Annotated in this window: 92 protein-coding genes, 2 pseudogenes, 1 riboswitch and 1 other annotated feature; of the genes and pseudogenes, 61 read left to right on the forward strand and 33 right to left on the reverse strand. The window is 43.9% G+C overall.

Annotated features, from left to right (window positions below):
- Positions 1-261 precede the first annotated feature (261 nt).
- A riboswitch (Lysine riboswitch) is annotated at positions 262-439 on the forward strand.
- 112 nt (positions 440-551) lie between these two features.
- The 9 genes from AB4154_RS16660 (at position 552) to hisIE (ending at position 9,798) form a co-directional block, all read left to right on the forward strand.
- Positions 552-2,144 carry a Na+/H+ antiporter NhaC family protein gene (locus tag AB4154_RS16660; RefSeq protein WP_017060263.1) on the forward strand — a complete coding sequence of 531 codons (1,593 nt, stop codon included), beginning with the start codon at positions 552-554 and terminating at the stop codon, positions 2,142-2,144.
- Positions 2,145-2,334: 190 nt separating this feature from the next.
- Positions 2,335-2,470: a sequence feature (His leader region), on the forward strand.
- Between the two features lie 53 nt (positions 2,471-2,523).
- A complete protein-coding gene (gene hisG, locus AB4154_RS16665) occupies positions 2,524-3,420 on the forward strand; it encodes an ATP phosphoribosyltransferase (RefSeq protein ID WP_017060264.1) in 897 nt (298 codons plus the stop codon).
- Entirely contained in the window at positions 3,420-4,721 is a 1,302-nt protein-coding gene (hisD, locus tag AB4154_RS16670; RefSeq protein WP_372123617.1) for a histidinol dehydrogenase, read from the forward strand. The genes hisG and hisD overlap by 1 nt, the downstream gene beginning before the upstream one ends.
- A 9-nt stretch (positions 4,722-4,730) precedes the next feature.
- The gene (gene hisC / locus AB4154_RS16675; protein ID WP_372123618.1) at positions 4,731-5,771 is read left to right on the forward strand and encodes a histidinol-phosphate transaminase; all 1,041 of its coding nucleotides are present in this window, start codon (positions 4,731-4,733) and stop codon (positions 5,769-5,771) included.
- 131 nt (positions 5,772-5,902) lie between these two features.
- Complete coding sequence (gene hisB, locus AB4154_RS16680; RefSeq protein WP_017060267.1) at positions 5,903-6,991, forward strand: bifunctional histidinol-phosphatase/imidazoleglycerol-phosphate dehydratase HisB; 1,089 nt, start codon at positions 5,903-5,905, stop codon at positions 6,989-6,991.
- A 9-nt stretch (positions 6,992-7,000) separates the two neighbouring features.
- Positions 7,001-7,615, forward strand: coding sequence for an imidazole glycerol phosphate synthase subunit HisH (gene hisH, locus AB4154_RS16685; RefSeq protein ID WP_017060268.1), 615 nt, complete (start codon positions 7,001-7,003; stop codon positions 7,613-7,615).
- A gap of 43 nt (positions 7,616-7,658) precedes the next feature.
- Positions 7,659-8,396: a 1-(5-phosphoribosyl)-5-[(5-phosphoribosylamino)methylideneamino]imidazole-4-carboxamide isomerase gene (gene hisA, locus AB4154_RS16690; RefSeq protein WP_012604374.1), complete on the forward strand. Its 738-nt coding sequence runs from the start codon at positions 7,659-7,661 to the stop codon at positions 8,394-8,396.
- The gene (gene hisF, locus AB4154_RS16695) at positions 8,378-9,151 is read left to right on the forward strand and encodes an imidazole glycerol phosphate synthase subunit HisF (RefSeq protein ID WP_017060270.1); all 774 of its coding nucleotides are present in this window, start codon (positions 8,378-8,380) and stop codon (positions 9,149-9,151) included. Before hisA ends, hisF begins: the two co-directional genes overlap by 19 nt.
- Positions 9,148-9,798: a bifunctional phosphoribosyl-AMP cyclohydrolase/phosphoribosyl-ATP diphosphatase HisIE gene (gene hisIE / locus AB4154_RS16700; protein WP_017060271.1), complete on the forward strand. Its 651-nt coding sequence runs from the start codon at positions 9,148-9,150 to the stop codon at positions 9,796-9,798. Before hisF ends, hisIE begins: the two co-directional genes overlap by 4 nt.
- Before the next feature lie 233 nt (positions 9,799-10,031).
- Here the strand turns inward: hisIE and AB4154_RS16705 are convergent, their stop codons facing one another.
- From AB4154_RS16705 to AB4154_RS16720, 4 genes are all read right to left on the reverse strand, one after another.
- Complete coding sequence (locus AB4154_RS16705) at positions 10,032-10,544, reverse strand: YchJ family protein (RefSeq protein WP_017060272.1); 513 nt, start codon at positions 10,542-10,544, stop codon at positions 10,032-10,034.
- Positions 10,545-10,680: 136 nt separating this feature from the next.
- Positions 10,681-11,898, reverse strand: coding sequence for an EAL and HDOD domain-containing protein (locus AB4154_RS16710; RefSeq protein ID WP_029235542.1), 1,218 nt, complete (start codon positions 11,896-11,898; stop codon positions 10,681-10,683).
- A 123-nt stretch (positions 11,899-12,021) separates the two neighbouring features.
- Positions 12,022-12,756, reverse strand: a complete 735-nt coding sequence (lpxH, locus tag AB4154_RS16715) for a UDP-2,3-diacylglucosamine diphosphatase (RefSeq protein ID WP_017060274.1) — start codon at positions 12,754-12,756, stop codon at positions 12,022-12,024.
- A gap of 77 nt (positions 12,757-12,833) precedes the next feature.
- Complete coding sequence (locus tag AB4154_RS16720) at positions 12,834-13,328, reverse strand: peptidylprolyl isomerase (protein ID WP_017060275.1); 495 nt, start codon at positions 13,326-13,328, stop codon at positions 12,834-12,836.
- A 365-nt stretch (positions 13,329-13,693) separates the two neighbouring features.
- Between AB4154_RS16720 and cysS the strand changes: the two genes are divergently transcribed.
- Together cysS and AB4154_RS16730 are read left to right on the forward strand one after the other, a co-directional pair.
- On the forward strand, positions 13,694-15,079 hold the full coding sequence (gene cysS / locus AB4154_RS16725) for a cysteine--tRNA ligase (protein ID WP_017060276.1): 1,386 nt from the start codon (positions 13,694-13,696) through the stop codon (positions 15,077-15,079).
- A 98-nt stretch (positions 15,080-15,177) separates the two neighbouring features.
- Complete coding sequence (locus AB4154_RS16730; protein WP_017060277.1) at positions 15,178-15,756, forward strand: thymidine kinase; 579 nt, start codon at positions 15,178-15,180, stop codon at positions 15,754-15,756.
- Positions 15,757-15,905: 149 nt separating this feature from the next.
- Here the strand turns inward: AB4154_RS16730 and AB4154_RS16735 are convergent, their stop codons facing one another.
- The 3 genes from AB4154_RS16735 to AB4154_RS16745 form a co-directional block, all read right to left on the reverse strand.
- Positions 15,906-16,571: a YdcF family protein gene (locus AB4154_RS16735; RefSeq protein WP_032545711.1), complete on the reverse strand. Its 666-nt coding sequence runs from the start codon at positions 16,569-16,571 to the stop codon at positions 15,906-15,908.
- Complete coding sequence (locus AB4154_RS16740; RefSeq protein ID WP_017060279.1) at positions 16,564-17,418, reverse strand: NAD(P)H-binding protein; 855 nt, start codon at positions 17,416-17,418, stop codon at positions 16,564-16,566. The genes AB4154_RS16735 and AB4154_RS16740 overlap by 8 nt, the downstream gene beginning before the upstream one ends.
- 114 nt (positions 17,419-17,532) lie before the next feature.
- Positions 17,533-17,763, reverse strand: coding sequence for a TIGR02647 family protein (locus AB4154_RS16745; RefSeq protein ID WP_017060280.1), 231 nt, complete (start codon positions 17,761-17,763; stop codon positions 17,533-17,535).
- Positions 17,764-18,020: 257 nt separating this feature from the next.
- Between AB4154_RS16745 and AB4154_RS16750 the strand changes: the two genes are divergently transcribed.
- Positions 18,021-19,328 carry an ATPase gene (locus AB4154_RS16750; RefSeq protein ID WP_372123620.1) on the forward strand — a complete coding sequence of 436 codons (1,308 nt, stop codon included), beginning with the start codon at positions 18,021-18,023 and terminating at the stop codon, positions 19,326-19,328.
- Between the two features lie 362 nt (positions 19,329-19,690).
- Positions 19,691-20,533, forward strand: a complete 843-nt coding sequence (focA, locus tag AB4154_RS16755; protein ID WP_048614492.1) for a formate transporter FocA — start codon at positions 19,691-19,693, stop codon at positions 20,531-20,533.
- A 318-nt stretch (positions 20,534-20,851) separates the two neighbouring features.
- Here the strand turns inward: focA and AB4154_RS16760 are convergent, their stop codons facing one another.
- Positions 20,852-21,646: an ABC transporter permease gene (locus AB4154_RS16760; RefSeq protein ID WP_372123622.1), complete on the reverse strand. Its 795-nt coding sequence runs from the start codon at positions 21,644-21,646 to the stop codon at positions 20,852-20,854.
- A gap of 437 nt (positions 21,647-22,083) precedes the next feature.
- On the opposite strand from AB4154_RS16760, the gene torE reads away from it, so the two are divergent.
- The 3 genes from torE to torA are packed head-to-tail and all read left to right on the forward strand — an operon-like array spanning position 22,084 to position 25,987.
- Positions 22,084-22,266: a trimethylamine N-oxide reductase system protein TorE gene (torE, locus tag AB4154_RS16765; protein ID WP_004734591.1), complete on the forward strand. Its 183-nt coding sequence runs from the start codon at positions 22,084-22,086 to the stop codon at positions 22,264-22,266.
- A gap of 52 nt (positions 22,267-22,318) precedes the next feature.
- Entirely contained in the window at positions 22,319-23,500 is a 1,182-nt protein-coding gene (gene torC / locus AB4154_RS16770; protein WP_136974655.1) for a pentaheme c-type cytochrome TorC, read from the forward strand.
- A gap of 24 nt (positions 23,501-23,524) precedes the next feature.
- Positions 23,525-25,987 carry a trimethylamine-N-oxide reductase TorA gene (gene torA / locus AB4154_RS16775; RefSeq protein ID WP_017060300.1) on the forward strand — a complete coding sequence of 821 codons (2,463 nt, stop codon included), beginning with the start codon at positions 23,525-23,527 and terminating at the stop codon, positions 25,985-25,987.
- A 294-nt stretch (positions 25,988-26,281) separates the two neighbouring features.
- Here the strand turns inward: torA and AB4154_RS16780 are convergent, their stop codons facing one another.
- Entirely contained in the window at positions 26,282-27,496 is a 1,215-nt protein-coding gene (locus AB4154_RS16780) for a putative manganese transporter (RefSeq protein WP_372123624.1), read from the reverse strand.
- A 201-nt stretch (positions 27,497-27,697) separates the two neighbouring features.
- Between AB4154_RS16780 and AB4154_RS16785 the strand changes: the two genes are divergently transcribed.
- A complete protein-coding gene (locus tag AB4154_RS16785) occupies positions 27,698-28,603 on the forward strand; it encodes a manganese-dependent inorganic pyrophosphatase (RefSeq protein WP_017065328.1) in 906 nt (301 codons plus the stop codon).
- A gap of 149 nt (positions 28,604-28,752) precedes the next feature.
- Positions 28,753-29,142, forward strand: a complete 390-nt coding sequence (locus AB4154_RS16790) for a DUF2750 domain-containing protein (RefSeq protein ID WP_004734596.1) — start codon at positions 28,753-28,755, stop codon at positions 29,140-29,142.
- 98 nt (positions 29,143-29,240) lie between these two features.
- Here AB4154_RS16790 and AB4154_RS16795 read toward each other — a convergent pair whose 3' ends face one another.
- From AB4154_RS16795 to pspF, 7 genes are all read right to left on the reverse strand, one after another.
- Positions 29,241-30,020, reverse strand: a complete 780-nt coding sequence (locus AB4154_RS16795; protein ID WP_029235328.1) for a DUF2927 domain-containing protein — start codon at positions 30,018-30,020, stop codon at positions 29,241-29,243.
- A gap of 36 nt (positions 30,021-30,056) precedes the next feature.
- Entirely contained in the window at positions 30,057-30,839 is a 783-nt protein-coding gene (locus AB4154_RS16800) for an ATP-binding cassette domain-containing protein (protein WP_017060304.1), read from the reverse strand.
- The gene (locus tag AB4154_RS16805; protein WP_372123626.1) at positions 30,836-31,837 is read right to left on the reverse strand and encodes an oligopeptide/dipeptide ABC transporter ATP-binding protein; all 1,002 of its coding nucleotides are present in this window, start codon (positions 31,835-31,837) and stop codon (positions 30,836-30,838) included. Before AB4154_RS16805 ends, AB4154_RS16800 begins: the two co-directional genes overlap by 4 nt.
- A complete protein-coding gene (gene sapC, locus AB4154_RS16810) occupies positions 31,837-32,724 on the reverse strand; it encodes a putrescine export ABC transporter permease SapC (RefSeq protein WP_017065331.1) in 888 nt (295 codons plus the stop codon). Before sapC ends, AB4154_RS16805 begins: the two co-directional genes overlap by 1 nt.
- A complete protein-coding gene (locus AB4154_RS16815; protein WP_017060307.1) occupies positions 32,711-33,673 on the reverse strand; it encodes an ABC transporter permease subunit in 963 nt (320 codons plus the stop codon). The genes sapC and AB4154_RS16815 overlap by 14 nt, the downstream gene beginning before the upstream one ends.
- Positions 33,673-35,295, reverse strand: a complete 1,623-nt coding sequence (sapA, locus tag AB4154_RS16820; RefSeq protein WP_372123628.1) for an ABC transporter substrate-binding protein SapA — start codon at positions 35,293-35,295, stop codon at positions 33,673-33,675. The genes AB4154_RS16815 and sapA overlap by 1 nt, the downstream gene beginning before the upstream one ends.
- Positions 35,296-35,397: 102 nt before the next feature.
- The gene (gene pspF, locus AB4154_RS16825; RefSeq protein ID WP_372123630.1) at positions 35,398-36,420 is read right to left on the reverse strand and encodes a phage shock protein operon transcriptional activator; all 1,023 of its coding nucleotides are present in this window, start codon (positions 36,418-36,420) and stop codon (positions 35,398-35,400) included.
- A gap of 273 nt (positions 36,421-36,693) precedes the next feature.
- Here pspF and pspA point away from each other — a divergent pair, with 273 nt between their 5' ends.
- The 7 genes from pspA to AB4154_RS16860 all read left to right on the forward strand — a co-directional run bounded on the left by pspA (position 36,694) and on the right by AB4154_RS16860 (position 44,018).
- Positions 36,694-37,365: a phage shock protein PspA gene (pspA, locus tag AB4154_RS16830; RefSeq protein ID WP_010440091.1), complete on the forward strand. Its 672-nt coding sequence runs from the start codon at positions 36,694-36,696 to the stop codon at positions 37,363-37,365.
- A gap of 14 nt (positions 37,366-37,379) precedes the next feature.
- Complete coding sequence (gene pspB, locus AB4154_RS16835) at positions 37,380-37,613, forward strand: envelope stress response membrane protein PspB (RefSeq protein ID WP_004734605.1); 234 nt, start codon at positions 37,380-37,382, stop codon at positions 37,611-37,613.
- Positions 37,606-37,992: an envelope stress response membrane protein PspC gene (gene pspC, locus AB4154_RS16840; RefSeq protein ID WP_017065334.1), complete on the forward strand. Its 387-nt coding sequence runs from the start codon at positions 37,606-37,608 to the stop codon at positions 37,990-37,992. The genes pspB and pspC overlap by 8 nt, the downstream gene beginning before the upstream one ends.
- Positions 37,993-38,150: 158 nt before the next feature.
- Positions 38,151-39,185, forward strand: coding sequence for an efflux RND transporter periplasmic adaptor subunit (locus AB4154_RS16845; RefSeq protein ID WP_029236444.1), 1,035 nt, complete (start codon positions 38,151-38,153; stop codon positions 39,183-39,185).
- A gap of 1 nt (position 39,186) precedes the next feature.
- Entirely contained in the window at positions 39,187-40,272 is a 1,086-nt protein-coding gene (locus tag AB4154_RS16850; protein ID WP_017060312.1) for an efflux RND transporter periplasmic adaptor subunit, read from the forward strand.
- On the forward strand, positions 40,265-43,375 hold the full coding sequence (locus AB4154_RS16855; protein ID WP_017065336.1) for an efflux RND transporter permease subunit: 3,111 nt from the start codon (positions 40,265-40,267) through the stop codon (positions 43,373-43,375). The genes AB4154_RS16850 and AB4154_RS16855 overlap by 8 nt, the downstream gene beginning before the upstream one ends.
- Before the next feature lie 76 nt (positions 43,376-43,451).
- On the forward strand, positions 43,452-44,018 hold the full coding sequence (locus AB4154_RS16860) for a DNA-3-methyladenine glycosylase I (RefSeq protein WP_017065337.1): 567 nt from the start codon (positions 43,452-43,454) through the stop codon (positions 44,016-44,018).
- A 244-nt stretch (positions 44,019-44,262) separates the two neighbouring features.
- Here AB4154_RS16860 and AB4154_RS16865 read toward each other — a convergent pair whose 3' ends face one another.
- A complete protein-coding gene (locus tag AB4154_RS16865) occupies positions 44,263-45,447 on the reverse strand; it encodes a cystathionine beta-lyase (RefSeq protein WP_017065338.1) in 1,185 nt (394 codons plus the stop codon).
- A gap of 182 nt (positions 45,448-45,629) precedes the next feature.
- Positions 45,630-47,084 (reverse strand): cardiolipin synthase, encoded by a 1,455-nt coding sequence (gene cls / locus AB4154_RS16870; protein WP_017065339.1) that lies wholly within the window; start codon positions 47,082-47,084, stop codon positions 45,630-45,632.
- 366 nt (positions 47,085-47,450) lie between these two features.
- Between cls and AB4154_RS16875 the strand changes: the two genes are divergently transcribed.
- The 18 genes from AB4154_RS16875 (at position 47,451) to AB4154_RS16960 (ending at position 64,246) form a co-directional block, all read left to right on the forward strand.
- Positions 47,451-48,884, forward strand: coding sequence for a sodium-dependent transporter (locus tag AB4154_RS16875; RefSeq protein WP_050543975.1), 1,434 nt, complete (start codon positions 47,451-47,453; stop codon positions 48,882-48,884).
- Between the two features lie 166 nt (positions 48,885-49,050).
- On the forward strand, positions 49,051-50,667 hold the full coding sequence (locus tag AB4154_RS16880) for a methyl-accepting chemotaxis protein (RefSeq protein ID WP_372123632.1): 1,617 nt from the start codon (positions 49,051-49,053) through the stop codon (positions 50,665-50,667).
- Between the two features lie 177 nt (positions 50,668-50,844).
- Positions 50,845-51,543, forward strand: a complete 699-nt coding sequence (locus tag AB4154_RS16885; RefSeq protein ID WP_372123634.1) for a TIGR01621 family pseudouridine synthase — start codon at positions 50,845-50,847, stop codon at positions 51,541-51,543.
- Positions 51,544-51,551: 8 nt separating this feature from the next.
- Positions 51,552-52,493, forward strand: coding sequence for a class I SAM-dependent methyltransferase (locus AB4154_RS16890; protein WP_136974646.1), 942 nt, complete (start codon positions 51,552-51,554; stop codon positions 52,491-52,493).
- Between the two features lie 442 nt (positions 52,494-52,935).
- Positions 52,936-53,139, forward strand: coding sequence for a Flp family type IVb pilin (locus AB4154_RS16895; RefSeq protein WP_136974645.1), 204 nt, complete (start codon positions 52,936-52,938; stop codon positions 53,137-53,139).
- A 3-nt stretch (positions 53,140-53,142) separates the two neighbouring features.
- Positions 53,143-53,580 carry a prepilin peptidase gene (locus AB4154_RS16900; RefSeq protein ID WP_136974644.1) on the forward strand — a complete coding sequence of 146 codons (438 nt, stop codon included), beginning with the start codon at positions 53,143-53,145 and terminating at the stop codon, positions 53,578-53,580.
- 10 nt (positions 53,581-53,590) lie between these two features.
- Positions 53,591-54,382, forward strand: a complete 792-nt coding sequence (gene cpaB, locus AB4154_RS16905; RefSeq protein WP_136974643.1) for a Flp pilus assembly protein CpaB — start codon at positions 53,591-53,593, stop codon at positions 54,380-54,382.
- Between the two features lie 46 nt (positions 54,383-54,428).
- Complete coding sequence (locus AB4154_RS16910) at positions 54,429-55,727, forward strand: type II and III secretion system protein family protein (protein WP_136974642.1); 1,299 nt, start codon at positions 54,429-54,431, stop codon at positions 55,725-55,727.
- Positions 55,724-56,230 (forward strand): hypothetical protein, encoded by a 507-nt coding sequence (locus AB4154_RS16915; protein ID WP_017065348.1) that lies wholly within the window; start codon positions 55,724-55,726, stop codon positions 56,228-56,230. The genes AB4154_RS16910 and AB4154_RS16915 overlap by 4 nt, the downstream gene beginning before the upstream one ends.
- Positions 56,231-56,241: 11 nt before the next feature.
- A complete protein-coding gene (locus AB4154_RS16920) occupies positions 56,242-57,477 on the forward strand; it encodes an AAA family ATPase (protein WP_017065756.1) in 1,236 nt (411 codons plus the stop codon).
- On the forward strand, positions 57,477-58,757 hold the full coding sequence (locus tag AB4154_RS16925) for a CpaF family protein (protein WP_017065350.1): 1,281 nt from the start codon (positions 57,477-57,479) through the stop codon (positions 58,755-58,757). Before AB4154_RS16920 ends, AB4154_RS16925 begins: the two co-directional genes overlap by 1 nt.
- The gene (locus tag AB4154_RS16930; RefSeq protein ID WP_017065351.1) at positions 58,754-59,680 is read left to right on the forward strand and encodes a type II secretion system F family protein; all 927 of its coding nucleotides are present in this window, start codon (positions 58,754-58,756) and stop codon (positions 59,678-59,680) included. The genes AB4154_RS16925 and AB4154_RS16930 overlap by 4 nt, the downstream gene beginning before the upstream one ends.
- Positions 59,680-60,567, forward strand: coding sequence for a type II secretion system F family protein (locus AB4154_RS16935; protein ID WP_372123636.1), 888 nt, complete (start codon positions 59,680-59,682; stop codon positions 60,565-60,567). Before AB4154_RS16930 ends, AB4154_RS16935 begins: the two co-directional genes overlap by 1 nt.
- Positions 60,560-61,288 carry a hypothetical protein gene (locus AB4154_RS16940; protein WP_017065353.1) on the forward strand — a complete coding sequence of 243 codons (729 nt, stop codon included), beginning with the start codon at positions 60,560-60,562 and terminating at the stop codon, positions 61,286-61,288. The genes AB4154_RS16935 and AB4154_RS16940 overlap by 8 nt, the downstream gene beginning before the upstream one ends.
- A gap of 8 nt (positions 61,289-61,296) precedes the next feature.
- Positions 61,297-61,836 (forward strand): TadE family protein, encoded by a 540-nt coding sequence (locus AB4154_RS16945; RefSeq protein ID WP_372123638.1) that lies wholly within the window; start codon positions 61,297-61,299, stop codon positions 61,834-61,836.
- On the forward strand, positions 61,817-62,356 hold the full coding sequence (tadF, locus tag AB4154_RS16950; RefSeq protein WP_372123640.1) for a tight adherence pilus pseudopilin TadF: 540 nt from the start codon (positions 61,817-61,819) through the stop codon (positions 62,354-62,356). The genes AB4154_RS16945 and tadF overlap by 20 nt, the downstream gene beginning before the upstream one ends.
- 1 nt (position 62,357) lies before the next feature.
- A complete protein-coding gene (locus AB4154_RS16955; protein WP_372123641.1) occupies positions 62,358-63,602 on the forward strand; it encodes a hypothetical protein in 1,245 nt (414 codons plus the stop codon).
- An 11-nt stretch (positions 63,603-63,613) separates the two neighbouring features.
- On the forward strand, positions 63,614-64,246 hold the full coding sequence (locus AB4154_RS16960; protein WP_102270259.1) for an OmpA family protein: 633 nt from the start codon (positions 63,614-63,616) through the stop codon (positions 64,244-64,246).
- Positions 64,247-64,296: 50 nt separating this feature from the next.
- On the opposite strand, the gene AB4154_RS16965 is transcribed toward AB4154_RS16960, so the two are convergent.
- The 5 genes from AB4154_RS16965 to AB4154_RS16985 all read right to left on the reverse strand — a co-directional run bounded on the left by AB4154_RS16965 (position 64,297) and on the right by AB4154_RS16985 (position 69,261).
- Positions 64,297-64,908: a CDP-alcohol phosphatidyltransferase family protein gene (locus AB4154_RS16965; RefSeq protein ID WP_372123643.1), complete on the reverse strand. Its 612-nt coding sequence runs from the start codon at positions 64,906-64,908 to the stop codon at positions 64,297-64,299.
- Positions 64,898-65,548 (reverse strand): ATP-binding cassette domain-containing protein, encoded by a 651-nt coding sequence (locus AB4154_RS16970; protein WP_102504024.1) that lies wholly within the window; start codon positions 65,546-65,548, stop codon positions 64,898-64,900. The genes AB4154_RS16965 and AB4154_RS16970 overlap by 11 nt, the downstream gene beginning before the upstream one ends.
- Complete coding sequence (locus AB4154_RS16975; RefSeq protein ID WP_372123645.1) at positions 65,514-67,214, reverse strand: ABC transporter permease; 1,701 nt, start codon at positions 67,212-67,214, stop codon at positions 65,514-65,516. The genes AB4154_RS16970 and AB4154_RS16975 overlap by 35 nt, the downstream gene beginning before the upstream one ends.
- Positions 67,215-67,219: 5 nt before the next feature.
- Positions 67,220-68,386 (reverse strand): ABC transporter substrate-binding protein, encoded by a 1,167-nt coding sequence (locus tag AB4154_RS16980; RefSeq protein ID WP_017068055.1) that lies wholly within the window; start codon positions 68,384-68,386, stop codon positions 67,220-67,222.
- A gap of 428 nt (positions 68,387-68,814) precedes the next feature.
- Complete coding sequence (locus AB4154_RS16985; RefSeq protein ID WP_004734625.1) at positions 68,815-69,261, reverse strand: META domain-containing protein; 447 nt, start codon at positions 69,259-69,261, stop codon at positions 68,815-68,817.
- A gap of 188 nt (positions 69,262-69,449) precedes the next feature.
- Between AB4154_RS16985 and AB4154_RS16990 the strand changes: the two genes are divergently transcribed.
- Together AB4154_RS16990 and AB4154_RS16995 are read left to right on the forward strand one after the other, a co-directional pair.
- Positions 69,450-69,713, forward strand: a complete 264-nt coding sequence (locus tag AB4154_RS16990; RefSeq protein WP_017060324.1) for a DUF1289 domain-containing protein — start codon at positions 69,450-69,452, stop codon at positions 69,711-69,713.
- Between the two features lie 109 nt (positions 69,714-69,822).
- Positions 69,823-69,990: a hypothetical protein gene (locus AB4154_RS16995; RefSeq protein ID WP_017060325.1), complete on the forward strand. Its 168-nt coding sequence runs from the start codon at positions 69,823-69,825 to the stop codon at positions 69,988-69,990.
- A 57-nt stretch (positions 69,991-70,047) separates the two neighbouring features.
- Here AB4154_RS16995 and AB4154_RS17000 read toward each other — a convergent pair whose 3' ends face one another.
- From AB4154_RS17000 to AB4154_RS17010, 3 genes are all read right to left on the reverse strand, one after another.
- Positions 70,048-70,350 (reverse strand): thiamine-binding protein, encoded by a 303-nt coding sequence (locus AB4154_RS17000; protein WP_017065764.1) that lies wholly within the window; start codon positions 70,348-70,350, stop codon positions 70,048-70,050.
- 127 nt (positions 70,351-70,477) lie between these two features.
- The gene (locus AB4154_RS17005) at positions 70,478-70,699 is read right to left on the reverse strand and encodes a hypothetical protein (protein WP_017057116.1); all 222 of its coding nucleotides are present in this window, start codon (positions 70,697-70,699) and stop codon (positions 70,478-70,480) included.
- A 253-nt stretch (positions 70,700-70,952) separates the two neighbouring features.
- Complete coding sequence (locus tag AB4154_RS17010) at positions 70,953-72,191, reverse strand: DEAD/DEAH box helicase (protein WP_017060327.1); 1,239 nt, start codon at positions 72,189-72,191, stop codon at positions 70,953-70,955.
- A gap of 209 nt (positions 72,192-72,400) precedes the next feature.
- On the opposite strand from AB4154_RS17010, the gene AB4154_RS17015 reads away from it, so the two are divergent.
- On the forward strand, positions 72,401-73,027 hold the full coding sequence (locus tag AB4154_RS17015) for a LysE family translocator (protein WP_017060328.1): 627 nt from the start codon (positions 72,401-72,403) through the stop codon (positions 73,025-73,027).
- A gap of 267 nt (positions 73,028-73,294) precedes the next feature.
- The gene (locus AB4154_RS17020; protein WP_017060329.1) at positions 73,295-73,651 is read left to right on the forward strand and encodes a hypothetical protein; all 357 of its coding nucleotides are present in this window, start codon (positions 73,295-73,297) and stop codon (positions 73,649-73,651) included.
- 143 nt (positions 73,652-73,794) lie between these two features.
- Here AB4154_RS17020 and AB4154_RS17025 read toward each other — a convergent pair whose 3' ends face one another.
- Together AB4154_RS17025 and AB4154_RS17030 are read right to left on the reverse strand one after the other, a co-directional pair.
- Positions 73,795-74,919: a M14-type cytosolic carboxypeptidase gene (locus AB4154_RS17025; protein ID WP_017060330.1), complete on the reverse strand. Its 1,125-nt coding sequence runs from the start codon at positions 74,917-74,919 to the stop codon at positions 73,795-73,797.
- A 135-nt stretch (positions 74,920-75,054) separates the two neighbouring features.
- Entirely contained in the window at positions 75,055-75,330 is a 276-nt protein-coding gene (locus AB4154_RS17030; protein ID WP_372123647.1) for a nitrogenase-stabilizing/protective protein NifW, read from the reverse strand.
- Between the two features lie 176 nt (positions 75,331-75,506).
- Between AB4154_RS17030 and AB4154_RS17035 the strand changes: the two genes are divergently transcribed.
- Positions 75,507-75,719, forward strand: coding sequence for a TIGR02450 family Trp-rich protein (locus AB4154_RS17035; protein ID WP_017065368.1), 213 nt, complete (start codon positions 75,507-75,509; stop codon positions 75,717-75,719).
- A 49-nt stretch (positions 75,720-75,768) separates the two neighbouring features.
- On the opposite strand, the gene AB4154_RS17040 is transcribed toward AB4154_RS17035, so the two are convergent.
- Positions 75,769-76,506 carry an HAD-IIB family hydrolase gene (locus tag AB4154_RS17040; protein ID WP_372123649.1) on the reverse strand — a complete coding sequence of 246 codons (738 nt, stop codon included), beginning with the start codon at positions 76,504-76,506 and terminating at the stop codon, positions 75,769-75,771.
- A gap of 640 nt (positions 76,507-77,146) precedes the next feature.
- On the opposite strand from AB4154_RS17040, the gene proV reads away from it, so the two are divergent.
- From proV to proX, 3 genes are read left to right on the forward strand one after another with little or no spacing between them, the layout of a single operon-like run.
- Positions 77,147-78,334, forward strand: coding sequence for a glycine betaine/L-proline ABC transporter ATP-binding protein ProV (proV, locus tag AB4154_RS17045; RefSeq protein ID WP_372123652.1), 1,188 nt, complete (start codon positions 77,147-77,149; stop codon positions 78,332-78,334).
- A 3-nt stretch (positions 78,335-78,337) separates the two neighbouring features.
- Positions 78,338-79,432, forward strand: coding sequence for a glycine betaine/L-proline ABC transporter permease ProW (gene proW / locus AB4154_RS17050; RefSeq protein WP_102333175.1), 1,095 nt, complete (start codon positions 78,338-78,340; stop codon positions 79,430-79,432).
- The gene (gene proX / locus AB4154_RS17055) at positions 79,425-80,480 is read left to right on the forward strand and encodes a glycine betaine/L-proline ABC transporter substrate-binding protein ProX (protein ID WP_372123654.1); all 1,056 of its coding nucleotides are present in this window, start codon (positions 79,425-79,427) and stop codon (positions 80,478-80,480) included. The genes proW and proX overlap by 8 nt, the downstream gene beginning before the upstream one ends.
- Positions 80,481-80,635: 155 nt before the next feature.
- On the opposite strand, the gene AB4154_RS17060 is transcribed toward proX, so the two are convergent.
- Positions 80,636-81,010, reverse strand: coding sequence for a nuclear transport factor 2 family protein (locus AB4154_RS17060; RefSeq protein WP_017060338.1), 375 nt, complete (start codon positions 81,008-81,010; stop codon positions 80,636-80,638).
- A 144-nt stretch (positions 81,011-81,154) separates the two neighbouring features.
- On the opposite strand from AB4154_RS17060, the gene AB4154_RS17065 reads away from it, so the two are divergent.
- From AB4154_RS17065 to AB4154_RS17085, 5 genes and pseudogenes are all read left to right on the forward strand, one after another.
- Positions 81,155-82,021 (forward strand): LysR family transcriptional regulator, encoded by an 867-nt coding sequence (locus AB4154_RS17065; protein ID WP_372123656.1) that lies wholly within the window; start codon positions 81,155-81,157, stop codon positions 82,019-82,021.
- Positions 82,022-82,236: 215 nt separating this feature from the next.
- A complete protein-coding gene (locus AB4154_RS17070) occupies positions 82,237-83,631 on the forward strand; it encodes a polysaccharide lyase family 7 protein (RefSeq protein WP_136974630.1) in 1,395 nt (464 codons plus the stop codon).
- A gap of 239 nt (positions 83,632-83,870) precedes the next feature.
- Positions 83,871-85,118: a paraquat-inducible protein A gene (locus AB4154_RS17075; protein WP_141710059.1), complete on the forward strand. Its 1,248-nt coding sequence runs from the start codon at positions 83,871-83,873 to the stop codon at positions 85,116-85,118.
- A 24-nt stretch (positions 85,119-85,142) separates the two neighbouring features.
- Positions 85,143-86,762 (forward strand): annotated as a pseudogene (gene pqiB, locus AB4154_RS17080) (intermembrane transport protein PqiB).
- Positions 86,762-87,265, forward strand: coding sequence for a membrane integrity-associated transporter subunit PqiC (locus AB4154_RS17085; RefSeq protein WP_372123658.1), 504 nt, complete (start codon positions 86,762-86,764; stop codon positions 87,263-87,265). Before pqiB ends, AB4154_RS17085 begins: the two are co-directional and overlap by 1 nt.
- Before the next feature lie 124 nt (positions 87,266-87,389).
- Here AB4154_RS17085 and AB4154_RS17090 read toward each other — a convergent pair whose 3' ends face one another.
- Positions 87,390-89,249, reverse strand: a complete 1,860-nt coding sequence (locus AB4154_RS17090; RefSeq protein WP_372123660.1) for a helix-turn-helix domain-containing protein — start codon at positions 89,247-89,249, stop codon at positions 87,390-87,392.
- 306 nt (positions 89,250-89,555) lie between these two features.
- Between AB4154_RS17090 and AB4154_RS17095 the strand changes: the two genes are divergently transcribed.
- Genes AB4154_RS17095 through AB4154_RS17105 form a run of 3 tightly spaced genes read left to right on the forward strand, consistent with a single transcriptional unit; the run spans position 89,556 to position 104,504 of the window.
- A complete protein-coding gene (locus AB4154_RS17095) occupies positions 89,556-99,950 on the forward strand; it encodes a hypothetical protein (protein ID WP_372123666.1) in 10,395 nt (3,464 codons plus the stop codon).
- Positions 99,951-99,977: 27 nt separating this feature from the next.
- Positions 99,978-103,493 carry a hypothetical protein gene (locus AB4154_RS17100; RefSeq protein WP_372123662.1) on the forward strand — a complete coding sequence of 1,172 codons (3,516 nt, stop codon included), beginning with the start codon at positions 99,978-99,980 and terminating at the stop codon, positions 103,491-103,493.
- Between the two features lie 60 nt (positions 103,494-103,553).
- Complete coding sequence (locus tag AB4154_RS17105; RefSeq protein WP_372123664.1) at positions 103,554-104,504, forward strand: OmpA family protein; 951 nt, start codon at positions 103,554-103,556, stop codon at positions 104,502-104,504.
- Between the two features lie 106 nt (positions 104,505-104,610).
- On the opposite strand, the gene AB4154_RS17110 is transcribed toward AB4154_RS17105, so the two are convergent.
- Together AB4154_RS17110 and AB4154_RS17115 are read right to left on the reverse strand one after the other, a co-directional pair.
- On the reverse strand, positions 104,611-105,030 hold the full coding sequence (locus tag AB4154_RS17110; RefSeq protein ID WP_017067227.1) for a BLUF domain-containing protein: 420 nt from the start codon (positions 105,028-105,030) through the stop codon (positions 104,611-104,613).
- Between the two features lie 206 nt (positions 105,031-105,236).
- Positions 105,237-105,428 carry a hypothetical protein gene (locus AB4154_RS17115; RefSeq protein ID WP_017065380.1) on the reverse strand — a complete coding sequence of 64 codons (192 nt, stop codon included), beginning with the start codon at positions 105,426-105,428 and terminating at the stop codon, positions 105,237-105,239.
- A 527-nt stretch (positions 105,429-105,955) separates the two neighbouring features.
- On the opposite strand from AB4154_RS17115, the gene AB4154_RS17120 reads away from it, so the two are divergent.
- Complete coding sequence (locus AB4154_RS17120; protein ID WP_004734639.1) at positions 105,956-106,381, forward strand: hypothetical protein; 426 nt, start codon at positions 105,956-105,958, stop codon at positions 106,379-106,381.
- A gap of 236 nt (positions 106,382-106,617) precedes the next feature.
- Positions 106,618-106,908 (forward strand): annotated as a pseudogene (locus AB4154_RS17125) (hypothetical protein); the annotation flags it as partial.
- Positions 106,909-106,924: the final 16 nt, after the last annotated feature.

The raw sequence follows: 106,924 nt of genomic DNA on the forward strand, positions 1-106,924 counted from the left end.
GAGATGAATAGTTGAAAATTCAGAGCAGTATTTCTATTGAATTTATAATAATTATTAAGAATATCTTAAAAAATGATATGTGACAGGTGGAGTAGTCAACTTATGTAGACTATTCTTCTATTGATTAGTTCATTAACAAAAAGCTATTTTTCTCGGAATGATATGTTGCATTGTTGCTCTTGATGAGTACAATTGCGGCTACCTGATGCGAGGTGTTGGTTAATTTGTTGTTAAACTCTGGTTTACACGGTTAATAATGTTATCGCACGTAGAGGTGCAATTATAAAAAGTAACTTCCGTTGGGGTGATGCCAATGAACGGGAATGAAAGGTGTAATTGCCGAAGTAAATTGTATATCTAAGCAATTTGCTGGGGTTGTGCTCAATAGGTACAACACTGCCATAGTCTTAATTTTAAACTATGGAGCGCTACTGTAGGGTTGGGTGAAGTGTTCACTTCCCTTTCGCTTAGTTCAACATGAGCTTGGTCAGCCGTATCAAGTTTGTCTGCAGTAGATCTCTAGCCAAATAAAAAACTGGTTTTTGAAGATCATGAATTTAATAGATTTTGCAACATCACCTTTATCTTTGCTTCCGCCCCTTGTGGCTTTGAGCCTTGCTATTGTTACCCGCCGTGTATTGGTTTCTTTGGGTGTCGGTATCATCATGGGTGCGATTCTACTTGCTGATTACTCAGTAGGTAACGCAGCTAGCTACGTGTTTACTAAAGCATCTGGTGTTTTCATCGAAGATGGTGGCATCAACACTTGGAACATGAGCATCATTGCATTCCTAATTATTCTTGGAATGACAACGGCATTATTAACACTGTCTGGCGGTACTCGCGCATTCGCGGAGTGGGCACAGTCTCGCGTTAAGAGTAAACGTGGTTCAAAACTACTTGCTGCTTTCTTAGGTGTATTCATCTTTGTTGATGACTACTTTAACAGCCTAGCGGTTGGTGCTATCTCTCGTCCTGTAACAGACCGCTTCTATGTATCTCGCGCTAAGCTTGCTTATATCCTAGATTCAACTGCTGCTCCTATGTGTGTGATCATGCCTGCTTCTAGCTGGGGTGCTTACATCATCACGATCATTGGTGGCATCTTAGTGACACACGGTGTGACAGAGTATTCTGCACTGGGTGCTTACGTTCGTCTTATCCCAATGAACTTCTACGCTGTATTCGCACTACTAATGGTGTTCGCAGTAGCATGGTTCGGTCTAGACGTTGGTAAGATGCGTGAGCATGAGATCGAAGCATCTCAAGGCCGTGGCTTTGAAGGTGACAACGATCAAAAGCAAGCTCACGATCTAAACGAAGAGTTAGATATCGAAGAGAGCGAAAACGGTTCAGTTTCTGATCTTGTTATGCCAATCGTATCGCTAATTGTAGCGACAGTGGCTGCAATGCTTTACACAGGCGGCCAAGCGCTGGCTGCTGATGGCCAAGCATTCAACCTTCTAGGCGCATTCGAAAACACGGATGTAGGTAAGTCTCTTGTTTACGGTGGTGTTATTGGCTTACTAGTAGCACTAGCGACAGTATTCAAGCAAAAGCTATCTATGACTGATATCGCAAGAACAATGTGGATCGGTGCTAGCTCTATGTTTGGCGCGATTCTGATTCTTGTGTTTGCATGGACTATCGGTTCTGTTATCGGCGACATGAAAACGGGTTCTTACCTATCGTCTCTAGTAACAGGCAGCATTGATTACCACTGGTTACCGGTTATGTTGTTCCTTCTAGCGGGCGTTATGGCGTTCTCTACAGGTACATCTTGGGGTACGTTCGGTATCATGCTACCAATCGCGGGTGATATGGCTGCAGCATCGGATATCGCACTGATTCTTCCAATGCTAAGTGCGGTTCTAGCGGGTGCAGTATTTGGTGACCACTGTTCTCCAATCTCAGATACGACGATTCTGTCTTCTACTGGTGCTCGTTGTAACCACATCGACCACGTCTCGACTCAGCTTCCATACGCGTTGTCTGTAGCGTTCGTATCGTGCATTGGTTTCATCACTCTAGGTATGACATCTTCAATTGGCATCGCATTTGGCGCAGCGTCTCTAACGTTTGTTGCTGTATGTTTTGCATTGGCTTACTTCTCTCGCTGCAAAATGGCGACGTGCAAAAGCTAAAATTGAAAGTTAATCAGTAAACTATCAGGGAGGCGTTTGCCTCCCTTTTTTGTGCCTGTTAATTTAATTTTAAGTTTCGTGAAAAAAGTTCGAATAAATGGTTGAAAAAGGATGTCAGCTTAGTTAGTGTGGAGACAAGACAGCAAACAACCTAAGAGCTGATAAGTATGCGTAAATTAGTAATGAACATTCATCACCATCATCACCCTATCTAGTCTTTCGGGGAGATTTACGCATACCCGGGAGCAAGATTACTCCCGGAGGTTAAGTCAAAAGAATTTAGATTTAAACCCTCGGGATGACAAAGTCCCCGAGGGTTTTTTAGTTTTAGCGCTTTTAAATAATCAATAAATTCAAATATTTGCACAGGGATACAGCAATGCAGACACAACGCCTAAGAATCGCAATTCAAAAGAAAGGTCGCTTAAGTAAAGAGTGCCAAGACCTACTTAAAAAATGTGGTGTTAAATTTAATATCATGGGTGAGCGCCTAGTGGTTCACTCACTAAATATGCCAATCGACTTGTTACTCGTTCGTGATGACGACATCCCAGGTCTTATCATGGATGGTGTAGTTGACCTTGGTTTCATCGGTGAAAATGAACTAGAAGAAGTTCGTCTAGATCGTGTTGCTCTTAAAGAGCCTTCAGAGTTCCGCACACTACGTCGTTTAGACTTCGGTGGTTGCCGCCTTTCAATCGCTATTAATAAAGACGAAGAATACAACGGCCCACAAGACTTAGCGGGCAAACGTATTGCGACAACCTACCCACAACTACTTAAAGCCTACATGGACGAGCAGGGTGTTGAGTTCAGCACTTGTATGCTAACAGGTTCGGTTGAAGTCGCGCCTCGCGCTGGCCTTGCAGACGCTATCGCTGATTTAGTTTCTACAGGTGCAACGCTTGAAGCGAACGGCCTAAAAGAAGCAGAAGCTATCTTCCAATCGAAAGCAACACTGATTCAACGTGTTGGCGACTTCGACGCAGACAAGACCGCACTGATTGAAAAACTACTGACTCGTATGCAGGGTGTTCAACAAGCGAAAGAGTCGAAGTACATCATGCTTCACGCGCCAACCTCTCAACTAGAGCAAATCAAAGCACTACTGCCTGGTGCTGAAGATCCAACGGTTCTTCCTCTATCTACAGACAAAGACAAAGTTGCCGTGCACCTAGTAAGTACAGAGAACTTGTTCTGGGAAACAATGGAACAGCTGAAAGAGTTGGGTGCAAGCTCGATTCTAGTATTACCAATCGAAAAAATGATGGGGTAGTGACGATGAGAACCGTTGTTTGGCAATCTTTAAGTGAATCACAGCAAGACTCGGTATTAGAGCGTCCAGCTATTACTGAAGGTGCAAACATCACAGCGACTGTTTCTGATGTTATTGCAAAAGTACGAAATGAAGGCGATGCCGCGCTTAAAAAGCTGACTGCAAAGTTTGATGGTGTAACTCCAGAATCTATCCGAGTCAGTTCGGGTGAGATTGAAGAGGCGTGTGCTCGTCTAACACCAGAGATGAAGCAAGCGTTAGAGCAAGCTTATAGCAACATTGCTAAGTTTCACGAAGCTCAAAAGCCGCAGCCAATTAAGGTTGAGACACAGCCTGGTGTTGTGTGTGAGCAAGTGACGCGCGCGATTAATACTGTTGGCCTTTATATTCCCGGTGGCAGTGCGCCACTACCGTCAACGGTTCTTATGTTAGGTGTTCCTGCTCAAATCGCAGGTTGTCGTAAGGTTGTGCTTTGTTCACCTCCGCCAATCGCTGATGAAATCTTGTATGTCGCTAAGCTTTGTAAGATCGACGAAGTTTACAACGTTGGTGGTGGTCAAGCGGTTGCAGCAATGGCTTACGGTACCGAGAGTGTGGCTAAAGTCGATAAGATCTTCGGCCCAGGTAATGCCTACGTTACGGAAGCAAAGCGCCAAGTGAGTAATGACTTCCGCGGAGCAGCTATTGATATGCCAGCTGGCCCATCTGAAGTGTTAGTGATTGCTGATGAAACGGCTGATGCAGACTTCATTGCAGCGGATTTGTTGAGCCAAGCGGAACACGGGCCTGACTCTCAAGTAGTATTGGTAACTCCATCTCCAGTGGTTGCAGACCAAGTAACAGAAGCGGTTCAAAAGCAACTGAAAGAACTGTCTCGTGCGAACATCGCTCAGCAAGCATTGGCTTCAAGCTTAATCATCATTGCTGAATCGATCACTCAAGCGATTGCGATTTCGAATTTCTACGGTCCTGAGCACTTGATCGTTCAAACCAAGAACCCACGTGAATTGCTGTCATTGCTAGATAATGCAGGCTCAATTTTCCTTGGTGACTGGTCTCCAGAATCTGCAGGTGACTACGCATCCGGCACAAACCACGTTCTTCCGACTTACGGTTATACCAAGACGTATTCAAGCCTAGGTTTGGCTGATTTCTCTAAGCGAATGACGGTGCAGGAGCTAACAGCCGATGGGTTGAAAGGCCTAGCGCCAACAGTAGTAACAATGGCGGAAGCCGAAGGTTTGGATGCACACAAACGCGCTGTGACTATCCGAATTGAAAAGTTAAATAAAGCGAAATAAGGGTAGGGCATGGAAAAGTTAGCAAGAAAACAAGTTCAGGCTCTAACACCTTACTTGTCTGCAAGACGCATAGGCGGTACTGGTGATGTATGGCTAAACGCCAACGAATCTCCGTTTGATAACGAGTACAACCTGAACTTGTCTCGTCTTAACCGTTACAACGAATGTCAGCCAAAAGAGCTGATTGATGCTTACGCTCAATACGCAGGCGTGAAATCAGAGCAAACTCTGACAACGCGTGGTGCTGACGAAGGTATTGAATTACTGATTCGTGCTTTCTGTGAGCCGAACGAAGACGCTATTCTTTACTGCCCACCCACTTACGGTATGTACGCAATCAGTGCAGAGACGATTGGTGTTGAGCGTAAGGTTGTGCCTCTGACTTCTGAATGGCAATTGGATCTTCCAGCTATCGAAGCTCAGCTCGACAACGTAAAAGTGGTGTTTGTTTGTAGCCCAAATAACCCAACCGGTAATTTGGTTGATCGCAAAGACATCATCAAGTTGCTTGAAATGACACAAGACAAAGCGATTGTGGTGATGGATGAAGCGTATATCGATTTTTGTCCAGAAGCGTCAACCGTTGATTTGCTTGAGCAATATCCAAACCTAGCGATTCTGCGCACCTTGTCGAAGGCCTTTGCTTTGGCGGGCTTACGTTGTGGCTTTACGCTAGCGAACAAAGAGCTTATCGATGTACTGTTGAAAGTGATTGCTCCTTATCCAGTGCCAATCCCTGTTGCTGACATTGCCGTTCAAGCACTTTCAGAGCAAGGACTCGCGCGAGCTAAGTTCCAAGTTCTGGATTTAAGTGCTAACCGAGCGTATTTGCAGGCGGGTCTATTAGGTATGCCTCAAGTGACGGTTTTTGATGGCTGGGGTAACTACTTACTGGTGAAATTCCCGAACGGCGATGAGTTATTTAAAGCGGCTTGGGATACGGGCATTATTTTGCGTAATTCACCTATTGAAGACTGTGTTCGTATTAGTATTGGTAACCGCGAAGAGTGCGAAAAGACACTTGGATTCATTCGTAACTTTTATCAGTAACGAAAGGCTTACCAGTAATAACATTTGCCAGTTTGAGTTGATTAATCGCAGATTGGCAAGTGAAACCAATATTTTGGGTTAGCGTTTGATTTTAGCTAGGCCACCAGATTTAAAATTAAAAGGAAGTTCAAGTGAGTAAACAACAGAAAATACTTTTTATAGACCGTGACGGCACCTTAATTGTAGAGCCGCCAGTTGACTTTCAAGTAGATCGTTTAGACAAGCTAAAATTCGAACCGCGAGTAATTCCTAGCCTACTTGCACTGCAAGACGCTGGTTACCGTCTAGTGATGGTGACTAACCAAGATGGTCTAGGTACCGATAGCTACCCACAAGAAGATTTCGATGCACCACACAATATGATGATGGAGTTCTTCGAATCTCAAGGCGTTAAGTTTGACGACGTGCTTATTTGCCCTCACTTTGACGAAGACAACTGCTCTTGCCGTAAGCCTAAACTGGGTATGGTTAAAGAGTACCTACAAGGCGGTAAAGTCGATTTCCAACACTCTGTTGTGATTGGCGACCGAATGACGGATCTTCAACTGGCAGAGAACATGGCTATCCGCGGTATTCAATATGGCCCGGATGCGGAAACTGAAGGCACGCTTAACTGGCCACAAATCGTTAAAGATCTGACGGTTAATGCGCGTATTGCTGAAGTAGTTCGTACTACTAAAGAAACCGATATCAAGGTTGCAGTAAACCTTGATGAAACCGGTGGCAACAAGATCGATACCGGCATGGGTTTCTTCGACCACATGCTTGATCAAATCGCGACACACGGTGGTTTCCAAATGAACCTGACTGTGAAGGGCGACCTGCACATTGATGATCACCACACAGTCGAAGATACCGCTCTGGCTTTAGGCCAAGCATTGAAAGATGCACTAGGCGACAAACGTGGTATTGGCCGTTTTGGTTTCAGCCTACCAATGGATGAGTGTTTGGCTCAGTGTGCGTTAGACCTTTCTGGTCGTCCATACCTGAAGTTCGATGCTAAGTTCAGCCGTGAGCAAGTGGGTGATCTTTCAACCGAGATGGTGGTTCACTTCTTCCGTTCTCTAACTGATACATTGGCTTGTACGCTACACCTTTCTTCTGATGGCAATAATGATCACCACATCATTGAGAGCCTGTTCAAAGCGTTTGGCCGTACTCTTCGCCAAGCAATCAAAGTTGAAGGTAACGAGTTACCAAGCAGCAAAGGCGTTCTGTAAGGGTTCGGTATGAAAGAGCAAAAAGTCGTTATTATTGATACTGGTTGTGCCAACGTTTCATCGGTGAAGTTTGCGATTGAACGTCTGGGCTACGCAGTTGAAATTTCAAAAGAACCAGAAGTTGTTCTTGCTGCCGACAAGCTATTCCTACCCGGTGTAGGTACAGCAAGTGAGGCAATGAAGAACCTGCAAGAGCGTGACCTTGTTACCCTTGTCAAGCAAGTTGAGAAGCCTCTGCTGGGTATCTGTTTAGGTATGCAGCTGTTAGGCAAACTGTCTCAAGAGAAAGGTCAAAAGGCTGATGAGTTAGTTGAATGCCTAGGTTTGTGTGATGGCGAAGTTCGTTTACTTGAAACGGGCGACTTACCATTACCACACATGGGTTGGAACACAGTAACAGCAACGCCTAATCACCCGCTATTTAAAGACATTGAAGAAGGCGAATACTTCTACTTTGTTCATAGCTTCGCAATGCCAGTGGGCGACTACACAATCGCACAATGTGATTACGGTAATCCGTTCACTGCGGCGGTTCAAAGTGGCAATTATTATGGTGTTCAGTTCCACCCAGAGCGATCTTCGAAAGCTGGCTCTAAGCTGATTCAGAACTTCTTGGAATTGTAATAAGGATTAGGCAGCGGCTAACGTTGCCATATAAGGAATGTAAATGATTATTCCCGCGTTAGATTTAATTGAAGGCCAAGTAGTTCGCTTATTCCAAGGAGACTACGGGCAAGTAACAGAATACAAAGTAGACCCAGCAGAGCAGTTTAATCTGTACCACCAAGCTGGCGCTGGCTGGCTGCACCTTGTTGACTTAACGGGCGCAAAAGACACAACGGCTCGTCAGTTAGACTTGATTGCTAAGCTCCTTGCTAGCACGCCTGCGAACATCCAGATTGGTGGTGGCGTGCGTAACGAACAAGATGTCGTTGATCTGCTAGAAGCTGGCGCACAGCGCGTTGTGGTTGGTTCTACAGCCGTTAAGCAACCTGAGTTGGTGAAAGGTTGGATGGAGAAGTATGGCGCGGAAAAAATCGTGCTGGCTCTAGACATCAACATTGATGAAAGCGGCACACGTAAAGTGGCGATTTCAGGTTGGCAAGAAGATTCAGGTGTGACTATTGAAGCGCTGATTGAAGACTACCTCACGGTTGGCCTTAAACACGTGCTGTGTACCGATATTTCACGTGACGGCACGCTAGAAGGATCAAACGTAGAGCTCTATGTTGATCTTTGTAAGCAGTACCCACAAGTGCAATTCCAATCATCGGGCGGCATTGGCAGCCTAGCTGATATCGAAGCGCTTAAAGGCAGCGGTGTTGCGGGTGTGATTGTGGGTCGTGCGCTACTTGATGGCAAGTTTACCGCAGAGGAGGCATTTGCATGTTGGCAAAGCGAATAATCCCTTGTTTGGATGTCCGTGACGGACAAGTGGTTAAGGGCGTTCAGTTCCGTAACCACGAAATTATTGGTGACATCGTTCCGCTAGCACAACGCTATGCAGAAGAGGGCGCCGATGAATTGGTATTTTATGACATCACCGCATCAAGTGATGGCCGTGTGGTCGATAAAAGCTGGGTGAAACGCGTAGCTGAAGTGATCGATATCCCTTTCTGTGTCGCTGGTGGTATTAAATCAGCAGAAGATGCAGCGCGCATTCTTGAGTTTGGTGCGGATAAAGTGTCAATCAACTCACCGGCATTGGCTAATCCACAGCTGATTACTGACCTTGCTGATAAGTTTGGCGTTCAGTGTATCGTTGTCGGTATCGATTCATACTTCGACAAAGAAACCGGTAAATATCAGGTTTACCAATTTACAGGCGATGAAGCGCGTACTAAAGCAACCAAATGGGAAACCAAAGATTGGGTGCAGGAAGTACAGAAGCGTGGCGCAGGTGAGATTGTGTTAAACATGATGAACCAAGATGGCGTTCGTAACGGCTATGATATCGATCAGTTAAACATGGTGCGTGAAGTGTGTAATGTGCCATTGATTGCCTCTGGTGGCGCTGGTGCAATGGAGCACTTTGCTGAAGCTTATAAAAAGACCAACGTGGATGGAGCACTTGCGGCTTCGGTATTCCACAAACAAGTCATCAATATTGGTGAACTTAAACAGTATTTAAAACAACAAGATGTAGAGGTGCGACTATGAGTTTTGAACCCGTAAGCTTATCAAAAACAGAAGTAGGCGCATTGTCAGAGCGTATTAACTGGGAAAAAGTAGATGGCTTAGTGCCAGCGATTGTTCAAGATTACCAGTCAAGCCAAGTGCTAATGATGGGATACATGAACCCAGCCGCACTTGAGAAAACGGGTGAAACTGGCAATGTGACGTTTTTCTCTCGCACAAAAGAGCGTCTTTGGACGAAAGGTGAAACGTCGGGCAATGTATTGCAACTGCAAAACATCGCCTTGGACTGTGACAGCGACACCTTACTGGTTAAAGTTAATCCCATTGGTCCAACGTGCCACACAGGTACAACAACGTGTTGGGATGGAGACAAGCAAGAAGAGTCTCAGATGGTGTGGCTTCATCAGCTTGAGCAGCTATTGGCTGCCCGCAAGGACGCCGATCCTGAATCTTCTTATACTGCCAGTCTATATGCCCGTGGCACCAAGCGTATTTCGCAAAAAGTGGGCGAAGAAGGCGTTGAAGTCGCGCTTGCGGCGACGTCGGGCGATAAGGCGGAGTTAGTGTGTGAATCAGCAGATTTGATTTACCACCTAATGGTTCTTCTTCAAGACCAAGGCTTATCGATGGATGATGTGGTAAACAAGCTGAAAGAGCGTCATAAGTAAGCTCTCTTTAGATTAATAGAACCGCGTAAAAGACAGACAAAAGCCCCGCAAACAAACATGTTTACGGGGCTTTTTAGTTTTTTAATTTTCAAGATTTCAAGATTTCAAGATTTCAAGATTTCAAGATTTCTAAGCCCTACGTCACTTTTCTAACCTCTGACTTTGCGTCATTCCGAGGAGCCTAAGCGACATCAGGAATCTCTTCTCTTAATCTGACTTCTTAGTCGAACGAGTTACCCGCAGCACTTCTTGTATTTCTTACCACTGCCACAAATACACGGATCATTACGGCCGATTTTAAAGCTCTCAACGGTTTGATTTAAGCGTGGGTCAATTTCTGGTTGTGTAGTTTGTTCCTGCTCTGGGAAGGTACCATCAATGTAGTACCAAAGACCGTCTTCACGTATAAAGCGAGAGCGTTCTTGCATGCAGTATTGTGCGCCTTCTTCATTGAAGTAAGCTTTAAACTCAACAAAGCCTTCGTCTTGGTGCGAGCCTACCGCAGTATCGATGACTTCTAGTCCTGCCCAATCACTGTTGATAGATTCGGCAATACCTTCTCTTTGCGCTTCTGCGTTGCAGCTAGGGTGGTAAGTCGCAACAACATAGTCAACTAAACCCAACACGTGCGCTGAATAACGAGAGCGCATCAACTGTTCAGGCGTTTCAACAGCACTGTGGTGAAGGTGCGCTGATTCACAGCACTGTTGGTAAGTATTTTTGCTACCGCATGGGCATAAAGACATAGTCAGATCCTGTAAAAATGGCCTCTATTAAGAGGCCATAAGTGAATGCGTGGGAGTTTACCAAGAAACGATCGCTCACCAAAGTTTAGTTTCTGTTGAAGTTATTGAAATTATCAAAGTGTTAGCGCGAAGTTTACTATTTCAAGGCTGGAGACAATAGCTCTTGAGCCCAAGTCGTCGCTTCGTCATAAGCTTGACCAAGTTGAGCTTCACTCAGTTTGAGAAGCTGGCGAATACGAGTCGCTTCTTCCCAACGAGCTTGCTCATACGCAACCACCATCGCCAATACAGCACCTAACACGCCTTTACGTTGAATCAAGGCTTGTTTGATCTCGATGTCGATCGGCACTGAATCGAGTACTTGTTTCAATGGTTGGTCAAAGAGTGAGTCCAACAGAGAGAACATACCGGTCAAAAAGGCTTGTCCAGGCTCAACCTTAACATTCATCTTCTCAACCAAGAGTTCACACTGACGTGCGCGTATTACCGCTAAGCCATAAAGTGAGTCCGGCTTATCTTCTTTCGCGGATGCGATAGCCACCAGTGAAACGAACTTACGCAGTTTCTGTTCACCAAGGTAAATAAGCGCTTGGCGGAATGAACGAATCGTTGTTGGTGAACCGCCAGCGGAGTTTACGTAGGTAAGTAGCTTATACGACATGGTCACATCGAGCGTAATCAAACGCTCTACTTCACCAAAGTCGATAGGGTCGTGCGCAATCTCTTTTAACAGCTGAACGGTCGTCAGGAATGCCGGGTTGAGCGCACGCGTTTGGATCATCTCTGGCTTGCTAAAGAAATAACCTTGAAAGTAGGTGAAGCCTGCTTTTTTCGCTTCTTGGTATTCTTCGTACGTTTCTACTTTCTCAGCAAGGAACTTGATATCTAGCCCTTTGAGAGAGTTCATAAACATCGCTGCTTTGGCAATTGGCGTCAAACGGATATCGAACTTGATAATTGAAACGTAGGGTAAGAAGCGCTTCCAAGCTTTACTTGGCACAAAGTCGTCTAGCGCAATGGTATAACCCGCGTCAAAGATGGTTTTGATTGCTTCAAGTAATTCGTCTGTTGGTTCGCAGTCTTCAAGAACCTCAACAACGAGGCTTTCTTTGGGGAACAGAGTAGGGACTAAGTTGATTAGGCTTGCATATGGGAAGTTCACGAACCCAAGCTTATCACCCAACGTATTATAGTGGGTCGATAAGAAGTGATCGGAAAGCAAACGGCTAGTAGCGAGCTCCGGCTCTACTTCAGGGAAAGTGTTCTTAGGACCATCCCTGAATAGCAACTCGTAACCTATGGTTTTCTTGCCTGTGTCGAGTATTGGTTGACGCGCTACGTATGAATATTTCAACTTGGTACTGTGTTCGGTTTATTTCTGGTAGAGAGATAATAGCTAATTCACTAGAAATTACCATACACTTTCTAAGAAAGTCTGACCGACAATAATAATCAAAGTGAAAGTTTAAGCGTGATGTTAAAAGCTATTGCTAAACGCTCGATTCTGTAGTTCAAAACTTTGCGGCGTGAACACCAGCACTGAGCCTTGCGTATACCAATCGCCAAGTACGATACGGGTTTTAGTGCAATTGTTAGCATTGAATGTATGGATGTCTGGGCGGTGAGTATGGCCGTGGATCATCAGATCGACATTGTTTCGTTCCATCACATCTTCGACTTCTTGCTGTGTCACATCCATGATGTCGAGAGACTTGGTCTGCTTGTCATCTTTGATATCTGATTGAACCTTTGAAACAATTTTCTTCTTGATGAAAAATGGAATTCGGTTGAAGACCCATTGTAACCATGGCTGATGCACTTTTTCGCGAAAGGCGAGGTACTTTACATCTTCAGTACATAGGGTATCTCCATGCAATACTACCGCTTTTTGCCCGTAGATATCGATCGTAGAAACTTCGTCGAGAAGTTGTACGCCCGTTTGCTTAGCAAATTTTTTGCCGACTAAGAAGTCGCGGTTCCCTTGAGTAAAGTAACAAGGCACGCCTGTTTTCACTAAGTCGATAAACGCTTGGCGGATAGAAGTCGCGAATTCACTCTTATCATCGTCACCAATCCAGAATTCGAAAAGGTCACCTAATACGTAAAGTGCATCCGCTTCTACGGCTTCTTTCTTCATAAAGGTTAAGAAGCAGTCTGTGATGTCTTCTCGTGACGGAGAAAGGTGCAGATCTGATATAAAATATGTTTTCATAGGTCTAAAAAAAGGGAGCGATTCGCTCCCTATATCCTGATTTTATCGGCTCATCAATACTAACCGAAAGCGATGAATTAAGCTTCGATTGTAGTACCAGTGATGATCACTTCTTCTAGAGGTACATCTTGGTGCATACCCATAGAACCAGTGCTAACACCTTTAATCTTGTTTACGATGTCCATGCCTTCAACAACTTCTGCGAATACACAGTAGCCCCAACCGTCTAGGCTTTCGCTACGGAAGTTTAGGAAAGAGTTGTCGTTAACGTTGATGAAGAACTGAGAGCTCGCTGAATGCGGTTCCATAGTACGAGCCATTGCTAGCGTACCAACTTTGTTCGCTAGACCGTTGTTTGCTTCGTTCTTGATCGTTGCACGAGTTGCCTTTTCTTTAAGGCCAGAAGTCATGCCGCCGCCTTGAATCATGAAACCATCGATAACACGGTGGAATAGTGTGTTGTCGTAGAAACCGTCACGGCAATACTGTAGAAAGTTTGCGCTTGTTTCTGGTGCTTTTTCTTCGTTAAGTTGAACTTTGATATCACCAAAATTTGTGTGAAGGATGATCATGATTGTTACCTTACTGTCTTTTTAATATGAAGTTCGAATTCTAGCGCATGTTGGCAGACTTTCAAATCACCAAATCATTAACTTAACTCGGATGTTTGAGGTAATACCAATCGTAGTAAATAACTGGCCATCCTAGCTTGTTAAAACACTTGATAACGTCGTTAGAAATTTTGAATGTAGAATAACTACTTATCGAAACTTTTTGTCGAAAAGAGCTTCCTTGTTCTCAAGCATTTTTTCTGCGCTATTTATGACCATCTACTTACCGTGATTGGTATAATTCCTGTTTTTAGGGATTACCTATTAAGGTATGACTTGTTATACTGCGAGCTTATTTTGATTAATCCATAAAATAGATAGAGATCATGCTGAAGATATATAACACGCTCACAAGACAGAAAGAGGAATTCAAACCAATTACAGCTGGCAAAGTCGGCATGTATGTCTGTGGGGTAACCATATACGATCTCTGTCATATTGGTCATGGTCGTACGTTCGTTTCTTTCGACGTAGTAACTCGTTACCTTCGTTACCTTGGTTACGATTTGAATTTCGTTCGTAACATCACAGATATCGATGACAAAATCATCAAACGCGCTAACGAAAACGGTGAGTCTTGTGACTCTCTGACTGAGCGTTTAATCGGTGAGATGCACGCTGACTTTGATGCATTGAACATGAAGCGTCCAGATGTTGAGCCTCGTGCGACAGAATACATCACTGAAATCATCGAGCTTGTTGAAAAGCTGATTGAACGTGGTTTCGCATACGTTGCAAGCAACGGCGACGTGATGTTTGAAGTAAAGAAATTCGACGAATACGGTAAGCTTTCAAAGCAAGACCTTGATCAGCTTCAAGCGGGTGCTCGCGTTGATGTTGAATCTGCAAAACGCAGCCCACTAGACTTCGTTCTTTGGAAGATGTCTAAGCCAGGTGAACCTACATGGGAATCGCCATGGGGCCCGGGTCGTCCAGGTTGGCACATCGAATGTTCAGCAATGAACTCGTCTATTCTTGGTAACCACTTCGATATCCACGGTGGTGGTTCAGATCTGCAGTTCCCTCACCACGAAAACGAAATCGCACAGTCTTGCTGCGCGCACGGCACTCAGTATGTAAATACTTGGATGCACAGTGGTATGGTGATGGTAGACAAAGAGAAGATGTCTAAGTCACTAGGTAACTTCTTCACTATCCGTGACGTGCTAGCACATTACGATGCTGAAACGGTACGTTACTTCCTAATGTCTGGTCACTACCGTAGCCAGCTAAACTACAGCGAAGATAACCTAAACCAAGCTCGCGCATCACTAGAGCGTCTATACACGTCACTTCGTGGCCTAGACCTTACAGCAGCTCCTGCTGGTGGCGAAGAGTACGTGACTCGATTCTCTACTGCGATGAACGATGATTTCAACACACCTGAAGCTTATTCAGTACTGTTTGAAATGGCTCGTGAAATCAACCGTATCAAGCCTGAAAGCATTGAAAAAGCAAGCGGACTGGGTGCATTGATGCGTGAACTAGCAGACATCATCGGTATTCTTCATCAAGAGCCAGAAGCCTTCCTACAAGGTGATGCGGCAGGTAACGACGACGAAGTGGCTGAAATCGAAGCGTTGATCAAACTGCGTAACGACTCTCGTGCTTCAAAGGATTGGGCAAACGCCGATCTTGCACGTGATAAGCTAAATGAGTTGGGTATTGTTCTGGAAGATGGCCCAGAAGGCACGACTTGGCGTCGTAAGTAAATCTTATAAAAAGGGCTGATTTTCAGCCCTTTTTTCTAGCACGAATTCTCTATTTTCACCTTTTCTATCTTCAACTTTTAATTAACAGGAATATTTCTGTGGCTCAGATGTATTTTTATTACTCGGCAATGAATGCGGGTAAATCAACAACGCTTCTTCAATCTTCATTCAACTACCAAGAACGTGGCATGACGCCAGTGATCTTTACGGCAGCTTTGGACGATCGCTATGGTATCGGTAAAGTGAGCTCACGAATTGGTCTGCAATCTGAAGCTCAGCTGTTTAAAAATGACACCAACATGTTTGATGCGATCAAAAAGCTCAATGAGGAAGAAAAGCGTCATTGTGTTTTGATCGATGAGTGCCAATTTTTATCGAAGGAGCAGGTGTACCAATTAACAGAAGTGGTTGATAAGCTGCACATCCCTGTACTTTGTTACGGCCTACGTACCGATTTCCTGGGTGAACTGTTTGAAGGTAGCCGTTACTTACTGTCTTGGGCAGATAAACTTGTTGAGCTTAAAACAATTTGTCACTGTGGCCGTAAAGCGAACATGGTAATTCGTACCGACGAGCACGGTGTGGCGATTGCTGAGGGCGACCAAGTGGCTATTGGCGGTAACGACAAATACGTTTCTGTTTGCCGTCTGCACTACAAAGAAGCGTTAGGTAAATAAGCAGCTCTATTTGCTAACGCGAAAGAACGAAAAACGGTGACCAAGTGTCACCGTTTTTGTTTATTGGGCCTGTGTTTTGCTTTCTTCCAAGCCGAGCTTTTGTTTTATTTCCTGCCGAGCTTTTACTTTGTTCAAAGTCTAACTTTTGTTTATTCGAAACCGAGCTTCTTCAATGCTTGATAGGCGTGGTCAACGTCGTCGGGGATCGGCATCTCAATCTGAAAGCCTTTCTCTGGGTAGGATTTGATTCGCTCGTAATCAGCAATTAATGCGCCTAACACCATATCTAACGGCAACTCTTCGTTAAAGTAATCATCCCAAGTTTGCCATCGCGACGTCACGGTAATCTCGGAAGTTTCGTCAGGCCATTGTTTACTGAAGGTTGCGTAGGTACGTTTCTCCATGAAGGGCTTCTGAACTAAGGTTAGCCTCTTCGGCGATAACCCTTTTTCTGTCAGCAACTCATGAGTGAATCGTACATTTTCCCCAGTATTTGTTGCGTGTTTCTCTATGATAATGTCAGAGTCAGGCACGCCACAATCTCGTGCGATAGAAGCGAATGTTTCTGCTTCTGAGCGTTCAAAGCTTCTTTCGGTAAAGCGCCCCACACCGCCAGAAAAAACGATGTAAGGCGCGATCTGTTGGTGATAAAGCTCGGCTGCATATTCAGCTACGCGAGTATCGTTGCTACACAATACAAAGATACAGTCGGAAGGCGTAACCTTGTGACCCATCGACATAAAGTTCCAAAGGGTGTCGACTGAGCGATGCAGTTTTATGTTGGGATTTTTGTTAGCAATAGATTGTTCAGTCATGAAGTGCGTCCAGTGTGGATTCGAATTTAAATGAATAACCTAAGTCGAGAATCTTCTTCGAAGAGATTAACTTGTCTGGGGTATCAACAACAGCGGGCAGAGGCTCACTGCTGTTGGCGCTTTTCAGTGCCGCGGCATAAAACTCCGCCTTACTGACTGTATTTGGTGTGGTCACGTTAACTATTTCATTGTGCAGTTGACTGATAGCGAAATCGACAGCACCAATTGCATCATCAAGGTGCAGCATGTTGGCTGGAGCTTGAGTGCTGACTTGTTTTAACTTGCTTGCGAAGCGTGATGGGTGACGGCTTGGGCCGATTAAGCCACTAAAGCGAAGAATGGTGTAGTCGATACCGGAATCAATCACTGACTGTTCAGCTTGCAGCATGATTCGTGCGTTATCGGAAAATAAAGACGCGTGCTCGTTATCTGAGGTCGAAAGGGGGAGTGATGCATCCAGCTCGTTCAGCACACCCGGCTTAGTTGGGTATACCGTAGTTGAACTAACCATAATGAGCTTTTTAATGTTGGCCTTTTGGCATGCATTGGTGAGTTGCTGCCAGTAGTCGGCATACTCTTGTCCTGCTCCTTTTCTAAAGCCAGGAGGGAAGCTGCCAATCACAATTTCAGTGTTGTTTTCGAGTAACAATGAATAGAGTCGCCCGATAGTCTGTTGTGGATCGGATGAATCAAAGCTAAACACTTCACATGGAATTTGTTCGCTACCAATGGCATCTGCTCCCGCTTGGGTCGTTTTCGTGACCACTACTCGGTTACCATGTTTTTCTAAATGTTCAGATAAAGGTGCACCTACCCATCCTGCACCGACAATAAATATAGAAGCCATGTGTTCCTCACAACTGCAAATGACGAATTTACAATAAGCCTAACAAAGCTTTGCCCAAAAATGAAAAAACTCCACGGCCGAAGCAAGTGGAGTTTTTACTAGAACAATGGAGCTTTAGTTTAGTACGCGAAGAAGCTTGTCTGCGCGCTCTGCCATCTCGATACCTTCATCTGTTAGGTAACCGCCGTCTGGCTGAGTACAAAGGTTTTTTTCGAATAGGCGCTTAACAGCGTCTTGAGTTTCTTGAGCAGCCTCTTGATGAACTTTAATTCCAGTAGCTGCACTACTTACATCAAATTGAAGAAGGAGGTTTAAATCAGCAATATGTTCAGCGTTGTACTTCATAATTAACCTATATATTCATAACGTTCTCTACCTTCACCTTAGTGCGCATTCTCGGCTCAGGCAATAGCAAATAAAGAGAATTGATAAGTGATACCAAATTGATTGATTAATCATCGAGTGATGAGTTTATTTTGGTTATATTGGGTGATTTACACCCACTTAAATCATCAATGATGTTTATTGCTAAGTGGTTGTAATATATTGTGACTAGAAATAATTTGCATTGAGCGAATATTGTATAAAAAGGATATGCATAAGTGAGAGCAAACAAAGTAGCATTAATGATCAGTATGCTATTTGCTATCTCAGGTTGTCAAAGCACACCCTCAGAGCAGACAGACGCGAACCAAACCACAAACAACAATAATGAATCGACAATAGAGGTCCGTTCATTTCAGTCTGTCCAAAGCGTTTACTCCGAATGGGAAGTTAAGCTTGAAGACCATGCTCAATTGTCTCTCTATGCACCAGAGAATTACAATGAACTATTAGACGCATGGGATGATGCTGAAAGCATTTATGCGGACTTACTGAAAGACGAAACTCGGATAACCAAGAGTTACTCCATTTTTTCGAGCCTAACTTACGCTGAAGCCTTCGATGAAAAAATCGCTTTGATCAAATCAAACTATGACTCAATCTTAGTGTTAAAGAAGAAGACTGACCGAGTACTCGCTGATTCGATTGTCCAAATGGATTACCTGAAGTTCTTGGGCGCAGATACCATGTTTACCTCGAGCTACAAACGCTTGTATTCAGAATACAGCGAGTTGTTCGAGTATGTGCTGGTCGATGAGCTTGAAGACGCTCAAGAAGCTCAGGTGGAATTTCTTAACAATGCTCGCTTATTAGAAGTTAAAGTGGCGCATAAGAAATACATCGAACCTTTGAAGAACGAATTAGAGTTCTTGGAAGATGAAGATTTTGATGACGTTGCTCCGCTTACCTTTGCTAAGGCAGCATCTCAAATTGCGTTGGCCGAAAGCCAAGTGAAAGCTAGCCCTCGTGAAAAGTCGATCATTGAAGACGCGGTTCACGCTGCAGAGTTTGAATTGAACCACGTGCGCAGTGTCGCTCATGAAGTCAAAGTGCTGGCGAGCGTAAAAGGCGACCAGTTCGAACAGTCGGTTTTGAATGCCGAGAACCAGCTACTGAGCATTTCACGAGTGGTTAATGATGAAGATCACCGTGATGTTGTATTGCGTCTTCAGTCTCAAAAAATTGTAGCGAGTGTTAAAGCGCTGAAAGGCTCAGACATGACGGCGTCATTAAAGTCAGAGATTAAAACTTTGACTGAGCAATTAGCTAAGCTGGAGTCTGAAAACCAGAAGCAAGCGCAGCAACTGTCTGAAGCAACCAAGCACAGTGAGTTGCTCGGTGAGCAGATTACCAAGAGTGATGCTCACATTAAAAGCTTAGAAGAGTTAGTGGATAGTTTGAAAAGCTTAGGTGGCAAAGTGGCCAACGAAAGTGACTCTGATGTGATGTCCCCAGCTGTTGAATCTACTCTAGAGGATTCAACCCTAGAACAATCATCAGAAGAAGTGATTGAACCTTCGGTTTAGCATCACTAATTTCTTTATTTGTGATTGAGTTAAAAGCGCCTTAGGGCGCTTTTTTACGTTCTGTTGATCTATGTCAAAATCTAGAAATAAAAGCGCTCTGTGAGCCATTTTAGTGTACGTTATTCTTTGATTTTTAACGTAACTTGTTGATATTTATAGATGTGTTATTTTCTATACTGATAACTAATCATTCAGCAGAGTTTTCTTTTTACTACTAAAGTCGTATGAATTTGGAATAACTCGGACTATTTGCTTTCAACAAGGCTGTGAGAGCTATTTTGTGCCTAAAATAGCTCTTGAATTCAGAAATGAAAGAGAGGATTATCGCGCTCCCGACGACATGTTTCAAAATGTAAATCATCATGAATCTAAACCAATTTGACTCATTATTACCGCCACAAATGGCTGAGCGCGCTGCAGATATTGGCGTAGGTAAAGCAACCAAAGATCCAATCAAATCTTTTCTCCTAGCGATTTCCGCTGGCATACATATCGGTATTGCGTTTGTGTTTTACACCATCGTAACGACTGGTGCTGGTGATTTGCCGTGGGGTATTACTCGCTTATTAGGTGGCCTTGCATTTAGCTTGGGCTTAATTCTCGTTGTTGTTACCGGTGGTGAGCTATTTACCAGTTCGGTGCTGACTCTGGTTGCTCGTGCAAGTGGCAAGATTACTTGGCGCACGCTCGTTAAGAACTGGGCTACGGTTTATGTAGGTAACTTGATTGGCGCATTGCTGCTGGTGGCTTGTATGTTACTGACCAAACAGTACATGTTCGACCACGGCCAAGTGGGTTTGAATGCAATGGCGATCTCTCAACATAAGATGCACCATGATTTTATCCAAGCTATCGCGCTCGGCATCATGTGTAATGTATTAGTTTGTATCGCGGTATGGATGACGTTTAGTGGACGTACTCTGACTGACAAAATTGCGGTAATGATTTTACCTGTAGCGATGTTCGTATCGGCTGGTTTTGAGCACTGTATTGCAAATATGTTCCAAGTGCCTTTAGCTATCGGCATCAAAACATTTGCTCCAGCTGAATTTTGGACAATGACGGGCGCTAATCCTGCGGACTATGTTGATCTGAACATGATGGACTTTCTGATGAACAACTTGCTGCCCGTTACCATCGGTAACATCATTGGCGGCGGTATCTTTGTTGGTATGTGGTACTGGTTGATCTACCTACGTGACTAACTCAGTTGACGAAATGAGTTAACGCTCTGTGGAAACACTGAACTGACTTATGACATTTACAAGACGGCCTGCATTGCAGGTCGTTTTTTATTTGTGGAAAACCTACTTCTTCATCTCTCTAATGATCATCTGAAAATTCAACAGCGCTGATTACCATGTGTGTATATGTCTTTGAAATCACCCAAAGATCGAAGGCGATGATCTTTCCTTGGGTCGAAATGGACAAAAAAGGATCTATATTGATTTGGTTATCCACAGTTTCTGTGGATAACCTGTCTCAAATTCAGTGAGTAACCAGATCTAAGTGGAGTAGGGAGGTTATTTCGAAGGCTGTATTTGAGCGAGAACTCGCCCTTCTTTGGTCAGAGATGTCTTCAATGAGAGGTGAAGTACAAGGGCTAGAGAGCAGCTCATCATCACGAAAATCGCCAGCATGATCATCAGTTGATACTTAATCGCGATCATCGGTGAAGCACCACCTAAGATCTGTCCAGTCATCATTCCCGGCAGCGTTACTAAGCCTGTGGTTGCCATAGAGGCCATGATAGGGGACATCGCTTTCTGTATTGCATTACGTACAAAAGGCGCAGCAGCATAAGTAGGAGACGCGCCTAACGCGATTGCTGCTTCATATTCTGATTTCTGTGTTTCAAAGGCACCAAACAGGTTCTGCAATGCCACGATATTACTGCTTAAGCTATTACCCAATAACATCCCTGCAATAGGGATTAAGTACTGTGCGTTAAAAACCGGTGTTGGTTTAATGATGAATAAGCAGATAAACAAGACAATGGGTACACAGGTTACCGCTAGGCTCACAGCGACAGGGACTAACAATAGGTTTCGCGGTAACTTGGATTTTTCAACAATCGAGCTTGCCCCAACGATAATCATCGTAAATAACCACAGTAAATTGACCCACAAGCTATTCAAAGTGAACAGGTATTCTAGGTAGAGGCCAACCAGAAATAGCTGAACAGTCATGCGAATGATGCTGATAGAAGCCTCTTTGCCAAGGCTAAGTTTTAGCTTGTGGTTGATTACAATTGGCAGCAAGAGAAGTGAACTGAAAAACAATAATTGCCACCAAGATATATCAATAACGTCTTGCATAATGCTTCCTTTTAATAAGGCTTATATCATATCTGAAAGTGCCAAATGATGCATTTCAACTGCAAAGTCATTGATTCGAAAAACGATCAATTATTTAACAAACAAAACACAAAATAGTGGTTGTTTGAGGCTTTTTTGGCTACTACTTAGTAGGTAAAAAGTTAAAATCGGTTGTCAAATAGTTGCGCGAGTGTTGGTTTTTAACATTTGTGAAATATACTTAATTCTTCACATTTGTTAATACTTTTTAATAAGTTTGTTTAACTGAAAACAAGTTTGGATGACCTCAAAAAAGTATTGATTAGCAAGGGTTATAACAAGAGATTTGATTGAACCCTACTTTGTGTATGGTCTAAAATTTGTTGTTAGATACTCAAGAACTTTAGCTCCTTAGAATGAGCTACTCGAAATTACTAAATACAAAATAGGCAAAATGTATGAGTGATGTTAATAAAATTGAAACTGGCGAAAAACGCTCGTTGGAGTGGAAGTCATTCCTCTTCATTGCAGTGGTTCTCTTTCCAATATTAAGTGTGGCTTTTGTAGGAGGCTACGGCTTTCTAGTTTGGGCACTGCAAGTGTTTGTATTAGGTCCTCCAGGTGCACACGGCGGCATGTAATGCCCTCTTGCTATCACATTTTTATTAGAACTAATTTTTAAGAGAGCTAAACATGAAATCATTTTTAGTTAAATTATGGCGCACAATGACTCGCCCAGCAGTACACATCAGTCTTGGTGTACTAACCATGGGTGGCTTTATCGCCGGTGTTATTTTCTGGGGCGGTTTTAATACAGCGCTAGAACATACAAATACAGAAGAGTTCTGTGTAAGCTGTCACACCATGCGTGACAACGTATACGTAGAACTACAAGAAACGGTTCACTGGAAAAACACTTCTGGTGTACGTGCTACTTGTCCTGACTGTCACGTTCCACATGAATGGACAGCAAAAATTGCTCGTAAGATGCAAGCATCTAAAGAAGTCTTTGCTCAAGTATTTGGTGACCTAGATACACCTGAGAAATTCGAAGCTCGTCGTATCGAACTGGCTAAACACGAATGGGATCGTTTCTCTTCGAACAAATCTCTAGAGTGTAAAAACTGCCACAACTACGATTCAATGGATTTCGAAAACATGCGCCCAACAGCGCGTATCCAGATGAAGAACGCGGCAGAGCGTGATCAAAGCTGTGTTGACTGTCACAAAGGTATTGCTCACAACCTTCCATTAGATATGGCATCAGCGAGCGGTATTGTTGGCGAGCTAGAAAATGTAGCAAGCAGCACATCTTACGCTAATGGTTCTGACGTGATCTCTATTCGTCACCTGCCAATGTACACAGATGAAACAGCAACAGTTGAAGCGGGTCTACTAAGCCCTGCAAGTAAAGTTGCGGTTATCGACGAAAAAGGCGACATGATCAAGATTCAAATCGACGGTTGGCGTAAAGCGAAAGGCTTCGGACGTGTAATCCAAGAAGACTTCGGTATGAACATCTCAACTGCAATCTTGACGAAAGAAGTATCTCAAAGTGACGTTGTCACTGTTGGTGAGAAGAAAGAAGATGAGCTTACTGGCCTTCCATGGGAAGAAGTTAACCTAGCACTTTGGATGAAGAAAGAGTCTATGGTTGATAACTTCGATCCAATCTGGAACGCAGCGGGTCAAGCGTACCAATCTAACTGTTCAACGTGTCACTCACAGCCAGATGAAGCTCACTTCAGCGCTAACGGTTGGGTAGGCATGCTAGATGGTATGATTGCGTTCGTTAACTTCGATACAGATACAGAAGCACTTGTTCTTAAGTATCTACAGAAGCACTCATCAGATTTTTCTGAAGGCCATCACTAATAAGACGTCAATTGGAGTAACACAATGGCAATTACAAGAAGAAGTTTCCTGAAAGGTGTCGCTACTACAAGTGCGGCATCGGTTATCGGTCCAAGCTTATTGGCGTCGGCATCAGCGTCTGCTGCAGAAACAGACGGCGCGTGGAAAGTCTCTGGTTCTCACTGGGGTGCATTCCGAGCTCGCGTTTACGCGGGTAAAGTACAAGAAATTAAACCTCTAGAAATCGATCAGCACCCAACAGAGATGCTGAAAGGTATTAAAGGTATTATCTACAGCCCATCACGTGTGCGTTACCCAATGGTTCGCCTAGATTGGTTGAAGAAGCATAAGTACAGCGCAGACACGCGTGGTAACAACCGCTTTATTCGTGTGACTTGGGATGAGGCACTAGACCTTGTTTACCGCGAGCTAGAGCGCGTACAGAAAGATTACGGTCCATGGGCGCTTCACACAGGTCAAACTGGTTGGAGACAAACAGGTCAGTTCCATAGCTGTACTAACCACATGCAACGTGCAATGGCACTTCACGGTTACTCTGTGAAGAAAATCGGTGACTACTCAACAGGTGCTGGTCAAACGATCATGCCTTACGTGCTAGGTTCTACTGAAGTTTACGCACAAGGTACATCTTGGGAACTTATCCTAGAAAACAGTGACAACATTGTTCTTTGGGGTAACGATCCAGTTAAAAACCTTCAAGTAGGTTGGACATGTGAGACTCACGAGTCGTTCGCATACCTAGAACAGCTGAAAGAAAAAGTTGCTAAGAAAGAGATCAACGTTGTTTCTGTTGACCCTGTTAAAAACAAAACAGGTCGTTACCTAGAAAACGAGCAAATGTACATCAACCCACAAACTGATGTGGCGTTCATGCTTGGTGTTGCTCACGTTCTTTACAACGAAGGCCTATACGACAAGAAGTTCATCGAAACTTACTGTCTAGGTTTTGAAGATTTCATCAAGTACGTTCAAGGTGAAACGAAAGACAGAGTTGAGAAGACGCCAGAATGGGCTTCTGCTATCTGTGGCGCAAGCGCGGACTCTATTCGTGACTTCGCTAAGATGCTGGTTAACGGTCGTACACAGATTCTTGTTGGTTGGAGTATCCAACGTCAAGAGCACGGTGAACAGCCTTACTGGATGTGTGCAGTTATCGCAGCAATGGTTGGCCAAATTGGTCTTCCGGGCGGTGGTATCTCTTACGGTCACCACTACTCTGGTATCGGTGTATCTTCAACTGGCTTCGCTGCTCCGGGTTCATTCCCGCTGAACATCGACAAAGGTCAATCGCCTAAGCACACTAACACTGATTACAACGGTTACAGCCGCGTAATCCCTGTTGCTCGTTGGGTAGATAGCCTGTTAGAGCCAGGTAAGAAGATCAAAGCAAACGGCGCAACAGTGACACTGCCTGACATCAAGATGATGGTATTCAGTGGTAACAACCCGTGGCACCACCACCAAGATCGCAACAAGATGCGTAAAGCATTCAAGAGCCTACAAACTGTAGTGGCTGTTGATTTCGCTTGGACTGCAACTTGTCGTCACTCTGATATTGTTCTTCCAGCTTGTACTCAGTGGGAACGTAACGATATCGATGGTTACGGCGCGTACTCTGGCCGTGGTTTGATCGCAATGCACAAGCTAGTGGATCCTCTGTTCCAGTCTAAGACTGACTTCGAGATCATGTCTAGCCTAACTAAGCGTTGGGGTCGTTACGACGATTACACGCGTGGTATGGACGAAATGCAGTGGGTTAAATCTCTGTACGACGAATGTCGCGCATCAAACGAAGGTAGCTTCGAAATGCCTGAGTTTGATGAGTTCTGGGAGAAAGGTTTCCTAGACTTCGGCAAAGGTAAGCCATGGACTCGTCACGCTTCATTCCGTGAAGATCCAGAGATCAACGCACTAGGCACGCCTTCTGGTTTCATCGAAATCACAAGCCGTACTGTTGGCAACATGGGTTACGAGCACTGTCAAGAACACCCAATGTGGTTCGAGAAATCTGAACGTTCACACGGTGGTCCAGGCTCTGACAAGCACCCGTACTGGCTACAATCTTGTCACCCAGACAAGCGTCTTCACTCTCAGATGTGTGAATCTGAAGAGTGGCGTGCGACTTACGCGGTACAAGGCCGTGAGCCAATCTACATCAACCCAGTAGATGCTAAGAAGAAAGGCATCAAAGATGGCGATGTAGTACGTGTGTTTAACGACCGTGGTCAACTACTAGCAGGTGCTGTTCTAATGGATAGCTACGCTCCTGGTGTTGTTCGTATCGAAGAAGGTGCTTGGTACGGTCCGATCAACGAGAAAGTGGGCGCGCTAGATACATACGGCGATCCAAACACACTGACTCAAGATATCGGTACGTCTGAACTTGCTCAAGCAACGTCAGCAAACACATGTTTGGTTGATTTCGAGAAGTTCCAAGGCAAACTGCCTCCAGTAACTTCATTCGGTGGTCCAATCGAAGTTTCTTAAGTCTTGTCTTAAGAACCAAGATTAAAGCTTGAATTAAAGCCCCTGTAAGCACTCTTACAGGGGCTTTTTGTATTTTTGATATCAGTGTTGGTGTTTCTAAATAAGCATTATACAGGGCTAATAGAGGGCGTTTTTGAGACAGGCTGTAACGCGCTGTTTGAGAGAGGTGGTAGAAGCAGTGAAGCAGGAAGGGAATGTAAAAAGAACCTGTGGAAAGACTTAAGCAGGCGGAAACAAAAAGGCCGATACAAAGTACCGACCTTACAGAAGCCTATGTAGTTAACTCTGATCAAGTTAGATCTCAAACATAAACCAATAGCCATAAGCACAGATTAAAGCGGGCACACTTGAATACAAGGTTGCGACCAGTGCTGCTTTCGGTGCCATCGCAATCGCAGGGAATAGCGCATCTCCATCATTTGAAATTGCGTTACCTACCTGAGCCGAAAGTGGCAGGGCGCCTGAAAGGTATAAGCTAGTGACCAATAATTGCGGTCCACAGCCCGGTAGCAAACCCATCAACACGCCAGCCAGGGGGAGCATGATGCCCCAGCTTGAGAATAGCGTCGCAAAATCAACATTTGCTATCACAGAGCCAAATTCAAAGAAAAGAAAGGCAACCACCACCCAAGCGGTGACAAAGTTTGTATCTTGAGCGGTCTTTTGCAATGGGTGAGAGCCTATACACTTTTCGTCCTCACTCACGGCTGATTTGTAATCCTCAATTTCACGGGTTAGCCCCCACAGAAACATCGAGCTGATCAGCAAAACTGTCCCCGCCCATTCCATCGACATTTCAGGCAAAGCGAGCAGCTCGTTCACATCGACTTGAAAAGAGCCAAGTAGGGCAACGGCAGCACCCGGAATAATCAGTACAGACCACAGGTAACCTTGCAGGTTTATCGCTTTTTTAGAGACCGATTCTTTGTCTTGAGATTGAGAAGCACAGCTGCTCACCACTTCATTTTTCTGTGCTTTTTTTGGGCGTAAGAAGTCGTCTGCGTGAAACAAGTTAATGATTCGGCCTGACGCAGTACCCACGATCACGCCCATCGCCATCATGGCTAAACCTGTCTTAGGCTCGCTCGCTATGAGCAGGAACGCCGCGTCACCCATGGTTGAGACGAGCACCGCAACTACCGCACCAAATCCGAGTTTTCCCGAGATAAATTGTGTGGTTACCACTATCGCACCGCCACAGCCGGGCAACGCGCCCATGAGAGCCGCGAATACCACTTGGTTTGAACGAGATTGATGGACGAGCTTATTGAAGACGTTATCTTTGTTTATGTACAGACTTAACCAGTGGTAAATAGCCAAGGTTAAAGCAACATAACAAGACACTGCCCAAAACGCGTCTGACAAAGTAGTCACCGTCAGCTCTCGTGTAGCTGGGGCTGCAACCAAAGCTGCAAGTGAGACAGGCAAAAGCAGGCGCTTAAATGACAGTGAAAACTGAGTTGTTTTCGCAGCACTACTGCTTGGCAAAAAAGAGATTAGTCGATCCATAGGTGTTACTCAAAATTAGTGGCTTAAGATAAATATATACGAATGATAATAATTATCAATTGCATTTGTTGTTTTTTTATCTATTGTTACTATTGGCTAAACCCACGAAACATGACCAATCTAAAAAAATGAGGTAAAGTATGGCTAATAAAGAGAGGCTCTAAAGGTAGAGTCATAATTGTTAGTGTAATAGGAAGAAACATGATTTTAGTTGTTGGTCACAAAAACCCTGATAGTGACAGTATTTGTAGTGCGTTAGTTGCAACTGAGCTTCTTAAGGCTCGTGGCGAGGAAGCGACACCAATTCGCCAAGGCGAGATCAACCGCGAAACTCAACACATTCTAGAAGTCGCTGGTGCTGAAAAGCCAGAGCTTCGTACTTCTGTTGCTGGTGAGAAAATCTGGCTAGTAGACTACTCAGATCTAGCACAAGCACCAGATGATGTTGCTGATGCAGAGATCGTAGGTATTGTTGATCACCACCGTCTAGGCGACGTGATGACAGTAAACCCAATGGAAGCTTGGATCTGGCCTGTTGGTTGTACAAACACTGTACTTTTCAACATGTTCAAGATTGAAGGTCACGCAATCTCTCAACAAATCGCTAAACTAATGATGTCTGCAATTCTTTCAGACACAGTTGGTTTCGCTTCTCCAACATGTACTCAAAAAGACAAAGACGCGGTTGCTGAGCTTGCTGAAATTGCTGGCGTAACTGACGTTGATGCATTCATCAAAGCGCTTCTAATCGCAAAAACAAACATCGAAGGCCTATCTGCTGCACAGCTAGTAGAAAAAGACCTTAAAGGCTACCCATTCAACGGTCGTGATGTTGTTGTTGGTCAAGTTGAACTTGCGACTCTTGAGCAAGTAGACGGCATGATCGAAGCGCTAGAAGCTGATCTTGAAGAGCGTTGTGAGAAAGACGGTCTAGCGTTCGCTGCGGTAATGCTAACAGATATCACTACTGCTCAAACTCGTCTTCTATACAAAGGTGAGTGGGCTGAGAAATTGGTTAAGCACGAGAAAGGCGGCGTATTAATGATGGAAAATACACTAAGCCGTAAGAAGCAAGGCTGGCCTTGGCTACAAGGTGAGCTTGTTTAATCAAGTCGCTTAATATTAAACGCCTGCTTATTTAGCAGGCGTTTTTCTTTGAAGTAGACTTTCTTCTTCATCGATAATGTTTGAAGTTAACAACACTCGGCATAAAATAGCTTTAAGAGCAAAGTTACTGACTAAAGTAGGAAATTAAGATGACTACACAGCTAGACGATAAAAAAATCGCTGAAATCAACAAGTACACGGGCGAGCAACGCCTGAAATACTGTGTGAAAGAAATCGTAGCAAACCGTGAAGTATGGATCTTAACCGATGAACACGGTTGTGTAATGCTGAACACAGAAGATGAAGATTGTGTTCCAGTATGGCCAAACCAAGAGTTCGCAGAATCATGGGCAACGGGTGATTGGTCTGAGTGTAAAGCTGAGTCTATTTCGTTGAACAAATGGCACAGTCGCTGGACGAACGGTCTAGAAGACGACGAACTTGCTGTTGTAGTATTCCCGAACGAGCAAGAAGAAGGCGTTATCTTGTTCCCGGATGAGTTCGACTTCGAATTGAAAAAGCAGGCAGCTAAGCGCTAGTTCTTTCGTAATACAGTAACATCGTAAGTCAGCGTTGCCTTTCTTAGGCAGCGCTATCATTCAATTATCCCATCTAAGTTGCTTCCAACGTATATTCGTCAATACCCAATCAACTGATACAAAGGCGCTTGCTGTGCGGCTTTAGAAGCTTGCTGAAGCACACCTGTTTTGCTGTATCTCTTGAGTATCTTTCGAACGATAGGTTTTACTTCAGATTTTGTCATTCCAGCTTTCAATTCTGGTTCATACAGCAATTGCAGTAGCACTACGTCTAACGGCGATAATAAGTCTTCTGGCGTGTGGTCGTTGAAAATAGAAGGGTAGGCTTTATCTGAATCATTCGGCAGGCCTAGAACTTGTGTGATCTCTTCCACGATACAGGCGACCAGCTTACCTCGCGATCTTGCCTGATCAACCGGGATTACAATCCCAGCGTATACAATCTCGCCTTTAGAATTGGTTCTATAGCCCGCCGTGCAGATGGCGCTATTTAAATGTTGAGTTGATTTGAGCTTGAGCACCGATTTCGCCTCAGATACCCACTGGCTCTGCCTTGTGTATATCCATTTAACGTTCGCTTCGGACTCTTTACTGACGATTGTTATTGGATGTTGGGTGACTTCAGATAAGTGTTTGATATGAAGCTCTGTGATCTCTTGATGCAGTTCCTCATCGCCCACTCGATGATCGATCCAAATCTTGATCGGTTGTTTCCACTTGGCGAGCGGTTTGTTGCCTTGGGAGTATTCGTGTTGAAGCGCGACGTTATAAAAGGCAGTTTCGACGAAGCTTCTATCTAGCCATGTGAGCGGTGTGCTTGTCGCGTTAAAGGACAACAGCACCAACAAGAGGGGAAGCATTGAAGCTGTTCGATACATACTTTTCCCCTCTGCTAAATGTAGCGTGATTCCAGGTTAGTGGTTCGGCGCTTTGGAGAAATGGCTCTCAACCAATCTTTGGGTGATTTGGTGAGTTGGATTGGTTAGCACTTGATCTGTTTCCCCACTCTCAACCACATTGCCTTCATGCATGACAATAATCTTGTCGGTAATGTGCTTAACAATACCGAGGTGTTGAGATACATAAACGAACGATACGCCCATCTCTTCTTGTAACTCTAAGAACAGATTGATGATTTGCGAGCGCATTGCCATGTCCAAACCATTTAAAGCTTCATCAGCAACAATGATGGATGGCTGAAGTATTAAGGCACGAGCCAAACAAACCCTTTGTTTCTGGCCTGCAGCAAGCATCTGAGGGTAGAAATACGCATGTTCCGGTAGAAGGCCTACGCGCAGTAGTGTGTCTTTCACACGACGCATACGAGCTTCTGGAGGCATGTTGGTGTTTCGCTTTAATGGACCTTCAAGAATTCGACCGATCTGAATGCGCGGGTTAAGTGACGTATTCGGATCTTGGAAGATCATTCGAATCAGCTTACAACGAGTCGAGTAGTCTTTGTGCTCTAGCTTTTCGCCATTCACGCGGATCTCGCCTGCGGTTGGCTCCACCATGCCTGCGAGCATTCTGGCTAATGTTGATTTACCAGAACCATTCTGGCCGATAAAACCAATTGTCTGGCCTGCTTCAAGAGAAAAGCTAACTGGCTTCACCGCCTGATGAATCTTTTTACGGAAAAGACCAGAGCGAGTCGTAAAGTCTTTAGACAAATCACTGACTTCTAATAATGCACTCATGATTTCTTTTTCTTCTCCATATTCAGAGGGAAGTGACAGTTGAACTTATGGTTCTTGATACGTTTCGTATGTGGGATCCCGACACACTGCCTTTGTGCGTATGGGCAGCGAGGCCCTAATCGACAACCAATAGGAAGATGTTGCAGCGGTGGAATTGACCCCGGCAAAGACTGGAGCTTCTCCTTGTGGGGAATCCAGTCGTTAAAGTCTGGCATCGCTTTTAACAAAGCAACGGTGTACGGGTGCTTTGGTGCATCCAACAGCTTCGGTGTATCAGCGGATTCTACCGATTGACCACAGTACATCACGGTAATGCGAGTCGCCCATTGGGTAATGGTGGTTAAGTCATGGCCGATCAACACGATGGTGGTGTTATTGATCTGGTTCATACGACTCAAAAGACGCAATATTTGAGACTGTGTAATTGGGTCTAAATCGTTGGTTGGCTCGTCAGCAATCAAGACTTTTGGCTTGGCAGCGATCGCCATTGCGATCATGACTTTTTGACACTCACCATCTGTCAGCTCATAAGAGTAACTGTCCATTAGGCGAGAGTGGTCTTTGATGCCGACTTTGTGTAGTAATGCGATCGCTTGCTTCTTACGCCACTTAAATCGTTGCCACCAACGACCTTCAAACGAATGGGAAGGGATCGCTTCAACGAGCTGGTTACCTACTTTTTCAGAAGGGTCAAGACACGTTGATGGCTCTTGGAAGATCATTGCGATATCGCGGGCGATCACTCGGCGTCTTTCTTTCGGCGTCAGTTGCAGTAGGTCGATATTACCTAAGCGCATTCGGTCTGCAGAAACCTTCCAGTTTTCTTTACATACTCCGACGATCGCTTTTGCAACCAAACTCTTACCTGAGCCTGATTCACCTACTAAGCCACGAATTTCCCCTTCATTGAGGGTAATACTCATTCGATCTACGGCTTTAACCATCCCTTGAGGGGTCTCAATCTCGATGGTTAGATGTCGAATATCAAGTAACGGCATTATTCGATTCCTGCATTTAGCGCTTGGCGAACACCTTCACCGACGAGGTTAATCACGATAACTGTAAACATAATAGCTAAGCCGGGTAGGGTAACTGTCCATGGCGCAAGGTAAATCAACTCGACCGAATCACCCAAGATGGAGCCCCATTCGGTACTCGGTGCTTGAGCGCCAAGCCCTAGGAAACCTAAAGCCGTGATATCAAGAATTGCGACTGACAGTGCCAGCGTAACTTCAAGAGCGATCACGGTAAGGATGTTCGGAAGGATTGAGTTCCATAGCAGGTAAAAATCGTTCGCACCATCAAGGCGAGAAGCCAGAATATAGTCTTTTTCTACTTCAGCATGCACGGCAATGTACACCGAGCGTATAAAGCGCGGGATCAGTGCCAAGCACAAGGCGAGCAAGATATTAAACTCCCCAAAGCCAAGGAATGCCACGAAGATAATCGCCAGCAGAAGAGATGGAATCGACATAACAGTATCAAGCAGGTGGTTTAGCGTGCTTGATAGTAAACCGCGCGTCATACCAGCAAGTACGCCAATCAGACAACCAATGACGGCTGCGATAAAGGTAATCACCACCGCGGCGCCGAAGGTTAACTGAGAGCCAATTATTAGGCGAGAGAGAATATCTCTGCCTAAGTCATCCGTACCCAAAAAGTATTCTACCGTTCCCGCAGGATCCCAAGAGGGCGGCGTTAATAGGTGACCGGTTTGTTCTTGTGCATCATGCGGGGCTAGCCACGGTGAAGTGACGGTGACCAGAATGATAAGCACCAAACACCACAAGCCAAACATAGCTAGATTATTGCTGCGGAAGCTGCGCCAGAAACGTTCGAACTGGGTTGGAATCTGTTCTTCTTGGTAGACGTTATTTGTTAGCATACCATTCCTTCCTTACCAGTGGATTGATCATCGCGCCCAGTAGATCGGACAGAATATTAGCGGTCAAAACTAAGGTAGCCACCACAATTACACCAGCTTGAATTGAAACGTAATCTTGATTCGATAAGGCATCCAATAACCAGCGGCCAATGCCCGGCCAGTTAAAGATAGACTCGGTAACAATAGCAAGCGTTAACATACTCGATAGCTGAACACCGACCTTAGGAATAATCGGAGGTATCGCGTTTCTTAGCACGTGCTGCGTGATGATCTCTCTAGTGGAAAGACCTTTAATTCGCGCAGCGCGGATGTAGTTTTGCGTCATTACTTCAGCCACTGACGCTCTCATCAATCGGATGACCTGAGTCGTTGGCGCCAGTGCTAAAACAAGACAAGGCAACGCCATGTGCTCGATAACACTTTGTAGTGCGTGCGCACGGTAGCGACCCTCGGCAAAAAAGGCGTCAATCATCGCGAATCCAGTCACGTGTTCAATCTCGTAAAGTAGGTCGTATCGGCCACCAACTGGGAACATTTCAAAGTGCAGTGAAAACACCATGATCATCAGCAACGCGACCCAAAATATAGGCGCAGAGTAACCGGCCATTGAGGTGAACGATATGGTGGTATCAACAAATTTACCTTGTCTCATACCAGCAATGGTGCCGAAAGGGATACCGATGATGAGTGCCAACACAAAGGCAAAGAAGCACAGCTCTAGCGTTGCAGGGAACACCAGGACCAACTCATCGATGATAGGCACACCGTGTTTGCTTAGGCCAAAGTTTAGCGTCGATAATTCAGTGATATAGCTAATCCAACCGGGCCAAAAATCTTGAATTGCCCAAGGTGAGGTTTGGTCTAATCGAAGCAGGGAAAAACCTACCAAGGTCAGAATTCCTAGCGTAATAACGAATAAGTTTACACGTCTTAATGTATACCAAAACATTACTGCACCTCTCTTCTGACTTGATCAAAAGGTTGGGCATTGAAAGGACTTGCTTTAAAGCCTGTTAGCGAACGATCGTGCACGCGAAATTGCACGCCATGAGCTAAAGGAATCACAGGAACTTCTTCATTGAGAATGTTTTGGGCTTGTCGGTACAAGTTCACACGGTGCCTTTGTTGATTGATCTCTAATGCTAAGTCGAGAAGGAAATCAAAGTCTGAATTACACCACATCGAGACGTTTAACCCTGCACGCTCAGAGCTGCATGAGAGCAGCGGACGTAAGAAGTTGTCCGGGTCACCGGTATTGCCTATCCAGCCTGTAAGCAACAAGTCTGTTGAGGAAATAGAGGACAACTGTGTGCGGTCAAATCGGTCGTCGGTATAGAGTTTCAATTCAATACCAATATCGGCTAAGTTTGCTTGGATAAGTTCTGCCGTTTTTCTTGGACTTGGATTGTATGCGCGTGGCTCTAGTGGTACCCACATTGAAAGCTCTAACCCAGGTTCAACGCCAGCTTCTTTGAGAAGCGCAACCGCATAGTTTCGGTCGTAGCGAACTTGAACACTGTCTTTTTGGTGAGCCCAAGAAGTAGGAGGAAGCAATGTATAGGCCTTAGTACCGGTACCGTAATATACAGAATCAAGAATGTTCTGACGGTTGATGGCTAAATTCAATGCTTTACGTACTCGAGAGTCACGCAGGGCTGGGTGCTCAGTATTTAGCGCGATGAAAGAGACATTGACCGCAGGCGTGGCGGAAATCTGCAACTCTTCATGAGCTTGAATAATAGGAATTTGGCTAGAAATCGGTGAGTTCAACACGTCACATTCACTGCGAAGGAGTTTGGCAAGTGTCCCAGTCCCTCGTTGTGATGTGTCAAACACAACTTGGTCCATTTCTACGTCACCCTTCCAGTAATGCTTGTTCTTTTTTAAGCGAACTAGATCATTGATTTGGTATTCATCTAAGTAGAAAGGTCCGGTGCCGACAGGGTTGGAATCGATTTGATTTTTCTCATCCGCTGCAATGAGCTTGTTGGCATATTCTTTAGAGTGAATGACCGCATAGCTGGTGGCGATATTGTTGAGAAATGAATTGTCTGGGCGACTTAATTGGAATTTCACCGTTAAGTCGTCAACGGCAGTGATATCGACAATCAGGTTTTTGAAGTCGATGCCGGCAAACCATGGATATAGGCCGCCGCCCACATAATGAAATGGGTTTGAACTATCAATGACACGTTCAAAGCTAAACACCACATCTTGTGCATTCATGCTACGAGTTGGGGTGAACCAGTCTGTAGTTTGGAACGCAACATTTGGGCGCAGTTTGAAAGTGTACTCTGTACCTGATTTATCAACAGACCAACTTGTCGCCAAGTTCTGTCTTGGTCGGTAAGTCATTGGATCAAGAGTGAGCAGTGTATCGAAGATTTGAGGGCTCAGCGATTCTGCGGTAATACCACTATCAACCAGTTGTGGGTTGAAGGTACTAGGATTACCTTGGCCGCAATAAATGAAGCCTTTTTCGCGGATTTGCTCGTGATTCACACTCTCACCACATCCAGCGAGAAAGCTCAGCGTACAGATGCTCAGTGATAGTCTTATTAGTGCTTTCATAAAAAGAAATACTTTTCGAAACGAGGCGTTAGAGGAGCCTCAAGATCCGGACAATTTAACATTTTATTTATTCGGCTCCAAATAATAATCAAGCGTGGACAGCTATTTATCGTTAGCTTGTCCGACAATCGCGTACTTCCTCACCATTCCACGTAATTGGTTGTAGGTTAACCCAAGTAATTCTGCGGCTTGTTTCTGGTTATATTTGCACTGTTTGAGGGCTTGGTTGAGTAGCTTGATGTCTTGTTGTTCTTGCCATGCTTTGTAATCAAGCGGCAAAGAAAACAAGCTCTCTGATGAAGTATGGCTGTTAGACGGCTCATTGCCAGTTTCCGGAGAGGAATCTTGCTCTGTTTTCCATGCGGGTTTAAATGGGTTAAACACCAAATATTCAATAGGATATGGATCTTTTCCGTGCTGATAGATAGCTCTCTCAATGACGTTTTTGAGTTCTCGTACATTCCCTGGCCAAGAATAATCCAAAAGCGATTCAACGGCAGAGGGGGCAAAGCCAACAAACAACTCCAATTCCAATTCACGACACATCTTAATGGCGTAATATTCTGCCAGTAGCATGATGTCTTCTTTTCGCTCACGCAAAGGAGGGATAGTAATGACGTCAAACGCCAGTCTATCTAATAGGTCTGCTCGGAATTCGCCCTTTAATGCCATGTCTGGTAAGTCGGCATTGGTTGCACACACCAGTCTGACATTGGCACTTAGCGCCTTTTGCCCACCGACACGTTCATATTGCCCGTATTCAATAACGCGCAGTAGTTTCTCTTGAACCGCAAGGGGAGTGGTCGCCAGCTCATCCAGAAACAGCGTTCCGCCTTCTGCTCTTTCAAAACGACCTTGATGACGCCCTTTCGAACCCGTAAAGGATCCCGATTCATGACCAAACAGTTCTGAATCAATCAAACCTTCACTTAAGGTTGAGCAGTTCAATGAGATCAAAGGTTGATCCCAACGTCTTGAAAGGTAATGCAGTCTTTGTGCGATCAACTCTTTACCTGTGCCACGTTCGCCAATGATCAGAATGGGTCTTTCTATTGGTGCGAGTTGGGAAACTTTATCTAACACAGAGAGAAAGCTAGGTGATTCACCAATGAGGTTCTGCTGCATAGCGGGTCCTTGTATGAATTAATCGCTGGAGAGGTCATGTAAGAGCCATAGTGGTGAAAAATACCAATACTTGGCTAAATTCATCATAGCATGGTTCGAGTTAATCACCATTTTATTGTAAGTAACTGATAATAAATGGCTTTAAAGTTGGCACGCTACTTGGATTATTTATGGTAGGTTTAACAACAAACGTAAATTTTTGAGCAAGTGGATTGATAAAGTCGCACAACGATTTGAAACGCATTTGCCATCATTGTAATTAAGGAGTTCCTCATGGGTATTTTTTCTCGCTTTGCAGACATTGTAAATTCAAACATCAGTGCACTATTAGATAAGGCTGAAGATCCAGAAAAGATGATTCGTCTTATTATCCAAGAAATGGAAGACACCTTAGTTGAAGTTCGTACCAACTCAGCAAAAGCAATTGCTGACAAGAAAGAGCTAGCGCGTAAAGTAGAAGCTATCGAAACACAGATTCTAGATTGGCAAAATAAAGCGACACTTGCCCTGACCAAACAACGCGAAGATTTGGCGAGAGCGGCGCTAATCGAAAAGCAAAAACTGGAAGACATCATCAAGAGCCTTCACACCGAACAAACCTTGGTTCATGAAACCATCGAAAAATTGACGAGTGAAATTGGTAAACTTGAAACAAAGATCGCAGAAACTCGTGCAAAGCAACAAGCATTAATGATTCGTAACAATGCGGCAAGCAACCGTCGTGATGTTCAAAAACACCTGCACTCAAGCAAAACCAACGAAGCAATGGCGAAGTTTGAGCAATTCTCGCGTAAAGTGGATGAATTAGAAGCTGAAGCGGACGTTTACGCTAAGACTGGCAACGCAAAATCTTTAGACCAAGAGTTTGCCGAGCTACAAGCTCAAGATGAAATCGAAAAAGAGCTAGCGAAACTGAAGCAACAAGTTGAAAACCGCGATAAATAATCTAGGAGTTGTCTATGTCAACATTTCTAATTGCAGGTCCACTGATTGTCTTTTTAATCTTCGTGGCACCGCTATGGTTATTCTTACATTACCGCAGCAAGAAGAAATCCAGCAATGGTCTTTCTGAAACGGATCTTCAACGTCTGCATAAGCTTTCTGCGCAAGCCGAATCCATGCAAGACCGAGTGAAAACGCTAGAAAAAATACTGGATGCGGAGTCGCCTAACTGGAGACGAAACTATGAGTAGAGAACTGTATCGCGACACGATTAACGGCAAATTGTCTGGTGTGTGTGCAGGGTTAGCGAACTATTTTGGCCTTGAAGTGTGGTTGGTTCGCATCTTAGTTATCTCAGCAGCACTGCTTGGTGGTAGTTTTCTGGTGTTATTAGCGTATTTAGCTTTGACATTTATGCTTGAAAAACAACCACCTCAGTATGTCGACCAAATGAAGGCGAAACAAGAGCATACGCTGAAGCAAAAGCCTTGGGAAAAAGGGCAAACTGCAGAGTCGCTATTGAACACTTTAGAGGGTGATTTCCAGAAGTTAGAGACCAGTGTCCGCAACATGGAAGCTTATGTCACCTCAGATACGTTTAAAGTTAATCGTGAATTTAAGAACATGTAGTGGTAAAACCTAAAAAGGATTAGATAACGGTTTAGGAAAATTTATTCCAAGCCGTTATTTTTTTTAATAATTTTCTCTAAATAAATCTTACGCTGACTGGTAAGTTACATGTGATTAATCTATGTTATAAAAATATTTATAGATATGGATGATCACCAATGTATAGAGCCTCCCTTGTCCTATTGACTGCCTTAGCTGGGTTGTCTGGGTGTGGTAAGGAGCTTCCTCCCGTGCCTGAACCTGAGTCCAGACCCGCCAAACTCTTCACTGTCTCCGTCGGTAATAATGCCTTTGAGCGTAATTTCCCTGCTACCACAGAAGCTGGTGACAGAGCGGTACTCGCATTCCGTGTTCCTGGGTTATTGCAGAGCATCGATGTGACCGCTGGGCAGCACGTGTCTAAAGGCGACGAGCTTGCTAAGTTAAATCCCGATGAATATCAACTACTCGAGAAGCAAGCAAAAGCGAATTTTCAGCTAGCCGATGTTCAATATCAACGTGCGATCAAACTTCGTAAAGATCGTGTGGTATCAGAGCAAGATTTCGACCAAGCGAAAGCGAACCACAATTCAGCTCGCGCGGTGCTTAATCAAGCTAACGCGAATCTTCGCTACACCACTTTGGTTGCGCCGTATGACGGAACCATTTCCATCATTCCTGCTGAAAACCATGAATACATTGCGGCTAAACAAGGCGTGATGAATATTCAAACCAATCAAATTCTTAAAGTCGTCTTCTTATTACCCGACCAACTTATTACGCGCTTTTCATCAGGGTTCGAGATGGATGCAACCATGGTTTTTGATGCGTTTCCTGAAAACTCTTACGTTTTAACCTTCCAAGAAGTGGATACCGAAGCTGACCCGAAAACAGGTTCGTACAAAGTCACCATGGTAATGGAAAGACCAACCGATGTGGGTATTTTGCCCGGTATGTCTGGCTCGGTAAATCTCGTTTCATCGTTAGCGGCGGCCACCAAAATACCAACGTCAGCAATGATGACCGATGGGGATGATGTCTCTGTATGGCGTGTGAATAGCGACGGCATTGTTGAAAATGTTGCCATTGTCATCGATGAAAAACGCCATATCGTCTCTGGATTGAACGATGGCGATCGCATTGTGACTTCTGGCGTCAATGGTCTTGAGTCGGGCATTAAAGTTCGAGAGTGGATCAAGGAAAGGGGGCTATAACATGAAAACACTTAAAGTGGCTGCTGGCCTGTCGTGTTTAGCCTTACTGACGGCTTGTGAAGATAAGCAAGCTGTAGAAGTGAATAACACGCCCTTGGTTAAAGCTATCGAGATTTCAGTCATCGATTTTAGCGACAAACTCTATTTCCCTGCGGTAGCAAACGCTGCTGAGAAGGCTCACCTCAGTTTCCGAGTTGCGGGTGAAATCTTCAAGCTAGATGTGAAGGAAGGTGAACGAGTTGCCAAAGGGGACATCATTGCCGAGCTTGACCCTACCGATTATCAATTGGATGTGGACAATGCTCAAGCTCGTTACACGGTAATCAATAGTCAATACCGACGTTCGAGTCCGCTAGTGAAGAAAGGCTTATTGGCTAAGTCGCAATTCGATGAAATTGCCGCTCAACGCCAGATTGCTTATGCCGAGTTGGAACTGGCGAAACTGCGCTTATCGTTCACTATGCTTCGTGCGCCTGTTGATGGGATTATTTCTCGAGTCAGTGTCGACCAATATGAAAATATTCAGGTAGGCCAACAGATTGTGAACATTCACAGTGTTGAGGATGTCGAAGTTGTGATTCAGCTCCCTGACCAAATTTATGTGAATCAACCCAATGAAACGCTCCTCTCGAACGTGGAAGCTGTGGTGAGAGTGCCAAGCGGTAATGAATACACCGCAGGTATTAAAGAGTTCACCACTGAACCCGATCCAAGTACGGGTACCTTCACGGTTACATTAGCTTTGCCGATGCCAGAAGACGATTTGATTCTTGATGGTATGGCCGTTGATGTGACTTCAAACGGGCGGGATATCGGTTTGGAGCTAAAAGCTGGTGTACTTATTCCGATCGAAGCGGTATTCAATGCAGACGGTGATGAACTGGATCGTAAAAACTCTTATGTGTGGGTTCTTAACGACGACAAGACAGTCTCGAAACAACAAGTCGTGTTAGGAAAAGCAAACCAGGAAACATTGCAGGTAGTGAAAGGATTGGAAATGGGGCAGCATGTCGTTGTTGCAGGCGTATCGCGATTGCGAGATGGGATGACAGTGGAAGTATTGTCTCAGGAGACGAACAATGAGTGAAGTAAATAACAAGCCCCAAAATGACGATCAACAGGGTGATGATCAGATCACAGGTGTTGCTTCTTACTTTATACGTAACAAAGTCATTAGCTGGATGCTATCTCTGATCTTTCTTATTGGTGGTGTTTCAGCATTCTTCGGTTTGGGGCGTTTAGAAGATCCTGCCTTTACCATCAAAGATGCAATGGTCGTGACTTCATACCCGGGGGCAACGCCTCAGCAGGTGGAAGAAGAAGTTACCTACCCACTAGAGAAAGCGATTCAACAGCTTACCTATGTCGACGAAGTGAACTCTATTTCAAGCCGTGGCCTGTCTCAGGTAACGGTAACGATGAAGAATAACTATGGTCCGGACGATCTTCCGCAAATTTGGGATGAACTTCGCCGAAAAGTGAATGATCTTAAGGTTGAACTGCCACCTGGGGTCAATGATCCTCAAGTCATTGATGACTTCGGTGACGTTTACGGGATCTTGCTTGCGGTGACGGGTGATGGTTATAGCTACAAAGAGCTGCTGGATTACATTGATTATCTAAGGCGAGAGCTGGAGTTGGTTGATGGGGTCAGTAAGGTCTCTGTTTCTGGTCAACAACAAGAGCAAGTATTCATTGAGATATCGATGAAGCGGATAAGCTCCTTAGGTCTGTCTCCAAGCACGGTATTTAATCTTTTATCGACTCAAAATATTGTATCAAGTGCGGGTGCGGTAAGAATTGGCGACGAATACATTCGAATTCATCCAACGGGTGAGTTCCAGAATGTTGAGCAGCTTGGCGATTTAATTCTGACAGAAGGTGGTGCTCAAGGTCTCATCTATTTAAAAGATGTGGCGAATGTAACTCGTGGTTATGTTGAAGTGCCAAGTAACATCATTGGCTATAACGGCAAGCTCGCACTTAACCTTGGTGTCTCTTTTGCGCAAGGCGTGAACGTAGTAGCGGTTGGTGAAGCGTTTGATCGAAGATTGGCCGAGCTAAAGTATCAACAACCCGTCGGCATCGACATCTCCGAGGTTTATAACCAACCTAAAGAGGTAGACAAGTCGGTAAGCGGATTTGTGGTGAGTTTAGGGCAGGCGGTTGCGATCGTAATCGTGGTGTTACTGTTCTTCATGGGACTAAGATCGGGCCTATTGATTGGTTTGATACTGCTATTGACCGTATTCGGTACATTCATTTTCATGCAGTACTTCAAGATCGACCTACAACGTATTTCACTGGGCGCGTTGGTTATCGCCTTGGGGATGCTGGTGGATAATGCCATTGTGGTGGTGGAAGGGATATTGATCGGCACGCAGAAGGGGCGAACCCGGATGCAGGCCGCCACCGATATCGTAACCCAAACCAAATGGCCGCTGCTTGGTGCGACGGTTATTGCGGTGACTGCGTTTGCTCCAATTGGTTTATCTGAAGACTCAACAGGCGAATACTGTGGCACCTTGTTCACGGTGCTACTGATCTCCTTGATGCTGAGTTGGTTTACTGCCATCTCGCTCACGCCGTTCTTTGCCGACATGTTCTTTAAAGGTCAGAAGGTCGATCCAGATAACGAAGGTAAGGACCCATACAACGGGATGGTTTTTGTTATCTACAAAAACTTCCTTGAGTTCTGTATGAAGCGTGCTTGGTTAACCATGTTTGTTCTGATTATTGGTTTAGGCGCGAGTGTGTACGGTTTTGGTTTCGTTAAGCAAGCCTTCTTCCCGTCTTCAACCACACCTATGTTCCAAGTGGATGTGTGGATGCCAGAAGGTACCGATATTCGAGCGACCAATACCAAGCTTAAAGTGCTTGAGAGTTGGCTAGCTGAGCAGGACGAAGTTGAACATATCACGACAACCGCGGGTAAAGGCCTGCAACGTTTCATGCTGACTTATGCGCCAGAGAAAAGTTATAGCGCTTACGGTGAGATAACGGTTCGTGTGAAAAGTTATGAAGTACTTGAAGGGCTAATGAAACGCTTCCGTGAACATGTAAATGGTCAGTTCCCAGAGATTGACTACAAGCTTAAACAGATCGAATTAGGTCCTGGTGGCGGTGCGAAAATTGAAGCGCGAATTGTGGGTTCTGATCCAACGGTTTTACGTTCAATCGCTGCACAAGTGATGGACATCATGCGTGCTGATGAAGGCGCATTTAACGTTCGTCACGATTGGCGTGAAAGAACTAAGGTATTAGAGCCTCAGTTCAATGAAAGCCAAGCGCGTCGTTATGGTATTACTAAATCTGACGTTGATGATTTCCTAGCAATGTCTTTCTCTGGTAAGTCGATTGGTGTGTATCGTGATGGTACAACGTTAATGCCGATTGTGGCTCGTTTGCCTGAAGACGAGCGTGTCGATATTCGTAACATCGAAGGCATGAAGATCTGGAGCCCAGCATTAAGTGAGTACATCCCACTTCAACAAGTAACGTTAGGTTACGAGCTAGAATGGGAAGATCCACTGATCATCCGTAAGAACCGTAAGCGTATGCTAACGGTAATGGCGGATCCTGATCTATTGGGTGAAGAGACGGCCTCAACTCTACAGAAACGCTTACAACCACAGATTGAAGCGATTGAGATGCCTCCGGGTTACTCATTGGAATGGGGGGGTGAATATGAGTCGTCAGCAGATGCACAGGCGTCACTGTTCACAACCATGCCTCTGGGTTACTTGTTCATGTTCTTAATCACTGTGTTCTTGTTTAACTCGGTGAAAGAGCCTCTGATCGTTTGGTTAACGGTTCCATTGGCGTTGATAGGGGTGACGACAGGCTTGCTAGCCTTGAATACACCATTCGGCTTTATGGCGCTGTTGGGCTTCTTGAGTCTATCTGGGATGCTTCTGAAGAACGGTATCGTACTACTTGATCAAATTGAGATTGAGATGAAATCTGGTAAAGATCCGTATGTAGCGGTTGTTGATGCGGCTCTGAGTCGTGTTCGCCCGGTATGTATGGCGGCGATTACCACCATTCTAGGTATGATCCCTCTACTACCGGATATCTTCTTCAAACCAATGGCAGTAACCATCATGTTTGGTTTAGGCTTTGCGACTGTACTCACGCTAATCGTAGTGCCTGTGCTGTATCGTTTGTTCCATAAAATTGAAGTGGCTTAACGTCAACTGACCTTTGAAATAATGCCCCTAATTGGGGCATTATTTTTATGTATGATTACTAAAAGAGACCATCGAAATGGAAGCTAATACAGTGGATAGAACGTGTGCATGGGCGCTTAAACATGAGCTTGAAAGGGAGTACCACGATGCAGAGTGGGGCGTGCCTGTTTATGATGACCAAGTTCTGTTTGAGTTCATTACTTTAGAAGGTGCTCAAGCAGGTCTGAGTTGGATTACGATCCTTAAAAAGCGTGAAGGCTATCGTGCCGCGTTCGATAATTACGATCTAAACAAGCTAGCTGAGCTGAATGAAGACAACGTGCCGCACATCATTGAAAACTTCGATGTGGTTAAACACAGGGGTAAGATTGCTTCGGTATACAACAATGCACGAGCAACGCTTGAATTACAGAAAGAGTTCGGCTCTCTTTCTAATGCCTTATGGCAATTTGTTGATAATGAAGTGATCGTGAATCAATGGACTGAGATGTCTCAAGTTCCCGCTTCTACCGAGCAATCTAAAGCGATGAGTAAGTTTTTGAAGAAGAGAGGCTTTAAGTTTGTAGGAGAAACAATCTGTTACGCATTTATGCAAGCAACAGGTATGGTCAATGATCATTTAGTCGGTTGCCCACACAAATAAAGTGTTATTTATTTCAGCGGAACAATCACTTAGAAATTGAAAAATTCATAGCCATTTTTTCATCGCTCTGAGATCTTTAAGTGGATGTGCTTTAAGGTTCAATATTGGCTTTGAAAGCTTCTGGACTATGAGCGGTTTGTATTATGAGCTGAAGTATCTGAATATGAGTATTTTGAGTTATGCTTTAAACAGAAAAAGGCAGGAATATCCTGCCTTTTTTGCATATTAGACCTATCGTCTCAGATTAAATCAGAGCGCTATAACGTTCTAATCCCGCCTCTAGATCAGCAATCAGGTCATCAACATCTTCTAACCCAATATGAACACGTATCAAGGTACCTTCGAAATTAGGATTGGCAACAGTTCTCAAGCTGTCAAAACTGCTTGGTTCGTTAGCTAGAATCAAACTTTCAAATCCACCCCAAGAGTAACCCATACTAAAATGTGTCATTCCATCAAGTAACGCTGTCGTCGCTTTGATATTAGAGTTGTTTAGTACAAAAGAGAACAAGCCATTACCGCCAGTAAAATCTCGTTTGAAGAATTCATGGCCTGGGCAAGACTCAAGAGCAGGGTGACGAACGTGGTTAACTTCAGGACGAGTCTCTAACCATTTTGCGACCTTCAAGCTGCTTTCTGCGTGTTGGCGTAGACGCACATCAAGAGTACGAATGCCGCGAAGCCCTAAATAAGCATCATCAGGTGAGACACATTGCCCCATCAAGTAACTTTGCTCTCTTAGTTGATCCCAGCATTTCTCATTGGCGACTGCCGTACCTAGCATCACATCAGAGTGACCCACGATGTATTTGGTCGCTGCTTGAATCGAGATATCAACACCAAAATCAAACGGTGAGAAGTTCACGCCAGCCGCCCAAGTATTGTCTAGCATAACGATGATGTCATGTTCATGAGCGATACGCGCTAGTGTTGGAATATCCTGCACTTCCATGGTGACAGAGCCTGGAGACTCAGTAAACAGCACCTTAGTGTTTGGCTTGATAAGGTCTTGGATACCTTCACCAATCGTTGGCTCGTAGTAAGTTGTCTCTACCCCCATCTTTTTCATGATGGTGTCACAGAAATCACGAGTAGGTTCGTAGCAGGTGTCAACCATTAAAATATGATCACCTGTTTCTACAAAAGAGAGAATGGCATTAGAAATGGCGGCCGTACCACACGGGTACAGTGCACAACCCGCGCCGCCTTCTACTTCAACCATCGCATCTTGGAAGGCAAAATGAGTGTTGGTTCCACGACGTCCGTAAAAAAGGGTCTTGTTAGCGCGGTTAATCGTAGCTTTACGCTTCTCTTCTACTGAGTTAAATACGACAGTTGAAGCGCGTTGTACTGGTGGGTTAACAACACCATTGGTCCACTTCTTATCACGACCGGCAGTGATAAGTTTAGTGGTTTTGTTCTCGGACATGCTGTGAATTCCTTATCAATCGGTTATGTCCTATTTAAAACATGCCAAGAGTGTTCAAAGCAAGAGCGGAGCGGGGATTTTTGCGCTTTTCTTACGATTTTTAACCTTTCACTCAGTTAACAGTGAAAGGTTAAAAATGATCGATGGGGAAACAACGAGCCATAATCGACTCATTGCTGGAATTATAGGAGTGGGTTGAACAAGTAGAACAGCCTCTCAAAGAAGCGATTACTAAGGTTTCTTTGCTCCCACTGTTCTAACTCTACAGAGTGGGATGAAGCGATATAAGATTTCTGCAGCTCAGACAGTTTTTGCGTGAAATGCACATCATCCACAGCCAGAGTCACTTCAAAGTTGAGCCACAAACTGCGCATGTCGATATTGACGGTTCCGATCAAGCAAAACTCTTCATCGATCACTACCGATTTGGTATGAAGAAGGCCACCGTAAAATTCATAGATCTTCACGCCAGCTTCAAGCAACTCGGTATAAAACGCACGAGAAGCCCATTTAACCATTAGTGAATCGTTATTGTGTGGAATGATCAGTTCTACAGTTACGCCGCGTTGAGCTGTCATCTTAAGTGTTTCGAGTAAGTCAGCACTTGGCACAAAATAAGGTGTAGTAATACGTACAGAATGATTCGCTTGATTGATGGCGATGGTCAGTACTTGTAAGATCAAATATTCCGGCATGCCAGGGCCAGACGGCACTACTTGAACCGGATGATGTGTCATGATTTCTTCAACTGGGCATTCAGGTATATCAGGGAGAATGCGTTCACCAGTCTCAACTTCCCAATCCCAGCCATGAATAGCGGATAACACATTAACGGTTGGCCCAGTCACTCTGACCATTACATCAATCCACTGACCAACGCCGGAACTTTGTTTGAAGTGAGCAGGATCGACCATGTTCATTGAACCCGTATAGGCGATAGTCTCGTCAATCACAATGATTTTGCGGTGTTGTCTTAAATCTAGGCGACGTAAAAAAATACGCCATGGGCTCACTTCTAGTGCTTGTACGACTTGAACGCCTGCGTCCTTCATCATTGACTGCCAGTGGCTTTTGAAAAAGCGAGGGCTACCGGCTGAATCGAGCAAAACTTTAACATCTACGCCACGTTTTGCAGCGCGAATCAGCGCAGAGGCAACCGAATCGGTCAGGCCACCTGGATGCCAAATATAGAAAACCATCTTGATACTGGTTTGTGCATTTTCTATATCTTCGATAATTGCGTGTAGGATCTCGTTTGGTGAAGATTGCAGCGATAGAGTGTTTCCACTGAGTGCAGGGATGCCCATTCGATTGTTACAAAGCTCGTCAATCTTATGGATAGGGGAGCCGACTTTCCCTGGTTGGTGAAGTTGGCAATCATTCAATTGACGGAACCAGTCGCCGAAAGGGGTAAACATACGATGAGCGCGTTCAGCCCTTTTTCTGCCTAGGTTTAGCTCACCAAAAAGGAAGTAACAAGCTACACCAACAATCGGGATAATGTAGATAACCATTAGCCAAGCAAGAGAAACGCTGACAGAGCGTCGTTTTAGTACAACACGAAACGTCACACCGGCTACGAGAACCCAGTACAAAACAACAGAGGCCAAAGTTAAAAAATGATAAAGCTTATCCACATTGAATACTCGAAAAAAGAGACACTTAGATAGTAATGCTATTTAACGGATATGGGAATTTAAGGAATCAACTATTTACAAAATAGAGCAAAAGATGTAAATAGGTTAAAGTTGTTAAGTTTTGGTCAACTTAAGAAGAAAACGATTGTTTTGTATGAAAAGTCGGCATTTAACCATAAAAATTTACATCTTTAACGAAATTTGTACGGTATGCACTTCCAATTTTATTCTTAAACTGGTTTACTTGCTAGACAACGAGCGTCAATCAAATCTTTTAGGTGTGTAAATTTATTTATACACCTTCCTTTTAAAGACGCCACCCAAAGCAAAACACAACATCACATAACACAAAAGTTTGGAGTACACGTGGCTACTAGTAATACAACCACAACACCCCGCGATACCTGGGGTTCGAAGTTAGGATTCGTAATGGCTGCAGCAGGTTCTGCTGTTGGCTTAGGTAACATTTGGAAATTCCCATACACAGCAGGCGAAAGTGGCGGTGGTGCATTCGTTGCCATTTACCTGTTTTTTGTAATTTTTATTGGTTTCAGTGTCATGCTGACTGAATTTGCGATTGGCCGTCATACGCAAAAATCAGCAGTAGGTGCATTTAAAACAACTGACCGTCGTTGGACGTTCGCTGGTGTTATCGGCGTATTCAGTGGTCTACTTATCATGGGTTTCTACCCAGTAGTAGGCGGTTGGTCAATCGCATACATCGGTAAAATTGCAGGTGGTCTTCTAGACGCACCAGAAGCAATTGGTGATAGCTTTGGTGGCTTTATCTCAAACCCAGTTCAACCACTAATGTGGATGGGCTTATACCTACTACTTAACGTTGTTATCGTTATGAAAGGTATCTCTGGTGGTATTGAGAAAGCAGGTAAGATCCTGATGCCGCTTCTTTTCATTATCCTTATTGTAGTATCAATCAAAGGCATTATGCTTCCGGGCGCGATGGCTGGTCTTGAGTTCCTATTCAGTCCTGACTTCTCTAAAGTAGACAGCAATGTAATCCTAGCCGCTCTAGGTCAAGCATTCTTCTCTCTAAGTCTTGGTATGGGTTGTATGATGACATACGGTTCTTACCTTAAGAAGAAAGAGAACCTAGTTCAGACAACAGCAATGGTAACCGCAATGGATACTGGTGTTGCTATTCTAGCTGGTGTTGCAATGTTCCCTGCAATGTTCGCGTTCGGTATGGAACCTGCAGCGGGCCCTGGTTTAGTATTCGTTGTTGTTCCTCAGCTATTCGCTGAAATGGGCGGCGTAATCGGTCTTCTATTTGCTCTTATGTTCTTCGTTGGTTTGAGTGTTGCGGCACTAACATCTTCAGTATCTCTACTTGAAGTTGTGGTTTCTTACCTAATCGATGAGAAAGGCATGAAGCGTGTAACAGCGGTACTGTCTGCAAGTGTTGTAATGGCGATTCTATGTATCTTCGCTTCTCTATCACTTGGCGGCTTCGGTCCAACACTGTTTGATACTGGCGCGTTCGACATTTTCGACCTACTAACGGATAAGATTTTCCTAGCGGTTGGCGGTATGTTGGTATGTATCTTCGCTGGTTGGAGACTAAACCGTGCAGACCTAGAGAAAGAAATCACTAACGACGGTGAAGTCTCTTTCCCACTATTTGGTCTATGGTACACACTAGTTAAGTACATCATCCCTGTAGCTATCGCAATCGTTGCGTTCATGGGTATCTCTTCTGGCTTCGATAGCGGTAAAGGTGCAATCATGCTACTAGGTATTGGTATCATTGCTGGTTTTGCGCTGATTTCTAAGAAGTTCTAATCGCAAGATAAAGTAATTTAATAAACGGGAGCTCATTAGCTCCCGTTTTTTTATGTCTGGAACTTAATTATCTAAGAAAAATAATCATTAAAGGTATCCGTCTGATAGCCGATATAAATGGAACGAATAGCTGTTAGAGCTATATTTTGATTTAGGTAGGTGTTGTGTGAAATTGTCAGTGAGAAAGAAACTGTATGCCGGTTTTGGCTCTATATTGGCGGTGCTTGTCACGTTAGTCAGTATTGTATGGATAGAAGTTATTGGCGCTCATAGAAGTGCTGATGAGATCAGAATGGACGATGTACCGGGCACTGTTACCTATCTTGTTCTGATAGATGAAGCTGGAGATGTCTACCGAGATGCGCTGGGTGCGATCATTCAGGTTGATAACGCGCTGAACGATTATCGAACCAATAAGAACGAATTTGCTCAAGCTATCGAGCAGGCTAAGCGTTTGGAGAGTAGAGGTTCGGAAGACCACCGCCGTATTCAGCGAATTGAAGACTTGATGGGGCGTTTCACTCAAGAGTTTGAATCAAAGCTTGTGCCGAAGATCAATGATGAAGCTGCGCTACTAGCCAATATTCAACAGCTACGATCTTTGTATGAGAGCAATCTTATCCCTATTGAGAACTTACTGGATCAAGCGTCAGCAAGTGAGCGCGCAGATACAGAACAGTCACTACTGACACTAACCGACACGTTTACTACCATCGAGCGCACCATCATGGTGTTGTCTGCTATTGCGATTGTCTTTGGTTGTGTGATTGCGTATCTATTGTCTAGCTCTATTACCAATCGTCTTACTCGTGTAGAACAAGTAGCACGACGTGTAGCAAATGGTGACCTAACGGCAGGCGACATTATTGATGATTCTGGTGATGAATTGGCTGAACTGGCTAAGTCGATTAACCAGATGCAGAAATCACTAGTAGACCTATTAGGTTCAATCTCGTCTGTGACTCACCAAGTCCAATCGGTGACAGGGGAGCTCTCTTCTATTAGCCAAGACATCGTTACTGGTGCATCAGCTCAAGCAGACAAAGCTAACTTGATTGCAACGGCTGCTGAAGAGCTAAGCTTGACCATTTCTGAAGTGGCGCAGCAAGGTACTTCAACTTATGAAGAAGCACGTCGCTCAGAAACCTCTGCAGAAGATGGCCGCAACGTGATTGTTGAGATGGTGGCGAGTATTCAACAAGTGTCGACTCAAATGAGCGATATGTCGTTGCAAATGAATACTCTAGGTTCTCACGGTGAGCAGATTGGTAGCGTTATCAAGGTAATCGAAGACATTGCTGAGCAAACTAACCTGTTAGCTCTTAACGCTGCAATTGAAGCGGCACGTGCAGGCGAGTTTGGTCGTGGTTTTGCTGTGGTAGCCGATGAAGTGCGAGCGCTAGCAGAAAGAACAACCAAAGCGACACGAGAAGTCTCGGGCATCATTCAATCGATTCAATCGGGCACTCAAGAAGCGGTGACTTACACTCAAGATAACTGTCGTTTAGTTGAGATTGGTGTTGAGCAAAGCTCAGGTGCTGTTTCGGCTCTAGAAGCGATTGTGAGCGGTGCGGGCAATGTACAAAGCATGGTTAACTCTATTGCGACTGCGGCAGAAGAACAGACGGCTGTGACCAAAGAAATTGCAGCGGACATTACCGCGATTAGCGATATCTCTGAGCAATCTCTGCAGCTAGCAACTCGTAGCTCCGAAAATACATCAGGCTTGAACGCTAAGGTTGCTGAGCTAGAAGCATTAGTTGGTAAGTTTAAACTGGGGTAAAGCGGTAGCTTGGTTCTATTTACCTATTGGTAATCGAGTAAAGACCACGCACTGATCGCTAGTTGCTGAAAAGAAGCCCAACGATTCAATATTTATTGAGTGAGTTGGGCTTTTTCGTAGCTGGAATCTGGGTTCAGACGAGGTATACTCCACGTTCTACAATGGAGCTAGCCTTTAATGTTCGATATTCTTCTGAACCACTCTGATTTTTTACTTATCAATAAGCACCCTGGAGTCAGCGTCCACAAAGACGATGGCGATACCATGTTGCTTCAAGAAGTTGCTAAGGCAATTAATGAGCCTAAGCTGTATCTCGTTCATCGACTAGATAAAATGACTTCGGGCATTCTGCTGCTGGCAAAAAATGCGTCGGCGGCGAGCGAGCTTTCACAGCTATTTGCAAAGCGTGAAGTAGAGAAATACTACCTTGCGATCGGTTCTAAGAAGCCAAAGAAAAAGCAAGGTTTGATCTCAGGAGACATGGAGCGTTCACGACGCTCAAGTTGGAAACTTCTGACATCCAAAGAGAGCCCTGCGATTACTCAATTTTTATCAGCAACGGCTGAACCCGGTGAGCGTTTGCTTTTATGTAAACCCTATACGGGGCGAACTCACCAGATCCGTGTCGCGATGAAGTCGATTGGCTCAGCCATTGTTGGTGACCCTATTTATAATCCATCGAGTGAGGCTGACAGAGGTTATCTGCATGCTTTCGCGATTCGATTTATCTATCAATCACAAGCCTACGAATATGTCTGCGATCCAAGAAGCCTAAACTCCTTGGGTGAGAAGTGGCATCAGGAAACCGTGTCGAACGGTTTGGACAGTAGGCTTGAACCTTGGTCATTAACTTGGCCAAAGCTAAACACTAAGTGAGTGAAATAATGGAAGCATCAGCTTTACCTCTGTTTTTTAGTCATATTGAACAGCAACTTAATGAAGTACCAAACGAGCTACGCCGTATTTTCCACGGGCGCGGTAAGTTTTGGCCTGGTCTAGAGCAACTGACATGTGACTGGGTTGATGGACAACTACTGGTTAACGTGTTTAAAGAAGTAGACGATGAATTCTTGTCATCTCTTAAAGTCGGATTGGTTGAACTCACCAACAAAGATATCTGGCAATCAAAGCAGGGCACAAGCATTGTTCTGCAACACCGTTATGCCGATGGCGCGCCTTCAGAGGTTCTATGGGGCGAGTTGAATGACTCTCCGGTTGTGGTTGAGCACGGTCTTAAGTACCAATTAGACATTGGCCGTAATCAGAACTTCGGTTTGTTCCTAGACATGCGTAATGGCCGTCAGTGGGTACAAGATAATGCCAAGGATAAGAACGTTCTTAACCTGTTCGCATACACTTGTGGTTTCTCTGTTGCGGCTATCGCTGGTGGCGCTCGTCAATGCATGAACGTGGACATGTCACGTGGCTCGCTAAACAAAGGCCGCGATAACCACCGTCTGAATGAACACGATATGCGCTCGGTTAACTTCCTTGGCTACGATATTTTTAAGTCGTGGGGAAAAATCAAGAAGGGCGGCCCTTACGAGCTCGTTATCATCGATCCGCCTTCGTTCCAAAAAGGCAGCTTTGCTTTAACTAAAGATTACAAAAAGATCTTACGCCGTTTGCCGGAGCTTCTAACGGAAGGCGGTGAAGTGATTGCGTGTGTGAACTCACCAGCAGTCTCACCAAACTTCCTGATTGAGACGATGGCAGAAGAAGCACCAAGCGTTGAGTTCATTGAGCGTCTGGACAACCCGCCTGAGTTTGTCGATGTCGACCTTGATTCAAGCCTAAAGGTTCTTAGATTTCAAAAACTTAATTGATATATCTTGATTCGATAGTGAAAAATAAGCCCCACCCTAAATTTAGGGTGGGGCTTATTTTTCTTCGAAGCAAAAGTTTAGAGTTATCACCCTACTTGATTTTATTTTAGAGCTCACGTGTTGTTTTTTTGTGATGGATGCCTCATGTTTGTAACAATTAAAACTTGGTCAAACCTTAGTCATATACGCCTGGTTTATGTGTGCTTGATAACTTATTGTGCGCATTTTAAACTTTCCCTGATTACAAATTAACCCCTATTGATTTAAGTGTTATTAATTTAATGGTTTTGTTTGATGTTGGTTCATTTTAAATACTTATTTTTCGACAATTATAAACTGTTAATAATTTGTCTGTAATCATATAAATGAGTAATATCTTGTTAACTTTATTTACGGGGTGAAATTCCGTATGAAAACAATCAAACTACATGGAAAATTAACTATGCTTACAAAACTATTCGTTAACACCAAAATCGCGCTAGAAAACTACAAAAATAACGAACAAGGTGTGACAGCTATTGAATATGGTCTAATTGCGGCTGCTACCGCGGTTGTTATTGGTGCTGCTATGACCCCTGTTGGCGCTCAACTAAAGTCAATTTTTAACGATGTTATTACTGCTTTAGGTGGTACAGCAATTTCTTAAATTATGATCTTAGAATACGGGTGGCTAGTTATCTTAGCCACCATTTCTCTAATTATAATGTATAAAGACGTTAAAAATAGAACGATTTCCAACCTGGAATGTATTCTTGTATTGATAGTGGTCTTCCCTTTTTTTTTGTTGTATGGGGAATCCATCTCATTACTTTACGCTTTAAGCATTGTTGTTATTGGTGTGGTTCTCAACCAATTGTCTATCCTTGGTGCTGGTGATACAAAGTTATTAGCAGTTTACTCATTCGCCATCAGACCTGATTATTTATGGCCGATATTGTTCTTAATAGTATGTATCGGTGGCTTATTATCAGTGGTGTATTACGTATATGGGCGATTAACCAATATAGAAGAAGCAAAGCAAAGAGGAGTTCCTTATGGCGTTCCTATTTGTATTGGCAGTTATTTAGGTGTGCTAGCCTCGTTATAAGGTCAACAAAGTGAAAAAAAACATCATTCTTGGTATGGCAGTCATCGCTATATTATTTGGCTTATATGGTTTGGCTGGTAGCTTATCGAAACAAGATCATGAGTCGACAACGATCAAAGAAAAAGAAGAAGTGACGGTCCAGGTATGGACACTTTTAGAAAATGTAACAAAAGGTCAACATGTTGAGCGTAGCCAACTAAAGCTACAACGTATTCCTGAAAACGAAGCAAACACAAAAGGTGTCGTAAGCGACATTGATTTAGACTTTGTTCCAGGCTCTGTTTATCGACAAAATATTATCGAAAATTCAGTGGTATTCCCTGAACTAATAATTAATCCTGAGCAAGATGGTTACGTAGAGTTGGTTATTGCACCAAATCGCGTTCCATATGCAATTAAAACGGAAGCCGAATCAGTAGTTGGTGGAATCATAACGCAAGGCACTTTGGTCGATATACTCTCTATTTCGACGCCAGATACTTTATTAGTGGAAACATCAAGTAACCGTAAGAACTCGGTGTCTGTGACTCCTATAGTTATGGGAGTTAAAGTCCTTCAAGTCAATAAGCAGCTTATTGAAGCAAGCAGAACCTTACCTGAATCGACTGAAATCCGATTGATTGTTGAACTTACTCGCAACCAAGTCGCCAAATTAACAATTGCCAAACATATTTCGTCATTGGAAGTTCATAAATCGATTGGTGAATACCAAAAATCAGACTTGCAGGCAGATGCAGGGGATGTTTTACCGGGCTTTAAATCGATCGTTGAGTTTAGAGCAAATCAAATCGTTGTAAATTAAAGCTTAGGTTACTATGCGTTTAACATTTTTTAAATGGCTACTTTGTATGTTTGCCAGCACTCTATCATGCTCAGGATTTGCTCAATCCATCACAAATTTATCTAAAGGTGGGATGCAAACTATTACGGTTCTAGCTGATATCCAATCAGTTTTTATTTCTGACCCTGAAATTGCGGATTATCAAGTAATAGATGAACGTAAAGTGGTTGTCTTCGGAAAAAAACTTGGGCGAGCATCGTTAGCTATTTATGGTGAAGAGGGTAAAACATTGGCTTCTCGGAAGATCTGGGTTAACCCGAGTCTCGACCATATTCAACAACAAATACAAATATTGCACCCAAATGCGCAAGTCATCGCAGCAAATATTGGGGAACAAGTTGTTTTATCCGGAGTTGTTGCAACCGAAAACGAGCGCGACAAAATTAATGAGTTAGTTGGTACTCTTTTGGAAAAATCAAAAGAAGAGTACAAGCTAGAGTGGGACCTCGGTGATGACGAAACTCAAGAAATACTATTTATGAAACGCAACTATTTCGAAGGGGTTGTAAACAACATCGAAGTTTCGACGGTAAAACAAGTAAATGTGAAGCTGTCAATTGCAGAGGTATCACATTCATTTCTTGAAGAATTTGGTGTGAGCTATGGAAGTGAAGGTGCCGGGGTTGGTGTTTTTGTCGACAAGCTGACGAGCTTTAGTGCTTCTGACATTGTCTCTGTAATCACTGCGATTGGTAACGATACGGTAGGTCAAATCCTAGCTGAACCAAACCTTTCGGTTATTTCTGGTGAAACTGCGAGCTTTTTAGTTGGTGGTGAGCTTCCCGTTGTTACTGTTGTCGATGGCACAACCAATGTTGAATACAAAGAATTTGGTATTCGTTTAGAGTTGGCAGCCAAAGTTCACGATGACGATAAAATCACGTTGGCCCTAATGCCGGAAGTCAGTTCATTGGACACTCAATACAGTAATGAAACGTACGACCTGCCAGCACTAAAAACACGTCGAGCTAGAACAACAGTACAACTTGGTGATGGGAAAAGCTTCGTTTTAGGTGGCCTACTGAGTACCGAAGACAAAGAGTCATTGAGCAAGGTCCCATTCGTAAGCGAAATCCCTGTGTTGGGGGCCTTATTTAGAAATACGGGAACTGAGCGAAGTAAAACAGAATTGGTAATCGTCGCAACTGTGAATTTAGTGAAGCCAATCGAACCTAACCAAATACAACTGCCTACGATGAGAAAGACAACAACTTTGGAGCGTTTTTTCGTTATCGAAAATCAATATGAGCAAGCGAGCTCGATTTGGACTCAGGAAGTGTTGGCTTCAGGAGGATTCCAAAAATGATTATTAAAATGCATTTAAAGGCTCTATTTGTCGGTGTACTTGTTGTCGTTTCGAGTGGATGTGCGGAAAAGGTCCAAGAAAGGCGCGGTCAGTCGATTGAAGTCATACCCGTTGAACATACATACTCGTTTATCATAAAGAAAACAGGTCAAACAAAAGTAGAAGTATTTGAAATTATTGATGAAAATCTTGATGTACTGATTGAGAAAGGTAGCCAATTAGTCTGGCGCACACAGCAAGGAAAGCAACTAGCAGACCTTGCGGCTGAGTATATGAGAAGTAAAGGAGTCAACAGTAAGCTGATTTCCTTAGAAGGAACTGATACGCCTAACGAACGCCTATTTGATTTAACATTACGCTACACCCAATACAAAACTGTAACGAAGGTTTGTACCTATGAATCGATAGGTCGCTTTGGATATGGAGAAACCGGATGTTATGCTGATAATGCAAGATGGCAGTCCATGGTTAACCCTGAAAAAATGCTAAATAGTGTGCGATAGACGGTGATGACATGTTTGATCTTGTAGATATTTTAAAAACAAAAGTAGAAGAAAAAGTCGTGGTGCAAGAACAGATAACGTCTGTATTGTTCCACCAAACACAAGAATGTATTGATCTTGTTGAAGAAGCTTTTCGTTTTGAAGGAATTGTTCCTCCGTCAATGCTTAATAATTCAGATGAAAACATCAAACAACACGTACGTGAAGTTAATGTCGAAATTGCTATCGTAGAGTTGAATGTGACTGAAAGCGTCACTGAAGATATGAAGCGAATCAGTCATTTATTACCGAATAGTGCGTCAGTTATTGTCGTTGGTAGTGAAGATGCCATTTCGACTATACGTAACCTAAAAGAGATGGGATTTTATTACGTATTTTGGCCTATCTCTAAGACTGAATTAATCGATTTTGTTCGAAATGTTGATAATAATAGAAAGAAGAATAGCGGTTTAGGTAAGGACAGGACTGCAAAAAAAGTTGCGGTTTGGGGAACAAAGGGTGGTGTAGGAGCCACAATGTTAACGGCTGAAATAGCTTATGAACTCAGTGCGAAAAAGAAAAGTACCTGCCTTATTGTGGATCATGACTTCCGAGGTGGAAACCTTGATATTTTCCTTGGTGAAAAGCAGTTTCAGAAAAAGTCTGTCGCTCCAGGCGCGCTCACTACTGATTTAGACGTGAGTTATGCTAGTAGCATGCTTAAAAAAGTTAATAGCATGCTAGCTGTTTTAGCTGTTGAGTCAGAAGACTTAAATGAACTTGAGCTCAAAGAATATGCTCGTGCTATGTCCAAACAATTGGCTGGGCAATATAACTTTATTTTAGAGGATTTATCGCGTTCTTCTAATACTAAAACTGACCTAAAGTATATCGCTGAAAATAATGACATTATTACATTGGTTTTAGAACCGACTATATCAAGTGTCCGCGAAACAAAGCGTGTATTAGCTTCATTGGAATACCTAAACTCAAGAGCTCGATGTATCGTTGTTGTTAATTATACGATGGTGGAAAAATCGGCAACAATTTCCTTAGATGAAATCAAACAGTTCTTAGGTCGAAATGTTGATGTGGTTTGTCCTAACGAGATTCAAGTTGGCAAGATGGTTTTAGAAGGTAAACATATTTATCAACTGGGTCTTCCTATTAGTCAAAGCTTAAATCGATTAACGTCAATGCTTCTAGGCGAGAACGCTAGTAATACTGATGCCTCGCTGCTGAAAAAGCTCTTTAAGAGGTTTAAATAATGGATCAAGCTAAATCTAACTACATAGCTATCCGTAACCAAATATTTGAAGCTCTAGACGCTGAAGCTGTCCATTCATTGTCGAAGGAGGCTCTAAGCAAGCAGTTGACTAGCGCGGTTGAAATGCTAATTGAAACTCACAGCTTTTCTGTTGCGACTGTTGTCAAGAATGAATATGTTCGAAGTCTGGTTGATGAATTACACGGTCTAGGCCCACTGCAAAAGCTGATGGATGATGACTCTATTAGTGACATCATGATTAATGGCTACAACAATGTGTTTATCGAAAGAAACGGCATTGTTGAAAAAGCACCTGTAAGTTTTATTGACGAGGCTCAACTTCTACAAATAGCAAAGCGTATTGCTAGTCGAATTGGTCGCCGTGTCGATGATTCATCACCGACTTGCGATGCACGCTTGCCGGATGGTAGCCGCGTTAATATTGTTACACCTCCCATCGCGATTGATGGTACATCCGTCTCTATCCGTAAGTTCAAAAAACAGAGTATAGACCTAGGGCAGTTAGTGGATTTTGGGGCGATGAGTCCTGAGATGGCGAAAGTGCTTATGATTGCTTCTCGTTGTAGGTTGAATATATTAATTTCAGGCGGTACAGGCTCGGGGAAGACGACGATGCTAAACGCGTTATCTCAATATATTTCTGAGAAGGAGCGGATTGTTACCATAGAAGATGCAGCTGAACTGAGGCTTCTTCAACCCCATGTCGTTCGATTGGAAACTCGAACAGCAGGTATTGAAGGTACCGGTGCAATTACACAACGAGATCTCGTTATTAACTCACTTCGTATGAGGCCGGACCGAATAATCATGGGTGAGTGTCGTGGTGGAGAAGCATTTGAAATGCTTCAAGCTATGAATACCGGCCACGATGGTTCCATGTCTACTTTACACGCGAATACACCTAGAGACGCGATTGCTCGAGTAGAGGCTATGATCATGATGGCTACAAGTAGCCTTCCATTGGAAGCAATACGCAGAACTATTGTAAGCGCAGTCGATCTTGTCATACAGATTAGCCGCCTCCACGACGGTAGCCGGAAAGTGATGAGCATTACGGAAGTGGTTGGTATTGAAGGTTCGAATGTAGTGCTAGAGGAAATATTTAAATTTCAGCCGATGATTCAAAGTGAATCAGGCAAGGTCTCTGGTCGGTATGTTACCGCCGGTATGATGCAACGTTCCGTTCTGGTCGAGAAGGCAAAATTTTTTGGTTTAGAAGAGCAGCTTAATAGTGCATTTAGGGTTGGAGAGCCAGCGTGATTTATTGGTTAGCTTTGATATTTGGCGGAGCTGTAATGCTTATAGCGTTTTGGCCATCCACAAAAAAAGAACGTCACCAGTATTTAATGGAAGCTAATAAAACGCTCTATATAGAATCTATTGACGAATCTCAGCAAGCTGTAAATTTGAATGCTCTATCAAGTCAAACTTTGGTTCAAAAATGCAAAAGTAAGTTTGATAATGTAGTTCGTCAGCTTGGTCAATACGCCATGATAAAACTATTAGGGTACTTAGGTTTTCTTATTGTTTTTAGCAGTGTACTTAATCAGAAAATGATTAAAGTGGATGGTCAAATAGTAACACTTTCATTGGTTATTATTGGTCTATTCATAGGTTATCAATGGTTGCAGAATCGCGAACAAAGACGTTTTGAAGAAGCATTCCCCGATGCTTTGAGTATGCTGGCAAGTGCAGTAAGCTCCGGAGAGAGTATTACTCATGCGATTATTTACGTAGGTAAAACCCTAGAAGGTGAAGTGGGGAAAGAATTTAAGAAAATGGGGGAGCGCTTACAGGTAGGAGAATCGGTAGACTCTGTATTTAGAAAGTCGATTCAACGCTTCCCTTATCCTGCTTTTTACTTTTTTGTTATTACTCTTAGAGCAAATATGCAGAGGGGTGGACAGTTAAAACAAGTTATTAATAGGTTGAATCGCTTAATGTTTGATTCTAGATCTATTGAAAAGAAAAAGATGGCGATGACTTCAGAAGCTCGAATGTCTGCGAAAATTGTTTCGGCTATACCTATAGGCTTTATGTTTTTCATGCAATTTATCAGCCCGCAAAATTTTGACTTTGTAATGAATGACCCTGCAGGCAAGCCGATTCTTTATTATGTTCTGGCTAGTGAGTTTATTGGTTTGCTCATTGTTTGGTCCCTAATGAAAAGTGTAGAAAAGTAATGCAAACGCAAACGTTAATTTTTGTCTTTCTTGTTCTGCTATTCGCGTGTTTATCCTATCTATTTTTTAAGGTATACACCGAGATAGGTCGGCGAAGAATGCTTAATAAATTTTCACTTTTCGATGAACCTAAAGCCGAGGTGAGGAAAGGAGAAGGTTTAGATAATCTGTTTGATAACCTGTCATCGACTTTAACATCGTCAAAAGATGATATTGATAAAAAGTTAGATGACGCGGGGATTTATAATTCTAATATCTCGCAGTATTACATGCTAACCAAGTATGTGGTGGCCTTTTTGGGATGCGTTATTATTTACATACTGCTATCTAGGTTTGAATTTATACTTAACCAAATTATTGCAATGCTGGCCATTTGGTTTGTTTTGTGTGTCATTGCACCTGACAGTTACTTAGCGGTAAGGCAAAAAGCATTAAGACGAAAAATATCGAATCAATTACCATACCTTCTGGACCTGATGGCTATTTGTATCCAAACAGGAATGACTTTGGAGTCAGCTATGAGTTATTTGTCGCATGAGATGGAAGGGTTTGACAAGGATTTATCCTATCAACTAAATAAAATCAATGAACGTACTAAAATCGTAACTTTGGATATAGCGCTAGATGAATTTTATAATAGGATACCCACTCATGAGGTAAGAAGCTTTATTATGACTCTAAAACAAAGCCTAAAGTATGGGTCTTCAATCTTTGATGTGCTTACGACTCTCGCTTCAGATATAAGAGAAGTTAACATGTTAGGAGTCGAAGAGAAAATCGGTAAACTAGCAGCAAAAATGTCTATTCCACTAATCCTTTTTATTATGATGCCGATCGTTATTCTGATTACGGCTCCGGGGATAATGAGAGTTATGGCCAATGTATAAAATAGTAATAGTGATAATTTTATCTTATTTTGTTTTTGGGTGTGCTAACAGTAGTTTGGATAGTAAATTGTCCGAATCCAAAGAATCAATATTAATCGAAACGAATAACTATCCAAAATTAATAGCTTATTATAAAGGTCAATTGAAAATTAAAGAAAGTGATTCAACTAGGATAAAGCTAGCAGAAGCATACGCGAATAATGGTGATTATGAATCTAGCTTATTTGTGATAACTCGTGTCAGAGAAAAAGAGTCGAATGTAAAAGCAATCGTTGTTGAGTGCAACGCATTGTTTGAGATCGGTAATATTAGAAAGGCTGAATTGTGCCTTCTGAGGGCAAATGAATTAGATAAAAACAACCCTGAAATTGAGAATCAATTAGGCATAACCTATGCGTATTTAGGTTATATAAAAAAGTCGAAGTACTATTTTGAACGATCTAGGGAGCACTTTGTTGATGATGTGAAAATCAAGAATAACTTAGCGATGGTTTCTATGCTTGAGGGGGATTTTGAACATGCAGCTTCTCTGCTTCTGCCTATCTATATTAAAGGGGCAAGTAATGAGAAAATCGAGACTAATCTTGTCTTCTCTTTAGTGAAAATTAATCAAATAGATTCAGCGAAAAAAATCCTAGCTAGTCGTTATTCAGAAAAAGAGTCATTTCAGATCATAAATGATATCAAAAGTAGCCAGTCTGTAAACTCGCCCATAATATAGGTGGTTTTATGCGAAAAACGAACAATAGAAAAAAGCACTTGGGCATTGCATCTATCGAGTTTGCTTTGTCATTTATGGCGTTTTGGTTGATGTGTATTACTTGGGCTGAGATGGGCTACATGTCTTATGTGTCCTCGGTAAGTGACTATGCAATCTCCGAGTCAGTAAGAGATGCAAAAGTTGTTATTCAAGATTCTAGCACTAGAGGTGAATCAGGCTCTACTACTGATTTTATGCAGTCATTTAAAAATTCGATTCAAGCACAGGGATCTCTTTGGGGAGAGATGATTGACCCTAATAAATTCAGGCTTTCTATTCAATATTTGGATGATATTCAGGCTTTGTCATCATATAAAGGAGAGTGTGAAATTCAAGATGACAGTTTATATGAGTTGGAGTGTGGGGAGCCTGTGAATAGCGTCATGGCTGTATATCGAATTGATTATGACTTTAAACCTATGTTGTCGTTTTTAATTGACACGGAGGCTTTATTCTCACGTGAAGTTATCGTGATTCAGGAGTACGAGCGTGATCAATTTAAGATATAGACAGGCCGGAACGTTCTCTGTTGAATTTGCATTACTAGGTGTTGTTTTTGCAGCACTCTTAATATTGACAGGAGACGTCATTATAAAGCTATCAATACAAGGGAAGTTGGACCGTTTGTCTTATTCTCTTGTGAATGTGCTAAAAGAAAGAACTCAATTGTATGGTAAGAATGATAACACTTTAACAACGAATGATGCCAAAGCACTATATAAGGTCGCGAAAAACTCTTTGAAACGTACTACCGGAAATTACAGCCAAGCTAATTTGTCAGGTACATTCGAAATGCTAAGTTTTGACTTAAATGGCAACTCAAATACTACGACGGTCAAGCGCGGAGGAGGCTGTACCTTGACAGAAACCATTCAGGGTCTTCAAGCATTATCTATGATGACGTCATGGGGAAGAAGAGCCACGTTGTATCGAGTAACTCTTTGTTATGAGACAGATAATTGGGCTGGTGAGCTATTCGAGACCGACTTCACAACAGTTCAATCTTCTTCTGTCATGATGGGTAGGTAGTATGCGTCAGTCGTTAAACAAACAGAAAGGACATGCTGCGATACTATTTGCTTTACTCATCCCCGGCTTTTACGGTTTGTTTGCATTAGGAATCGATGGTGCCAGAGCTATACAAAATCGTGCTCGTCTGGGAGATGCTGCTGAAGTAGCTGCACTCGCACTTTCTGCGCAAAATAGCACAAGTTCACAGCATAATACTGCACTAGCTCGTTTATATGTAGATGCCTATATACGAGATAAAGAAACAAATGTGCCTATGAATATCGTTAGGACGGAGTGTCAGTTGACGGATCAAACTCAATGCGAAGGCGGTGCGAGGTATAGTCAGTATGATATTTCTATAACTACCACGCATGAATCTTGGTTTCCCGGTAACGATAATTTTGTCGGCTTAGATGAAATGTATTCTGTAAGTCATGCTGGTACAGCGAGAAAATATCAAGGTGACTCCATTGATATTGCATTCGTGACAGACTTTTCGGGTTCAATGGATTATGGGTGGGGTACAAAGAGAAAATATCAAGAGGTACAAGATATTATTTCGAACGTGCTCGTTGAGTTGGATAAATTTAACCAAGAAAGCGCCTCACCCGACGAGCTTAATAAGGTTACCTTAGTTCCCTTTGCTTCATATTCGGTCGATGCGGTTGGTGATCGGTGTAATGGTAGTTGGAGTAAAAGAAAAATATATTATTCAGACCAAATTGTGTACGGGGGGAACGATAAGCAGAGTGCGAAAAATACAGTTGCAGATTTATGGCAAGTAAAAGAATCCGATGAGCGCTGTGATTATGTTACTAATTATGATTATTATACCACCCCACTGACGTCTGATTTAAACAGTATTGACAATGATATTAAAAGTTTTTCACCTGAGGGAGGAACAGCTTCTTATCAAGGTATTATGCGAGCAGCACAAATCTTAAAGGCGACAAATACACCAAACCCTCGGCGGTTGATCGTTATTCTTTCTGATGGAGACGACAACAATTCGGATATGGCTAGTGCTTTGGTGGAGGAGGGGATGTGTACTGAAATTATCGACGGGCTGAGTTCTGACAGAACTGTTTCTGGGCGTCCAGTGACGGCACAGCTCGCTTTGATTGGCTTCACTTATGATGTTAATGACAATAGAGCTTTAGCTGACTGTGTTGGTGAAAGTAATGTTTACGATGCCTCCAACCCAGACGAACTGTTGGAAATTATTCTAAACCTGATTTCAGAAGAAATTGGACATATCAAGTAGTAGGAAAGTTCATGAATCCACTAAAGTATTTATCTATCGCTCTTTTTTTCTTCGTGTATAGCGCGGCGAGTATAGCCAAAGAGAAAGAAGTTATGTTTAACGAGTATTGTGCAAAAGAAGGGATGGATATTGAGCGCTCTGTTAGAGTGGGAGCTCCTATCTCTATTATCCCTAATGCCGGACCTTTCAACATGCTTGAAACGACGAGTAAACACGAACTTAATAAAGACTTGCGTCAGTTTTTGATTGGCGAGGTCGGCGTCAGCAAAGGTTGTAGCGAGTTTCTAATCCTTAACGGTCAGTTAGAAAATGGAAGGCAAGATGACCCTCTAGCAAAAGTTTACTTTTCTTTCGACCGGTCTCAGTTAACAGACTCTTCTCTCTATATTCTGGATAAAATTGTAAAGTTAGCATCGTTGTCTAGTAGTAAGTTTTTGCTCGAAGGTCATACTGACAGCGTAGGAAGTTCTGATTACAATCTAGCACTTGGAGAACAGCGTGCAAATTCAGTAGCGTTTTATCTTCAATCAAAAGGGGTTGAAGGAATTAGCATTTTATCGAGTGGCGAATTAGCACCTGTAGACACTAACTCCACAAGTCAGGGGCGAGCGAATAACCGACGTGTCGAAGTGATGGTAAATTAGATTCAACAAAATAAAGGATACAATTATCGATTGTATCCTTTCTTGGTGTCCTAATTTATTTTGAGTGTCTGGAACCCAAAATAAATACGCATGAACGTGGTTAGCCAACAAGCTGCACCAAAGGTGTAAGCGATAGCCGCAAAGTGTTGAGGCCAAATACAGAAAGCAATGAAACAAGCGATGGTTTCAGTGCCTTCGGTTAGCCCTGACATGTAGTACAGAGACTTATGCTTATAGACTGGGTTTTCGATGCCTCGCTTGCCTGCCATAACCGCAAACGCTAAAAAGCTGCTGCCAGTGCCGATAAAAGAGAAAATCAAAAATGCACCGGCAATGGCGTTGTGTTCTGGGTTGGCGATAACAAAGCCAAAGGGGATTAATGAGTAGAAAAGAAAATCGAGGCTGATGTCGAGGAAACCGCCCGCATCACTAATACCTTGGATTCGAGCCAAGGCTCCATCAAGCCCGTCGCAAACCCTGTTAAATACAATAAACCCTAACGCCCATTCGTATTGTTGAAATGCCAATGCTGGAAACGCTAAACATCCAACCAGAAACCCAAACAGGGTGGTTTGGTTGGCTGTGATGCCGAATCTATTAAGTAGTTTGGCTGATTGATTTAATGGCCACTTAATGATCTTAATAGAGTACTTATCCAGCATGGTTACTTCTCCATGGCCAAGACAGAACTTTTGCCCCTTGAGGCACATCGGTTTGGTCGTGCGTCACCATTAATGTCGGAATATTCGCTTTAGTGAGTTGCTCAAATACCCAGTCGCGAAACTGGGCTCTGAGTTCTTGGTCGAGCTTACTAAACGGCTCATCAAGCAACGCCAATTTCGGTTTCGCCAATAGCATACGAGTTAAGCTAATTCTCGCTCGCTGGCCGCCAGATATTTGGTCGGGAAATGACTCAGCCAAGCGGGTCAGTTCAATGTCTTTTAACGCTTCCATTGCTTGTTGTTGACGATCTGAACCCTTAACCGAGTTTGGTAAGGAAAAGGCCAAGTTCTCCCATACTTTTAGGTGTGGAAATAACAAGTCGTCTTGAAACAGAATACCAACTTCACGCCGATGTGATGGGAGATCGTCTAGTTGAATATCGTTCAAAATAACGGTGCCAGAGTATGAGAACTCGTCATTCAGGTGACCCGCGATGGCATCTAACAAAGTCGATTTTCCGCAGCCGCTTGGCCCCATCAGCGCCAATATTTGGCCTGATTCTAATGTTACGTTTAGCGCTGAAAACAGCGATTCGCCACCGTTTTTATGGATGGCGAGGTCGTTGAGGTGCAGACTCATTAGTAAGAAAACCTTTAAAAGTAAGACGGCGATATCTAAGTTGAAGTCGGCTGACTAATATCGCTAAAGAGAAAAAGAACAGAGGCAACAAGGCCTGCCAAATGGCATAAATTGCGGTTACCCTGCGGTCGAAACCACTGGTTAGGGCAACGGCTTCTGTGGTGATGGTGCTAATACGGCCCGCGCCGAGCATTAATGTTGGAAGGTATTGGGCCAAACTCACGCTGATCCCGACCGCCCAAGCAAAGGCAATCGCAGGAAGCAAGATTGGTAGTTTGATCGAATACCAACTCTGAAATGGCGATTTACCTAGGCTCAGCGAGGCTTTAATCAACCCATCATTGAAGCTTTTCCACGGGCCATCCAAAGACAGGTACACAAACGGGAAAGCAAAGAAAACATGCGCCCAAATCACCCAGAACTCATAGGCACTACTGCCGATGTAGAGGGTCGTGACTTGCATACCAAACAACACTGAAAGCTGTGGTATTAGCATTGGAATAGCGATAATGAAGCCCGGAACTTGCCACTTGTATTTGATTCTGTATTCGTGAGCAACCAGCGCAAGCAACAAAGCGATTGAAGCAGCAATCAGACCAATCCATAAGCTTTGACCAACGGTGCTCATGATGCCTTCCCACTCGAACTCCCAGAAGCGCGTGCTGTAGCGGCTCGGCAGTAAATCAGGGAAGCGCCAACGCTGAGCAACGCTCCAAATTACCATTAAAGGAATGATCAGCAGTGAAAGGCTAGCAAGGACAGTGAATACCGTTTTCCCCGGAAGGTTTGCCCCTGTTCTTCCGGAATACTGCCAAGTTCGAAAGTACTTAAGAACCGCCCATTCAACTAAACGCGCCAAGGCGATGATCAACGAAGCTAAACCAAACAAAACGATGGCACCAGCAGCAGCTCGCGGAAGTAGGTTAAGATCCGGATCGTTGAACCATTGCCATACCAAAACGGCAAAGGTCGGCGGGTTGGTTGGGCCTATGATCAAAGCAATATCGACAACCGAGACACTGTAAGCGAGTACCGCCAGCATTGGGAAACGAAGCTTAGTAAACCATTGTGGGAAAATACATTTCCACCAGATCTGAGCGCGGCTGTAACCGAGCGATGCACTGACCTTGGTGATACGCTCTACATCAATTTGCTGAAGTATCGAAATGCTCATCAGCAATAAGAAGGGGACTTCTTTGAGTGCGAGCATAATAATTAAGCCGAACGCGTATGGGTCTTTCACCAATAACGCCAATTCAGAGCTGGTAGCCGATTCGCCGAGCAAGTGATGTACCGCTCTTGCGCCAAGCCCCGTTGGACTAAACAGAAAAGCAAAGCCGATAGCGAAAGCTACATGTGGAATGGCAAGCATTGGCGATAGCGTAAACTCAATCCTTCTCCAAAACTTGTTTCCCCAAGAGGCTTGAAGAATACAAAAGGTCAGGAAGCAGGCTATATAGCTGCTTGCAATTGCTGAACCTAGGCTTAAGCCAATAGAGTGCCAAGCCCCTTCCCATTGAAAGACTTGGCTAAAACCGTTGAGTGTCGGCTCCTCTAAACCAAGGGGCGGGATGAAACTCAGTGACGAAGCCACGACTCCCGCTACCCCAGGAATGGTCGGGATAATGCATACAGCTATAACAACAAAATATAGAGCGCGTAGCATGAAGACTAGTTACCGTATCGCTTAAGCCACTCTTTCTCGAGCGCGTTTTGCCAGCTAGGGTGTGGTTCATCAACCGATTTAAATTGCTGGGTGTTTTTAGCGCTGCCAGTGAGGTACTTGCTGCTCAGAACCGAAGGATCGCCCCAAACATTGAGGTCCCCCTTGCGAGACTGTGCTTCAGGGCTCAGTAAGAAGTTAATGGTCACTTGAGCACCCGCGGTTGCATTGGCGTTCCAAGGAATCGCAAGGAAGTGAATGTTAGATAGAGCGCCGCTTTCTAGAGCATAAGCCTTAGTGGTTTCGGCTAAGCGACCACTGGCTTGTGCTGAATAAACAGAGTTTGGATTAAACGTAATCGCGAGATCGATCTGTCCGTCATCCAGAAGTTGGATGCTTTCCGATGTGCCTGCTGGGAACTGCTTTCCACCGCGCCACGCCACTTTATGGAATTTATCTAAGTAAGCCCACAGTGGTGCCGTTACTTCTTGGAAGTTGTCTTCTGAAACCGGCTGAGCCAGCGCAGGGTTATTGTTTGTTAGTTCAATCAGTAGTGACTTAATGAAGCTCGTGCCATGAAACTCTGGTGGGCGAGGGTAGCTTAAGCGGTTCGGGAAAGCCTGAGCGTAGCTTAACATCTCAGAGAATGATTGTGGCGGGTTGTGAAGTGTTTCTTGGTCATGAATGAACACCAGTTGTCCCACGCCCCACGGTGCTTCTAAGCCTTCTGTCGGCTCTGAGAAATCGACATCAATTGGCAGAGACTTATCGACATACTGCCAATTTGGAAGTGATTCCGTAAATGGCCCAAACAATAGCGCGTTGTCTTTCATCGAACGGAAGTTCTCGCCATTAATCCAGACGATATCGACGCTGCCTTCACTGTTCTTTCCTGCCGCTTTTTCAGCAAGCAGTCGAGTGGTGGTTTCCGCAATATCGGTCACTTTCACATGCTTTAACGTGACACCGTAGTCACTTTGTAATTTCTTGCCTGCCCACTGTAGGTAACGATTGATCTCTTGGCTTCCGCCCCAAGCGTGAAAGTAGACAGTTTCTCCCTCTGCCTGCTGTTCTATTTGGTTCCAGCTGTCGATGGATGTTGCTTCATCAGCATAAATGGTTGCGCTGTATGCAACGGTTGCCATGATTCCTAACGTACTTACTATATTGTTCATAAACTTTTCCATTTGGTAGTGAACGGGCAAGAGCATTGTATTTTCAAACTCCCTAGGGCGTGTTGACCCTTCGTGGTTAACGAAAGATCAACATGCCCTAATAGTTATTCTATCTGTTTCTGAAATAAATTCTAATTCAACAGTAAATTCAATCAATTACTTGAGAACAAGCAGGGAGTTCTCGGTTGAGTTTTGTTCGATCTGTAATCACCTCGAAAACTCGACAGACTCTAGGCTTTTGCCATCCTAGCAACAGACCGCTGAACCGTTGAATTTATTGCATCTAAATGAGAGATTTTTGAGGTTTATTGGAGGCTGGTACGAAAAGTCGGCGATGAGTGTCAATTTTGAAGAAGTAGTGAGGGCAAGCTGACAATAAAAAAGGAGCCATCAGGCTCCTTTAATCAGTATTTGGTTTCGATGACGGATTAGTTTACCCAGTCACGAATTGTGTACGTTAGCGTGTGTACATCGTTTTTCAGTACTAGCGTATCGTTTGTTAGCGTTACGTCGCTCCACTCGCTTAGAGTAGCAGAAACCGATTGTTCGATTTCCATCGCAGAGCCGTGACACATTTTCATTGTCATGCCCATTTGCTTGATACGGAATTGACCGTCTTTCAGCTCGCCTTGACCGAAGAAGTTGTTACAACCAGCCATGCCGTTTGCAGTCATCTTTTCGCCGATCTCTAGACGAGGAGCTGCTTGGTCTTCGCTTTTCACAATGTCCTTGCCATCAATTTGCGCAAGTTCCCAATTATGGTGCTGTAGATCGGTTGGTGTTACTTGCATCGCGTTGTCACCTGTTGTTGTGCATGCTGCTAGCATCATAGGTAAAGCGGCTACTGCTAGTAATTTTTTTGAACTAAACTTCATATTATAAGGCTCCAAAGGAAAGAACGAAGTTACCGGATAAGTGTAACTTGATGGGTTCAAAGTATAGTTTACAAAACACTATATGTGTCAGTATAAGGTCATAGTTTAGTATGGATTTCATGAGCCAGGCGACAAATTAATCGCTTATTTTTGAGAGAGTAAGCGTAATTTTGAATGTGTAAGGAGGCATGGTGGAGCAGTTAGAGTTTTTCCAAGTTCCAAGCCCTTGCGTTGGGGTTTGTTCAAGCGATGACAAAGGCTATTGCAACGGTTGTATGCGCAAGAGAGAAGAGCGCTTTAATTGGATGTCGATGACACCGTCAGAACAATTGCACGTGATAAAGCTGTGTCGTCAGCGCTATAGAAGAAAAATAATGAATCAAAAAAACTTGATTGGTAAGCAGGTCGATGAAGAGGGAAATACCAGTCCCCAAAGAGATCTTTTTGGCTAAAGAGGAAGTATTTAGATTTTATTTAACTCCGAAGTAACTATTACTTTACATAATGGTTGGGGTGTAATATTAAAGTAGGTACCTTTGTACCAGAAGGAGTGGTGTCGGTATGAATAAAAAGAACGTAAAAATCAAAAAAGAGCCAGTCAAAGCACTTGACCGAAAACCGATCGGGGCAAAAGATGACCCTGAAGAGACTCCGCGTGATTGGCATTCGATGTCAGAAGAAGAACGAATGGAAATCCTTTCTCACCTCTCAGACATGCCTTTCCAATAACACCACTGGTTCTTCAGAGCCTTTCTTAAAGCTCAGTTTTCAGAAACAAAAATGTGATTAAACAAACATGTGATTCGCTTTCGTTACACCACGATGGTAAGTGCAAAATGTATCATCGGCCTCGGTGGTTTTACTGTGAATCTTAATGTTTGTGATCACTTCTACCGCCCCTGCATCGTAGCAAGCTTGTTCTGCTTTTTTAACGATATCGAGTAATTGGTTGAGTTCACCTTTCATCGTAGTTTCCATCGCACCGACTTGGAAAGGCACATCGGCAGCTTTCACAACTTCAATGGCTTTATCAACCACTTCGAAGTTGTTGCCTTCTTTAACGCGAGGTATCACTTGGAAGGCAACCATCACTTCTTTTTCTCTTTTTAACTCAGACACTTTCTGCTTACTCTAGGATAGGGAATTGTTGCAGATGATAGGTTAATTCGGAGACGAATTCTACAGCGATTATGCTGGTTGGATTACTCTCTTTGTCCTACTTGTTACCCCAGTGGTCACTTACCCAACCACCTATGTGCTCATCAAAATGACTGCCACTGAACCTCTGGTTGCGTTCAACCGAAGTATCACAATCATCTTTATTATCTATTAGGGTTTGTATGTAGTTTGCCATCGGGTCATTGGAACGTTGACGATCTCGGCGAGTTGCCACTTCCTTAATCAGTTGTAATCGATATGTAGAGCTAGCACGTTTCATTTCAATGACCTCCTGTTGTAGACACTAATAGAAAAATCTAGTTGCTAGATATAGGGGCGTCAACGTGATTTAAGAGTATTTTTTTTGAGCAACCAAGAATCAATACGTTGGCATCATAATTCACAAAAGTGTCATTTAAGTTGGCAACTTTAGGGAAGTTTTTGGGTGTGAATTTGTATTTTGTTGCATATAAAAAAGCCCAGTACAAACTGAGCTGACCATTCTATTTCTGGTTACTTAGAGTTATTTCTGGTTACTTAGAGCTATTTGGTTTGCTTTTAAATTGCTTAATGCTTTTCTTTTTAGCTGTTCTTCGATTGGCCATTTTATCTTTAGGTGGACGCTTGCGAGCGGTCGTTTCAGATGCAGGTTTGTCGGTAACCGGGAAACCCTCTAATGGTTGCAGCACTAACGGCTTATTGGTCAAGGTGCGAATCGCATTGAGGTAGTCAGTTTCGCTGTGGCTAACCAGAGAGACCGCGCAGCCAGTACTTCCTGCTCTTGCTGTACGACCAACGCGGTGTACGTAAGTTGCTGAGTGAGAAGGTAATTCGAAGTTAATTACAATAGGTAGTTGATCAATATGGATGCCTCGAGCCATCACATCAGTCGCGATAAGCACACGAGTCTCGCCATTTTTGAAACTTTCTAATGCTTGCTCTCGTTCTTCTTGGCTCTTATTTCCATGTAACGCACTCACACTGATTTTGGCTTTATTCAATCGTTTGGTTAATGCGTCGGCATTGTCTTTTGCGCCAATAAATACCAATACTTGCGGCCATGTGTGTTGATTGAGTAGTGCGATGAGCGCTTGAGCTTTACTGCCTTTGTTTACTAAATACAGGGTTTCTTCAATAGTCGCGACCACGCTGTTTTCTTGATGTGTCGTGACTTTAACTGGATTTAAAAGAAGCTCTTCAGCTTGCCCTACTAATTCGGGCGGAAGTGTCGCAGAGAACAACAGTGACTGACGTTTACTTGGTAGTGCTGCAGTAATCGCTTGAATATCTGGCCAAAATCCCATGTCGATCAGGCGGTCGGCTTCATCAAGAACCAATGATGAACACCGAGCTATATCCAGTTCATCACTTTTGATTAAAGCAAGTAGGCGGCCCGGTGTGGCGATGGCTAATTGTGGTTTAGTCGATAATTGTTGCTGTTGATCATCAGTATTTACGCCGCCCGTTAGCGTTACCAATTTGATATTGAGCGTTGTCGCGATCGGTTCTAAAGATTTGGTCACTTGAGATGCAAGTTCACGGGTTGGAACAATGATCAGTGCTTGCAGTTCATTCACATCTTGGTTGATGTTATTCAGTAAAGGTAAGCCGAACGCCAATGTTTTACCGCTGCCCGTTTGAGCCAATGCGAGTACGTCTTTCCCCGCAATAATGGTAGGAATTACCGCTTGCTGTATCTCTGTCGGCTTATTGAATTGAGATGAGAGCGCGGAGACGGTTTTTGCGTTAAGGGTTAGGCTATCAAATGACATAAATGAACCAAGTATCAAAAAGGAGGTGGAGTCTATCAGGGCTACAAATGTTAGAGAATCCGTTTTGTATGTTAGACGATAAACACATTCATTATACGCGCGAATTATGTCTGTTAGCTATACGCGATAATTAAGCGTTTATCATATTGTAATGGCACTGAATGGACGTACAATGTCCGCCCTAAAAATGTTCATGAAATGAGATCGAAATGAGTTGGGACAGTATCTGGCTGTTTATCGTTATCGTGTTTTTTATTGCCATTATCCCGGGCCCAAATGCGCTGTTGGTATTAAGCACAGCCTTAACTCAAAGGAAGCTGTTCGCATTTGTGAACGTGTTGGGCGTGTCATGTGGTTTCTTTTTTCATGCCTTTATCTCGGCTAACGGCATAAGCTTATTACTGTCGAACACTCCCATGGCCTTTGAAGGGCTAAAGTGGGCTGGGGTTTTGTATCTTGTCTGGCTTGGGTATAACCATTTTCGTGCGGCGCTGCGCGCTCAAGAGGGCGTGCTCTCTGTGGTCAGTGCATCGGGAAGTAAGCTTTATAAGCAATTTTTCAAAGGGCTTCTCACTAATCTACTGAATCCTAAAATTGTCCTGTTTTATCTTTCTATATTCCCTCAATTTGTTTCAACAGATGCGATTGTGACAGACAGTTTGATACTTGGTGCAATTCAAGCGTCAGTGGTGTCGATGTGGTTCTTAGTTGTGATCTTAATGGCGGATACCTTTAAGCGCTTGTTAGTTCAAAAGCGCACCTCGCAAATGATGAACATTGTGTGTGGGATTCTATTCGTGGGCTTCAGCATTCAGTTGGCATTGTTTCAGCTTTAGGGTGCGATGCGAAGAATTGGGTTTTTAGCTATTGGTTCAGTTCATTTCCGGCTTAGTTCTCGTTTCCATCTTAGTTTTCATTTCCGATTCAGTTCTCATTTTTTACTGAATGCTAAGCAATCAGTGTTTCTCTGTATAAATCTCTAAAGCATTAGCTCGGGAAGTCGATATAATTATTAGCTATCAATTTGGTGAATGTGTTTATTTGAGACCAATTGAAGCTACAGCCTATTGCTTGACCGAAATAACAGAGACAGGGAGTCACCAATGCGTGAAGATTCATTCACCCAGAAACGCAAATATTACCGCTTAAAGTACCCTCAAAAGGCTCGTCCGGTGATGCGAATTAAGGATGAGCTTTTTCATGTCAGCGAAGTTTCTGAAAAGGGTGTACGCCTGATGATGCGTAACATCATTCCGGTTTATCGTGGCTTTTCAATGGCCGGCACCTTGAGGTTGCATGACAACAACAGTATCGATATTAGCGGTGCTGTATTGCGACAAGAAGGTGACGAAGTGATCGTTCAGTTATCACAAGGTCCGAGCTTCAAAGATATGGTGTCTGAACAACGCCACATTAGGCAAAGATACCCAGTGTTTTTTGCTAGCCTCAGAGTGGCATAGAAAGCTTTTAAAGTTAGATTCACTCATCCAAGCCGATATTAAAAAGCCCAGCACTTTCACAAGTGCTGGGCTTTGTTCTATCTATAGCCCAGATTCTTATAAACCAAAGGCGATACAGGTAAAGCTAATGAGCTTAGTTCGCCTTATAGCTCGTCTACTGTAGCCCAAACTGCGGCTAGCATATCGTGACCAAACGCGACACTTCGTTCTGGAGACCAGCCGTAAAGTTCGTCAGCGTGACTGATGTGATCTTTAAATGGCATCTCGACGGTGTAAGCCAAACACTTGAATTGCTCACCAATCCAGTTTGTGCCAACTGTCATGTTTGCTTTGCCTGGTTCGTCTTTATCGTAACCAAATTCATCTTGGAACTCTGGCGTGATAGTGAGCAGTGCTTGCTTGAAGTGGCTCTCTAGCTTCGCGATGCGCTCGTTGTAAGAAGGTGTGCCTTCGCTACCTGCTACAAAGTTATATGGAATCGCTTCGTCGCCGTGAATATCTAGACACAGGTCAACGCCCGTTTCCAGCATACGCTCGCGAACAAGGAATACCTCTGGGCTGCGTTCCATAGAAGGTGATTGCCATTCGCGGTTCAGGTTTACGCCAATCGCGTTAGTACGCAGGTGACCGCGGATGCTGCCATCTGGATTCATGTTTGGTACAACTCTGAACACAACGCTGTCTAGAAGAGAGCGACCAACCGTATCTGTTTCATCAAGTAGGCGTTGTAGCAGGCCTTCGATCAGCCATTCAGCCATCGTCTCGCCAGGGTGTTGGCGACCAATAACCCAGATGTTTTTCTTCTCTTCACTTGGCTCGCCGATGGTTAGCAAAGTGATGTCGTTGTTGTCTAGCGTCTGACCTAGAGTTTCAAGCTTACAAGCAGGGTGCGTTTGAGCATTGTGCAGAAGATCTTGGTGACGATCGTATGAGTACGGCGCGAAGTACGCGAAGTACATTGAATCGTGTTCAGGGATGATATCGAAGCTTAATGTATCGCCATCGAACTGAGATGGGATACGGAACCACTCTTCACGGTCATACGATGCAACTACATCGTAATCTTTCCAGCCTTCAGGGTAGGCAGATGTTGCCAATTGACCGATTTCAAAGTGGTGAGATTGTTGAGCTTCACTTTCTAAGCGGAAGTGAAACCACTGAGAGATTTCAGTTTGGTAGTCTGCTGGGATCGTCAGTTGAATGTTTTGTGGTGAATCTGCAGAAACGACGTGAATGTTGCCGCTTTCGAAATTGCTGAAAATTTTCATTGTAGTTTTTATCTCGTAGTTGAGTTGCCGTAAGACTAGCACACTTTTTTTCGAGCAAACCACTAACTAAATCGTAATGAGATGTTATTTCAACTATCTACTTTTTAGTTCTCTACTTTGAGCAGTACTTCCTATCTATCGACGCTGACAAGTTGTACACCCACGACAGGCTGAACGTGTGTGGCGATCTAACTTGCTGCGTTGAACCTTACAATAAGCGTTTTTCAGCGCTCTTCTTCCTGAGAACCAATCATCGGGTTTTGACAGGATCAGATAACCATTAAAGCGTTTCATAAGCTCGACTCTATTTTGGTTGATGAACTTGCTATCAAACCCAATTTCGAAGTAATCAAGCGCTTGTTCAATCGAGGTGAAACTCGCTATTTTTTGTTGGAATTCTGTTTGGCTCATGGGAAGTAGGTTTCTGTTCTGGTGACAACTATTGTATCGAGTTTACGATTTGTTTTATTGATTTTAGTTATGACTTACCTGGGTTTGAATCGTGGGCTTTTTAAACTTGAAGTGATCTTTTTAACTCTTTGAGGATTATAGATAAAGTATTAAAAAACTAAGACAGGACAGAACCAATGAATCGAATCAATCCAAAGAAACTACTTCGCAGTAAATGGACGGCCGTTAGCCCTTTGAAGAAAGAAAAGCACTTTATGGTCACAGAAGTTGAATTTGATGAAGGGGAAGTAGTGCGCTGCATGATAGAGGCAGTAATGACTAAACGAGAAGAAAACATCAATTGGCGAGAGCTTACTGATAATCAAAATTGGCTCCCAGGCTGGAAGTAGGGCTAGAAGCCTGTTTGATTCTAATCTGTTGTTAATGGCGAACTGGCGTTTATCGGATACTCGACGCACGCCCTTGCCAGTATTTAAGGCCTTCTAAGACACCCTCAGCATGTGTTGCTCTACTCGTGTATACGTTGTCTCTATCCGATAGGTGAGCAACCTCTGGGTAATGGTTTGCCACCAAAATCGAGTTAACGCCTTCTATTGTCAACATTGAGGTGTCGTTAGCTGAATCACCGGCAACGCAAACCTGGTCAATGCTCAAGTCGTGTTGCTTCAAAAGATGGTGGATAGCGGTTGCTTTGTTGACTCCCTTTGGTGTGATGTCTAGATACCAGTCGTGTGAATACGTTAGGTGGACATCTAAGCCGTGTGACTGTAAGTGAGATTCGATCAATGCATGTTGTGGCTCAGACAGCTTACCTTCAAACGTCATCTTGTAATCACCTTGATGATTCTCTATACGCTCGCCCATAAAGTCGAGTGGTGCGAGTGCGGACTCTACTTTTGACTTATTCCATGAAGCCTCGAGTTGTTGGTGCCATATATGGTCGGGCTTTTGAGAATGGTTATGATGAATCCTGGTGCCAACATCGCTGATAATACTGTGTGGTTCCGGGTAGTTGTTTGATGCTAAGCCGTCTTGAATAGAGGGTAACGTTCTTCCTGTTGCGATGATAAAGCGAATATCAGGTTGTTCTGTGAGGTAATCAAATAGCTGGTTAACACCGTGAGATGAGCCTCCATCAAGCGTACCGTCAAAGTCACACACCAACATTTTTATCATTCGAATTCCTTGTCTTTTTCTCTATTTCGTCACGGGAAAATGCTTATTTCTTTTATAAAGAATGGCTCAGCAATGAGCACTCTACAAGTTGAAGTTCAGCTTAGATAATCACCAATTGGCAGTTTGCAGCAAGTATCACAGTTGGTGTGACGTATTAAAATTCTTGGTTGAAAAGGTTGATTTCAACTCGCTGACTTTAGCCGGTTGACCTTTGGTTTTTAGGTAGAGATTGAGAGTTGATCTTATATTTTTTATCGAGCGAACTTTCGCCTCGGAAACATCATGAAAGCTTAATAAATAGTTCGTATTCGAATTGTTTGTGCACGAACTAATTATGGCTTTTGTTGGTTCATTCAGCCTATTAATTACTCTAATGTAAAATTAATATTCAATAATCTACGACTACGTAATACATAATATTGGCCGTACGCTTAGCTAATTTATCCCTTTTATTATCAGTGGCTTGCTTTGTTTTTGCTTATTTTTTGGTCTTGTTGTTGCTGGTCTGGTTTCAGTCTGTTGCCTTGTTTTACCGAGCGAAGAACCTTGATTTACACGTGTCAATTACTTAGAGTGCTAATTGTTTTTCGGGTTTAAATAACCAATTTAAGTTTAAATAACTGAGAAAGGATTAGATTACATGGATCCCATACTGGAAGTTAAGGGACTGTACAAGGTGTTTGGTGAAGACACCGACCGTGCTTTTACAATGATTAATGAAGGCGCAAATAAAGATAAAGTTTTCGAAGAAACAGGGCTAACGATCGGCGTTAACGATGTTTCTCTTAGTATTCAAGAAGGCGAGATTTTCGTCATAATGGGACTGTCAGGATCTGGCAAATCAACCCTAGTACGCCTTCTTAACCGCTTGATCGAACCTACCAAAGGCAATGTGCTTCTTCGAGGCAAAGACATTGCCCACATCTCAGAAGATGAACTCCGCGAAGTTCGCCGCAACAACATCTCCATGGTTTTCCAAAATTTCGCTTTGATGCCGCATATGACGGTTATCGAGAATGCCGCGTTTGGTCTAGAGCTTGCGGGTGTTGAAGTTGAACAACGAAAGCAATCAGCACTTGAAGCACTTGAGCGTGTTGGCCTTGGCGCATATTCAGAATCTTACCCAGATGAGTTGTCTGGTGGTATGAAGCAGCGTGTTGGTTTGGCTCGTGCACTAGCATGTGACCCAGATATCTTGTTGATGGACGAAGCGTTCTCGGCGCTCGATCCTTTGATTCGTACTGAAATGCAAGATGAGCTTATTCGCCTTCAAAATGACGATAAACGAACCATTGTTTTTATCTCGCATGATTTGGATGAAGCGATGCGTATTGGTGACCGAATTGCGATTATGCAAAATGGCGAAGTGGTTCAAGTCGGTACTCCAGACGATATTCTTAGTAACCCAGCGAATGATTATGTCGGAGCTTTCTTCCGTGGTGTGAACGTAGCAAGCGTACTTACTGTGAAAGACATTGCGCGTAAGAAGCCAGCTGCGGTATTTAAAAAATCAGAACACGATGGCCCAGCGTCCGCTCTACAAATTTTGATGGATAACGACCGCGAGTACGGCATCGTAGTTGAGAAGAGCAGCCGTTACTCCGGCATTGTCTCTATCGACTCGCTTCGTAAAGCCCACAAAGAGAACAAATCACTCATCAGCGCACAGCTCGATGATGGACTAACGCTGAACCCTGATTTACCAATCAATGATGTGCTTGGCCTAGTTGGTGGTGTGCCTTACTCAGTGCCTGTTGTGGATGAGCAAGGTAATTACTTTGGCGTGGTGACTAAGTCACGACTGTTACAAACATTGGATAAGGGGTAGATCATGTCGTCTGAACAAACAAATAATGACCCATGGTCTCAATCGGCTCCTCCAGCTCAACCTGCAAGTGATCCTTGGGGTCAATCCGCTGATACCTCACCGTCAGCGGATTGGTTAAGCAGCGAAACCGTTGAAACGACACCTTTTGATCCACTTGACCCTTTTGCAGAGGCTGTGCTGCCTGTTGACACTTGGGTTGAGTCTGGACTGAATTGGTTAGTTGAGCACGGACGCCCATTATTCCAGGCAATCCGTGTGCCTATCGATTTTATCCTAAGTTCATTTGAAACGGCGTTGGTGTCTACGCCAGCACCATTCATGTTGATCATCTTGTTTCTAGTGGCATGGCAGTTTTCAAACTTGAAGCTTGGCGTTGCAACGGCCGTATCTTTGACTTTCATTGGCTTGATTGGCGCTTGGTCTGAAGCAATGACCACATTGTCACTGGTAATGACATCCGTATTCTTCTGCCTATTGATTGGCTTACCCATGGGGATATGGCTTGCTCGAAGTAACACGGCGGCTAAATTCGTGCGCCCAATTTTGGATGCTATGCAAACCACACCAGCCTTCGTTTATTTAGTACCGATCGTCATGTTGTTTGGTATCGGTAACGTTCCGGGTGTCGTGGTGACCATCATATTCGCACTTCCTCCTGTTGTTCGTTTGACCATTTTGGGTATTCAGCAAGTTCCGGAAGAATTGATCGAAGCGGGTCACTCATTCGGTGCAAGCAAAAAGCAGATGCTTTACCGAATTCAACTGCCACTTGCATTACCAACTATCATGGCGGGCGTGAACCAAACACTGATGTTGTCGTTATCGATGGTGGTTATCGCATCAATGATTGCGGTAGGTGGTTTAGGTCAAATGGTACTGAGAGGTATTGGCCGTTTGGATATGGGACTGGCCGCTGTTGGTGGTTTAGGCATCGTTATCTTAGCCATCTTATTAGACAGAATCACCCAAGTACTGGGTGTCAATGCTGGTAATACAAAATTACGCTGGTATCGCATGGGACCTGTTTCCCTTGTACTGAATGTACTTAATCGCGGTAACAAATCAGAACTTCAATTAAGGAAAAACACCAATGAATAATTCATGGAAGAGTAAACTCGCAGTAAGCATCGTTTCTACATTAGCGGTATCGACTAACGTGTGGGCAGCAAGCCTACCGGGTGATGGCGTATCAGTTCAGCCTGTTCAATCGTCTGTAGCGGAAGAGACATTCCAAACATTGATCGTTAACCGTGCTCTAGAAGAACTGGGTTATGACGTGAAATCAACTCAAGAAGTGGACTACAACGTAGGCTACACCTCGATTGCAAAGGGTGACGCAACGTTCCTAACGGTAGGTTGGTTCCCGCTTCATGCTGATAAATACACAATGGCAGGTGGTGATGAGAAATTCTACCGTGAAGGCCAATATGTAAGCGGCGCTGCTCAAGGTTACCTAATTGATAAGAAAACGGCTGAAAAGTACAACATCACCAACATTGGTCAATTAACTGATCCAAAAATCGCGAAGCTGTTTGATGCGGACGGTGATGGTAAAGCAGACCTAACAGGCTGTAACCCAGGTTGGGGTTGTGAGATGGTGATTGAACACCAACTTTCAGCGTTCAAACTCGACGATACGGTGACTCACAACCAAGGTAACTACGCTGCAATCATTGCAGATACAATTTCTCGTTACCAAAAGGGTGAATCAATCCTTTACTACACGTGGACACCTTACTGGGTAAGTGGCGTATTGGTGCCTAACGAAGATGTAGTTTGGTTAGAGGTTCCTTTCTCAGCACTTCCTGGCGAGCGTTCGAACGTGGACACGACGTTATCTAACGGTAAAAACTACGGCTTCGAAATGAACTCAATGCGCATTATTGCGAATAAAGAGTTTGCTAAGAACAACCCATCAGCAGCGAAGCTTTTCGAAATCATCAAACTTAACATCAATGATGTAAGTGCTCAGAACATGATGATGAGTAAAGGTAAAAATAGCTCTGCGGATATCGAAGCGCACGTAAATGGTTGGATCAAAGCGAACCAAAGCACGTTCGATGGTTGGATTACAGAAGCGAAAAATCAGCACTGTAACGTTGACTTGTATTTACTCTGTCTTACCAGACATTTTGATTTGAAATGATGAGCGTGTTGAGTGATTGTGTAGAGTCACTCAATCACCTTCAAACCAAGTGAAAGGGCGACAAGAGTGAACATTATAAAGCCAGCAGTCCATTTGGATTGCTGGCTTTTTGTTTTCTGTTTCTATTTTTGAGCTTCTAGCTGTTAATTACAGCTCTAGCGTTCGCCTTGAACTTCGAAGTTGTCGCTGACTAAGCGAGCGCAGCCATCGGCTTCAAGTGCCCAGTGTTCATGATGTACAACGCCAAACGCTTTGTTCATTGTCCAACTCGCGGTAAGAATGTAACCGCCGTCTGGGTGCTCTTCCCATTTTACATCGGTGTAATCAACGTCTTTGAAACCTTGGTCGATGATGTTTTGCCAAAATGCTTGAATCGCTTCATGACCTTCAAAAGTACCAAATGGACGCGCTTCCATTACACAGCTTTTAGTATATTGATCGGCACAACCTTTCGCATCTTGGTTGTTGAAAGCCTTTTGCCACGCGTTAATGCCTTGCTTACATGCTTCTAAAATTTGGTTGTCTAACATTGTCTTTCTCCATAACAGTCTTGTTGTTTCGAGCACTGTCTTTTTTATTTGGTATTTCGATAAGTTGAATTGAGTTTAGTCTTGGAAATTGATTTGAAAAACAGAGATAATAGAAAATACTGTTTGTAAAAAGAGAACAATAAGATGAGTAAGCTAAAGCAGATGTCGATTTTCGCTCATATCGTAGAGCAGGGTTCAGTCTCGGCTGCGGCTGAAAAGTTAGAGTTGTCTAAATCTGTCGTCAGTCAACATCTCAAAATTCTAGAACAAGAGTTAGGCGCCTCTCTCCTTAAACGCACAACACGAAGACAAACTTTGACAAGCATGGGTGAGCGCTTTTATTTGAGTTGCAAAGACATCAATGTGATCGCTGAATCGGCTTGGGATATGGCAAAAGCCGAGCTAGAAGAGCCACAAGGCCGGATTCGTATCACAGCTCCGAATGCCTTGATGGATTTATTGGTAGCGCCTGTTATTGCCGAACTGATGAAACAATATCCGAAGTTAAAGCCAGAACTGATAAGCGACGATCAGCATTTAGACTTCATGGAGCACGATATTGATCTCGCGGTACGAGTGGGTAGCTCGCGCGACAGTAATCTTAAGCAGAAACGGTTAGGCGAGTTTAAAGACGTGTTGTGCGGCGTAGAAAGCATGCGAGAGCGTGAACTTGAATCAATTCCTTATATTGCTAACTCATGGCAGGGAAAGCAGGTGACTCATCATTTTAGTTCTCAAACTGAGCAGGACTTTGTCTACCAACAGCAAGCTAGTTGCGTCACCAATTCGTTCCACAGTTGCCTTGCACTGATTAAATCAGGTGTTGGTATCGGTGTGATTCCAGATTTCTGCATTCCTCAGTTATTTGGTGATGTTGTCGACGTGCTGCCAAGCTTTGAATTACCCACCAACACGGTTTATGCGCTAAATCCATTCGCTTCAAATACGCCTATCGCCATCAAGCTGTGTATCCAAGCGTTGGAAGAAAAGCTCAAGTGTAATTTGGTTTAAAGCCTCTCGTTATAATGCTGTCTTATTAGATGATGTGTTTGGTATAAGAATGGCTCATGTCACATAGTTATTCATTTGTAATATAATAATTCATTTTCGTGATGTTTGTTCAACTTGTCGTACAAATATTGTCCTATAGTGGTTCTCGTTACTTCGGTAACACCCTACAAAATATGGAATAAATAATATACGTGAAACATATCATGGAGACTTGTATGACTTTTAAATCTTGCAAACTTACCTCTTGCAAACCTCGAACTCACCAATTTAAACCTTACAAACAATTGTCGTGCGCGGTTCTTTTAGCCATGGCTACTTATGGCGTATCGGCTGAAACACTGAACATTCAATCCGCATCAGACTGGGGCGGAGCGCACAACTCTTACCCAGCATCGAATACGATTGATGGAAGCACTGATTGGTCATCACGTTGGGCTGCTCAGAATGCGCCCGTCAATTTAGTGCTTGACCTAGGCTCGGTACAAAATGTTCAAGACGTCGCGATAGCTTGGGGTAAAGGCGAAGAGCAAACTTATAAGTTCGAGATCAGAGCGCTCGCTGATGAAAGTTCAAGCAGCTGGGACAAGGTTTATTATGGATATAGTAGTGGCAGCACATCTGGTTTTGAAACCTACGATGTGACGGATGTTCAGGCTCGTTGGATTCGTATCAAAGTCTTTGAAAACAGTGCTGAAAGTGTTTGGACGAATATTACTGAAGTCGAAATCAGTGGCAATGATAGCCCTGACTATGGACTCGATCCAAACCTACCGCCGTCAGGTAACTTCGACTTACTGGACTGGTATGTGAGTATTCCCGTTGATGAAGGTGACGGCTACGCGACTTCTATCAAAGAGAACACGCTAGATGCGGGTTATGAAGACGAGTTCTTCTATACCGGTAGTGATGGTGGCTTAGTGTTTTACACGCCAGTCGAAGGCGTGACTACATCTAGCGGAACAAAATATGTTCGTACTGAATTAAGAGAAATGCTTCGCCGCGGTGATACCTCTTACTCCACTTCGGGTAAAGGCAATAACTGGGCGTTTTCGTCTATTCCATCGAGTGACCAGTCCGACTTTGGTGGTATCGACGGGACGTTAAATGCGACGTTAGCCATCAACCACGTGACAACAACTACTTCGAACACTGAACAAGTGGGTCGAATCGTGATTGGCCAGATCCACGCTGAGAAAAACGAACCTATTCGCCTGTACTACCATAAACTGCCAGGCAACGACAAAGGCGCAATCTACTTTGCTCATGAAACATCGAAATCGAGCGGTGGCGATGAAACTTGGCATAATCTATTAGGTAACATGGTGACGTCTGACGGTGACTTAAACAGCACTAGCAACCCAAGTGACGGTATTGCACTCGATGAAACCTTCTCGTATTCCATTGTTGTTGAAGGTGATAAGTTGATTACTACCATTAGTCAAAATGGCTCAGAGCTAGCGGCAAAAGAAGTGGATATGAGTAACAGCGGTTATGACGATGCGGATAACTACATGTACTTTAAAGCGGGTATCTACTTGCAAGATAACTCAAGTGACGACAGCGATTATGCGCAAGTGACTTTCTATCAGTTAGACAACAATCACAACTGATCACGCTATAAATAGTGCGTAGCTACGGCAGCGAGTTAACTCGTTGCGGTTTGTATTCGTTCAATGATTGAAAGGAGGTGGCCAATTGGTCATCTTTTCTTTTATCTTTCTACCTCTCTACCTCTCATTTCTACCATACTGTATTTGTTTAATTGGGTGCATATTGGCAAAAAATCCAACCCTTACTTATAGTTAGTCTTAGTGTCTAGTTGCTTATCAACCGCTAAGAGGTGCCGTTATTGTCTGATCTTTGTACCAAGTCATGCATCGAATGTGGGTTAGTCAGTCAGTTCCGGGAATTACCTTCGGGCAGTGAGGCGTCTTGCCCTCGTTGTCATCATACATTGTGCAGCATCGGTGCGAGTAAGGGACAAGGAGTGATGGCCTACGCAGTGGCCAGTTTGATCACACTCGTGATGAGTCTTACTTTTCCCTACATGTCATTTAGCGTCCAAGGTATCAGTCAACAAATAACCCTTTATCAAGCCGTGGATATGATGAATAGGTTAGATAATTCACTGATTGCCGCGCTCTTATTTCTTGCCGTTATTTTCCTGCCTGCTTATTTTCTGATTAGCGCGATCTGGTTCTATTCGTTGACTGAAAAAAGGCGCACCCACTCGCCGAACCTAAGCCGTTTAGCGATCTTCATTTTAAAGACCTTGAGCTGGGTTAAACCGTGGCTCATGGTGGATGTATTTTTGATTGGTGTGTTGGTTAGTTTGATTAAAATAGCAGCACTAGCCGATGTCTCTATGGGCATATCGTTTTGGGCATTTGGTATCTACGCTATGCTGGTGGTCAAAACCATTTCGTTGGTTGATTTTGATTGGATCTGGGACCGATTGATCCCACCTAAGCCGTTGCATGAATCGGTAACGGGTAGCCTTTTTCAAAAGCATGAGCATTTGGTTTGTCATGTTTGTGGGCAGGTTCACTTGTATGATGACCAACTTAGTCAATGCTCTCGTTGTCATGTTCACCTACACCGATTTAATCCGACCAAAAACCTTCAGATAGCGTGGGCTCTATTACTCACATCCATTATTTTTTACATCCCGGCAAACCTATACCCAATGATGTATACGTCTGCATTCGGGACGAGTGAAGGTTCAACCATCATCGAAGGTGTCATCATTCTGTGGAATATGGGGTCATACCCAGTCGCTTTGATCATCTTGCTTGCCAGTGTGTTTATACCGATGGCAAAAATGATTGCGCTCGCATACTTGTATTGGAATGCAAAAAGGGTTCAGGGCTTACCTGTTGATGAAGCGACTCGATTTCTCAAAATATACCGTGTTACTGAGTTTATTGGTCGGTGGTCAATGATAGATATTTTTGTGGTTGCCATTCTGGTTGCCTTGGTTCAATTAGACGGATTGATGGCGATTTATCCTGGGCCTGCTGCTTTGTCTTTTGCTGCCGTCGTCATTTTCACTATGTTGTCGGCAATGATTTTTGATTCTCGAATTATATGGAAATAATCTCTCGGTAGAGGTGTGGGGTATATGGAAAAACAAAGCGCGTCAGATGCGAAAGTATCAAAAAAAAATGAATTGTCTCCGGTCTGGATTGTGCCCATTATCGCGGTTCTGGTCGGCTGTTGGATGTTGTTTCAGTACTTCAACAATCGCGGACCAGAGATCACTTTGATCTTGCCTGATGCTTCAGGTATCGAAGCTGGAAAGACAGCAATTAAGTCTAAAAATGTACATGTGGGCACTATTACGGATGTCGCGCTGAGTGAAAATTACGAATACATCATAGCCAAAGCTCAGATAGACAAGAAAGCCTCACGCATGATCAATAAAGAAACCCAGTTTTGGGTGGTTGAGCCCCATGTCGGCACCGATGGCATTAGTGGGCTTGAGACCATTTTGTCGGGGTCGTACATTGAGTTGAAGCCGGGTAAATCGAGTGAGTCTCAATTGAAGTTCGATGTATTAGACACACCACCCGTCGCGGGACCAGATACCAAAGGAATTCGTGTGGTGGTTTCACATAATAAGGCCAATCAACTGCGTGTAGGAGAACCTGTCTTGCATCATGGCATCATGGCTTCGTGGTGGGTCGGGTTGAGAAAACAAGCTTTGACTATGAAAAGAAAGAGGGTAAATACCAACTGTTTATCTTTGCACCTTATGATGGCCTGATTTTCGAAAAAACGCAGTTTTGGCTATCTTCTGGAATCGATGTGAAGTTTGGTGCGAATGGTTTAGACGTTAACTTTGCATCAATAGAAAGCATCCTGACTGGTGGTGTGAGCTTTGATGTAGCCGAGAGTATTAAGCCTGGATTGCAGATAAAAGAGAACCTTCAAGAGTACACTCTGTACGACAATTACGACGCGGTTTTACAAGGTAAGTACACGACATCGATCGAGTATGTGTTGCTATTTGAAGAATCGGTTCGAGGTTTAAGGAAAGGGGCTCCAGTGGAGTATCGTGGTGTCAGGATTGGTGCCGTTACAAATTCGCATGGATAAAGATGGCAAGGTCTCGAACCGTATTCCTATCTTAATCAAGCTGGAAATAGAACGAGTTTCTGAAGTCTTTAGAGCCGTGAATGCCGAAGCCTTTGCTGAACGCGTCAAGCTGCAAATGGGCGAAGGGTTAAGAGCAACCTTGAAAACGGGTAACTTGCTCACGGGAGCGCTGTTTGTCGACATTAATTTTTATGAAGATGAGGAGACTTACGAACCCAGAGAATTTGATGGTTACCCTGTGTTCCCGGTTGTCGCGGGTGGTCTAACCGAAATTCAAAATCAGATCGCCGATTTCCTAACCAAGATTAACGAGCTACCGTTAGACGCGACTATCGCCAATTTAAACGGATCGCTTGCATCATTAGACACTACCCTGAAGAGTGTCGATCAACTTATGGGTAGTGAGGGCGCAAAAGCGTTACCACAAGATCTGAGTGACACCATGAAGCAACTTGAGGCGACATTAGAAAGTTACGATGATGACTCCGACGCTTACAAGCAATTGATCAGTGCATCTGAAGAGTTAGAACATGTGTTAAAAGAGCTTCGCCCACTGATTAAAGTGCTGAACGACAAACCGAATGCGTTAGTGTTCGGTAGCGAAGTAGAAGAAGACCCGATTCCAGTTAAGGGAGTGGAATAATGAGAAAGCAATTTATATCACTGGTTGTGTCAGTCGGGCTCTTGGGGTGCGCTGCGCCTACTGATGGTACTAACGCGTACCTCTTGCCTGAAAGTACATTGGATAAGCCCATCTTTAAGGTCAAAACTAGTGTTGATTTGCCGGATTACCTCGACACGATAGGGATAGCTTATCGCAAGTCTGAAAATGAACTGGTTTCTGCGCGTAAACATGTTTGGGCCGAGAACCTTGAAGGGCTGCTTGAAGAGCGTATTGACTCTTCCGATGCATCAGGAGAATCGGATAAAGAGCTGCTCATTACTTTCGAGCAGTTCAATGGTTCTTACACTGGCAATGCTGAAGTAAAAGGAACTTGGATATTGAGCGAGCAAGATCAAGAGCTTGCACGTGCTGATTTCGATTCTAAGGTGCCGTTGAAAGAGTCGGGGTATGAATCGCTTGTCGAAGCTCTAGGGGAAGGGCTGGATCAGGTACTCGCAGATATTCAGTCGCAATTGCCGTGATTATCCGAAGGTAATATCTAGTAGGTTGTCGATATTATTTTTAGAACCTCGAATCAAATTAATGAGAATATGAAAAAGCCACCGTTGATACAGTGGCTTTCTTATAGTTTACGCGTGTTGAAAATTAACCATACTTATTAATAAATGCAATAACATGCTTATTGCTAAGTAGCTCTATTTTATCGATTGTTAGAATACAGTATGTGTATGATTTGTTTTTAAACGTAATGTTAGAGGCTTCTTCTGTTGGCTCTGAGAATTTATAGATTTCAAATCCAAGTTTTTTCATTAGATCCAATGCACTTGGGTTCTTGATGATCATGGAATACTTTTTAATCTTAGTATTTCTTGCAAGAAGCTTCATATCGGAAATTAGGTTCGCAATAGATTGTTCGCGCTTCTCAGAGTGACCGCTAACCACAATGTAATTTAAGTTCTGGTTAGAATCTAAAGAGCAAGCTTGCTTAATATGTAGATGCTTATTTTGGTATTGCTCGAACACCTCTTCGTTGAAGAAAAAACCTAGGCTATGACTAATAATATCGCCATTAACATCGACCATTTTTCTGCCATGCGCCTTTTTTTCACTGCAATAGAGAAACAGATCTATGGTATCAAGGGCTGAAGGATCCATCTTTGTATATTGTGAAATCAGCTTTATTCTATCTATTACTGCTTTGTCATTCTGATCTGTCATTAGTGGCATGATCTGACAGTCGCAGCCTTCTTCTATTTCCCCTTTAGTGATAGACGATATTCGGCTTTGAAACGAAAAGAACCTCTCACGAAGGAAGTCTTCAAGTAATGCACTGTCTTCGTTATCTTCTGAATCAAAGGATTTCAACGTTGTATACAAGTCCAGACCAAGGCAGTCCAATAGCTTTAGGGCTTTGTAATTACTTGGCTTTACTTTGCTATTTTCCCATCGATTTATCGTTACGACATCTACAGAGCTGAATTCATCATCTAAGTGATTAATGTATGCCGCAAAACCCTTTTGCGTTAACTTCAATTTCTTGCGCGCTTCGCGCAGTAATTGCGGAAATTTCATCATGGTAGAATATTCATCTTTGATTAGTGACATTACGTTCCGATTAGTCAGATAGTCTATTTTATCAATCGTTAATATACAGTAGCTATAATATTTATTTTTGAATGTAATATTACATTTTTTAGCAGAAGGTTCTGAAAATTTAAATACTTCAAACCCCACACTCTTCAAGAGTCTCATCATATTGGGGTCTTTTACTAAAACAGAATATTTTTTAATGTTTTTGTTCTGAGAAAGTAACTGTATATCTGAAACTATATGCTCAATAACATGATCTTTTGTCTCTGAGTGTGAGCTTATATTAAAATAATTTATGCTTTTGCTTGAATTTAAAGAGCAGGCCATTCTTAGATCTAGCTCTTGAGTTTTTAATGTTTCAAATTGATGGTCTTCAAAGAAAAAGCCTACGTTGTGACTCACAATGTCGCCATCAACATTGATCAGCTTGTGACCATGTGCTTTTTTCTCACAGTAGTAGAGATATAAATCAATTTGGTCCAGTGGCGAAATATCGACTTTTGTGAATTTAGAAAGTAGTTTGATTCTGTCGATAACGCCAGTGTCACACAGCTCTGACATTAAAGGCCGTGACTTAAAGTTGCGTTTGCCTTGTTGTTGATTCAGGCCTGATAGAGCTGAAATTCTACTTTGAAATGAGCCATAGGATTCGTTTAAAAACAGTTCGATTAGTGTGTCTTTTTGTTCGGATTTAAAGCTCTTTATTGTCTCAAACAAATCTCCGCCAAGGTACTGTAAGATCTTGAGTGCTTTGTATGTACTAGGCTTTACCTTACTGTTTTCCCAACGATTTATCGTTACGACGTCAACCGCATTAAACTCGTCGTCCAGCTGATTTAAGTAGGTTGCAAACTCTGTTTGTGTAAATTGAAGTTCCTTTCTGAAGTTACGTAACAACTGTGAAAACTCACTCATTAAAACATTAACCTTCTGATAATTAACTCAATGTCTTGATTCTAATTTAGACATCAGATTCTCTATTTAACATCTTCAGTAATTTGTTTTTTACAGATGTTAATTGTTCGGATTATTTGAACTGTATGTTGCGCATGTCCCTAATAGGCTAGGTGCCAAATTAGTGACGTCAAATCTATGGCTTTTTGCCTAGACACTTGTCAATCTACTGTGAAGTGCGCGTTAATGTTCAGATACAATCTTGCCTTTTTCTTATCCATTCTGCTGTTTCCATTGGCCTCCTATGCGGACACAACGGGTCTTGTTATGGATCTGTCTGTTGACAGTGCGTCTTATGACAACGACCAAGAGGTGGCTTATACGCTTGTTTTAACGAATGAGTCGGATAAAGCTATTGCTGAGTTGGACGTTAAGGATGAGCTGTTAAATATCTTAACGACAGATGACCAAGGGAATAATGTCAGCGCGTTCTCGCAAGTCTCGACTCAAGCGCAATCCTCCTTCCTGTCATCTCCAGGTGATTACAGTCGCTTCGGAAACTTAGATGCATCAGGTGTGCGTATTGCGGCTGGTGGGTCGGTGACCTACACCATGGTCGCCACCGTTTCTGCTGACGCAGCCGGTACGATTGATAACGTCGCAAGTGCGAGCACTGGACTATTGGATGCTGTTGAATCAAATACAGAATCCATTCAGCGTGGTGTGTACCAACATGATGTTGTTGTTTCAGTCGATAAGACGAACTATCAACTCAATAACAAACTCACCTACAAGATTAAAGTTTCGAACACTGGCGATACGTTTATTCAGACGATCGACGTTCAAGATGTCATTTCAGACATAAAGGCACTCAATATTGAAGGGGCTTTGCAACAAGCCTTTACTGACAACGTTAACTCAGTAAGCAAGGTTGAAGGCAGCAAAAGCGATCCAGGCACCTTCGCCGAATCAGGGGACTTATCAGTAAGTGCTGCGTCGATTGATATAGGTGGGTCAGTGACTTACGAAATTCAAGCGACCGTTGCCGACAATTTAGTCGGCGACATTGTTAATGACGGTATAACCGCTGAAACACGCGATGACTTGGTCACAGTTGATGAGGTTATCACTCCACCCACTGAGCCTAGTATCACCCTGACACATACCTTGAACCAATCGGATAACTACCTAGTCGACGATGAGTTTTCCTATACGGTCACGGTTGCTAACCAAGCAAACACTGGTATCGCGTACCATTATTCGGTTCAGCAGTTTCTTGCGGATCTTGAAACCGATCTAGGTAACGATGTCAGCAACGAAAAGAACGCAACTGACACGGTTGGTAACCCTTACGATTTTTGGACCAATGAAGTGACCTCGATCGGTTCTAATAGCCTTTCTGAACTCAATGCATCTGGAAAGGAGTCCAACAAGTCACTAGAAGACAAAGTGTCTATCTATCCCGGTGAGCAGATTGTTTATTCCGTTGTGGTGGACGTTAGCCCTGTGTCTATTGGTCAAATTCCCCAAGTTGCAGCCCGAGTGGTTGATGCTGATGGCCACGCAGATTCTGGCGATGCTTTGGCCAATATTCTCGATTCGAAAGACGTTCTGACGACGTCATCAAGTCAAATTACACGTAATAAGAACACCACAGATACGACTTATGTTCCGGGGATAGTCGGTGATAACGAAGTGGTCTATGACATTGTTATTTCTAACAAGGACACAGAGTTCTTCGCCAACGATATCGAAGTTGTCGATAAATTTGCTTGTATCGTGACAGAGCAAGCGGATGGCTCTAATGCTTCAGCATTTTCCGAGTGGAAGCTTGAAGTCGCTGATAGAAGTGGTGAAGGATCGAATTATGGTTCATTTAATTACAATACTTGGACAACAAACGACATCAATTTGAAAGTCGACCTCGCACCTGAGGGCTTCGTTCATTATAAGCTGACCGCAAAAGTGGCAGATACCAGTGTGGGGCAGATTGTTGATGATGGTACCGATGCCGGCTTGTGCTTAGGGGATAACTTAGGCGAGTCGGGTTCTGGCGTCCAAATGCCAAACTCGAAATTAAAGGTCCAAAAGGAAGTGGATTCTCGTTACTACTCAGCTGGCGGTACCCTGAACTACGACATCACGGTAGAGAATAACGGTGACGGCTATGCGATTGATATACCGGTTTATGATGATTTAGTCTCTGTCATGACTCAGTCTATTAATGATACACCGACTAAAGCGTATTTGAGCTGGATTATTACTGCGAAATCTTATGCCTCTGACGGCTCAATTTCGACAAACAGTGATCCCGGCTTTACTGATGACATAGAAGGTAATCAGAAGAATCAAAAGATCTTAGATGTGAAGGCAAAGCTAGCTCCACACGATAAGATCGTTTATAGCATTGCCGCGACCGTAAACCCCATTGCCGATGATGAAATCCGTAATGAAGTGACGGTTGACAGCGTACTTTATTCCGATAGAGGCTCATACCCACGAGATTACTACTTAGTATTGGATAAGCGTGTTGATGGTCATGACGAACAAAACGCGTATACCGACACCACCAATACTGTCACTTATACGATCAGCATTACCAACCCAGCAGGGAACGGTTTCGCCTCTAACATCAATGTTAAAGATGAAATCAGTACCATAGAAGCAGAGTTACTTCACGAGCCGGGTGAAACCAAGCCCGTGTTCTCTTCGTGGACGATCAGTGCAGAAAGAGAGGCAGACTCCCCGTGGGTGAAAGCCGTGACTGACCCTGGATCGTTCTCGGATAACAATGATCTGGATGCCACCGCTCAGATCCCGCCAGGTGCGACGATTACTTATACCATTGTTGGGACACTCGATCGCAGTGTCGACAGTGAGATTCTTTGGGGAGCATTCACCAATACCGCAACAGTGACGGGACCAGATACTAATCTATCGGATACGGTACGTACCTATCCTAGCGAGCCGAATCTTGTAGTCGCTAAGACCGCTCAAAATACCGACTTTGTTGTAGGTGAGCGCGCTACGTTCGATATTTATATCTATAACCGCGGTGTTGGCTATGCAAATGACGCAACGGTACAAGATAGTATTTCAGCGCTTAACTTCTTTAATAGTTGGACAATTGTAGGTTCGACCAACACAGATAAACCGGGTTCTCGTTACGGTGACATTGCTAACGACACTGACATCGATACCGACGTTGATATCACTCCCGGAGGGTGGGTTCACTATGAGGTGAGCGGCATTGTTAAGTCTGACTATGAAGAAGAACAAGTATCGAACCGTGTTGATGTTTACGATCCTATTACAGACCGTGACCACAGCTCTTCCGCTCAAATAGATAACTCACACAGTACCTATGACATCAATGTTTCATTAGCCAAAACGACCGATGTTGTCCGCTACACGCCGGGTGAAGATCTCACCTACACCATCGTTATTGGCAATAACAGCGACACTGATGAGACCGATCTTATCTTCATGGATCGCCTGAGTGAGATCACTACTACGCTAGCGAATGATAAAGATGGTGAAGTAGAAGATGTTCTTAATCAAAACCCGTTTGACTATTGGTCTGTTGATACTGGCTCTGGTTTCGGCCCTCAAACGACTGAAGATGTGGAGTTCCCAGTTTCAATTCCGGCCAAAGACTTTGTCACGGTGCGTATTAAGGCGCATGTCAAAGACAATGCGGTATCTAACGGTGTAGCGGACAGAGACGGCGGCATAATCCGCAACGAAGCCGTGCTGATTCATGATGATAATGCCGGTTGTACTGACGATTGTGAGTATGCCAAACGTGCCGTGGCTGAAAACCATCAGGTACATAATAACGGCGGCGTTGTTCGCACTACTAACATTAACCGCTACTCTCCGGGAGATGAGTTGACTTATACCATTAGGTACAACTCTCAAGATGGACATGGTTATCGAAACAACGTAGACGTTAACGAACTGATTAATGACATATCAGTGGAGCTACAAGATGGCAATTCAGGTAATCCATTTTTCGATGATTCGGTAGGTTCAAACAAGTTTACGGTGGCGGTTGCTAAGAGCGATCCTGCGAACGCGGGTACAACAGATGGTACCAAAGACGGTGATGTTGCGAACGACACTGACATCGTAACCTCGATTGATATCGATGCTGGCGAAGACGTGACTTACACAGTAACAGGTACCGTAAGACCGGATGCGGTCGGTGATATTCATTATCGAGATACCGTCGTGATTCCCGATGACTACCATTTAGATTTTGATAAAACGACTGATGAAGCGGTGTACGAGCCCGCTCAAACCGTGACCTATCACTTAGTGATTGAGAATGACGGCAAAGGTAACGCTCACGATATTCCAATCGTCGATAACCTCGAAGATGTTACGGTCAGCTTAGTGGACGGTAAGACAGGACCAGCGTATTCAGATTGGACCATCACATCGATCGCAACTGGAACCGATTCTGAGTATGTGGATGCGGGCGCAGGTGCTGGCAATGTATACACATCAACCAAGAGTAACCTAGATGTTGAAGCCGATATCCCGATGGGCGCTAAGCTTGAGTACCAAGTCGTCGCGACCATCAATGACAAAGCCAATGGCGATGTTGTCAACGTTCTAACCGTCGATGGCGACACGATATCTCATGATATTCGTCAAGAAGCTCGAAAAGTTGATTTTGAAAAGAACATTCTGGCGTATTACGACACGGATGAAAACGAACTGGTTGGCGCAACTAACTACATGCCAGGTGGTTATGTTGAGTATGAAATTTTAATTGAGAACATTGCGAGCGCCCACGTTGATGATATGAGCTTGCGTGATGACATCGACCAAATTAACACTCAATACTTTGATGGAACTCGTGGCCCTGCATTTGATAGCTGGACGATTGAAACATTCACTGATAGCTCAGATATTTCCAACCCAGATGTTGATAACTCAATCCAAGACAATAAGCCGATTGATACTCACTTCGATATCTCGGCAGACAACTTTGGCCGAGCTGCATCGTCAGCGTTTGTCCGCTATGTCATAAAAGCCAAGATCAGTCCGAAAGCGGTTGGTTCTTTTACCAACAAAGCTTTCATCGACGAAGACAATGGCAATGAGTTGATCGCGGTATCGCCACCATCAACGATGGCAGATCCTGAAGTCACGTTCTCTAAAAAAGCGTTTTATGATGCAGGCTTCTCTTCGCAAAAAACTGAATATTCTCAAGCTTCTGGTGAGAGTGAGGTTTATTACCGCGTTGAGATTAAGAATGCGGGTGATGGTATAGAATATGGTTCTCGCCTAGAAGATGCGATTTCGGAAATTCAAACTCGTATTGCAGAAGACAGCACCACCGCAGGTGGTGATCCTGTTGGACAACCGTTCTTGGCTGGCTGGGAAGTTAGCCTAGATAAAACGGCTGCGACAGGCTCTATTACCGACGCGATTGACTTTGTTCCGGGCAATAACATCAATATTGATAACGACATTGTTATCGCGCCTCAAGAAAGCCTAACGTTCACTATTCATGCTCAAATTCGTGAAGATGCATTGGGTGACATTCAAAATAAAGCGACGTATGACGGTAGTGCTCGAACAGCGAATTTAATGCCGCTTGAAAATAATACCAGTGTTGAAAAACGTGTTGTGTCGATCAATGGTAACCCGTTCAATGATGGTGATACCTATCTTCCGGGTGACGAAGTTGAGTATGAATTTGTAGTCACAAACCCGGAAAACGGTTGGGCGAATGATATTCAGATCAAAGACACAATCACAGACATTCAAGTCGAAGTGATTGGCGGTAAAACGGAATCCGCTTTTGTTTCTGGCGATATGACCCATGAAGTCAGCAATGGTATTGATGCCAATATTGATACTTATGTACCAAGCTACAACACCAGTGGCAACCTTGACATTGAAACCGATATTGCCGCGGGAGAAGGGCTGACCTTTAACTTAACCGGTGTCGTTCGTGACGACGCTTTGGGCACGATTGATGCGAACCAAGTGACCGCAGGAAGTGGCTCTGCGACGTCGCAAGTGATACCACCTAAAGATGCTGAGCTCGATTACTTCAAAACCTTGGTGTATACCGATGGTGAATCGGCAGGGTGTTCTGTTCCTTCAAACGATGGCAGTAGCTGTACCTACGCACCTCGCGGGGATGTTGAGTATCAAGTTACGCTAGAGAATACGGGTGATAGCATCGCGAATGACGTGAGTGTTATCGATGCTATTCATACCATCAAAACCGAAGATGGTGATGATGCGTTCTCTGAATGGACCACCGCGATTGCTGTGGAACCTGTTGGTTCTTATGACGTACGAGGTAACTACAACGGCAGTGTACCATTGAATGCAACTGTCGACCTTCGCCCAGGTGAGCACATTGTATTTGACGTGAAAGGCAGAGTTTCTACGTCAGCGACAGGTACCATCACCAATACAGCACAAGTGAATGGCGATAACACCAACGATATTGCCCTCAACCCTGGCCGCTCGAATATCCTGATTGATAAATGGACGGATACGCCTGAGTACGTGCCGGGTGGAACAGTGAATTACTATATCGACATCACCAATGACGATGTGGATTCTGGCCTGTTTTCGATTCGTGACATCATCAGAAGCTTTGAAGTCGAAACCGTTGATGGCTCAATGAAAACGGCATTGACAGAATGGATGGTTGATTACGATGTGCTTTATAACTCGGCGCCGTCAGACCCTGACGCTAATGATTTTTCAGAGCTAGATAAGCTAGTTGCTCAAAACAGTCCAGACATCGATTTACCTGTCGAATCGATCAAGATGGCAGGGCGTGACGATGCCGGTACGGGTGGCGGCGATAAGTACACAGTTGTCCGTATTCACGTCCAAGGCAAGGTACGAGATGACGCGATTGGGCGCTTCACCAATACGGCTTATCTGCGACATGGTTTGGACGATTCGAAGATCGCTCGCTTACGAGAAGGCTTTATCACTCCGAAGTCGGGTCAATTGGTTCTAACCAAAGAAACGACGCCAATTGCAGAACCTGATGCTAAGTATCAACCGGGTCAACCTATCTCATACAAGATCACCGTGGCTAACACAGGTGAAGGTTACCTTGTCGATCAAGTCCTGACGGATCGCATCGATACCATCATGACAGAGGTGGCTAACAGCCCAGATCAAGAGCAAGCGTTGACAGGTAATTGGATCATTAGCGACGAACAGCTTGATGGCAGTGGCGATCCAGCCCTGAACGCTCGCAAAGATGTGGTTAATAACGCACAGGGTTATAGTGCGACTTACAGCATTCACCCGGGTGACAGTTATTCATTTGTCGTGACCAACACTGTTAATGATAAGGCCAAAGGCGAGATCACTAACGTCGTTAAAGTTGATAGCGACGACGGTGAGCACTCTGCAGACGCGACCTACATTCCAGAAGATGCGCAAGTTGAGATCACTAAAGATGTCGATAAAGCAGAGTACCTTCCGGGAGAAACACTTCAGTACACCGTGACCGTTAAGAATAACGGCTTAGGTTGGGCTGAAGATGTTGCTATTGAAGATGCGCTGAAGTCGGTTGAAACCACGATTGCAGGTGGTACGACTGAACAAGCTTTTGACCCTGCTTCAATCCAAATATCGGCGGTATCGACAACCGGTGAAACCCCAGTACCGGATGCAACCCGTGGTGAAGACCTTCATGAGACGCTCGATATTGCGCCTCAAGACAGTATTGTTTTCACTATTCAAGTTGCGACTAATCCGTTGGCGACAGGCGATATTACTAACATCGCATCAGCGACCTTTGACGGCACAACATTTGATGACAGTGCTACCAGTACACCAGTGTTAGCGACGGTTTCGGTCAAGAAGACGGTTGATACGCCATCGTATGAAGTAACCAAGCTGATTAACTACGACATCACCGTAACCAACAGCTCTGATGCGTTTGCATCTGGTGTTCAACTTCAAGACATCATCAGTGACATTCAAGTCGACACGACCGCGGATAAACAAGAGTCGGCATTCCTACTATGGGAAGTGAGCTTTGACGCCTCGGATGATCGCTCTGTTGTCACTCCCAAGACGTTCGACTTGAGTGAAGATATCGATGTGAGTATGGATGTGGCGCCACAAAGTACCGTGACATTCCATGTTAAGGCGTTGATTCGTACGACGGCGATTGGCGATATCAGTAACACGGCAACCATCACTTATAACGGAACACCACAAGACTCAACGGTAGTCATGACACCGAAAGACTCTGAGTTTGTTGCGACGAAAACTAACGTACAAACCGAGTATGAGCCGGGTGGTGAGCTGGAATTCTTGATTACCATTGAAAATACCTCTAACAACTACATCAGCGATTTAAGTGTTGTCGATGACATGAGCACGATAGAGGTGGGCTATTACGATGGTACCACTGGGCCTGCTTTTGTTGCTGGAACCACTTCTTTGGTTGTTGAGTCAACCACGGTAGGAACGACGACGGAGCAAATTAGCCCGATTGAGTACAGTGTGGATATTGCACCGCACGGCACAGTTGTGTTCCGCTCAAAAGGCACCGTAGTCGATACCGCGACCGGACACATCATTAATACTGCGCAAGTAGATGGCGGCGATGTTATCAGTCCTCCAGTTCAAACAGTTGCGGCTGTGGTTCAAGCTGAGCTGTTTACCGATGCCCCGTATTACGTGCCGGGAGAGCCGGTTGAGTATCACCTAGTGGTGCAAAACATAGGCCGAGGTATAGCCAAAGATGTCGCGCTTTACACCCAGTTCTCTGAATCCATGGGTGATCATATTGATGGTAATTTTAGTAATGCGTTTGATGAATGGACACTAACGGCAACATCAGAAGGGGCTGAAACTCAACCTGGCACCTTTGATGACGACAAAGACCTGTTCACCTTGGTCGACATATCGCCGGGCGGCAAGATTGATTACACGTTCACATTGACGGTCAACGAAGACATGCTGACTAATATCGATGTGCTTGGATACTACCTCGACTTAACTGGTAGCCCAGCGATGCGCGCTCGTTCTAAAGGCATGTTGGCCTCTGAAACCTCGATGCAGGCAGTGGCAGATCAAGTATCTGCTTTGGATTTGCCGCCAGTGGGTGCTGATCTGGTTGTTGAAAAACGTTCTGATAAGCCTGAATACACCGAAGATGACGACAGTGTCACTTATTACTTAGCCGTGACCAACAACGGTCAAGGTAACGCGGCTAATGTTCGTCTAACCGATGAGATCAGTGGACTACAAAACAGCACAGGTAATAAAGTCTTTATCGATTGGACAATTGAAGGTGTGGAAGTCGACGACTCGGGCGCGGTTATTCAGCGTCATTCTTTCCCGTCGAATAAAGACTTAGACACTACCGTTAACCTGAAATCCAACAAACGAAATGCTTACGCGTTTGAGGTCGTGGGTACGCTAGGTAAGGGCTTGGATGACGACATTACCAATACCTTTACGGCGACCGAATCTGACGGTACCGAAACCAGCGACAGTGTAACTACTCATATCAAGAAGATTCCTGATAATTCTGGAGAGTTGGAGCTGACCAAGTCTGCGTTGCAAGATACCGCGCAAGTGGGTGATGCGGTTGAGTACGAGATCATCGTTGAGAACAACAATGAATCTTACTTTAAGAACGTGACTGTGGAAGACCGTTACCCAGGTGGTCTGAAATACATCGTGGATACATCAGAAGTTGTGCTAAGCGGCATTGATGGTGAGTTCGGTACGGAAGACGATCAGGTTATCTCTCAAGATCCATCAGATACGGGCAAGTTAATGTTCACATCGTTGAACTTTGATCCGGGCGAGAAGCTGCGTATTCGTTACTTATTGCGTGTCTCGGTAGGTGCCACTTTTGGTGATTACATCAACACCGCAGTAGCGAAGGTTGATGGCTCGGCTGTTTCTAATGAAGACACCGCCAAAGTGACCATTGAGCCGGACAAGGTGTTCGATACCTCATCGATCATCGGTAAAGTTTTTGAAGATCATAACAAAGATGGATTCCAAGCTGATGCAACCGCGTTTGATGTTGAGCTAACTGCGAACTTAGCAACACAAGGCTACATCGCTGATTCGACGCACATCATTCGTGATGGTCAAGACGTTGCTATTCAAGATGGTGCGATAACCACTGCACTTGAACAAGGTTTGGAGCTTGGTGACCTTTGGGGACATTCAGTGAACCGAACACTGCCAGAAACCAGCAAAGTGGTGATTCAATTTAAAACTCGCACACAGCAAAGCTTTGATTTCTACGTCACAACCGATGCGGGCTCTCGTATCGAGTTCGACGCACAAGGTCAGATTCAGTTTAAGCATGAATCGGACAAGAAAAAGGGACTGAGCGCGGAAAACCTCAACGTAACCAGAAACCTGTATCGCGATGGCGAGGATTACCTGTGGGAAATCGTTATCGAGAACAAAGGTATTTACGAAGATGGTATTCCGGGCGTTAAGTTGATGACGGTTGAGGGAATCGTTATTTACACAGACCAGTACGGTCGTTACCACGTGCCCGACCAATGGGTACTCAATAAGAAAGGTAAGAACTTCCTCGTGAAGTTGGACACTGATTCGCTCTCCACCTCCATGGAAGTGGTGAGCGAAAACCCAAAAGTGTTGCGAATTACCCCGAACAAGCTCACCAAGTTCAACTTTAGCGTTCATCGCAAAGACCAACAAAGTGAACAGAAGTAAGCCATTGGAACCGTAACTGGAAATTGTATGAAAGTATTTAGTAAGTCTCGTTTAGCGACGTGTGTGTTAACGGCCATTCCTGTGATGGCGGTAGCGAAAGACACAGGTAAGCTTGAAAAACTCGGTTCTGAGACGACTGGCATTGAAATCACCAAGCCGAACCAAGACCAAGACAGCTCGCGTATTTACTTAGAGCAAGGCGCTATTTGGGCAAGCCGTGACATCACTCGCTTTGACCCAGTATTAGATGTCAGTGTCAGCGATGAATTAGAAGTCGAACAAGGCACACTGCGTGACAGCGTCGGTTTCACCATTACCACCAACTACGGTTACTACATCAAAAAGTACCAGTTGGAAGTGTACCGAGTGGGTGACTTTGGTCTGTCTGAGCCAATCGCTGTGCTTGAAGGCGATAAACTGGCGAACGACTCTGACATCAATTGGGATGGTCAAACTGATGTTGATTATCAGTTTGAGGTCGGTGAGCAGCTGATGTTCCGCCTAAAAGTGTGGGACAAAGATGGCAACATGGATGTGACCACCGTTGGTGTGACTGACTTAGTTAAGCCGGACTCTGAAGTCGATATCGACCGAAACGATAACGACGATGAAGAGAGCAAAGGTAAAAGTTACGGACAGGCAAAGCTGATGCGTCACAACATCCCGACCAATGCGGGTTTAGCGAAGTTCATCGGCACTGGCTTGAAAGGCGTAGATAAAGTCATCATCGGTGAAGATGAATTTGATGTCGAAGATGGCAACTTATATGCAGAGCAGTACTTACCAACAGACTCCTACATTTTCCCTACCAAGGTTGTGTTTGATAACGGTGATGAACGTCGTTACAAGCTGTACGTTCGTATTCCAGATACGTACTACGCACAAACCGGTTTGGCTGATCTTTATGTTGGTAAGAATAATGTGTCTGGTAATAGCGATGCATTAAGTGTCGATGACCAGTATCAAAATGACATCTATAACCAAGGTCGTTTAGCGTACTTTGGTCAGGGTAAATTTGGCGACAAACTTCGTGTAACAACTCACTTTGATACGCGAGAAAGTGAAATCAAAGACATGTTCAAACATCCGTTCGCCTCAGACGATTCGGATGTGTTCGATATCCTCGAAGACGACGATGAGCTTTATTACGGTAACTATGGTGACAGCTCAAACATCGAAAAAGTGGTCAACACCAAGGGCAAGGTTTACCTCAATGTGGAATACGATAAGTCTCAATACTTGTGGGGTAACTACAACACGGGTTTAACAGGCACTGAGAACAACGATTACAACCGTAGCCTCTATGGTTTCAAAGCTGATTATCGCACTCGCGATACTACACAATACGGTGAAGATCGTCTGAACATGGTCGGTTTTACCGCAGAAGCTGATTCCTTGTATGCACACGATGAGTTCTTGGGTACAGGCGGCTCTCTGTACTTCCTTCGTCATGGTGAAGCGGTACCGGGAAGTGACAAAGTTTACGTCAAAGTAAAAGATGAATCTGGCCTAGTGCAGAATGAAATCCCACTTGAGCCGGGCGTCGACTATGACTTTGACCCGTACCAAGGTCGAATTATTTTGACCAAGCCACTCGACAACATCCTATCCGACAGCTTTGGCAGCGTGATTGAAAACGGAGACGACTACGAAAACTTTCTGGTTGTAGACTATGAGTACGTCCCACAAGGTTCAGATTCATTAGATGCGATGTCTTACGGTGGTCGTGCTAAAGGTTGGATCAACGATTACGTTGGTGTTGGCGTGACGTATGCGACTCAAGAAAAGGACAACCAAGACTACGAGTCTTACGGTACGGACTTAACGTTGCGTGCAACAGAAGGTACCTACATTAAGGCTGAGTTTGCACACAGTGAAGGCAGGCAAACCGAGTCGAATTTCGTCTCTACCGATGGTGGTTTAACCTTTACGCCAATTGGCGATACGTTAGAAGATCGCGAGGGTGACAGTATCCAAATAACGGCTGTGACTAGCCTTTACGATCTTGCTCCAACCATCTTTGGTGTCGTTGGCAATGACCTTAAGCTTTGGTACCGAGACAAAGACGCGGGATACAGCTACGCGAGCAGCAGCGATGATCTAGAGCAAGAGGCATACGGTGCTGAAGTTCGTTTACAAGCTACTGATCGCTTGGCGGTTCTCTCTCGCTTCTCGACCAATGAAGAGCGCGATGTCGATGGTAATCTAGAAACAGATACTGAAACGATTGAGATCGAGACTCAAGTCAAAATCACCGAGCACATCAAAGTTTCGGCGGCAGGGCAACAAACTGAAGAGCTTAACCAAAACGACGAGCACAGCGATGCGACCTTAGCGGGCGTGCGTTTGGAATACATGTGGGACAGCGAGAACAGCGTTTACGTTAAAGGGCAAAAGACTGTCGATCAGTCGGATGACTATGATGAAAACGACAGCGCGTCGATTGGCGCTGAATTCCAAGTGTTGGAAGACTTGTCTCTTGGCGGCGAATACACCGATGGCGACCGAGGCCAAGTAGCAGAAGCGACTGTGACTTACGATGTAACCGATGACCACTCAACCTACGTAACTTATGTAGATGATAACTACGAAGGTCAAAACAACGTGATTGTTGGTCAGCGTGCAGACCTGACTAGCAGTGTCGATTTCTACCAAGAGAACCAGTTTGTTGATGAAAACGACGGTCATGGCCGTATCGACTCGTACGGCTTTGGTTACGACGTGACGGAAGATGTCGAGATGGGGATCGGTTATCAGCTTGGGGAAATTAAAGATGACGAGAACATCACCACAGAGCGTGAATCTATTAGCTTCAATGCTTCAATTGACCTAGATGACATCACCCTAAGCCACAAATTTGAATATCGAGTGGATAAGAGTGAAGACGACCCTGACATCGCTCAGCGAGAACTGCAACAAATCGTGACGACCAACCGTTACACGCATCACTTAACGGAAGAGTACACGCTATTTGGTAAGTACAACTACTCCATCACCGAAAGCGAAACCTCGGGCGAAACCATGGCGCAATTTACCGAAGCCACTGGCGGCCTCGCGTATCGTCCGATCTACAACGATCGACTCAACTTACTGAGCCGCTACACGTATATTGCAGATTTCGATCAACTGGATCGCGATGTGGATTATCAAGACGAAACCAGTCAGATCATTGAAGTTGAGGCGATCTATTCGATTGACCAACACTGGGATGTCGGTACTAAGTACGCCCATAAAGACAAACAGCAAGCTTTTGAACGAGCATCTGGTTCGAATGAGCTGGTTAAAAGCGATATCGACCTATACGGATTAAGCGCTTCTTACCGTGTGATGAAAGAGTGGGATGTGACGGGTGAATACCACTGGAAAACAGACACTCTCAACGATGAGCTAGAACACGGTGCATTAGTTTCGGTGAACAAGCACATCGGCGAGAACTTCAAAATGGGGATTGGTTATAACTTCTCTGCGTTTGATAGTGACTTAACCAATGATGATGACTACGACGCATCTGGTGTGTTCATTAACTTAGTCGGTAAGATCTAAGCCTGCCCAAGTGGGTCGAAAGTTAAGAGTTGAGAATTCAAAGTGACAGTTAAGAGTAAGATGAAAACAATTATTTTCCTAATAAGCGCAGTGATGAGTACTTTGCTGCTTTCCGGCTGTGCAACCGACACCTATGTGAGTCAGGAGAACCGAGACAAGTTTGCTGGCATCGATGTGTCTAAGTTTTTAATAAGCGAGTGTTTGGCGCCAGAGCGTGAGGTGCACATCGCCATCGCAGAGCATTTTGCGTTTGATAAATATCAATTACGCGACCTCGACAAGATCAACTTAGATACCTTTGTTAAAGAGATCAGAGGCTTAAAAGGGCGCATCACGATTGTCGGCCATACTGATTTCAAGGGTTCTTTCGAATATAATGAGCGCCTTTCACAGCGCCGTGCTAAATCGGTCGCAGATTATTTGAAAGGGCAACTAGACCCAACGCAATATGACTGGGAAGTGAAACATCTTGGTGAGACTCAACCTCTTCTGTTTGGTAAGACAGATAAAGACCGAGCGGAGAACCGCCGTGCATTTATCGTGTTTGAAGAAGCTCAGAAGTACGAAGAGATGCCTTTCTGTGAGCCGCGAAAACCAGAACGTAAAGTTTATATGGCAATGACGCCGCACTTCGATTTCGATAAGTCAGTACTCAAGCAAGAAGACCTAACTCAGTTAGATGACTTCACAACTAAGTTGAGCGGCCTGCAAGGTAGCATAATGGTGGCAGGGCACACCGACCAAGCGGGTTCACTTTCTTACAATGAAAAGCTGGCAGAGCGCCGCGCAGAAACGGTGGTTGAATACCTCAAAACCAAACTCGACCCTAAGCAGTTCATCTGGGAAGTGAAGTCATTTGGTAAGTTGCAGCCTGCGATTAATGAACGCTCTGAAAAAGCCGATGCATTAAACCGCCGCGCGTTCATTGTGTTCAAAGAATCTGATATTACCGCCGAACAGCAAGCTCTTGCTGGCAGTGAACAAGAAGCGGTGAGCAGCGAGAGCGATTAGAGTTCACCGAAGAATAACGAATAGTTGCCTTTACAATAAAACGCAAAAAGCCCCATACGTTGGGGCTTTTTGTTGCTTGCTCTACGGATTAAGTTGGGTCGAAGAGCTATTCTGATGGCAAATTCTGTTTCAATTCCAGAAGCATTCGGTAGGCACTTTCTCCTGACATCTCATACGGGTTGAACTGGTCTGATGTTGAAAACTGTAAATTAACCAGTTCAGTTAGGCTAGATTGTGGAATATCACCCATAGACCAATCACCAAACTGCCTACAATCGATCTCTTTGAAATATAAAATCATGACGTTTTTGTGTCGCGTGTCATTCAAGATATGATTGTAAGTATGGTTCACTGCGGTTCTCGAACCTTCAATACATTGCAGGAAATACTTATCATTGTGGCTTAGAAGGCCTGTTAAATGGCTTTGCTTATTGCGGTCGTGTGAAATCTGAAGAATGTCGTTCAAAGCCTGAGAATCGCAACTTTCACAGAGCGTACTGACATAAATTAACCGAGTTAGGAACATAGGCATCATTTCGAATTTTTTTTCAAAGGATATTAATAAATATAAGCCAAGATCATGGAATTGCGAGTTATTGATTTAATTGTCACTCGGTGGCTTTTGGAAGAGAAGAGGGTGGGGATGAAGTAGAAAAGGGCAGGTTGCAAGATACGCTAAAATGACTCGAATGTTGGCCATTCAATTATTTTAGCGACCTGCTTGTGAGCTCGTTAGTTGTTTAGAGTTGAAATCGATTCAACGTTAGAAGAGGAATCAAATCGAACGTTGACCAACACATTTTCACGTTCGAAAGTCACATCATCAAAGTCAGTCGTTGCGATCTTAAATCCATTTCTTGCGAATAAACTCGTCACCGTTGTTCGTTGTTTCTGTTCCATACCGCATGTCAGTAGTTCGTTCATCGTGATCTTCATTAGGTAACCGTGTGCATAGTGTAAGCGTACAGACTCTACATTATGAGATCAATTGCTTAATCGATAAGCTATATTGATATGTTCAATTGAGTGATTCAGGTATTTAAAAGCCGGATGGATAGTGGGCAAGGGAGTTATGCGACCTATGACAAGTGGAGCGTTATGTGACCACTGTTCAGCATTCCTTGAACACGAAGTTTGTCGCAAAAATCGCGTTGAAATAAGTGGTTACAAAGCAGGAGGAATTATGCCCGCCGTTTGGTATGTTTGGTCGGTTATTGGAAATATTATCGGCCTATATCTAACTTAACTAAAGTACATCGATTTATGATGAGTAGATTCCTTAATAAGCCTTCTTTCTATTAAAATTTCAAATGTAAGACGGTGTTGTTATAAGTGTTATTAATTGCATAAGCTTGATTTTAATATTAGTTTGATTTATAAAATAAGCACTCGTTCATTAACTTCATGATTATATTAGTTTTTACTAACCTTTAATAACATGGAGAAAGGCGATGAAAAAGAATCAAACACGCAACAGGTTAGCGAATTTAGTGCGACTTCGTAGGTCATACAAAGCATCAGATTTTCTGGTGAGCTCTAACGAACTCCGAGTTAAGAAAGATGTGTACAGCTTACGTAAAATCAAACAGTTAGAAATTCGCCAATTGGGTCTTAAAGAAAACGCAATCAATATTGTTTCGTTGGCTTTAGTTCTCTCGGCTGCGACTTGGGCATTTGTTCCTCAGTTCGGTTTACCGATGCTTGCACTGACCTTTATCTTGGCGTTTGTTACATGGCGAAGATATGAGTTGCGTGCAGAGTTTAAAGGAGCCGATGAAACTGGCGACCATTGGGTTTCCGTGGCACGCGGTTGTACTCGAGAAGAGTTCAAAGTGTTGAAAAACGTTGAATTGGCTTTACGCGATCAGGTGTCTTAATACTTTAGATTTCTTCGTATTTGGGCCTTGTTAATGCCAGGGTCTTATAACCGTTAAGCTCTCATAATCAATAAAGCTCGCCATTGCATGGCGAGCTTTTTGTTTTCTGAAAAACACAGATAGTGCAGGTTACTTTGAGAGGCCAACGCTTATATGTGTAATGAGGGTAAAAATGAATCTTAAGTCACGGCATTTATGATGCTTTTTGTGGTTTTGAATATAGGGAGAGGGTGGAAATGAATACACGAGTCAGTGAGGGTTCTTTTAAAAGGCTCATCCAGTTAGTTGGTTGTGTTTTGATTATAGTGTTGAGCAATAGTCGACTCTCCAATGCTCAAAGCATCGAGTTTCCTACTTGTGTACAGAGCGAGGTTTTGAATACAGAAATCCACCTTTATGTTGATGAATCGGTGTTAGATGAATATTCCAAAGCATTTATAGCCTCTAAAATAGCGACATGGGAAAGCTATTCGAATCTGGTGTTAAAAAACTCCTGCGTCCCTATGACGAGAAAAGTCACTAAGGTGTAGTGGTACGCTGAAT

The sequence above is a fragment of the Vibrio sp. 10N.286.51.B11 genome (genome assembly GCF_041469245.1).
Taxonomy (GTDB): Bacteria; Pseudomonadota; Gammaproteobacteria; order Enterobacterales; family Vibrionaceae; genus Vibrio; species Vibrio crassostreae_C.

What these genes read in the sequence shown, in the direction of transcription:
- AB4154_RS16660 (WP_017060263.1), top strand. Translation starts at nt 552, where the DNA reads ATGAATTTAATAGATTTTGCAACATCACCTTTATCTTTGCTTCCGCCC.
- hisG (WP_017060264.1), top strand. Translation starts at nt 2,524, where the DNA reads ATGCAGACACAACGCCTAAGAATCGCAATTCAAAAGAAAGGTCGCTTA.
- hisC (WP_372123618.1), top strand. Translation starts at nt 4,731, where the DNA reads ATGGAAAAGTTAGCAAGAAAACAAGTTCAGGCTCTAACACCTTACTTG.
- hisH (WP_017060268.1), top strand. Translation starts at nt 7,001, where the DNA reads ATGAAAGAGCAAAAAGTCGTTATTATTGATACTGGTTGTGCCAACGTT.
- hisA (WP_012604374.1), top strand. Translation starts at nt 7,659, where the DNA reads ATGATTATTCCCGCGTTAGATTTAATTGAAGGCCAAGTAGTTCGCTTA.
- hisF (WP_017060270.1), top strand. Translation starts at nt 8,378, where the DNA reads ATGTTGGCAAAGCGAATAATCCCTTGTTTGGATGTCCGTGACGGACAA.
- hisIE (WP_017060271.1), top strand. Translation starts at nt 9,148, where the DNA reads ATGAGTTTTGAACCCGTAAGCTTATCAAAAACAGAAGTAGGCGCATTG.
- AB4154_RS16705 (WP_017060272.1), bottom strand. Translation starts at nt 10,544, where the DNA reads ATGTCTTTATGCCCATGCGGTAGCAAAAATACTTACCAACAGTGCTGT.
- lpxH (WP_017060274.1), bottom strand. Translation starts at nt 12,756, where the DNA reads ATGAAAACATATTTTATATCAGATCTGCACCTTTCTCCGTCACGAGAA.
- AB4154_RS16720 (WP_017060275.1), bottom strand. Translation starts at nt 13,328, where the DNA reads ATGATCATCCTTCACACAAATTTTGGTGATATCAAAGTTCAACTTAAC.
- cysS (WP_017060276.1), top strand. Translation starts at nt 13,694, where the DNA reads ATGCTGAAGATATATAACACGCTCACAAGACAGAAAGAGGAATTCAAA.
- AB4154_RS16735 (WP_032545711.1), bottom strand. Translation starts at nt 16,571, where the DNA reads ATGACTGAACAATCTATTGCTAACAAAAATCCCAACATAAAACTGCAT.
- AB4154_RS16740 (WP_017060279.1), bottom strand. Translation starts at nt 17,418, where the DNA reads ATGGCTTCTATATTTATTGTCGGTGCAGGATGGGTAGGTGCACCTTTA.
- AB4154_RS16745 (WP_017060280.1), bottom strand. Translation starts at nt 17,763, where the DNA reads ATGAAGTACAACGCTGAACATATTGCTGATTTAAACCTCCTTCTTCAA.
- focA (WP_048614492.1), top strand. Translation starts at nt 19,691, where the DNA reads ATGAATCTAAACCAATTTGACTCATTATTACCGCCACAAATGGCTGAG.
- AB4154_RS16760 (WP_372123622.1), bottom strand. Translation starts at nt 21,646, where the DNA reads ATGCAAGACGTTATTGATATATCTTGGTGGCAATTATTGTTTTTCAGT.
- torE (WP_004734591.1), top strand. Translation starts at nt 22,084, where the DNA reads ATGAGTGATGTTAATAAAATTGAAACTGGCGAAAAACGCTCGTTGGAG.
- torC (WP_136974655.1), top strand. Translation starts at nt 22,319, where the DNA reads ATGAAATCATTTTTAGTTAAATTATGGCGCACAATGACTCGCCCAGCA.
- torA (WP_017060300.1), top strand. Translation starts at nt 23,525, where the DNA reads ATGGCAATTACAAGAAGAAGTTTCCTGAAAGGTGTCGCTACTACAAGT.
- AB4154_RS16780 (WP_372123624.1), bottom strand. Translation starts at nt 27,496, where the DNA reads ATGGATCGACTAATCTCTTTTTTGCCAAGCAGTAGTGCTGCGAAAACA.
- AB4154_RS16785 (WP_017065328.1), top strand. Translation starts at nt 27,698, where the DNA reads ATGATTTTAGTTGTTGGTCACAAAAACCCTGATAGTGACAGTATTTGT.
- AB4154_RS16790 (WP_004734596.1), top strand. Translation starts at nt 28,753, where the DNA reads ATGACTACACAGCTAGACGATAAAAAAATCGCTGAAATCAACAAGTAC.
- AB4154_RS16795 (WP_029235328.1), bottom strand. Translation starts at nt 30,020, where the DNA reads ATGTATCGAACAGCTTCAATGCTTCCCCTCTTGTTGGTGCTGTTGTCC.
- AB4154_RS16800 (WP_017060304.1), bottom strand. Translation starts at nt 30,839, where the DNA reads ATGAGTGCATTATTAGAAGTCAGTGATTTGTCTAAAGACTTTACGACT.
- AB4154_RS16805 (WP_372123626.1), bottom strand. Translation starts at nt 31,837, where the DNA reads ATGCCGTTACTTGATATTCGACATCTAACCATCGAGATTGAGACCCCT.
- sapC (WP_017065331.1), bottom strand. Translation starts at nt 32,724, where the DNA reads ATGCTAACAAATAACGTCTACCAAGAAGAACAGATTCCAACCCAGTTC.
- AB4154_RS16815 (WP_017060307.1), bottom strand. Translation starts at nt 33,673, where the DNA reads ATGTTTTGGTATACATTAAGACGTGTAAACTTATTCGTTATTACGCTA.
- sapA (WP_372123628.1), bottom strand. Translation starts at nt 35,295, where the DNA reads ATGAAAGCACTAATAAGACTATCACTGAGCATCTGTACGCTGAGCTTT.
- pspF (WP_372123630.1), bottom strand. Translation starts at nt 36,420, where the DNA reads ATGCAGCAGAACCTCATTGGTGAATCACCTAGCTTTCTCTCTGTGTTA.
- pspA (WP_010440091.1), top strand. Translation starts at nt 36,694, where the DNA reads ATGGGTATTTTTTCTCGCTTTGCAGACATTGTAAATTCAAACATCAGT.
- pspB (WP_004734605.1), top strand. Translation starts at nt 37,380, where the DNA reads ATGTCAACATTTCTAATTGCAGGTCCACTGATTGTCTTTTTAATCTTC.
- pspC (WP_017065334.1), top strand. Translation starts at nt 37,606, where the DNA reads ATGAGTAGAGAACTGTATCGCGACACGATTAACGGCAAATTGTCTGGT.
- AB4154_RS16845 (WP_029236444.1), top strand. Translation starts at nt 38,151, where the DNA reads ATGTATAGAGCCTCCCTTGTCCTATTGACTGCCTTAGCTGGGTTGTCT.
- AB4154_RS16850 (WP_017060312.1), top strand. Translation starts at nt 39,187, where the DNA reads ATGAAAACACTTAAAGTGGCTGCTGGCCTGTCGTGTTTAGCCTTACTG.
- AB4154_RS16855 (WP_017065336.1), top strand. Translation starts at nt 40,265, where the DNA reads ATGAGTGAAGTAAATAACAAGCCCCAAAATGACGATCAACAGGGTGAT.
- AB4154_RS16860 (WP_017065337.1), top strand. Translation starts at nt 43,452, where the DNA reads ATGGAAGCTAATACAGTGGATAGAACGTGTGCATGGGCGCTTAAACAT.
- AB4154_RS16865 (WP_017065338.1), bottom strand. Translation starts at nt 45,447, where the DNA reads ATGTCCGAGAACAAAACCACTAAACTTATCACTGCCGGTCGTGATAAG.
- AB4154_RS16885 (WP_372123634.1), top strand. Translation starts at nt 50,845, where the DNA reads ATGTTCGATATTCTTCTGAACCACTCTGATTTTTTACTTATCAATAAG.
- AB4154_RS16890 (WP_136974646.1), top strand. Translation starts at nt 51,552, where the DNA reads ATGGAAGCATCAGCTTTACCTCTGTTTTTTAGTCATATTGAACAGCAA.
- AB4154_RS16895 (WP_136974645.1), top strand. Translation starts at nt 52,936, where the DNA reads ATGCTTACAAAACTATTCGTTAACACCAAAATCGCGCTAGAAAACTAC.
- AB4154_RS16900 (WP_136974644.1), top strand. Translation starts at nt 53,143, where the DNA reads ATGATCTTAGAATACGGGTGGCTAGTTATCTTAGCCACCATTTCTCTA.
- AB4154_RS16910 (WP_136974642.1), top strand. Translation starts at nt 54,429, where the DNA reads ATGTTTGCCAGCACTCTATCATGCTCAGGATTTGCTCAATCCATCACA.
- AB4154_RS16915 (WP_017065348.1), top strand. Translation starts at nt 55,724, where the DNA reads ATGATTATTAAAATGCATTTAAAGGCTCTATTTGTCGGTGTACTTGTT.
- AB4154_RS16920 (WP_017065756.1), top strand. Translation starts at nt 56,242, where the DNA reads ATGTTTGATCTTGTAGATATTTTAAAAACAAAAGTAGAAGAAAAAGTC.
- AB4154_RS16925 (WP_017065350.1), top strand. Translation starts at nt 57,477, where the DNA reads ATGGATCAAGCTAAATCTAACTACATAGCTATCCGTAACCAAATATTT.
- AB4154_RS16935 (WP_372123636.1), top strand. Translation starts at nt 59,680, where the DNA reads ATGCAAACGCAAACGTTAATTTTTGTCTTTCTTGTTCTGCTATTCGCG.
- AB4154_RS16940 (WP_017065353.1), top strand. Translation starts at nt 60,560, where the DNA reads ATGTATAAAATAGTAATAGTGATAATTTTATCTTATTTTGTTTTTGGG.
- AB4154_RS16945 (WP_372123638.1), top strand. Translation starts at nt 61,297, where the DNA reads ATGCGAAAAACGAACAATAGAAAAAAGCACTTGGGCATTGCATCTATC.
- AB4154_RS16955 (WP_372123641.1), top strand. Translation starts at nt 62,358, where the DNA reads ATGCGTCAGTCGTTAAACAAACAGAAAGGACATGCTGCGATACTATTT.
- AB4154_RS16960 (WP_102270259.1), top strand. Translation starts at nt 63,614, where the DNA reads ATGAATCCACTAAAGTATTTATCTATCGCTCTTTTTTTCTTCGTGTAT.
- AB4154_RS16965 (WP_372123643.1), bottom strand. Translation starts at nt 64,908, where the DNA reads ATGCTGGATAAGTACTCTATTAAGATCATTAAGTGGCCATTAAATCAA.
- AB4154_RS16970 (WP_102504024.1), bottom strand. Translation starts at nt 65,548, where the DNA reads ATGAGTCTGCACCTCAACGACCTCGCCATCCATAAAAACGGTGGCGAA.
- AB4154_RS16975 (WP_372123645.1), bottom strand. Translation starts at nt 67,214, where the DNA reads ATGCTACGCGCTCTATATTTTGTTGTTATAGCTGTATGCATTATCCCG.
- AB4154_RS16980 (WP_017068055.1), bottom strand. Translation starts at nt 68,386, where the DNA reads ATGAACAATATAGTAAGTACGTTAGGAATCATGGCAACCGTTGCATAC.
- AB4154_RS16985 (WP_004734625.1), bottom strand. Translation starts at nt 69,261, where the DNA reads ATGAAGTTTAGTTCAAAAAAATTACTAGCAGTAGCCGCTTTACCTATG.
- AB4154_RS16990 (WP_017060324.1), top strand. Translation starts at nt 69,450, where the DNA reads ATGGTGGAGCAGTTAGAGTTTTTCCAAGTTCCAAGCCCTTGCGTTGGG.
- AB4154_RS16995 (WP_017060325.1), top strand. Translation starts at nt 69,823, where the DNA reads ATGAATAAAAAGAACGTAAAAATCAAAAAAGAGCCAGTCAAAGCACTT.
- AB4154_RS17000 (WP_017065764.1), bottom strand. Translation starts at nt 70,350, where the DNA reads ATGGTTGCCTTCCAAGTGATACCTCGCGTTAAAGAAGGCAACAACTTC.
- AB4154_RS17005 (WP_017057116.1), bottom strand. Translation starts at nt 70,699, where the DNA reads ATGAAACGTGCTAGCTCTACATATCGATTACAACTGATTAAGGAAGTG.
- AB4154_RS17010 (WP_017060327.1), bottom strand. Translation starts at nt 72,191, where the DNA reads ATGTCATTTGATAGCCTAACCCTTAACGCAAAAACCGTCTCCGCGCTC.
- AB4154_RS17015 (WP_017060328.1), top strand. Translation starts at nt 72,401, where the DNA reads ATGAGTTGGGACAGTATCTGGCTGTTTATCGTTATCGTGTTTTTTATT.
- AB4154_RS17020 (WP_017060329.1), top strand. Translation starts at nt 73,295, where the DNA reads ATGCGTGAAGATTCATTCACCCAGAAACGCAAATATTACCGCTTAAAG.
- AB4154_RS17025 (WP_017060330.1), bottom strand. Translation starts at nt 74,919, where the DNA reads ATGAAAATTTTCAGCAATTTCGAAAGCGGCAACATTCACGTCGTTTCT.
- AB4154_RS17030 (WP_372123647.1), bottom strand. Translation starts at nt 75,330, where the DNA reads ATGAGCCAAACAGAATTCCAACAAAAAATAGCGAGTTTCACCTCGATT.
- AB4154_RS17035 (WP_017065368.1), top strand. Translation starts at nt 75,507, where the DNA reads ATGAATCGAATCAATCCAAAGAAACTACTTCGCAGTAAATGGACGGCC.
- AB4154_RS17040 (WP_372123649.1), bottom strand. Translation starts at nt 76,506, where the DNA reads ATGATAAAAATGTTGGTGTGTGACTTTGACGGTACGCTTGATGGAGGC.
- proV (WP_372123652.1), top strand. Translation starts at nt 77,147, where the DNA reads ATGGATCCCATACTGGAAGTTAAGGGACTGTACAAGGTGTTTGGTGAA.
- proW (WP_102333175.1), top strand. Translation starts at nt 78,338, where the DNA reads ATGTCGTCTGAACAAACAAATAATGACCCATGGTCTCAATCGGCTCCT.
- proX (WP_372123654.1), top strand. Translation starts at nt 79,425, where the DNA reads ATGAATAATTCATGGAAGAGTAAACTCGCAGTAAGCATCGTTTCTACA.
- AB4154_RS17060 (WP_017060338.1), bottom strand. Translation starts at nt 81,010, where the DNA reads ATGTTAGACAACCAAATTTTAGAAGCATGTAAGCAAGGCATTAACGCG.
- AB4154_RS17065 (WP_372123656.1), top strand. Translation starts at nt 81,155, where the DNA reads ATGAGTAAGCTAAAGCAGATGTCGATTTTCGCTCATATCGTAGAGCAG.
- AB4154_RS17070 (WP_136974630.1), top strand. Translation starts at nt 82,237, where the DNA reads ATGACTTTTAAATCTTGCAAACTTACCTCTTGCAAACCTCGAACTCAC.
- AB4154_RS17085 (WP_372123658.1), top strand. Translation starts at nt 86,762, where the DNA reads ATGAGAAAGCAATTTATATCACTGGTTGTGTCAGTCGGGCTCTTGGGG.
- AB4154_RS17090 (WP_372123660.1), bottom strand. Translation starts at nt 89,249, where the DNA reads ATGAGTGAGTTTTCACAGTTGTTACGTAACTTCAGAAAGGAACTTCAA.
- AB4154_RS17095 (WP_372123666.1), top strand. Translation starts at nt 89,556, where the DNA reads ATGGATCTGTCTGTTGACAGTGCGTCTTATGACAACGACCAAGAGGTG.
- AB4154_RS17100 (WP_372123662.1), top strand. Translation starts at nt 99,978, where the DNA reads ATGAAAGTATTTAGTAAGTCTCGTTTAGCGACGTGTGTGTTAACGGCC.
- AB4154_RS17105 (WP_372123664.1), top strand. Translation starts at nt 103,554, where the DNA reads ATGAAAACAATTATTTTCCTAATAAGCGCAGTGATGAGTACTTTGCTG.
- AB4154_RS17110 (WP_017067227.1), bottom strand. Translation starts at nt 105,030, where the DNA reads ATGTTCCTAACTCGGTTAATTTATGTCAGTACGCTCTGTGAAAGTTGC.
- AB4154_RS17115 (WP_017065380.1), bottom strand. Translation starts at nt 105,428, where the DNA reads ATGAACGAACTACTGACATGCGGTATGGAACAGAAACAACGAACAACG.
- AB4154_RS17120 (WP_004734639.1), top strand. Translation starts at nt 105,956, where the DNA reads ATGAAAAAGAATCAAACACGCAACAGGTTAGCGAATTTAGTGCGACTT.